This is a genomic window from Marinobacter salsuginis (assembly GCF_009617755.1).
GTDB classification, from domain to species: Bacteria; Pseudomonadota; Gammaproteobacteria; order Pseudomonadales; family Oleiphilaceae; genus Marinobacter; species Marinobacter salsuginis.
Genome location: NZ_BGZH01000001.1, coordinates 461,372 through 576,714, shown reverse-complemented (window position 1 = coordinate 576,714; position 115,343 = coordinate 461,372). Strand labels below are relative to the sequence as shown.

Sequence of the window (115,343 nt, the reverse complement as noted above, 5' to 3'; positions counted from 1 at the left end):
ACCGTTCACTGCCGCTGTGCTCAAGGAAAAGATTGAGAAAATCTTTGAAAGAATCCAGTAACCAGAGGTCGGATGGCTCTCATGAGCGATAGCAAAAAGAACCATCGGGGCCTTGAGCCGGAGGTGACCGAAAAGCTCCAGCGGCAGGCAGCAGAGCTGGCAGAGAGTGTTGATGCCGGTGATTATGCCAAAGCCATGACCCTGATCAATGAACTCAGCGAGGTCAGGGATCAAAGTCTGTACCGCGAGGTAGGGCGATTGACCCGGAGCCTGCACGAAGCCATCCGGAACTTCCAGATTGACCCCCGGAACGCGGAACAGCAAGAAGCGCTGTCGAAGATGACAGACGCCTCCGATCGCCTCGAATACGTTGTGCAGATGACCGGCGAAGCGGCCAACCGCACCATGGATCTGGTTGAGGAAACCATGCCGGTGGCCAACGCGTTTCGGGAAGAGGCGGCCTCCTTGCGGGACGAATGGCAACGTCTGCGTCGTCGGGAGATGCAGCCGGCGGAGTTCCGGGAACTGTACGGCCGGATTGATCGCTTTTTTGTCAGTACGGCCAGCGACGCTGACACCATGTACAACAATCTTTCGGAAATTCTGCTTGCTCAGGATTATCAGGATTTGACGGGCCAGGTTATCCAGAAGGTCACCGCCCTGGTAAAAGAGGTTGAGGAGCAGATGCTCAGCCTGGTGGTGATGGCCAGCCATGTGGATCAGCTCACCGGCACCGTGCACCAGATTGAAGAGAAGGAAGAATCTGCAGAGAAGGGCGTCGGGCCCCAGATCAAGGCCGATGAGCGTGAAGATGTAGTTTCGGGACAGGATGACGTTGACGACCTGTTGTCCAGTCTCGGTTTCTGAACAAAGAGGGTAACGCATGGCGTTTGATGCTGATGAAGAGATTTTGCAGGACTTCCTGGTAGAAGCCGGTGAAATTCTCGAAAAGCTGTCAGAGCAGTTGGTAGATCTTGAGCAACATCCTGACGACAGTGATCTGCTCAACGCCATTTTCCGTGGCTTTCACACCGTTAAAGGCGGCGCGGGCTTCCTTCAGCTTGAAGCGCTGGTAAATTGCTGCCACTCCGCCGAGAACGTTTTCGATACCCTGCGCAATCACAAGCGTAAGGTGGACTCCGAACTGATGGACGTGGTTCTGGAGGCCCTGGATAACGTTAATGCCATGTTTGAAGAGGTTCGCAATCACGAGGAACCAACACCGGCTCCGGACGAACTGATTGCCCGCCTCGATGCCCTGGCCCTGCCAGAAGGTGAGGGAGCGCCTGTCGCCGACCCTCAGCCAGAACACGAAGAGAGTGAACCGGCGGAGGATGGTGGCGACATCACCGACGACGAATTCGAACAGCTTCTGGATGCCTTGCAGGACGAAAAGAGCGAAGACCAGGCACCGGCTTCAGACTCCGGAGCGTCTTCCGGTGACTGGGAGGGTTCCGGCGACGACGAGATAACCGACGACGAGTTCGAGGCGCTGCTCGACCAGCTGCATGGAAAAGGGCAGTTTGCCGGCGCACCTGCGGGCGAGGACGATGCTGTCAGCAAAGAAGAAAAGCCGGCGGCAAAGGCAGAAGGCGGTGGCAGCGACGATCTGATCACCGACGACGAATTCGAAAAATTGTTGGACGATCTGCACGGCAAGGGCGGAAGCCCGACAGCCGGGGGAGAGTCCTCCGGTCCGAAGGAGCCTTCAGCAGCGAAAGAGCCGCCAGCGCCGAAAGAGCCCTCAGCGCCGAAAGAGCCAGCCAAGCCAAAAGCAGAGGCACCGAAGCCCGGGAAGCCGGAGACCAAAGGCGCTGCCACCCCTGCGATGCCCGCCCGCGAACACGCGCCCGCGGCTGAAACAACGGTGCGTGTTGACACCAAGCGTCTCGACGACATCATGAACATGGTGGGTGAACTGGTGCTGGTGCGTAACCGCTTGCAGCGTCTGGGCGCGGAAAGCGAAGACGAACACATGCACAAAGCCGTGTCCAACCTGGATGTGGTCACCACCGACCTCCAGTCTGCCGTCATGCAGACCCGTATGCAGCCGATCAAGAAGGTGTTCGGCCGGTTCCCCCGGGTTGTGCGTGACCTGGCCCGGAACCTCAAGAAAGAGGTCAACCTGGTGATGCACGGTGAAGACACCGACCTGGACAAGAATCTGGTCGAAGCGCTGTCTGATCCGCTGGTTCACCTGGTTCGAAACTCGGTCGATCACGGGATCGAAGCCCCGGAAGTGCGCGAGAAAGCAGGTAAGCCTCGCCAGGGTACGGTAACCCTGTCTGCCGAACAGGAGGGGGATCATATCCTGCTGTTCATCGAGGATGATGGCGCCGGTATGGATCCGGAAGTGCTCCGTCGCAAGGCCGTTGAGAAGGGGATTTACGATCAGGATGCCGCGGATCGCCTGACCGATTCCGAGTGCTTTAACCTGATTTTCGCTGCCGGTTTTTCCACGAAGGAGCAGATCTCGGACGTCTCCGGTCGTGGCGTCGGCATGGATGTGGTCAAAACCAAGATAGGGCAACTCAATGGCCAGTTGAGCATTGAATCGCAACTGGGGAAGGGTTCCCGGATTGTTATCAAGGTTCCTTTGACCCTGGCCATCATGCCCACACTGATGATCATGTTGGGTGATCAGTCGTTCGCGCTGCCGCTGGTGAATGTGGTCGAGATTTTCCACCTGGACCTGACCAAGACCAATATCGTCGACGGACGAGAGTGTATTGTGGTCCGGGAAAAGGTGTTCCCGCTGTTTCACATCAAACGATGGCTGGTGCGTGATGGTACTTCCCAGGAAGTGCCGGAAAACGCCCATGTGGTCATCGTGGCCATGGGGACCAAACAGGTCGGTTTTGTGGTCGACCAGTTGGTGGGGCAGGAAGAGGTGGTGATCAAGCCCCTCGGTCGAGCCCTCCAGGGTACGCCGGGAATGGCCGGCGCCACCATTACCGGCGACGGCCGGATCGCGCTGATCATTGATGTGCCAAGCCTGTTGCAACACTACGGCTAAGCCGGGCTTTCAGGTGACTGCGGCCATAGAAGGCCGAAGAACGATGGATTGGGTAGGAGAAGTGGATGACAGTTTCTGTCCTGGTCGTTGACGATTCAGGGTTTTTTCGCAAACGGCTGACGGAAATCCTGACCAGCTCCGGCCAGATCAAGGTGGTTGGGGCTGCAACCAACGGCCGGGAAGGCGTGGAGCTGGCTGAAAAGCTTCGTCCCGATGTGATCACCATGGATTATGAAATGCCGGTGATGGATGGCATCTCCGCCGTGCGCGAAATCATGCGCAAACATCCCATACCGGTACTCATGTTTTCTTCTCTCACCTACGAGGGCGCCCGGGTCACACTCGATGCCCTCGAGGCGGGTGCCGTTGATTTCCTGCCCAAGAACTTTGAAGAAATTGCCCGTGACAACAGCCAGCTCCAGAAAATCCTGATTGAGCGGATTCTGGACGTGGCCCGCAGCCGCCCGGGCAACCGCCCTGCAGCGCCGGCCCGCCCCGAACTGTCGGCGCCCACGTCCCGCGCTCCCGCCACGCCGGCCCGTCCTCGTGCGGAAGTCACGCCGCGCCAGCGGCCAGGCGCCCACAGCCCTCCGGCTGCGACTGAACCCGAGGCGCCGAGGCGTCCTACCCGCCGAGGCCCGGCAAAGCATTACGCTGTGGTTGGCATCGGAACCTCCACCGGTGGACCTGTTGCCCTGCAACGGGTACTGACGGCGTTGCCCGCAACCTTTCCGGCTCCCATCGTGTTGGTACAGCACATGCCTGCCAGCTTCACGCCGGCTTTCGCTGAACGCCTGAACAAGCTCTGTCGGATTGAAGTCCGGCAGGCCGCGGATGGCGATGTGTTGCGGCCGGGACTTGCTCTTCTGGCACCCGGTGGCAAGCAGATGATGGTTGAGAACCGGGGTGGGCAGGCCAGGATCCGCATCCTGCCCGGCGACGAGCGGCTCAACTACAAGCCCTGTGTCGACGTAACCTTCGGTTCCCTGGCCCGGAGTTTCCCGGGCAAGACGCTCGGCGTCATTCTCACCGGCATGGGCTCGGACGGCAAGGAAGGGTGCCGGATGATGAAGCAGAGCGGGTCGGACATCTGGTCCCAGGATGAAAAGTCATCGGTTATCTATGGCATGCCCATGGCCGTTGCCAAGGCAGGACTGACCGACGACGTGCTGTCCCTGGACGAAATCGGTCCGCGTCTGGTCGAAGGTGTCTGCTGATGGATATCCTGAGTTTGCTGGGGGTCATACTGGCCTTTGCCGCGATACTTGGCGGCAATCTGCTTGAAGGCGGTGCAGTAAGCTCCCTGTTTAATGGGCCGGCCGCCATCATCGTCATTGGGGGTACCCTGGCGGCCACTATCCTCCAGACCTCCTGGCCCATGCTGAAACGGGCCTTTGTACAGGTGCGCTGGGTGTTCGTCCCGCCGTTTATCAATCTCGAAGATGGCATTGGCAAGGTCATCGACTGGAGTGTCAAAGCGCGAAAGCAGGGATTGCTGGGTCTTGAAGGTCTCGCTGAACGGGAACCTGAACCTTTCGCCCGCAAGGGTTTGCAACTGCTGGTGGACGGAGCGGAAACGGAAACCATCAGGGGCATCATGGAGGTGGATCTCGAGTCCCGGGAGCAGCGTGATCTGGAATCCGCCAAAGTGTTCGAGGCCATGGGCGGTTACTCGCCGACCATCGGTATCATCGGCGCGGTGATGGGGCTGATCCAGGTAATGACCAACCTCGAGGATCCACAGTCTCTGGGCAGCGGGATCGCGACCGCCTTTGTCGCCACTATTTACGGTGTGGCCCTGGCCAACCTGCTGTTTTTTCCAGTTGCCAACAAGATGCGTGGCATCGTGCGGGAACGGACCCGATATGAGGACATGATGATCGACGGTCTCATTGCCATCGCCGAAGGCGAAAACCCGAAATCCATCGAATTGCGGCTGCGGGGCTTCCTGCAGTAAGCATGCGCAGGCCAACTTATGCGGCGCCGTAGGCAACCCCAGGATGATCTGCACAACAAGGAGCGGTGGCTGATTTCCTATGCGGATTTCATCACGCTGCTGTTTGCATTTTTCGTGGTGATGTACTCGGTATCATCTGTTAACGAAGGCAAGTACAAAGTCCTGTCGGAAACCCTGACGGGTGTGTTTAACGCGCCCCAGAGGTCCTTTCAGCCCATAGAGATTGGCGATCAGCCCCAACGATCATTGAACGCCCCTGCGGAAAACGTCATTCCGCCAGCAGTGACCGAAGCCCCCCGTAATCCGGAAATGGACGCCCAGGCCCGAACGGAAGCGCTGCGGGCCATGGCCGACCAGCTGTCCATGGAATTCGATGAACTGATCAACCAGGGGGTCGTGTCACTCGAGACCAGTGACGAGTGGCTGGAGTTGAATCTTCCCAACAGTTTGTTGTTTGGCAGCGGTGACGCCGAGCCCCATTACGACGCGTTCGATGTTGTCGAGAAGATTGCCTCTGTCCTGAATAACCGGGACAACGCGGTTAAAGTGGAAGGCTTCACTGATAACCAGCCGATCAGTACCTCCCGCTATCCCTCCAACTGGGAATTGTCTGCCGCCCGGGCGGCCTCGATGGTACGGATGTTGGTGATGGAGGGCATCGAGCCGGAGCGTCTGGCGGCTGTGGGCTATGGCCAGTATCAGCCGGTTGCCCGGAATGACACGGAAGAGGGACGGCGCAGAAATCGGCGGGTGGTATTGCTGATTTCCCGTGACGCCAGTATCCGCGGCGCTATGCGCTGAACGGCATCGTCGGCAGATGCGTATAGAGCCATTGGCACGGTTCCTGTATTAATCCCCGTTAACAAAAAGGCGCCGGCAAGAGCTTGCCGGAACTCCCCGATGCAATTCGTTCAAGTTGCCCGGGGAGTGGCCGATAACCGGGCTGTGGCTATCGTTAAAGTTCGGCCACACCGACGTGTTCTCTGGAGAATCGAAGCGTGCGAATCTGGGCAGTAGCCAATCAAAAAGGTGGTGTCGGTAAAACCACGAGTGTTGTCGCGCTGGGCGGCCTGCTTGCCGAGCGCGGCAAGCGTGTTCTCGTTGTAGACCTGGACCCACACGGCTCGCTCACCAGCTGGTTCGGGTATGACCCGGATACCATCGCCCACAGCGTTTTCGATCTGTTCCAGCATCAGGGTAAGGTGCCCGAGGGTCTTCCGGCCCAGCTGATTACCGAAACCAGCTGCAAGGGGCTGTCCCTGCTACCGGCAAGTGCGGCTCTGGCTACCCTTGAGCGCAGGATGATCGGGGTTGAGGGCATGGGGCTGATTATCTCCAGGGCCCTGGCCCAGCTCTGGGACGATTTCGACTATGTCTTGCTGGACAATACCCCCTCGCTCGGGGTTCTGATGGTCAACGCCCTTGCGGCGGCGCAGCATCTGATTATTCCCGTGCAAACCGAGTTTCTGGCCATCAAGGGCCTGGAGCGCATGCTGCATACTCTGAAGATGATCATGCGTTCCCAGAAAAACGAGCTGCCCTACACCATTGTGCCAACCCTGTTTGACCGCCGTACCCAGGCGTCGGTGAAGAGCCTTAATCTGCTCCGAAAAACCTACCGTGACTCCCTGTGGCAATTTGCCATTCCAGTGGACACCAAGTTCCGGGATGCCAGCCAGGGCGGTATCACGCCCTCTGCACTGGATGCGGAAACCCACGGTGTCCGGGCGTACAGTCACCTGCTGGACGACCTCATGAGTCGGGTGGGCACGGTCAAGGAGCGTCAGCATGGCTGACGATAAATTGACAAGGCTGGCGGATCCGGAAACCGCCATTGCCAGTTACCTTGACGAACTGCTGCATACGGCCACTGACACCGCACTTCGGGAGGAAACCGAGACGCCGGCGCCCGTGAAACCGGTGCGTGAAGAGCCCCGGGTAGCAACCCGACCGAGTCCAGCTCCGGCACCAACCGTCGAAAAACCGGCGGCGAGACCCGAGCCGCGGCGCCCGGCGCCCGAAAAGCCGGCAGAGCCAGCGAGGCCAGTGGTACGCCAGGCTCCGGAAGTGCCTGTGCCAAAGCAGAGAGAGGAGGTTCGGCCCGAGCCAGAGCCGGCTGCGCCACCATCGCGCCCCGAGTGGTCGGAGCAGCCCTTCGAGTGCCTGATATTCACGGTTGCCGGGCTGCAACTGGCGGTGCCTTTGATTCTTCTGGGCGCCATCCATCGTATTGAGGAAGAGATCCGGCCGATCCCGGGCAGTCCACGCTGGTACATGGGTATTCGCCCGGATCGGGACCAGAACCTGCGGGTTGTGGATTCCGCTGAATGGATCATGGCGGGGCGGGTACCCCCTGGCGCTCGTGATAACTATCGCTTCGTGATCCGGCTTGATAACAGTGAGTGGGGGCTGGCCTGTGACGATGTGGCCCAGTCTTTCACCCTCCGGCCCGACGAAGTGCGCTGGCGCAGCGCCCGCAGCAAACGGCCCTGGCTAGCCGGTACGGTGATTGACCATATGTGCGCACTGATTGATGTGCGCACCATGGCAGACTTGCTGGAGCGGGCGGAAAGAGAGCACCATCTGGATCTTAGTTGACGCAAACAACGGTTACTGAAAGAAACCGAGCCGTGCTGGCACGGTTTGTGCCCTTAACTATAGTATTGGGCACTGATGATATTTTTTTGACGATCAGGTTGCCCGCCGGGCAGCCCAAGAGGAGAAACATCGCAATGGCATCCCCGAGCGGACAAACCAATCAGGCCCAGGACGATCAGGTACTGCAGTACGTTACCTTCCGGCTGGATGATGAGACCTACGGTCTGAATGTCATGCAGATCCAGGAAGTGCTGAGATACACGGAGATTGCTCCGGTTCCGGGAGCTCCGGATTATGTGCTCGGCATCATCAACCTCCGGGGTAACGTGGTTACGGTCATCGACACCCGCCGGCGTTTTGGCCTGGCGGATGCTGAAGTCACCGATGCCACCCGGATTGTGGTGATGGAATCGGCCAACCAGGTCATGGGCATTCTGGTGGATTCCGTGGCTGAGGTGGTGTACCTGAAAGCCAGCGAAATTGAGACCGCACCGAACGTGGGTAACGAGGAAAGTGCCAAGTTTATCCAGGGCGTGTGCAACAAGGATGGCGAACTGATCATTCTGGTCGAGTTCGACAAGATGCTGTCAGACCACGAGTGGGCTGAAATCGCGGCACTGTAATCCGGGGCAACCCGTTGCGGGCCTGAAGATGGATGCCTTCCGTGGCAATTAACGGGAGACATCCGTCATGTTTGCAGAAATTCCTTCGTATCTTCCCTGGGCGTTGACTGTTGCCGCCTTGTCGCTGGTATTCGTGCAGGGCCTCGTGCTTGGGCGCCAGGTACGTAGCCTCAGAGCGAACCTGAAAGATCGGTGCGATACCCTTGGCCGGGAGCTGCATGCCACCACCAGCGGAAGCATGGGTGTAGGTCAGCGGCTCGTCACTTGTGAACGCCAGTTGCACGAGCTGCGAACCACACTCGATGAAATGCGCCAGAACGATCCGCTGCGAATCTCCTATGATGAGGCCTCTCGACTGGTTGATCTCGGCGCCGATATCGACGATCTTATGAACACGTGCGGAATTTCCCGTCCCGAGGCCGAGCTGGTGTCAGCACTCAGAAAACGTCAGGCGGCCTGATACCATGCCGTTACGGACGCTGTTGAATGAAGAGAGTTTATCCGAGGGCCCTTGAGGCCCTCCGGTCTGTATCCCGCCATGATTTTGTTTCCGGTTCTGATCTGGTTCCATCGATAACCGGCCATTCCATCCCCCGCGAAGAAACCGTCAGCCACATTCTCTCCCTGTTGCCAGAGATCGAACCGGATCAGGTGGTGATGCACGTGGGTGGTGGCTCCGGATATCTCGCCGCTGTGCTATCAGGCCTGGCCCATCGGGTAATCTATCTGGAAAAAAACGCCGTTGTCGCCGAGGCCGCCAGGGAGCGATTCTTCCGGCTCGGTATGCATAATGTGGATGTTCTGGTGGCCAGTGCGGAAGACGCACCGGAACCGGATCCCCTTTGCGATCTCGTTTTGTGCACAACGTTTATCACCGAGCGCCACGTTCTGGCCCGGTTGGTGCGGCAAGGAGGGCACCTGGTTTGCCTGGAGGGGCGCGCCGGACCTGTTCCGAGCCTCGCCATGTTTGTGCGCCGTGAGGCGGGACTGGAGCGGGTGAGGACACTGGGGTGGGTCGATTTCAATCGCAATGTTGAGCAGATTCTCATCGATCAGGGCCTTGTGGATGACAAGATCCTGGCCGAAGCGAAGGCGGAGGCGGCCAAGCAGAATTGCCGCCTGCTTGAAGTTCTCCGGCGCAAACTGAATCTTGAAGAGATGGATCTCTATCGATCTCTTGCCAGCCAGCGTGGCATGACGTTCACCGATGCCGACGGGATTCTGCCTGAGCTCCACCCGGCGCTGTTCCGCCGGTTTTCCCGGACGTTTCTGGACCTGTCGCGACTGATCCCCATCGCCGAGGAAGATGGCCGGATCACCGTTGTGACCGATGATCCGGATGCCCGCACCGATCAGCTTGAGCGCCTGAGCCCCAACCAGGTGGTTGATTGCCTGCTGGTGACTCCCACAGACTTCCGCCGTCTCTGGTCAGCACTCGATCTGACCGCGAAGGGCCGCAATTTCGTGGCGGATCATGGGCCGGGCCCGGAACAGTCAGACCATGCAAACGGCAGCACTGATCAGTTGTTGGGCAACGATCCTAAAAGCAAGCACGTCAGCCCCTATCTGGTGTCTGTCTACGAGGCCATCCTGTTGGATGCCGTGAGCGAAAAAGCCAGCGATATTCACATCGAACAGTACGGTGACCGGATTCGGATCCGCCTGCGGGTGGATGGTGATCTCCATGATCTGCCTCAGTACCAGTTGTCGCCCCGGGAGATAAAAGGGGTGATCAACGTGATCAAGCTGCGGGCGGAACTGAACATCGCCGAGCACCGGCTGCCTCAGGGCGGGCGATCCCGACTTCAGCTTGGCGATATGGCCTACGACCTGCGAATCCAGACCCAACCCTCGCTGCATGGCGAGCACGCGATTATCAGGCTGTTGCCGCAGACAGGCCGGGCCATGACCATCGCCGAGCTCGGCATGTCACCGATGATCGGTGCCCGCTATCAGCGATTGCTCGACAACCCGGCGGGGCTGGTGCTGGTGGTGGGGCCGACCGGCTCCGGCAAGTCCACCACCCTGTATGCCGGGCTGCAGACTCTTGCCGATGATGGCCGGCGTAAAGTGATTACGGTGGAGGACCCCATCGAGTATTCCATCGATAACATCCAGCAGACCCGGGTTCGCTCGGAAATCGGCTTTGGTTTCGCCAACGCCATGAGAGCGTTTGTCCGGGAAGATCCGGATGTCATTCTGGTGGGCGAGATCCGCGATCAGGAAACGGCATTGGAGGCGATCAGGGCTTCCCAGACCGGGCACGTGGTTCTGTCGACGCTGCACTGCAACGACGCGGTGGATTCACTGCAACGCCTCTACGATCTTGGGATCCATCCCAACTCCATCGCCGGTGAGCTGCTGGCCGTTATTGCCCAGCGCCTGGCGAAGCGTATCTGCAAGCATTGCAGCCAGCCTGCCGAGCCAGATCCGGTGATTCTGTCCGAGGTGTTTCCCGATGGCCCGCCGGCGGATTTCCGCTGTTTTGAAGGCGCCGGCTGCGATAAATGCAACGGGCGTGGCACCCAGGGCCGGGTGGCGATTGTTGAGTATATGGAAGTCGATTCGGACATCCGCAACGCCATTTCGAGCCAACCGCCCATCGGGGAACTGCGGTGGCGCGCCCTTGATGCCGGCCTGGTGACCATGCGCGACAGCGCCCTGGATCATGTAATTGAAGGCATTATCCCGCTTTCCGAACTGCCGCGGATTCTCCCGAGGGAGCGCATGGCACCGGAAGTCCGTGGCGGCCGCAGGAGTCAGCAATGAGCAACAAGCAATCGGTTAACAAGGCGGCCCAACGGGAACCCGTGGAAGTGGTCTATGGGGCTGAGCTGGACAAGCTCAGAGGCCAGGATCATGGTCCGGTGCCACCCGGCTGGTTAATGTCTCCCCGGGCGGTGGAAAAGTTCGTGATGGGGGATGAAAAGCTCGGCATTGAGCGGAAATTCGTTGCCGACCGGGCCATGGTGGTCCGGATCATCATTTCCCTGTGTACCAGCCGCGGCTGCCTTCTGGTGGGCGAGCCCGGCACGGCCAAATCCTGGTTGTCGGAATTACTGGCCGCCGGCATTTCGGGGAACTCTACACTGACCCTGCAGGGCGGGGCGGTGAACAGTGTGGGACAACTGCTGTACAGCTGGAACGAGGCGGTGCTGCGTACCGATGGTCCCTGTCTGAAAGCATTGGTGCCCAGCCCCTTGCTGCGGGGCATGATAGAGGGGCGATTGGTTCGGTTTGAAGAGATTGCCCGCTGCCCCCAGGCGCTTCAGGACGCGCTGTTGTCGGTTCTTTCCGACAGGGTGGTGGTGATTCCCGAGCTGGCAGGTGATGACGGCGTGGTACTCGCGCGGGAAGGTTTCAACGTGATCGCCACGTCCAACAGCATCGATGAGGGTGTTCACCGCATGAGTGCCGCGTTGAAACGGCGGATGGACTTTGAGGAAATCAGGCCGATCCGAAACCTGGCCGACGAAATGGATGTCGTTCTGCGGGAGGTTCGCAGGGCTAATGGTCGGGCCGGAATTGAGGTGGCGCTGGAGGAGTCGGTCATTGAGATTCTCGTGACCATGTTCCACGAGTTACGCAATGGTCAGACCCTGGACGGACGCAGTACCGATCGCCTCGCCGGCTCGGCGCTGTCGACTGCGGAAGCCGTATCGGTCGCCCACGCGGCGAGTCTCAATGCCTGGTATTACGGTGGGGGCAGCATCACGGTCGAGCAGTTGATGCATCACATCGTCGGCTCCGCACTCAAGGACCAGCCTGAAGACCGGCGCAGGCTGCGCCATTACTTTGAAACAACAGTGGCGCCCAGACGGGGTGACAACTGGCAGCAGGCCTGGGCGCTGCGCTCACTCATTCACTGAGTCGACCGTTGGCGTACCGGGTTTGCGGTCCTCGGGAGTCAGCCCGCGAATATGGAAAGCAAACGCCAGGATTTCCGCGATCACCCGGTACAGCGACTCGGGAATTTCCTCGTTCAGTGACAGGCGCGCCAGAATGCTGGCCAGCTCCGCGTTTTCGTAGAGAGGCACATTGTGCTCCCGGGCAATGCGGATGATTTCCTCGGCCAGTTCGTGGGTACCGGTGGCGCTGATGGTGGGCGCTTTTTCGCCATCGTATTTAAGTGCAACCGCGGCTCTGCCCGGGTGTTCTGTCTCTGTTGTCATGCTCGTGTATCCACCAGTCTGTGTTCGAGTCGGGTGGCGCTGCTCTGGGGCGTCCCGCGGCGGCAGTCCAGGTCGGTCACTTCCAGGCCGAGGTCGGTCAGGCTCTGGCGCAATGCGGGCAGTTCCTGGTTCACCTGGCGCAGGGTTGCCTGTTTTTCTGCCCACACACGGGCGCTTACTGCCTGCTGGCGGAGGGCGACATCGAAATGCAGCGGCCCAGCCTCATCCAGATCCATGGTCAGCGACAGACGCCACTCGGCCGTGGTGGTTTTCCCGGATCTGCCCTCTGATTCCCTGTCTTCAGGGTACTGTTCGATCCGAACCTGAGCCAGTCTTGGCTCGTTCTGGGGTGTCAGCCAGGGCAGATCGATTACCAGAGTGGAAGCAGGTGCCGGCCCCGGCGCCTCGCCACCACCACGGGCCGTTAGTACCTGGCTGTGCAATTGATTGACGGTGATCCGGTTAAGCATCCCCGCCAGCAGGCGGAGCATCTGGCCCACGGTCGGCGCATCACCACTACCGGGGGGCTGGGGTGTGGCCAGGGGTTGGGGAAACTGCAAGGGTGCCTGCATGAGTTCCGGCGTTGAGATAGGGGTCAGCCTGTTGAAGTGTTCCGGTGTGCTCCCCTGGTGGGCAAGCAATGCGGAAATCACCCTGCCAAGTGCCAGTTTCAGATCGGGTAACTGCGCAGACGGTGCCTGGGCCAGACGGGACTCGGCGAAAAGGCCGCTCTCAGAAAGCCATTGACGGACCTGCTGCGGTGTCGTTTCCTGGTTGCCGGCACCGGGGGTCAGGCTGTTCCCCGATGGCAGCCTTGCTACTATTTGTTCAATAGCCTGCCTGGCGGCCGACGGAAGAGGTTGGGGGCTTTGGGATGACGGCAGTTGGCCTGGCAGTGGTTCCTGACGGACTCCCTGTGTCAGTGTGCCCAACAGCCTTGCCAGGCCTGCGTCCAGGGTTTGTTGCCAGGGCAGCCGCTGGGCCAGGGCCCGGGCGATCCCGGCCTCCGGCGCGGGCGCCAGTTTGCCCATCAGCTGCAGCTCATTGCCCGCCCGCATTACCTTTACCCAGTCACCGGTCGCCAGCTCGGTCTTGCCAACGGCGGCCTGGACAAGAAGTGACTTGCCGCGAATGTCCAGCAAAAGGTCTGCGCTGTTGCCGCCCTGACGGTTGATGATCTCTGCGACCCGGGCCAGGGTTGTTTCCCGGTTTTTCAACTGTAGTTGGTCGAGCAGCTGCCTGGCAGAGGCCGGCAGGGGCTCCCGGGCCGATTCGGTTGTGACCGACGGCCGGGAAGTCTGCGTTGCTGGCTGGGCCGGGGGTGTCGGGGGCTGTTGTCCGCTGGGTAGTTTCATGGTCATTGATTTGATGTTGAGCAAGAGTAATCCGCCGGCGCTTTCGTTATAATACGCCGCGCCGGCAGGTCACGCGCGAACAATGCTCTTGGCCGTCGATGTCACGAATGCACCCGATGCCGTCTTCACGTGCATCGTCCTGGTTACGGGGACCTGATGTCTGAGCCGTTATTACAGGCTGTCGAACTGCAGTGCGAACGGGATGAACGGATCCTGTTCCGTGACCTGTCGTTCTCCATACTGCCCGGTACGGTCACCCGTGTCGAGGGGCCGAACGGCTCTGGAAAGACCACGTTGCTGCGGATGCTGGCCGGTCTGAACGATGCCTGGTCCGGCAATCTCTTCTGGTGCGGCCAACCCAGGTCAGCTCAGCGGGAGGAGTTTCTCCGGAATACCCTGTACCTTGGCCATCGTCCAGGCATCAAGCCATTGCTGACACCCCTGGAAAATCTCCGGGCACTGACGGCGGGGCGGCGTCCGCTGCCGGACCCCGTTTTGCGTCAGGCGCTTGAAGGTACCGGTCTGGCGGGGTTTCAGGATGTGCCCTGTCGGAATCTCTCTGCCGGTCAGCAACGGCGGGTGGCCCTGGCGCGCCTGTTGATTGCCGATGAGCCTCTCTGGTTGCTCGATGAGGTCTTTACCGCCATTGATTCGGCCGGCGTCAGCGCCATTGAGAACCTGCTTCAACAGCGCGCCTCCGAGGGAGGTGCAGTGGTTGTGACGACGCACCACGATCTGAATTTGCCCGGTATGCAGCGCATTGTTCTGGGTGGAGGTGCGGCCAATGAATGCTGATTGCCGGCCGGTACTGAGTTTGCAGCAGGACGGCGTCGGTGCACTGGCAGCGATGAAGGCTGTGTTTGCCCGGGATATGAAGGTGGCCTTCCGGCAGCGCCAGGATCTGCTCAATCCGCTCCTGTTTTTCGTGATGGTTGTAAGCCTTTTTCCCCTCGGGGTCAGTCCGGAAGTGGCATTTTTGCGCGAGTCCGGAGCCGGTATCCTGTGGGTGGCGGCATTACTATCGGTGCTGTTGTCGCTGGACCATTTGTTTCGCCATGATTTCGATGATGGCACGCTTGAGCAGCTCGTGCTTCAGCCCCAGCCCCTGTTTCTGCTGGTATTGGCCAAAACGGCGGCGCACTGGGTGCTAACAGGCTTGCCACTGGTGGTGCTCACGCCGGTTTTGGGCGTAATGGTTCATCTCGACGGGAACTCCATCGGAGTTTTGTGTCTAACGCTGCTGATCGGTACACCGGTGTTGAGCCTGATAGGGGCAATCGGCGCGGCACTGACACTTGGATTACGGTCGGCAGGGGTACTCTTGTCCCTGCTGATCATTCCGCTGTACATTCCCGTCCTGATCTTTGGCACGGGAACAGTGGCTTCGGCCGCGGAGGGCGCTCCCGTGGGCGCGTATCTCGCTTTGATGGGCGCATTTCTGGTGCTGGCGCTGACTCTGGCGCCCTTCGCATCGGCAGCGGCGCTGCGTATCAGCCTGTCTAACGGGTAAAACAAGGTAACGGTAGGACGGTGACCATCTGATGTGGCAATTTTTTCACAAGCTGGGTTCTCCCAAATGGTTCTTCGGGATTGCAACCCGGCTGATGCCCTGGCTGCTGGCGGGTGGGATCCTGCTGTTGATGGCGGGCATTGTCTGGGGGCTGGCCTTTGCGCCCAAGGATTACCTGCAGGGCAACAGCTACCGGATTATTTTCATTCACGTGCCGACGGCATTTCTCGCCCAATCTGTCTACGTAATGATGGCAGTGGCAGCCGTTGTCACTCTGGTCTGGCGTATGAAACTGGCCGATGTGTTCGTGAAGTCGGTCGCTCCGGTGGGCCTGGTGCTGACTTTTCTTTCCCTGTTCACCGGTGCTGTCTGGGGCAAGCCCACCTGGGGCACCTGGTGGGTTTGGGACGCCCGACTGACCTCGATGCTGATCCTGCTGTTCCTGTACGGGGGCGTGATTGCGCTGGACAGGGCGATTAACGACGAAAAATCTGCTGCTCGGGCCGTATCGGTACTTGTGCTGGTCGGGGTGGTGAATATACCGATTATCCAATACTCCGTTGAGTGGTGGAATACGTTACACCAGCCGTCGACGTTCAAGCTGACGGAAAAGCCGTCCATGCCGGCAGAGATGTGGGTCCCGTTGCTGTTGTCTGTGCTCGGGCTGTACCTGCTGTTCGGCTGGCTGGCGTGTTTGCGCATGCAGACCGAGATTCTCTTACGCGAGCAGAAAACGCGCTGGGTTAAAGATTACGTGTTGGCCGGGAGGGGCTGAAGTATGGCATTTGATTCCTTTTCGGCATTTATGGTGATGGAAGGTCACGGGCCCTATGTCTGGTCCTGTTACGCTGCCTTCTTCCTCCTGATGATTGGCCTCATGGTGTGGTCCCTGCGCCGCCGCAAGGCTGCCATTGAGGCCTGCCGTCGGGGTTATGAGTTTCAGGCAGGCCAGCAGGATGCATCGGCTTCGGCAGCGTCCTTCACCCGCGTCAAGGTTTCCCAAGACTGAAAGGCAGATGACTGATGCATCCAATCCGAAAAAAGCGGCTGACCATTGTCCTGTTCCTGTTGGTGGGACTGGGCATTGCCGTGGGTTTGACCACCTACGCGCTGCGACAGAATATCAACCTGTTTTACGACCCCACTCAGATTTCTGCCGGTGAAGCTCCGGTCGATGTCAGAATCCGGGCCGGTGGCATGGTCGAGGAGGGTTCGGTTCGGCGTGATCCGGACAGCCTGAAGGTTGAGTTCAAGGTGACCGACTTCAACGCATCTGTGCCGGTCCAGTACACCGGTATCCTTCCGGATCTGTTTGCCGAGGGGCAGGGCGTGGTTGCCATGGGCCGGCTGGATGAAAACGGCCGCTTTGTGGCCGATCAGGTGCTTGCCAAGCACGATGAAAACTATATGCCGCCGGAAGTCGCCGACGCACTGGAGAAGGCCTCCAAGGGCCAGCACAAAGCCAGTGGTAGTGCGGAAACCGTGTCCTACTAATCAATTTATCTGACAGCCTGGTTTCTGGAGGCCTTTGATGTATCCCGAACTCGGACAGCTTGCACTGATTCTCGCGCTGTTGTTGGCAGTGCTCCTTTCCGTAGTCCCCCTGGCCGGTTCCCTGACCGGCAGGGACAATCTTCAGGCCTTTGCCAGGCCCCTGGCATCCGGCATGTTTGTGTTTGTGGGGCTTGCCTTTGCCGTCCTGACCCATGCGTTTGTGACTGATGACTTTTCAGTGGCCTATGTGGCCAATAACAGCAACAGCCTGTTGCCCTGGTATTACAAGTTCAGCGCTGTATGGGGCGGGCACGAGGGCTCACTGCTGCTCTGGATTTTGATGCTGGCGGGCTGGACTCTGGCGGTGGCTATCTTCAGCCGTCGCCTGCCGGCGGTGATGATTTCCCAGGTGCTGTCGGTGCTGGGCATGGTCTGTGTCGGCTTCCTGCTGTTTATCGTTATCACCTCTAATCCCTTTGACCGTCTGCTGCCTAATGTGCCCGCCGATGGCACGGATCTGAACCCCTTGCTCCAGGATTTCGGACTGATCGTCCATCCGCCCATGCTCTACATGGGCTACGTCGGCTTTGCTGTGGCCTTTGCCTTTGCCATTGCCGCTCTCATTAACGGTCGTCTCGATGCCGCCTGGGCACGTTGGTCGCGGCCCTGGACCACAGTTGCCTGGGCGTTTCTCTCCCTTGGTATCGCCCTGGGAAGCTGGTGGGCCTACTACGAACTTGGCTGGGGTGGCTGGTGGTTCTGGGACCCGGTCGAGAATGCCTCATTGTTACCCTGGCTTTCCGGGACGGCCCTGATGCATTCGCTGGCGGTCACCGAGAAGCGCGGTGTGTTCAAGAGCTGGACCGTGCTGCTGGCCATTGTCACCTTTGCACTCAGCCTGCTGGGTACCTTCCTGGTCCGGTCTGGCGTACTGACATCGGTCCACGCCTTTGCATCTGATCCGGAGCGGGGCACTTTCCTGTTGGGCCTGTTGGCGGTCACAGTGATCGCCAGTCTGGCACTGTATGCGTTCCGGGCACCGGTGGTGCATGTCCGCTCCCGGTATGGCTCTTTGTCTCGGGAAGTGTTCCTGCTGCTCAACAACGTGTTGCTGGTATCCGCTACGCTTCTGGTGGCAGTCGGCACGCTGTATCCGTTGGTGCTTGATTACCTGGAACTGGGCAAACTGTCGATTGGCGAGCCCTTCTTCAACCTGACGTTCAGCCCCCTGGCGGTGGCAACAGGCCTGTTATTGGGCGCCGGTATCTTCTCTCGCTGGAAGAAAACCGATGGCGGCTGGCTGGCGCGAAAGCTTCTGTGGCCCTTGGCAATCAGCATTGTGGGTACCACGGCGGTTCTGATTGGCTACGGGGGCTTCAAGCCCTGGGCGTTCCTGGGCATTTTCTCCGCCCTGTGGGTAACCGTTGCCACGTTCTGGGATCTGTGGGACAAGTCTTCTTCCCGGAAAGGTCGCCTTCACGGCCTCAAGCGGCAGTCCCGCAGCTACTATGGCATGGTGCTTGGGCATCTGGGTCTGGCAATTACCATGGCTGGGGCTACGGTGGTTTCCAACTACGGCATCGAGCGTGACGTACGTATGGTACCCGGCGATGTCGCGACCGTCGGCGATTATCAATTTGTGTTCAGGGATATCGGTGCCCGCCAGGGTCCCAATTTTACGGCTCAATATGGCACTTTCGATGTCATGTTGGATGGTGAGCGTGTATCCGTGCTTCATCCCGAGAAACGCCAGTACTCCGTTGGTATGAGCGTCATGACCGAGGCGGACATCGACGCCGGTTTGTTCCGGGATATCTTCGTGGCCATTGGTGAACGCATCACCGACGAGGCCTGGGCCATCCGGCTGCAGTACAAACCACTGGTTCGCTGGCTCTGGCTGGGGTCGCTCTTTATGGCGGCTGGCGGCTTCCTGGCGATTGCCGATCGCCGCTATCGAATCCGGGAGGGAGCTGACAAAAAGGCGCAGGCCGGTACAGCCTCTCCTGAGCCCGGCCCTGCGACGTCCGCCGGAGCGACCTCATGAAGCGGTTCCTGCTTTTTCTGCCGTTACTGGTCGCCCTTGTTGTCGGCGTGGTGTTATTCGCGGGCATCGGCAAGGATCCAACCAAGCTTGAGTCGGCCCTGGTCGGCAAACCGGTTCCTGAGTTCAGCCTGCGGGATCTGCATAACCCGGATGCCATGCTGGACCAGAGCCTGTTCCGGGGCCAGGTTTCGCTGTTGAATGTCTGGGGTACCTGGTGCCCGGCCTGCAAGGATGAGCACGACGACCTGATGTGGCTGGCCGAGGAGAAAGGCGTCAACATCATCGGCCTGAACTACAAGGACAACCGCGACGATGCCCTGGTCTGGCTCGACCGTCTGGGCGACCCGTACCGGAAAATCATCTATGACCCCCGCGGCACCCTCGGATTTGATCTGGGTGTGTACGGTGCGCCGGAAACCTTCGTAATTGATGCCGGTGGCGTGGTTCGCTATCGCCACGTGGGTGTGGTCAATGAGACGGTCTGGGAACAGACGTTGCTGCCCGTGATCAACGATGTTCAGGGGAACGGCTGATGCTACGGATTGTTTATTTCCTGTTGGTGCTCTTGCTTTCCGGGGGCGCTGCGGCCGAGGTAGCCGATGTCTACGATTTTTCGGATCGGGCCCAGGAGCAACGCTACCAGAACCTGATCGAAGAACTGCGCTGCCCGAAATGCCAGAACCAGAACATCGCCGATTCCAACGCGCCGATCTCCAAGGATATGCGGGATGCGGTCTACCGGATGATGAAAGACGGTGCCAGTAACGAGGAGATTGTTGAATCCCTGGTTGGCAGGTTCGGTGAGTTCGTTCGCTACAAACCCGAGCTGGACAGCCGGACCTTTCTGCTCTGGGCGACACCAGCCATTGCGGTCTTGGGTGGGCTTCTGGTGGTGGCCGGTGTGGTCATCCGCTCCCGGCGGGCAGGGCCGGAAAGCCCGGCGTTGAGTGCCGAAGAGCAGGCCCGGGTCAACAAAATGCTGGCAGACCAGGACAAACCGTCCTGAACCTGGCCCTGCCCGGGATGCCGTGGTTGCTACCTCATTCTAAATTCTGAACCTGTGACTGAAACTCCATGACTGACACTTTCTGGATTGCCGCAACGGTACTGATCATTCTTGCCCTTTCGTTTGTGTTGTACCCGGTCTTTTTTCACCGGCTGGGCGCGAGAAAGCAGACGGACCTGAAAAACCAGAATCTGATGGCCTATCGCTCCAGGATGAAGGAGCTCGATAGCGAATACGAGGCCGGTATTCTGGACGACGAGAATTATCGCCAGCTCAAGGAAGAGCTCGCTGGAAGCATGCTGGACGATGTGCCGGAGCAGGAACAGGTCAGGCCGGTGATCAGTGGTCGCAGGAGTGCCATGGCAGTGGCACTGGTGTCGATTCTCCTGATCCCGGCGGCTACCGTATACCTGTATGAGCGTTGGGGCGCGATGGATCGGGTTGAGCAGTTCATCACCATGCAGGAAATGGGTGCGACCGACGGATCGAGACAGGCCCAGATGATTGAACTTTCAGGCCAGCTTCGGGAACGGCTGGAAGCCAGCCCGGATAATCCGGAGGGCTGGGCAATGCTGGGTCGCACCTACATGCGCCTGGAACAATACGACGATGCGGCCTGGGCATTCCGCCAGCTGGCGGACAGCGTGAATGACGATGACAGGGCAGAAGCCGTCGCCTATGGTCTTTCTGCGCAGGCGTTGTTCTTCGGTAGCCAGGGTGCCATGACACAGGAGGTAACCGCAGCTATTGAACAGGCCCGCCAGCTGAATCCGGATGAAGTGAACGCCCTGGGGTTGCTGGGCATCAACGCTTTCAGCCAGCAGAACTACCGTGAAGCCATCGAATACTGGGAGCGAATCGAAACGGTTGCTCCGGATCACCCGCAGATTGGCTCCATTCGCGATGGGATTCGCGAAGCTTACACGCGTCTCGGGGAGGAGCCTCCGGCATCGGTGGCGGAAGCCGAAGCATCCGGAGCCGGAGTCACCGTTCGTGTGACGCTTGCCGAGGACCTGCGCGATCAGGTGCCCGCTGACACGACGCTATTCCTGTTCGCCCGCGAGGCCAATGTCCGGCAGGGTCCGCCACTCGCCGTGGCGCGGCTTACGGCCGACCAACTGCCGGTGGAAATCCGTCTGGACGACCGCTATGCGATGTCACCCCAGGCTACCATTTCCAGTGTTGATGAGGTTGTTGTGACGGCCCGTCTCAGTCGTTCCGGCAGTGTCAGCGCCAAGGCGGGTGACTGGCAGGGCAGCACCGACCTGCCCATCGCGGTCAATGAAGGTCAAGACGCGCCGGTCGCCGTTGTGATTGATCAGCAGCTTATCGACTGATCCTCAGGACAGGCCTTTGGGGTAGAGCGGAGGGAGATCGGCGCTGGTTTCCGTCCGCCGGTGCCTCCGGAGCTGTTCAAGGGCCCGCGCCAGTGGTTGGCCGTCCCAGCTGTCGTTCTTGTGGCCGGGCGCAAAAAGCCGTGCCTGAAGCCTTCTGAGTTCTGCTGCCAGCGTCTCGTCATCGAAATGATCCACAACGTCAGACGCCGAGCGGAAGCCGTGGCCGGGCACGTGGAGATTGGCCCATTCCACGACCAGTTCCGGTGTTACCGCGGCGCCGTCCCTCGCGGCCCTGATCAGACGGTCGAACGCGGCATCTTCGTCCCGGTTGTCAGTTTGTGCCGGCGTGCTTTTCCTGCTTTTTCCTGACCACCACCATGCCACTAGCGTGCCTGCCCAGAGTATTCCCAGCAGCAGGGCGAACCACTGCCACAGCCGGGTTCGGTCGGATGCCGGGCTAGCCGTAGATTCCGTGCTGCTGACATCGGGTTCCGGGCCTGCATTGCCCTGATCGTTTTGCGGGGATGGGCTCGCGGCAGCGGTAGTCGGGTCTTTCACCGTCAGTGTTGTCTGTGGAATCGTGGCTACCCGCTCCTGATCGGCTTCCGTGTCCCACCAGACAATGCGTATGGCCGGCAGGGTCATCTGGCCGGGCTCCACGGGTACCAGGGCCACAGACTGGGTCAGTGAGGATGTGAGGCCAGCGGGTGTGGTCTCGGTCTGTCGTTCCGGCTCTTCGGGGTAACTTCTTAATCCGTCCGGTACCGCATCGGGCAGCGGTGGTAGTGCCTCCCCGGGAAGGCCCGCTGCCGTCAGCTTGATTTCGCGGGTCATGTTTTCACCGGTGGCCACCTCCAGCGATGGCGGAAGCCCGGACTCCTCAAGCGCCACGCCGGTTGCCGGCAGCCACGTTTCGCCACTGAATTGTGCAGGCACATCCTTCACCGGAACTTCAAACAGCTCCTCGCTGTCCCGCAGAAAACGAAGGTTGCCGGAAGCGTCCCTGGCCTGGCCCTCGAAACGGATCGCCGGCAGTTTCAGGGTACCCGCACGCTGAGGGAAGATCGCATACCGGCGTTCTACAACACGGTATCGGACTCCGTCACGATAGCGGGAGAATTCCTGTTGCCTGCCCAGGGATTCGATAATGACATGGGGATGGGTGGGCTCGGAGAGCTCTCCGCGAATCAGGTTACCCCGGAAGAAAAGCCGGACCGTCAGGATCAACTGCTCCTGGACATACACTTCATCTTTGTCGGCAGACAATTCGATAAAGCTGTCCCGACCGGGACTGGCCTGATCCGGTGGTGAGCCATCCACCACCTCTATGGTAACCGGCGCTGATACTGCCTCTTTAAAGGTGAGCGCCGGGATAGTCAGCTCGCCGGTGCTCTTCGGTGCAAGCTGGTAGGTCCAGGTAATCTCGCCCACCATCTGACTGTTCACGGTGCGGATGCTGTATTGCTGGTTCTGGGCCAGGATTTCAAAATCCGGCTCCACTTTCTCGATATCCGGCTTGGGCAGGCTGGACATGTCAAAGTCAAACAGGTTGCCCAGGTTGATATCGATCTCCATGCTACCCTTCACAGTCAATGTCAGCACCTCGCCTTCGTAGAGGCGAGTACGGTCGGGTTCGACCGTCAGCTGCTGTGACTGTGCCTGGGCCGGCAGCCAGATTGCCGTCAGAAGCATGGCTAAAAGAAATTGACAGACGGCGGGTGTAATCAGCCGTTTTACCATGGTGTATCGCCCTCATCGGATGGAGTCTGGCGTTGTTGATACTGCTGCAGGAATTTGCGCTGCAGCAAGCCGCCCGGGTTATCAGGTACCCGTCTGAGCCATTGTTCCTGGCTCTGGGTCAGCGGCGTTTCGGAAATAGGGGCGGGCGCCTGTGCCTGGCCTGCGGGAGATTCCCCCTCGCCGGATGCCTGCTCGGGATTGCCTTGCTCACCTGGCTCTTGCTGATTCTGCTCATCGCCCTGATTGTTTGCTGAATCCTCGTTGCCGGACGCGGTCTGGCTGTTCCGGGAATCCTGCTGATTGTTTCCCGAACCGCTGGAAGATTCGCTTTCACCGTTGCCTTCCTGGTTCTGGCGGCTCTGTTGCTGATTGCCCTGATTTTCCTCGCTGCTGGAGGAGTCAGACGAGCCCTGCTGGCCGCCTTCCTGATCCTGCTGCTGTTGATTCAGCAGCTCTTCGACAATCTTGCGATTGTGTCGGGCATCCTCCATGTCGGGTGCTTGCTCCAGGGCGGCATCGTAGGCGGCCAAAGCCTCCTGTAGTTTGCCGGCACGGGCCAGTGCGTTGCCACGATTGTAACTGGCACGTGGGCCCTGCGACCGGGCGAATGCCTGGGCGGCGCCCTCGAATTGCCCGGAACGATACAGTGCAGACCCACGCCATTCCGGGTCTTCCATCTGCCGGGCAGCCGCCTCAGGACTTTTCTCGATCAGTTCGGGAGCTCTCTGATCCTCCCGTTGCCAGAGCTCATCCCAGCTTATGGCAGCAGCGGGCTGTGGCCAGACCGGCAGGAGGATCAGTGCGAGGGCACTGAATGCTCCGCGGCGCCAGCCAAGCAGAACCAGGGGAAGGGCTAGCCAGAGCAGCCAGTAGCCGTCGTCCTGCCAGCGACTGACCGTCAGGCCCTCCTCTGATTCCTGCCAGTCGTCACTATCCTTCGGGCTCAGGTTCAGGGAGTGAATATCGGTATCGTCCAGGGTCAGCTCGTGGCTTCGGCCGCCGGTGCTGCCAGCGAGTTGCGATAGTGCTTGCGGGTTGGCCCGAGTGATAACGATGTCGTCGTTTTCACGTATAAATCCGCGCCGGGCCAGGGGAATTGGGCCACCTTCCTCGGTGCCGACAACGAGAGTGTTGAGGGCGTAACCGGTCCCGGAAAGCGTGTCCCGGATCGTCCCGGTATAGCGATCGTTGATGTTGTCAGTGATCAGCAGGATCCGGCCCTCGCCCGGGGCCCCCTGCTGCAACAACTCTTTTGCCCGGGCAACCGCCAGGTCGGCCCGGTTGCCTGTGGCCGGCATGATGACCGGGTCCAGCACATTGAGCATGCCCTCAATCGTGCGGCCATCATCGGTGAGCGGTGTGACCACGTGGGCGTCGCCGGAAAAGACAAGCAGACCGGTCAGGCTGCCTTCCCGCAGCGCAAGGATATCCCGGATTTTCCGTTTGGCCCGCGTCAGGCGATCAGGTTCAACGTCTGTGGCCAGCATGGACAGGGAAAGGTCCAGAGCAATCACAAGGCTGTCGCCCGGCTGTTTCAGCGGGGTGGGTGCCTCCCGCCAGGCGGGGCCGGCCAGAGCCAGGGACAGGATGACAAGGGCAGCGGTGGCCGGGGCCAGAGGCGACTTTGCCGTTTTCCCCGAGCTGCCGTTGTGACGAATCAGCGGCGACAGCAAGCGGGCCGGAATAAGCCGGGACCAGCCGCTGTCGCCCAGGCGCATTTGCCGGAAGGCCAGGTACAGGATGGGTAGCAGCAGAAGCAGCAAGAACCAGAACGGCCGCAGAAAGTGAAAGTCAGCCCACATTCGCTTCATCCTCCTTCCTGTTGCGCCGGGAGTCAGCAAACAACTCATGCCCGTGGCGAACAAGGAACAGGGCCAGCCACAGCAGGACCGCCAGGCCGGCGGGCCAGACATAGAGTTCGGTTACTGGCCGATAAAACTTACCCTCCAGCTCGATGGGTTCCAGTTGGTCGATGCTCTCGTAAATCAGTTCCAGCTCCGGCAGGCTTCGGGCGCGGAAATACTCTCCGCCGGTTTGCTGGGCCATCCGGGTCAGCAGGTTTTCATCCAGGTCCCTGGACGGGTTTACCCGCCGTGAGCCCAGCAAGCCCCGCTGAACCATGGATTCGGCCCCAATGCCGATGGTGTAAAGCCGAATACTGGCAGCGGCGGCGATTTCGGTGGCCTTGTCGGGGGTAATTTCGCCAGCCGTGTTGGCGCCATCGGTCAGCAGGACTACAACGCGCTGGTCCTGGGGCCTGTCTCTCAGTCGCTTGGTCGCGAGACCGACCGCGTCGCCAATGGCAGTGGCGCGTCCGGCCATGCCCAGACCCGCCTCGCGCATCAGGGTTCTGACGGTTTCAAGATCGAAGGTCAGTGGGGCCTGAACATAGGGCTCAGTGCCGAACAGGATCAGACCGAGCCGGTCACCCTGGCGGCGGGAAATGAAGTCATCCAGTACCCGCTTGACCGCCTGCAGGCGATTGATGCTCCGGCCCTGAAGGACCATATCCTGTTCGTCCATGCTGGGGGAGATGTCGACAACCAGCATCAGATCCCGGCCGGAAACCGGCATTTGCACCTGCTCGCTCACGTGTTGGGGGCGTGCCAGGGCAATCATCAGAAGCGTCCACATTAGGAACAGCAACAGCTGTTGCCACAGTGGAACGGCATTGCCGCGACGACTGACACCGGGCAGGTCCGACAGCCAGTGACCGACCGGCAGCACCGGCGCATCCACCGACTGCCCCCCAGGCTTCCGCCATTTGACGATCAGCGGTATCAGTACGAGAACCAGTACCCAGGGCCAGGCAAGAGTCAGCATTTCTGACCTCCCAGCCACAACCGGGCGAACGCCAGTGCCTCGGCGGGTTCCGCCGAAACCGTCGGCCGCCAGGCACTCTGCACCAGGGCCTCGGCAACCGGCCTGGAGGCAACCCGGTCCCTTGGGGCGGTAGACAGAAGGAAGTTCACCCAGGCATCACCAGTCAGCGCTTCCGGATGCTGGTCAGGGTAGCGCTCCCGGGCGGCTTGTTTGAGCAGGGTATTCAATTGCGCAAACCACGCGGGGTCGGAGCTGGCTGAACCTTCCAGTCTCGCCAGCTGGGCGCGGGCGGATCGCAGCCACCGGTTTCGTTTCCGTCGCTTCAGGATAAGCCAGATCAGCGCTGCAAGTGCCGCAATGACCAGGACGGCCAGCATCCACCAGCCAGGAGCGGGTGGCCAGAAACCACCAGTCTCGGGCAGGTGTATGTCCCGGAGCTGGCTGAGCGGATCCTGCGGGTTCATCCGATGCGCCCTCCCGGCCCAAGCAGTAGTTTCAGGGTCGCCGCCGGATCTTCCGCCGTGGACACCTCTGCCATGGTGACCCCGGAGGTTCGGAAACAGTCTTCCAACCGGTGTTCGTGGTTGGTGACTTTCTCATGCCAGGCGCGCTGGAACCGGGGGTTTCCGGCGTCGAACCACACGGGACCGTCCGGGCCGGCAACCGCGAAGCGTCCACTTTTTGGCAGCTCCTTTTCGAGTGGGTCGACGATTCTCAGGGCGCTGACTGAATTGTGGCGGGCCAGGGCCCCGAGCAGCGTGCCTGTTTCTGCAGAAATATCCAGAAAATCACTGATCACGAAAATCCGGCTGCCGGTGTGGGCGACCCGGCGGGCCTCGGTAAGTGCCATGTCCAGCCTGCACTGGGCGGGTTGCTCGTCCTGTGCCGGCGCTTGGTTGTCCCGTCGTTGCTGTTCGTCCAGCGTGTCCAGCAACCGCAGCACCGATTTTTTGCGACGGGCAGGGCGAAGAACACTCAGGGTCTCATCATTGAATACGATGCCTCCCACCTGGTCTCCCGACCACAGCGCAAGCCAGGCCAGAATGGCAGCGATCTGGGCACAGCGGACCTGTTTAAAGGCGCCGGTGCTGGCAAAAAAAAGGCTGGGGCCGAGATCGCACAGGAGCAGCACGGGTCTTTCCCGCTCCTCCTCATAGAGCTTTGTGTGTGGCTCCTGGCGGCGGGCGGTGACCCGCCAGTCGATGCTGCGGATGTCATCTCCGGGCTGGTACAGCCGGACTTCCGCAAACGCCATGCCGCGGCCGCGCTGGGGCGAGCGTTGCAAACCGGCCTGGCGTGAGCGCACTGGACGGGCGGAGGGCAGTTTCAATGCCCGGGCGTCCGCCTGCAAGCGGATCAGGTCCGGTAGGCTGATGTGGGTAATGGCTTCGCTGTGGCCCATGCCTGACGGCTCCCGTGTATTACTTCCGTCGATGGCTTCAGGCGCTCACCGGAACACGTTCGATCAGCCGCTCGATGACGGTATCGGCGGTCATGCCTTCGGCCTCTGCCTCAAACGTCAGCAGGATGCGGTGTCGGAGCACGTCGAAGGCCATGGCACGTACATCATCCGGGGTGACGTAGTCGCGGCCGTCAAGCCAGGCCAGTGCCCGGGCACAACGATCCAGGGCAATGGTGCCGCGGGGGCTGGCGCCAAAGGCGGTCCAGCGGGTCAGTTCCGGGTCCAGGGCGGCCGGATCACGGGTGGCCAGCACCAGCGCCAGCAGGTATTGCTCAACAGGCTCTGCCATGTAGATGTTGGCGACGTCCGCCCGGGCTTCGAACACCTGATCTGCCGTCAGGCGCAGATCTGTCTTGGGCAGGCCATGCCGATAATCGTTCCTTGCCAGTTGCAGAATAGCCTTTTCAGCCTCCGCCGACGGGTAATGGATGACCACATGCATCAGGAACCGGTCCAGTTGGGCTTCGGGCAGCGGGTAGGTGCCTTCCTGTTCGATGGGGTTCTGGGTGGCCATGACCAGAAACAGCCGGTCCAGCGGAAAGGTGCGCATGCCCACGCTGATCTGTCGCTCGCCCATGGCTTCCAGAAGGGCGGACTGGACCTTGGCGGGTGCCCGGTTAATTTCATCGGCAAGCACGAGGTTATGGAATATGGGGCCGCGCTGGAATTCGAACTGCCCTGTTTCCGGGCGGTAAATCTCACTGCCAGTGACGTCGGAAGGCAGCAGGTCCGGGGTAAACTGGATTCTGTGAAAATCACCGTCCAGGTGGTCGGCAAGGGCTTTGATGGCGGTGGTTTTGGCCAGACCCGGTGCGCCTTCGACCAGCAGGTGGCCGTCGGCAAGCAGCGCGATCAGCAGGCGATCCACCAGTTTTTCCTGTCCGATTATCCGTTTGGCTAACTGTTCCCGTAACTCACCGAACGTATGCTGTAGCGACATTGGAAATGACTGCTCTCTGTATCTGAAGATTTCCCGGAGAAACCCGTATCGTGCGTAGGTAGTTGCCGAAGTTTTGGCGTCTGGCCGGCAAAAATCAAGGGTTTGACTATGCTTATGTGACGATACGCCGATTACGTTTATTTCACACTAACTGAGGTCGACCATGAATGCGCTGACAGTGGCCAGCAAGGATCAATTCTTTGAACAGTTGGCTGACGCTTTCGCGAAGAAGATTTCAAAAACCGAAGCCAGGAAAATCAGCGAATTTGCCAAGCAGCATTATGCGCATATCCCACTTGAAGAACTGGTCAGTCGACGATTCGGCGACACCTATGGGGCAGTTCTTGCCGCATGGCAGTTTCTGCAGAAGCGGTCTGCCGAAGAAACGCCGGTTGCCGTATTCAATCCTGATCTGGAGAGTGATGGCTGGCAGTCGACGCACACCGTTGTCTTTATTCTGCACCCGAACATCCCGTTTCTGATCGACTCCCTTCGTATCGCCATTAACCAGCGGGAGATTGGTACCCATTCTATCCAGCACTCGATTTTGCAAGTGGAAAGACAGAGCGATGGGAAGCTGAAGAAACTGCACACCACCAAGAAGAAGGCCTCCGGTTCGGACTACGAAGCGTTCATTGTCCTTGAGATCGACAGACACAGTGATCCGGAAGATCTCCGGGACCTGGAGGACACGCTCCAGAATGTCCTCCATGAGGTTCGGATTGCCGTCAGCGACTTCCCGGTCGTTACCGAAAAGGTAAACGAGATCCTGGGCGAGCTGGACAGCACCACGGCGGGCATCAATGACGAACAGAAAGAGGAAGCCCGGGCATTTCTGGAATGGCTGGCCCGGGATCATTTTACCTTCCTTGGTTATGACGAGTACGACTTCGCCAAGGACAAAAGCGGAATGGTTGTTCGCCGGGTCGAGAACTCGGAACTGGGCATTCTCCGCGTCAATAACGAGCGCCCGGACCGGGTTCGCCTGAATGAATTGCCCCAGCGCACTCGCCATGAAATGACCCGAAGCGACGATATTTTTATCTTCGCCAAGTCGGCCCAACGTTCGCGGGTCCACCGGCCTGCGTACCCGGACTACATTGCCGTCAAGAAATTCAACAACAAGGGCGAGGTGGTCGGTGAACGCCGTTTTCTCGGCCTTTACACCGCCCGGGTCTACAACGAGCGGCCCGACGAGATTCCCTTGCTGCGTCGCAAGTTCCAGAGTGTCATGAAGCGGTCCGGGTTCCTTCGCGATGATTACGCCGGCAAGGAGCTCGAACAGATCCTCACGGTGTATCCCCGCGACGAGCTGTTCCAGATTGAACCGGAAGAACTTCTCAAGGTGGCGAAAAGCATTCTGTATATTCAGGAGCGCCGCCGGATCGAGCTGTTCATGCGGGAGGATGTGTACGGCCAGTTTGTTACCTGCCTGGCGTTCTTCCCACGGGACATCTACAACACCGAGTTGCGACTCAAGGTAGAGCAGGTGCTGGTAGACCGGCTGGAAGCCGAGGACGTGGAGTTCGTAACGCACTTTTCCGAGTCGGTACTGGCACGGGTCCAGTTCACCATCCGGGTCCCCCAGGTTGAAAACCGCCAACTGCCCACAGCCGAGATTCGCGAGAAGGTTATTGAGCTTGCGCAGTCCTGGCGCGACGGACTTTCCGAAGCCCTGAGCGAGGCTTATGGCGAAGAGCAGGGTAATGAGCTGTACCGGCTTTGGGCGGGTGGATTCCCGGCCAGTTATACCGACATGTTCTCGCCCAGGCGGGCGGCCATCGATCTGGACCACATTGCGGCATCGGCCAACAATCACGATCTGGCTATGAGCTTCTACCGGGCCCTGGAGGAGGACGAAAGCACGCTGCATTTCAAACTCTTCTATCCAGATGAGCCGTTGCCCCTGTCGGATGTGATGCCGATATTCGACAACCTGGGCTTCCGGGTAATTGGTGAGCACCCCTTCGAGGTGACCGACAGGCACAACAAAACCGTCTGGATCCACGATTTCACCCTCCAGGCCCACACCGGCAGTGTTGTCGACATCCATCGCATCCGGCCAATATTTGAGGAGCTGTTCCGTCGGGTCTGGCACGGCGAAGCGGAGAACGACGCCTTCAACAGGATGCTGCTTTCCTCCTACATGAGCTGGCGGGAAATTGCGCTGCTGAGGACCTATGCCCGCTACATGCGTCAGATCCGGTTCTCCAACAGTCAGACGTTTATTTCCAACACGCTGGTCAACCATGTTGAGTTGACCCGTCTGTTGCTGGAGTTTTTCGAGATCCGCTTCAACCCGGAGCGCTACCAGAGTCCCGGCAAGAGCCAGGCGGCCCAGCAGAAACTGGAAATTGAATTCAATGCCGGTCTCGAGAATGTCGAGAATCTCAGTGAGGACCGGGTGCTTCGGCTCTACCTGGAGCTGATGCAGGCCACCCTGCGCACCAACTACTACCAGTTGGACGAGGCAGGTGGCCCCAAACCCTACATCAGTGTGAAGTTCGATCCGTCCCGCATTCCGGACATGCCTCTGCCCATGCCGATGTTCGAGATCTTCGTGTATTCGCCGCGTGTTGAGGGTGTGCACCTGCGGGGTGGCAAGGTCGCCCGGGGCGGCCTGCGCTGGTCAGACCGGTTCGAGGACTACCGCACCGAGATTCTGGGCCTGGTCAAAGCCCAGCAGGTCAAGAATGCCGTCATCGTGCCGGTTGGTGCCAAGGGAGGTTTTGTGGCCAAGCGCCTGCCGGACCCGTCAGACCGGGAAGCGTTCCAGGCTGAGGGCATCGAGGCCTACAAAACGTTCATTCGGGGGTTGCTCGATATTACCGACAACCTGGTGGATTCGGGAATCGTGGCCCCTGAACGGGTTATTCGCCACGACGAAGATGACCATTATCTGGTTGTGGCCGCTGACAAAGGCACCGCCACCTTCTCGGATATTGCCAACGGACTGGCCGCGGAATACGGCTTCTGGATGGGCGATGCCTTCGCCTCCGGTGGCAGCAATGGTTACGATCACAAGAAAATGGGCATTACCGCCCGGGGCGCGTGGGTATCGGTAGAGCGACACTTCCGGGAGATGGGCATCAACCCTGCGCTCGATGAATTTACCGCCATCGGCATTGGTGATATGGGCGGCGACGTGTTCGGCAACGGCATGCTGTGCTCGGAGAAGACCAAGCTGGTTGCGGCCTTCAACCACGTGCATATTTTCATTGATCCCTCGCCGGATCCGGAGAAAAGTTTCAAGGAGCGCAAGCGCCTGTTCGGGCTTCCACGATCCGCCTGGACCGATTACGACAGCAAGCTGATATCGAAGGGCGGCGGCGTATTCAGCCGGAATTCGAAATCGATCCCCGTCAGTCCGGAAATGAAGAAACTGCTGGGTATCAAATCGGATCGGGTGCCACCAAACATGCTGATCTCGCACATCCTCAAGGCCCAGGTCGACCTGCTCTGGGTGGGTGGTATCGGCACATATGTGAAAGGCGCCAGCGAGTCTCACGGCGACGTGGGTGACAAGGCCAACGACGGGCTGCGGATCAATGGTTCGGAGTTGCGCTGCAAGGTGGTCGGCGAGGGTGGCAACCTGGGCCTGACACAGCTTGGCCGGATTGAATTTGCCCTGCGGGGCGGGCGTCTGAACACCGACTTCATCGATAATTCCGGTGGCGTCGATTGTTCTGACCATGAGGTCAACATGAAGATCCTGCTCAACCGGGCCGTGGCCATGGGCGATCTCACCAACAAGCAGCGGAACGTCATGCTTGAGGAGATGACCGACGATGTCGCAGAGCTGGTGCTGAAGAACAACTACCGGCAGACCCAGGCGATCAGTATTGCCAGTGAGGATGCCGCGACGCGGCTGGAGGAATATCGCCGGCTGATGAACACCTTCGAGGGCGAGGGCAAACTGAACCGCACCCTGGAATTCCTGCCGGATGATGAAACCCTGTCCGAGCGCAAGCTCGACAAGAAGGGGCTGACCCGGCCGGAACTGTCGGTTCTGATTTCCTACGTGAAAGGCGATCTGAAGCAGACCCTGATCGACAGCACTCTGCCTGACGATCCGCTGCTGGCTGGCGAGATGTACAAGGTGTTCCCGAGGGATCTGACCCAGAAATTCTCGAAGGAGCTGGGAGAGCATCAACTGCGCCGTGAAATCATCGCGACCCAGATTGCCAACGACATGGTCAACCACATGGGGATTACCTTTGTGGAGCGTCTGAATCAGTCTACCGGCGCCGATGCGGCTTCCATTGCCCTGGCCTGGATCATCGCCCGGGATGTGTTCCGCATTGATAACTGGTGGGACAGGATTGAGGCCCTGGATTTTCATGTGCCGGCCCAGCTGCAGATGGAACTGATGCAGGACCTGATGCGTCTGATGCGTCGTTCGGTGCGGTGGCTGCTGCGCAACCGTCGAGCGGAGCTCAGCATCCAGCACCATATGGAGCGTTTTGCCGACAGCGTCTGGGCGATTACTGCGGGGCTGCCTGAGTACCTGGGTGATCAGGCCAGGACCAACTGGGAGAAACGGCATCAGGCTCTAGTAGATGCCGGTCTGCCTTCGGAGCTGGCATCCGTGGTCTCTGGTACAGGACACCTGTATTCGTCCCTGGGCATTATTGAGGCCCACGAAGCCTCTGGCATGCCACTGAAAACCGTTGCCAACCTCTACTATGAGTTGGGTGATCGTCTGGACCTGAACTGGTTTGCCAACGCCATTGCTGCGCTCAAACCGGCTTCCCACTGGCAGGCACTGGCCAGGGAGAGTTTCCGTGAGGACCTCGACTGGCAGCAGCGCGCGCTGACCACCGGGGTTCTGAAGCTCGCGGAAAAGCCGGAGGACGTCCCTGCCTCTGTTGAGAACTGGCTCTCGCGTCATCAGCAGATGATTGATCGCTGGAAATCCATGCTGTCAGAACTCAAGGGTGTGCGAGAACCGGAATACGCCATGTTCTCGGTGGCATTGCGAGAATTGCTGGATCTGGCCCAGAGCACAATGCACCAGCCGCACGCTGAGGCAGAGGTTGAGACCAACTGAGTATTGCGTTGAAACCCGCATTCCCGTTCAATCGCTGATCGGGAACCATCAAATGGAGTGGGATAATGGGTCAGCTTGACCATCTTCTTGAAAAAAACCGGGCCTGGGCGGATGGCATCAAGGCCCAGGATCCCCAGTTTTTTCACCGCCTGTCGAACCAGCAGGCACCGGAATACCTGTGGATAGGCTGTGCGGACAGTCGCGTGCCGGCCAACCAGATCGTCGACCTTCTGCCGGGGGAACTGTTCGTACACCGGAATGTGGCCAACGTGGTTGTCCATACGGATTTTAACTGTCTGTCGGTGCTGCAATTCGCTATCGAAGTGTTGAAGGTGAAGCACATCCTGGTGGTTGGGCACTACGGTTGTGGCGGTGTAAGAGCGGCCTTGCTCAATGAAGGGTTCGGGCTGATCAGCAACTGGCTTCGTCATGTTCAGGATGTCCGTGACCGTCATCAGCAGGTGCTGGATAATCTGCCTAACGTGCAGGACCGGGTGGATCGGCTTTGCGAGCTCAACGTCGTTGAGCAGGTAGGGCATGTGTGCCAGAACAACATTGTTCAGGAAGCCTGGAGGCGGGGCCAGCCACTAACGGTCCATGGTTTTGTTTATGACGTTGCCGACGGGATTCTCCGGGATATGGGGCTATCGGTCGCCAGCGAGGAGGATCGTGAACGGGTCCGGCAGAACAGTATCGACGAATTGGTGCAAAGGCCGGTAAGGTCGGGGCGTCAGAAAGTCGTCCAATAAAGAATGTAAAATTGCGTCAAAAATTCGTGATGAGCGTCACTTCCTGACCCTCGGCGTCATCACAGTTGGTCACCTCCCGCTTTGCTAAAGTGGATCCTGCAGTAAGCGAGGAGGTAGACCATGAAAGAACTGATGCAAAAAGCCCTGACAGTACTGAGCCAGCGTAAAGACATCTCGGCCGGCGCGGAGCAACAGGGGCGGGGGCGGAAACCTTCTGATGCCAGCCAGTCCGAAGACTGGGGTATGTCCCCTGAAGATGCCTTGCGGGTTGGCACCGTTGCCCGCTACAAGTGACCGAGTTTGCCGTGGTAGTTACCCTCTGAAAGCCCTCCAGCCTCTGCCTTGCAGGGGAGACGCGAGGGCTCATTCCGGTTAGAGTATCCCGCTTGCGAACCAACCACGCGGGACCAGCTAATCAATGTCATTGCCCAATTCCCATGAAGCCTTATTGCGAAACCGCCAACTGTTGCAGGGGCGGGTTGCCCTGTTGGGCATGGCCGCCACCGGGCTGCTGGCCGACCTGCCTGCCGGTGGCATGGCCATGAGCGAGCATGCCGGTGTCTGTGCCTCGCTCGCCGGGCAAGCGGGCTGGCAGATCTGTTTCGGCTACGATGATCCGGCACTGGCAGCCGGCGCTTTCGACACCCTGGTTGTATTCCTGCCCAAGGCCCGGGCCGAACTTGATCTACGTCTTGCCCTGGCGCGCTGGCTGGCGGCGGCGGGCGCGCGGCTGGTGCTTGTTGGTGAAAAAAAAGAGGGGATTGCCGGCGCCGTCAAGCAGCTCAAGGCTGTGGCCCCTGGGGCTACTAAGGTCGATAGCGCAAGACACTGCCAGGTCTGGTGTGCTGATCAGATCGAAACACTGCCTGAATTCTCGCTTGAGCAATGGATGAGCTGGACAGGCATTGACTGCAAAGCGGTGCATCTGGAAGTCGCGGGACTGCCGGGCATTTTCAGCCTCGGCGAGCTGGACGAGGGTACTCGCATGCTGCTGGAGACGCTGGACGAAAATCCATTGCGGTCTGGCCCTGTGCTGGATTTTGCCTGTGGCGCCGGAGTCCTTGGCGCCTGGTTGCACCGCTGGCACGAGCAGCAGAACCAACCTCGGGTCACAGTCGACGGAATCGACGTTCAGTCCCAGGCCGTCATCTGTGCCCGGGCTACCTATGAGCGCAATGGCGTTTCCGGGCGCATCCTGGCCTCGGATGGTCTCTCCGCAGTTGAGGGCACCTGGCCCGTTATTCTGAGTAATCCCCCCTTTCATACCGGTGTCAGAACGGACATGTCGATGACCGAGCGCTTTCTCCGGGAAGTTGGGCGACATCTGGCGCCGGGTGGTGAGGTGCGTCTGGTCGCGAACAGCTTTCTGCCCTATGAGCCATTGATGAAGCGCTGCATCGGCCCGGTTGAGCGCCTGAGAGAAGACCGCAGGTTTACGGTTTATCGCGCTTTTCGTCGTTCCTGAACGAAAAAAGCCCCTGGGGTGAGGGGCAAAAGGTTTGCGTCCAGAACAACGGAGCCAACCGGAAAAGGGATGTTCAGCGTGAACACCTCCAACGTTAGGATTAATTTCTAGAATAAACAGCCTAGAATGGCGCTTTTGTGACAAAAAGCCTCCAGGATGCCTGAAATGACAACTGCAGAACTCGTTTTTTCCGAAGGCAGGCTGATTCTGGGCCGCCCGGGGACCGATGATCCGACGCTGAGAGCGTGGGATGCTGCTGACGAGCTTTTGCTGGAACAGGCTCTTGACGTTGCGGCGGGTATAGAAGAGCCCCGGGTCCTGGTGGTGGACGATCAGTTCGGGGCCCTTGCGTTGGGGCTTTCGCGACTGTCGCCCATCGTTGTTGCCGACAGTGCTGTGCTGCCCGCCGCACTGGCAAGCAACGCTGCATTGAATTCCGCGTTTTCTTCAGGAAAGCAGGTTTATAGCTGGATCGATCCGCCTGCGGGCCCATTCGATCTGGTGGTGTTGCGGATACCGCGCCAGGCTGACTATCTGGCCTGGTTGCTGCGCTGGCTCAATGGCGTGATAACTGATTCCAGTGTCTTGCTGGCAGGCGGGATGATCAAGCATTTGCCGTCCAAAAGTGTCGAGGTATTTGGCGAAGCGGTGCAGACGGAACAGGTGCTTCCCGCACGAAAAAAGGCTCGGGTCATTCGGTGTCGGAAAGGTACTGAGAGTCTGGCGGGCTGGCCGGGATTCTGGAAGGGGTATGCACTATCCGGCAGGAACGGTGAGCTGGCAGTCCAGGCATTGCCCGCGGTGTTCGCCAGGGAAAAGCTGGATATCGGTAGCCGCTTGCTCCTTCCGCACGTGGCGAGAGAGGTATCCTCCTTGCAGGCTGGGAGCTCTGTGATGGATCTGGCCTGTGGCAACGGCGTGCTGGGCTTGACGGCGCTCTCGGAAAGACGGGATGTGCAGTTGGGTTTCAGTGACGTTTCAAGCCACGCTGTGCTCAGTGCCCGACATAATGTCGAAAAGGCTTTCCCGGAGGCCAGCGCGTTCTTTTCCCACTGCGATGGCATTGATGTCGGTGCGGGCGCTTTCGAGCTGATCCTTCTGAATCCACCGTTCCACGAGGGCGGCGTGGTCGGTGATCATATTGCCCTGCGGTTGTTTGAGCAGGCCTCGAAGCACCTGAAGCCAGGAGGGCGCTTGCTCATGGTTGGTAATCGCCACCTGGGTTATCACCGAAGCCTGCAGCGGTATTTTTCGCGGGTAGAACAGCTGGATGCCAGCCCCAAATTCGTGGTGTTCCGGGCCGGCAACCGCTGAAACACCACATGAGTCAGAGCGTCGGGGCCGGGCGGTCGTATCCGAGTCGGGCCAGGGTGTCCACGATGGTCTGGGTCTGGCTGTCTATTTCGATGTTAACCCGTTGACCCTCTTCACAGGTGCCGAAGGTTGTGGCCCTCAGTGTTTCCGGAATCAGATGGATGTTGAACCGGTTGCCCCGCACTTCACCGATGGTCAGGCTGGCGCCGTTGATGGCGATGTAGCCTTTGGGAAAGATGTAGCGTGTCCACTCGTCGGGAACTTCAAACCACAGGATGACGTTGTTTTCCGGTCTCAGGATTTCGACAATCCGGGCGGTTGTATGAATATGTCCGGACAGCAGGTGACCGCCAATCTCATCGCCGATACGGGCGGCCCGTTCGAAATTCACCTGGTCTCCGGTTTTCAGATCCCCCAGGGTAGTCAGTCTCAGGGTTTCCTGCATGGCATCGAAGTAAAGCACGCTGTCTTCCTGGCGTGTCACGGTCAGGCAGGTGCCGTTGATTGCGACCGATGCGCCAATCGACACGCCGCTAGCCTTGTCTGCGGGCAGCCGGATAGCAAACGTGCTCAGTCCGGGCTCGGCCTTGACGTCGTCGATGGTTGCAATGCCCTGGACAATGCCTGTGAACATAATCCTGACCTCGTAAAGTGTGGTGTTCGGATGCCTTTCTGGCAGGTGCGCCAAGGATAGCGACCGGACTGGCGAATGCCAAGATCGGGGCAGGGAATTCAAGTATCCGATGTGACGGTCGATACCTGTTTAAACCCTTTAATCCGGACAATCTGCCATGGCTGAAAATCAGAGTAAGGCTGCCACCCAGGCGAATGAGCCGGTGCAGGCGCCGGTGTTGAGGCCGGGGCGGGCGGCCGATCCTGTGCCGGCCCCCAGAACGGCGGATGCCCAGCCTTCGGCTCCAGTATCCGACAGTCAGGCTGACAAAGGTGCACCGTCCGAGCAGGGCCCGGACACCGGTTCAGAGCCCGATAACGGCTCAGCTGGTCAGGAATCCCGGGAGGCAGGTAGCAGCGGGGCCGAGAGAGTGATGGCAGAATCCCGGCAGCGCAAGCTCCGGCTGATGCTGCGGCAATGTGATCGGGTTCTGCTGATGGATTTTGATCTGCTGGCCATGAACGGTTGGCCGGATAACTTTACGTTGGCTGAAGCCCGTCGTGGGCGGGATCTGTGGTTGTTCAGCGCCTTGATTGCCGCAGCCATCTTTCTGAGCGGGCTGACCGGGTTTGTCCCTGCCTGGATTGCAGGCGGCGGCTTCGGCGCCTTCGTGATCATTCTGTTGCTGGGAATACCGGCGGTACGCAGAATCTATACCACCAAACCTTCCTATCTTGACCTGATCATGACCCGCCAGAGGATGATCCGTGAAGCGCGGCAGCACGTTGCCCACCTTGAAGGCTCGGACGGCCTGATCTGGCAATGCGCCCGGATGGCAGATTTTAATCCTGCGCTGAAGAATACCCGGTTCAGTCATCTCCTGAAGTTGTCCGAGAGCCGGGTTCTGTCACGGCAGTTGACGCGCAGGGAGCATGTGCGTCTGTACCTGATCTACCTGCTGGAAGCAGAGAAGGCGTACAGCCGCGTCCAGAAGGCCTTTTTCGAGGGTAACCAGGAAGCAATTGACCGGGGTTGGGAGGAAGTGGCGGCAGAGCCTGAGCCCAGAACTTGACACGGATGCGCTTCAAACGTATGTTTCAAACAGACGTTTGCTAGAGGCATTGATAACAAAATGGCGCAGTCTGATACCGTTGACCGGATTCTCGATGCAGCCGAAGAGCTGTTCGCCGACCGGGGTTTTTCGGAAACCTCGCTCCGAATGATTACCAGTAAGGCTAAAGTAAATCTGGCCGCTGTCAATTACCACTTTGGTTCAAAGAACGCCCTGATTCACGCCGTTTTCGCACGCTTTCTGACGCCGTTTTCTGCAACCCTGGAGAACGCCTTTGATGAGCTTGAGGAACGCTGTGACGGCAAACCGCCAACGCTGAATCAGACGCTCTGGGCGCTTACCGAAAGTGCGGTGCGCATGCCTCAACGCAACGAGAAGGGCATCTCGATCTTCATGCGCTTGCTTGGGCTTGCCTACACCCAGTCCCAGGGGCATTTGCGCAAGTTCCTGGAACAGGAATACAGCGAGCCCTTCAGCCGTTTCATGCGGTTGCTCAAGGAAGCGACTCCCCAGCTGTCGTCGGTGGATAGATATTGGCGCATCCAGTTCATGTTGGGAGCAACAGCCTTCACCATGTCCAGCAGCGATGCATTGAGAGACATCCTTCAGAACAAGTTGGGTGTGGAAACCACAGTTCAGGAAATTGCCGCGCGATTGGTCCCCTTCCTGGCCGCCGGCATGCAGGCGGAAGACGCCATGCTGGTTCCACCGGTTGGCAGCAAGGTCTCGGTTGCCTGAGTTCCACTCTCTCGGTTAGGCTTCCACCTTTACCCCAAGGGAGCCTGGCCGGTTTTGACGCATCCTGCATCAGTCCGCATTGATATAGATCTGAGCCTCCAGCGCCTGCGGCTTGAAACCGCAGGCGGAGAGCTTGTTGCTTCCTATCCGGTTTCCACCGCGTTGAACGGGCCGGGAGAGAGCGATGGCAGTGGCTGTACGCCCCGGGGAGAGCACTATGTCCGGGCCTGTATCGGGGCAGGACTTCCCGTTGGAACCGTATTCCGGGCACGGCGCCCCACCGGAGAAATCTACAGCTCCGAACTTGCCCGTCAGCACCCTGACCGCGACTGGATCCTGAGCCGGATTCTCTGGTTGTGCGGCCGCCAGTGGGGCGAAAACCGGGGGCCGGGTGTCGATACTTTCCGTCGCTTCATATACATTCACGGCACGCCGGACAGTGAGCCGATGGGAGTGCCGCTGTCCCACGGCTGTGTGCGGATGCGCAATGAAGACATTATTGATCTGTTTGATCGCGTCGCGCCGGGAACGGCCGTTTCCATTCGATAAACCTTTCGAGACCAGAGGGATCCGATGATCGGAGATGTTATGGCCATGGTGAATGGCTGGATCGAGAATTTCGGGCTGCTGTCTGAAGCCTGGCGCGTCGGAATTGTCGTATTTGCGCTGGTTTTCGGGACAGCCACGGTGGCGTATATCGCCAGCCATATCATCGCTGCCCTGGAGCGTAAATTCAGTCAGACCAAGAACCTGTTTGACGACGCGTTATTGCACGCGGCCCGCAAACCGGTTGTAGCGTTTGTCTGGCTGCAAGGGGTCTACTGGGCTGCGGAAGTGGCTCATAAATACTCGGAAGCAGAGATATTCAAGGCGAACGAGTCCGTCCTTCAGATCGGTTTCATCTTTGTTCTGGTGTGGGCCGTTCTTAGGCTGATCAAGGAAGCTGAGGGGATACTGGTATCGCCTCTGAAAATGAAGCAGCCCATGGACTACACCACCGTCAACGCGGTGAGCAAATTGTCCCGGGCGGTGGTCATCATTACTGCAGTGCTTATTGCGATGCAGTCCATGGGCTACAGCATTTCCGGTGTCCTGGCGTTCGGCGGCGTGGGCGGTATTGCCGTTGGCTTTGCTGCCAAGGACCTGCTGGCCAACTTTTTCGGCGGCTTTATTATCCATCTGGACCGGCCGTTCAAGGTAGGGGACTGGGTACGTTCACCGGATCGCAATATCGAGGGTACGGTGGAGCACATCGGCTGGCGCCTCACCACCATCCGAACCTTCGATAAACGGCCGCTTTATGTGCCCAATGCCGCGTTCACCACCATCGCGGTGGAGAACCCATCGCGCATGACCAATCGCCGGATCTACGAAACCATCGGCATTCGGTATGCCGATGTCGGGCAGATGGCGTCCATCGTTGATGACATCAAGGCCATGCTTCAAGAGCATGAAGAGATTGACAGCGATGAGACCCTGATCGTGAACTTCCTCGCGTTCAATGCCTCCTCGCTGGATATCATGGTGTACACCTTTACCAAGACAACCCAGTGGGTCCGGTTCCACGAGGTGAAGCAGGATGTGCTGCTGAAAATCAGTGACATCATTGAGGGTTACGGTGCCGAGGTGGCTTTCCCGACCCGCACATTGCATCTTCCGGAGGGCGTGAGGCTGTCCGGATCACAGTCCGAGGGTTCATCAGACAAGGGCGCGGCGGATTCATCCGGCAAGTCGCAGAATCGCCAGACCACTGGAGATGTAGAAGATTCAGGAGAGGCAGAATGACGTCACCGGAGAAAATGCACCCTGTTGGCATTATTGGCGGCACCGGCCTGACCACCCTTTCGGGCCTGGAAATCACCGGTGAAAGGCAGGTTGGCACGCCATGGGGCAGTCCATCGGCGCCGCTGGTGGAAGGGCGGCTTGGCGATCAGCCCGCTATCTTCCTGTCGCGACATGGTAATCCGCACCGTATTCCACCCCATCAGGTTAACTATCGGGCGAATCTGAAGGCCCTTTACGATGCCGGTGTCCGGACGGTAGTGGGTGTCAACGCCGTCGGTGGTATCCACCCGGATATGGGGCCTGCCCACGTCGTTATTCCCGATCAGATTATTGATTACACCTGGGGGCGTGCCAGCACCTTTTTCGAGGGTGACCTGGAGTCGGTGACCCATATAGATTTCACCTGGCCCTATGACGAGAGTGCCCGTCAGATCCTGATTGATGCCGCAGGCGCAGAGGGCGTGCCGTTTTCCGGTTTCGGGGTGTATGGCGCAACCCAGGGGCCAAGGTTGGAAACTTCAGCCGAGATCATCCGGATGGAACGGGACGGATGCGACCTCGTGGGCATGACCGGCATGCCGGAGGCCGCGCTGGCAGCGGAACTGGGGATGCGCTATGTCTGTCTGGGGCTGGTGGTCAATTGGGCGGCTGGCAAATCCGATCACATCATCACGATGGAAGAGATCGAGGCGGCCATCGAGCAGGGAATGTCCGGTGTTAAACGGATTCTCGCAGTGTCGATGGCCGGCCTTGGAGTGCTTACTCCGTTGCCTCAATCTTCTTGAAGAACACCAGTACGCCGATCGTGGGGGAGTCCAGGAAGTGGATTTCCTCGCTGCGCATACGCCGGGTTTCCCGAATCCAGGTCAATAACTCCAGCGGGGCAGGCTCAGCCATTACAGCAAGTGGCTGAGCGGCAGATTCGTCGAGTGTCGTTGAAGAGGGAGCGGTGTCTTCAGCGCCGGTCGCCCCTGCAGGCGGGGGCGTCTCCTGTGACAACTCGGTCGTCTCGTCTTCAGGCAGGGCTTGAGCATCTTCCGCCAGCTGCCAGTGGTTGAGGTGAACATTTACGTGCAGGTAGCGTTGCCGGTCGATGGTAATGTGGCCTTCAACCTCCCTGGTACGGGCGTTGTTAATCCAATCACCAATTTCCACCTGCAGGGGCGTGCCCTCGTAATCCGGCGGGAACGCCTCATACCAACCGGCAGCCAGGAGCACACGGTACCGTCCACTGCGCTCAAGTCGCGCCGCCGCGCTGGCAAGGTGAAGGTCTTCCCGGGGCGCCAGTTCCAGGGTGGTTTCCGTGGTGCCATCCTCCAGCGCAGACCAGAGAACCTCCTCCGTTTCTATCGGCTCCTCTACCGTGCGGCCAGACATGCGCTCATTCACGGCCTCGGGCTCTATAATCCGCTCAAGAATCACGAACTCGGCCCGGTAGTAATCGTCGGGAATGGGGGTGCCGGGCTCCAGGGGCAGTGTTGCCCGGTCTGGCTGTTGGGCAGCCCCTGTGGCTGCGAAGCTCAGCAGGAGGGCGGCCAGGAAGGCCCGGGTCGGGTATCGGCACCAGCGAATTCCGTCAGTCTGCAAGGGTCGTACTCCACATGTTGGTCGGCCGTTCATGAGCCGGATGCGTGACTTTTCGCAGGCTCCAGCTCGCCAAGCATCCGGGAAATGCCGTCGAGTTTACCACCGGTTGTGGCATCCTTCAGCCGAAAACGGAAGCTGTTGGCACCTTCGAGCCGGTATTGGTCCGGTGCAGATTGCACTTTTTTAACCAGAACCAGAGGGTCCACCGGAGTCGAACTGCCAAACTCGAGGCGCGCCCATTCCTTGCCAGCGTCAACTTTCACGATGCCCAGGCCTTCTGCCCGGAGCCGAAGCTCGGTCTGGCGGATCAGATTCTTGGCCGGCTCCGGTAACAATCCGAACCGGTCAATCATTTCAACCTGAAGTTCTTTTAATGCATCCGGGCTGTCGACGCTGGCGATTCGCTTGTAGAGCATCAGGCGGTTATGAACATCCGGCAGGTAATCTTCTGGAATCAATGCCGGAATTCTCAGGTTCATCTCGGTGCCGTGGCTCAGGGGCAGGTCGGCGTTGGGTGTCCGGCCCTCCCGGATAGCCTTGACGGCCTCGTCCAGCAGCTGCATGTAGAGGGTAAAGCCGATGCTTTCGATCTGCCCGCTCTGTTCCTCGCCCAGCAGCTCACCGGCGCCGCGGATTTCCAGGTCATGGGTGGCCAGCATAAAGCCAGCGCCGAGGTCCTGCGCCTCCGAGATGGCGTCCAGCCGTTTTTTGGCGTCGGTCGTAATCGATTTCGGCGGTGGCGTCAGCAGATACGCATAGGCCTGGTGGTGCGACCGGCCAACGCGACCCCGAAGCTGGTGCAGCTGGGCCAGGCCGAACTTGTCTGCCCGCTCGATAATAATGGTGTTGGCGCTGGGAACGTCGATGCCGGTCTCAATGATGGTTGTGCACACCAGCACGTTGAAGCGCTTGTGGTAGAAGTCCGACATGATCTTCTCGAGATCCCGCTCCCGCATCTGGCCGTGGGCGACGCCCACGCGGGCTTCGGGAATCAGTGCCCGCAGATCCTCGGCGGTTTTCTCGATTGTTGCCACATCATTGTGCAGGAAGTACACCTGACCGCCGCGGAGAATTTCCCGCAAGATGGCTTCCTTGACCATGGCATTGTCTTTCTGGCGCACGAAGGTTTTCACCGAGAGTCGCCGGGCCGGAGGTGTTGCGATAATCGAGAGATCCCGCAGATGCCCCATGGCCATGTTCAGGGTCCGCGGGATCGGAGTCGCGGTGAGGTTGAGCATGTCCACTTCGGCCCGCAGCGCTTTCAATCTTTCCTTTTGCTGGACGCCAAACCGGTGTTCTTCATCAATGATGACCAGGCCGAGATTCTTGAATTTGATGTCACCCTGAAGCAGTTTGTGGGTGCCGATCACGATGTCGGCCTTGCCATTCTCCACCGCCTCGAGGGCTTTGCTGGTCTGGCCGGCGGTACGGAATCGGCTGAGCAGCTCGACCTGAACCGGGGTTTCTGAGAAGCGGTCCCGGAAGGACTCGTAGTGCTGTTGGGCGAGCAGGGTGGTGGGCACAAGAACCGCCACCTGTTTGCCGGACCATGTGGCCAGGAAGGCGGCGCGCATGGCGACCTCAGTTTTCCCGAAGCCGACATCACCACAGACCAGGCGGTCCATCGGTCGCTCACTGGTCATGTCCTCGAACACTGACTGAATAGCCACCTGCTGGTCGGGCGTCTCCTCGAACGGGAAGCCGGCCGCAAAGGCTCGGTAGGCCTCCTTCGGATCCTCGAAGCTGAAACCCTTGCGCGCCTCCCGGCGGGCGTAGACGTCCAGAAGCTCGGCGGCGGTATCGCGGATTTTCTCAAGGGCTTTCTGTTTTGCTGTGCTCCAGCGATCCGTGCCCAGTTTGTGCAGCGGCGCGTGCTCGGTGTCATTGCCGGCATAGCGGGAAATCAGATGCAGGCTGGACACCGGCACATAGAGTTTGGAGCCACCGGCGTACTCCAGCATCAGAAACTCGCTGGCCTCGCCCTCAACGGTTATGGTTTCGAGGCCCAGATAGCGGCCCACCCCATGGTCGATGTGAACCACCGGTGCACCGATCCGCAATTCCGACAGGTCCCGAAAACCTGCATCGTCGGTTTCTGTGGGCTTCTCCCGGCGACGTCGCTGCAATACCCGCTCGCCAAATAAAGCCGTTTCTGTAATAAGGGCGATGGAATGCTCGGGTAGTACCAGGCCTTGCTCCATCGGGGCAATGGTAATGGCCAGCGGGGTTTCGTGATCGTCCAGAAAAGCCTGCCAGCCGGCCAGGGTTTTCAGCTCAAGGCCCTGTTCGCCAAGATTCTCCAGCAGGGCTTCCCGCCGGCCGGATGACTCTGCGCAGATCAGTACGTGGCCGTCAAAATCACCGAGAAACCGCTTGAGACGGCCCGCAGGATCAGCGGCACGACCATCCATGGCGATATTCGGCAGGGTTCTTGTCGGGCAATTGACCGATCCTGTGGCCTCCTGGGAATCGGAGGAGATGGTTACCCTGGGAAAGGCTTTCAGGTGTCTGAACAGCTCCTCCTGCTGCAGAAACAGCCGGGTGGGTGGCAGTATCGGCCGCAGTCGATCGTGGCGACGGTCTTCGTAACGGTTACGGGTTTCGCTGTCAAAATGGCTGACCGCGTCGTTCAGCCCGTCGGCGGTAAAGACATGGGTCGCCCCAGGCAGATAATCGAACAGGGTTGCCGTCTCGTCGAAGAACAGGGGCAGGTAGTACTCGATCCCCGGTGGCGTGATGCCCTGGGTCACGTCCTGGTATATGGGCGTGTCCTTGTCGGCGTCCGGAAACTGCTCGAACCAGCGGCTACGGAAGCCCGACCGTGCTTCCTTATGCCATGGAAATTCGAAAGCAGGCAGCAGTTCGATCCGATCTATCCGGTCAATCGAACGCTGGGTTTCGGGATCGAAGGTCCGGAGAGTTTCGATTTCATCATCGAACAGGTCAATCCGGTAGGGGAGGCTGGCGCCCATGGGAAAAATGTCCAGTATCGCGCCGCGAACGGCGTATTCACCGTGTTCGTAGACGTTCTCGGCGTGCCGGTAGCCTGCCGCCTCCAGCTGCATGCGCCAGTTTTCTATATCCAGGGACTGCCCGACTTCCAGAAGCAGAGTATTGCCCTGGAGGTAGTTAACCGGCGGCAACCTGTGCATCAGGGTTCTTGCAGGAACTACCAGTACCCCATGGCTGGTCGAGGGCAAGCGATGCAGCGTCCGGATTCGCCGGGAGATGATGTCCTGATGCGGGGAGAACAGATCGTAGGGCAGGGTTTCCCAGTCCGGCAGGGAGAGCAGCTCCAATCCGTCTTCGCTGATGGCGGGGCCATCCTCTTCAGGAGGCAGCCCGAGAAAGAACCGCATCGCCTGTTCAAGCCGGATGGCATCGGCGGTGCTCCGGGTTATCACCAGAGTCAGGCCTTTGTGGGCGCGGGCGCTTTCACAGATGGCCAGCGCATCACTGCTGCCATGTAATTGGCCCCATGTCCTGTGATCAGCCGCTCGGGAAGGGAATTCCGGGGCAATCATGGATCGGAGTGACGGGCGTGTGCTGGCACCTTGGCTCATGGGCGGTCTGATTCTCCTGGTTTGGGTGTCCGGGCGGCGGTGTGGCGCGTATTCTAACGCTCGCGACTGGCACTGTCATGGCGCTGAAGCCGTGGCTGACACTTGCTTAATCGACGGGCGGGTTCTATACGAAGGTCATGGTCTGGTGTATTTGCGGTCAGCCGGATTAAGTTGGATAATATGCGCCCCATTTTCCAAGTGCCAACTGCAGAGGTTCAAGCGTGAGTCACGAACAGATCAATCAGCACCTGTCCAACTGGACAGAAAGAGAATCCACCGCGGAAGCCATGATTCCGCTGATCGGCCGCCTCTACCGCAAAAACAATGTGGTTACTTCTGTCTATGGTCGCGCCATCATCAACCAGTCGGTCATTGATATCATCCGCGCTCACCGTTTCGTGCGCCAGGTTGAAGACAGCGAGCTTTCTGTTCACGACACCCTGCCGATCCTGCAGGCGATGGACAAACTTGATCTGGGCCGCGCTCACGTCGATATCGGCAAGTTGGCGGTCAAGTTCAAAGAGGAAGGCGGTGACCTGACCGAGTTCCTCAAGCGTGAAATCGGTCCGGTAGTTGGCCAATACGCCGCTCAGTCCGAAGAAGACGCCCACAACGATACCAAGGATGTGGTTCTGTACGGCTTTGGCCGTATCGGCCGTCTGCTGGCGCGTATCCTGATCGAGAAAGCCGGTGGTGGTAACAACCTGCGCCTGCGCGCGATTGTTGTACGTCAGGGTGGTGCAGAGAACGATCTCGAGAAGCGTGCGAGCCTGCTTCGCCGCGATTCCGTACACGGACCGTTCGATGGCACCATTACCGTCGATGAAAAAGAATCAGCCCTGATTGCCAACGGCAACTACATCAAGGTGATCTACTCTGACGGTCCGGACAAGGTAGATTACACCGAATACGGCATCAACAACGCCATTGTGATCGACAACACCGGCAAGTGGCGTGACGAGGCCGGGCTTGGTCTGCACCTGAAGTCCAAGGGCGTCAGTCGCGTTATCCTGACTGCGCCGGGCAAGGGCGACATCAAGAACATCGTCTATGGTATCAACAACGACTGGATCACCAACGAAGACAAGATCCTGTCGGCGGCTTCCTGTACCACCAATGCCATCACCCCTGTGCTGAAAGCGATTGAGGATGAGTACGGCATTGAAGACGGTCACGTCGAGACAGTGCATTCCTACACCAATGACCAGAACCTGATCGACAATTACCACAAGGGAAGTCGTCGCGGACGCAGCGCTGCCCTGAACATGGTAATCACCGAGACAGGTGCCGCCAAGGCCGTTGCCAAGGCGCTGCCGGTGCTTAAAGGTAAGTTGACGGGCAATGCGATTCGCGTTCCGACGCCGAACGTGTCCATGGCGATTCTGAATCTCAACCTCAAGAAAGAGGTCGATGCGGAAGGTGTGAACGACTATCTGCGGGATATGGCGCTGCATTCAGAGCTCCAGAAGCAGATCGACTTCGTGAACTCGCCGGAAGTGGTTTCCACCGATTTCGTCGGTTCCCGTCATGCCGGTATCGTTGATGCGCAGGCAACCATCGCCAGCGGCAAGCGTCTGATCCTGTACGTCTGGTACGACAACGAGTTTGGCTATAGCGCTCAGGTTATCCGCGTGGTCAACCAGATGGCCGGCGTAAGTTACCCGATCTTCCCCAAACGTGCGAGAGACTGAGTCGATCGCGCCGATCTGGTGAAGTGAAGGTCCTGAAAACCCCGATGGCGAGTGCTGTCGGGGTTTTTGTTTTTATAGTCAGTGTCGTCGGGGTTTTTCGATGTCGACGTATAACCTGTTCCGAGTTCTGGTGGAAATAGGATTCCTTAATCTCTATAATTGGCGCGATTTTGGGTACGTCTGGCACTCCGTTTCTCATGGTTTTTCTGGGCCGCAGGTGTCGGGCGTTACGAATCCATTGAAAAGTTTCTGATGATTGGATGAGGCTAATGATCAAGATCAAAAAAGGCCTGGATCTTCCCATCAGCGGCGCTCCCGAACAGACCATTACAGACGGCAAACCCGTTCGCCACGTGGCGTTGATCGGTTTTGACTACATCGGCATGAAGCCGACGATGGCTGTGAAAGAGGGAGACCGTGTCAAGCGCGGTACGCTGCTGTTCACGGACAAGAAGACCGAAGGCGTTCGTTATACCTCACCCGCCGCCGGCGTGGTGAAAGAGATTAACCGTGGTGAGCGTCGTGTGTTCCAGTCGATCGTTATCGAAATCGATGGCGATGAGGCTGAGACCTTTGCGCGCTACAGCGACGCGGATCTTGCCGGCCTGGAACGCCAGCAGGTGGTAGACAATCTGGTGGAATCCGGGCTTTGGACGGCGTTCAAGACGCGGCCTTACAGCAAGGTTCCCGCGATTGACTCCGCGCCCAACTCCATTTTCGTGTCGGTCATGGACACCAATCCGCTGGCAGCGGACCCGACGGTCATCATTGGCGAGAACAGTCAGGCATTTGAAAACGGCCTCAAACTGCTTACCAAGCTGACTGCAGGCAAAGTCTTTGTTACCGGCAAGCCAGGATCCAACGTGGCGGTTCCCAAGACCGACGCCGTTGAAGTCCACCAGTTCGATGGCAAGCATCCTGCGGGTAATGTTGGTACCCACATCCATCATCTGGACCCGGTATCCGGCAGCAAGACCGTCTGGAGTATCAATTACCAGGACGTCATCGACATCGCCAAATTGTTTGAATCCGGCGAAGTGCCGGTAGAGCGTATTGTCGCGATCGGTGGCCCCAAGGCTTTGAAGCCGCGCCTGGTGCGTACCCGCCTGGGTGCCAGCCTCGAGGAGCTTCTGGACGGCGAAGTTGCCACGGATTGCGAGGTCCGCGCGATTTCAGGTTCCGTGTTCGGTGGTCGCCGTGGCGATGGCCCCTGCGCTTACCTTGGCCGCTTTGCCAATCAGGTATCCGTGCTTGAAGAAGGCAACAAGCGTGAGTTCATGGGCTGGTTGTCTCCGGGCCCGAACCGCTTCTCGGTGCTGAACATATATCTGTCCAAGCTCGCCAGTGGCAAGCTTTTCAACTTCACCACCACGACCAACGGTAGTGAGCGGGCAATGGTCCCGGTTGGCGCTTACGAGCAGATCATGCCTCTGGATATCCTGCCGACGCAGTTGCTGCGTTCACTGATTGTCGGTGACACAGAGATGGCACAGAAGCTTGGTGCGCTGGAGCTGGATGAAGAAGATCTGGCGCTGTGCACATTCGTGTGCCCGGGCAAATATGAATATGGTCCGATTCTCCGCGAGAACCTGACCCGAATCGAGATCGAGGGCTAATACGATGGCTATCAGACAGTTTCTCGATGGAATCGAGCATCACTTTGAAAAGGGTGGCAAGTACGAGCGCTGGTACGCGCTGTATGAGGCCGTGGATACCATTTTCTACACTCCCGGCAAGGTAACCTCAACCACCGCCCATGTGCGTGACGGCGTTGACCTCAAGCGCATCATGATCACGGTATGGCTGTGTACTTTCCCGGCGATGTTCTTCGGTATGTGGAACATCGGCTATCAGGCCAACAGTTTCCTGGCATCTAACCCGGATGCCATGGTCGCTGACGGCGGCCTGCGTACTGCCTTTATCCAGGCGCTTGCAATTACCGGCGCCGGTGCCGGCGTATGGGATAATTTCGTGTACGGCATGGCTTACTTCGTGCCCATTTACTTCGTGACCTTCGTGGTTGGCGGTTTCTGGGAAGTCCTGTTTGCCACTGTGCGTCGTCACGAAGTGAACGAAGGCTTCTTCGTTACATCTGTACTCTTTGCACTGATCTGCCCGCCCACCATTCCGCTCTGGCAGGTGGCCCTGGGTATCACCTTCGGTGTCGTCATCGGTAAAGAAGTATTCGGAGGTACTGGCAAGAACTTCCTGAACCCGGCTTTGACCGGTCGTGCGTTCCTGTACTTTGCCTATCCGGCGCAGATTTCCGGTGACACCGTCTGGACCGCGGTTGATGGTTTCAGTGGCGCAACTGCGCTGAGCTGGGCTGCAAGTGGCGGCCTGGAAGCCCTGGAAGCGCAAATTGGCTGGATGAGCGCCTTCATGGGCACCATTCAGGGCTCCATGGGTGAGACCTCAACGCTTGCGGTACTGATCGGCGGTCTGATTCTGCTGGCTATGAAAATCGCCAGCTACCGGATTGTCGGTGGTGTGCTGATCGGCATGATCGGTATGTCCCTGTTGCTGAACATTATCGGTTCTGAAACCAATCCGATGTTCGCCATTCCGGCGCACTGGCATCTGGTCATGGGCGGATTCGCCTTCGGCATGATGTTTATGGCAACGGATCCGGTTTCTGCGGCAATGACCAACACCGGCCGCTGGTGCTTCGGTATTCTGGTGGGCGTGATGACGGTTCTGATCCGCGTGATCAACCCGGCCTTCCCGGAAGGCATCATGCTGGCCATCCTGTTCGCTAACCTGTTCGCGCCGCTGATGGACCATTATGTGGTTCAGGCCAACATCAAACGGAGGCTTGCTCGTGGCTAAAGCTAAAGAAACTGTCTCCCGTACGCTGATCGTTGCGCTGGTGCTGAGTATTGTATTCTCCGTCGTGGTCTCCACGGCGGCGGTTCTGCTTCGCCCGGCCCAGATCCAGAACCAGAACCTGGATATCAAGACCAACATTCTGTCTGCCGCTGGCATGCTGGAGTCTGGCTCCAGCGCTGAGCAGATCGAAGAGGCGTTTGCGCGTTTTGACGTCCGGCTGGTCGATCTGGATACAGGTGAATTCGTCGAGCCTTCCGACGTGGGTGTCCAGGACCCCATGAAGTACGACATGTACAAGGCCGCTTCGGACCCTCAGATGTCCACCAACATTCCGTCTTCTGAAGACAAGGCCGGTATCAAGCGCCGTCCGAATGTTGCCAAGGTCTACACCATGAGCGAGAACGGCCAGATCAACCGCGTGGTTCTTCCGATCCACGGCTACGGTCTCTGGTCTACCCTTTACGGCTTCATTTCCCTCGAGGGCGATCTGAACACCATTGAAGGTCTGGGCTTCTATGCGCACGCAGAAACCCCGGGTCTTGGCGGTGAGGTGGACAACCCGCGCTGGAAGCGCCAGTGGGTTGGTAAAGAGGTCTACAACGAAGACCGTTCGGAACCCCAGGTGCGACTGGTCAAGGGCGGCGTCAGCGCCGATGCCCAGGATAAGGAGCACAAGGTTGATGCTCTCTCTGGTGCGACCCTGACAAGCCGTGGCGTTGAACAATTGGTCAACTACTGGATGGGCGACCGCGGGTACGCGCCGTTCCTGCAAAAACTTCGTGAAGGGGAGGTCTGATCATGGCAGATGCATCAGCCAAACAGGTTCTCTTCGAACCGATCTTCAGCAATAACCCGATTGCCCTGCAGATTCTGGGCATCTGTTCAGCGCTGGCGGTAACCACCAGCATGAACGTCACTCTGGTTATGTGTATGGCGGTTATCGCCGTTACCGCATTTTCCAACCTGGCCGTGTCTCTGGTACGCACACAGATCCCGGGCAGCATCCGGATCATCGTGCAGATGACCATCATCGCCTCTCTGGTAATTGTGGTTGACCAGGTGCTCAAGGCCTATGCCTATGAGATCTCCAAGCAGCTTTCGGTGTTCGTTGGCCTGATCATCACCAACTGCATCGTCATGGGCCGCGCAGAAGGTTTCGCCATGAAGAACGGCCCCTGGCTGAGCTTCCTGGATGGCGTTGGTAATGGCCTCGGCTACTCCGTACTCCTGATCTTCGTTGCCTTTTTCCGCGAGCTTCTGGGTGCCGGCTCCCTGTTCGGTGTATCCCTGATGCCGGTAGTCAACGAAGGTGGCTGGTACATTCCGAACGGTCTGTTGCTGCTGCCGCCGAGCGCGTTCTTCATTATCGGCCTGGCCATCTGGGGTCTGCGGACCTGGAAGCCGGAGCAGGTTGAAGAGCCGGACTATAAAATGTCCCGCCATGTCGCCAAGGAGGCTTTCTGATGGAACATTATATCAGCCTGATTCTGAAGGCTATTTTCGTTGAGAATATGGCTCTGGCCTTCTTCCTGGGGATGTGTACATTCCTGGCTATCTCCAAGAAGATCGAGGCGGCGACGGGTCTCGGTATTGCCGTGGTGGTGGTACTGACCGTAACCGTGCCGGTGAACAACCTGCTGTACAACAGCATTCTGCGGGAAGGGGCCCTGGACTGGGCAGGCCTGCCCAACGTAGACCTGAGCTTTCTCGGCTTGCTGACGTATATCGGTGTAATCGCGGCTATTGTCCAGATCATGGAAATGGTTCTGGACAAGTATATCCCGGCGCTCTACGCCGCTCTGGGTGTGTTCCTGCCACTGATCACGGTGAACTGCGCCATTCTGGGTGCTTCGCTGTTCATGGTGGAGCGTGACTACACCTTTGGCGAGAGTGTGGTGTATGGCTTCGGCGCCGGCCTCGGCTGGGCTCTGGCCATCATTGCCCTGGCGGGTATCCGCGAGAAACTCAAGTACAGTGACGTTCCGGAAGGCCTCCGTGGCCTGGGTATCACCTTCATTACTGTTGGTCTGATGTCCCTGGGCTTCATGTCCTTCTCCGGTATCTCACTGTAATTCACCCGGTGATTCGGTTTAACGAAAAGGCGAGACCATGAATACAGAAATTATTCTCGGCGTGGTCATGTTCACCGTTATCGTTCTGGCCCTGGTCGCAGTGATTCTTGCGGCCCGGTCCAGGCTGGTAAGCACCGGTGACGTGACCATTGAGATCAACGATGATCCTGAACACACGCTGAAGACCGAAGCCGGCGGCAAGCTGCTCGGTACCCTGGCAAACAGCGGTATTTTCCTGTCCTCTGCCTGTGGGGGCGGTGGTACCTGCGCACAGTGCAAATGCAAGGTGCTGGAAGGCGGCGGTGCCATGCTGCCAACGGAGAAGACCCACTTTACCAACCGTGAAGAGAAAGAAGGCTGGCGTCTGTCCTGCCAGGTTCCTGTGAAACAGGACATGAAGGTTGAAGTGCCGGAAGAGTTCTTCGGCGTCAAGAAGTGGGAATGCGAGGTTATCTCCAACCACAACGTGGCTACCTTCATCAAGGAGCTGGTGCTCAAGCTGCCCGAAGGCGAGGAAGTGGACTTCCGGGCCGGCGGTTATGTTCAGCTCGAGTGCCCTCCCTACGAGATCGACTTCAAGGATTTCGATATCGAGGAAGAGTTCCACGAAGACTGGGACAAGCACAACATCTGGCGTTACAAGGCGATTAACAAGGAAGAGACCATCCGGGCCTATTCCATGGCGAACTACCCGGAAGAGAAGGGTGTTCTCAAGTTCAACATTCGTATCGCCACGCCGCCTCCGGGCACCGATCACCCGCCGGGCATCATGTCCAGCTACGTCTTCAACCTGAAGCCGGGTGACAAGGTAACCGTGATGGGGCCGTTCGGTGAGTTCTTCGCCAAGAAGACCGATGCTGAAATGGTGTTCATCGGCGGCGGTGCCGGTATGGCGCCCATGCGTTCTCATATCTTCGATCAGCTCAAGCGCCTGAACTCCAAGCGCAAGATCAGCTTCTGGTATGGCGCTCGGAGCGTCCGCGAGATGTTCTACGTGGAAGATTTCGACGGGCTGCAGGAAGAGAATGAAAACTTCGAGTGGCACGTTGCGCTCTCCGACGCGCTGCCCGAGGACAACTGGGAAGGGCCGACTGGCTTTATCCATAACGTGTTGTACGAAAACTATCTGAAGGACCACCCGGCTCCGGAAGACTGTGAGTACTACATGTGTGGGCCCCCAATCATGAACGCTTCCTGCATCAAGATGCTCAAGGATCTTGGTGTTGAGGATGAAAACATCATGCTGGATGACTTTGGAGGCTAAGCAGTCCTGATGACATCCCGCATGGTACGACCCGCCAGGGTGGCCCTGGCCAGCGCTTTTACAGCGCTGGTCTTTGCCGTTCTGGCGGGTTGTTCGTTTCAGCCAGAAGAAAAAATCTGGGAAATCTCCGGCCCCGTGTTCGGCACCAGCTACCACATCAATGTCGTATTGACCGAGGATCCGGAGAAGCTCGAAACTCTGGCCAGTGGCATCGATGGGGTGCTTGAAGACGTCGATGCATCAATGTCGACCTGGCGCGATGATTCTGAGCTGTCCCTTTTCAACCAACGGAACGATCAGTCCGAATGGATTCCCGTTTCAGCCGGGTTGTTTGAGGTGCTCCAGAAAGCCCGGGAGATCTCCTCGATGACTGGCGGCGCTTTTGACGTAACCATCGGTCCGGTTGTGAATCTATGGGGTTTCGGGCCCCAGGCAAGGCCGGAACAGGTGCCGTCGGAAGAATCGCTTGCCATGGCTCTTGCCGCCACTGGCTACGAAAAGCTTGAACTGCGGGCAGATCCGCCCGCCGTGCGCGCGACACCACCGCAATACGTGGATCTTTCGGCGATTGCCAAGGGCTACGGAGTGGATGCGGTAGCCCGTTTCCTGGAAAACGAGGGTATCGAGGCTTATCTGGTGGAAATTGGCGGCGAGGTTCGGGTAAACGGCCGCAAACCGGATGGCAGCACCTGGCGACTGGCCATCGAGCAACCGGTGTCTGAGGGGCGCGAGGTGAACCGGGTTGTGGCGCTGGAATCGCGTGCTATGGCAACATCGGGTGACTATCGTAACTATTACGAATCGGAAGGGCGTCGCTATTCCCATACAATAGACCCTGAAACCGGTAAACCGATTGCGCACAGGCTGGCGTCGGTAACCGTTATCGCAGACGACTGTATGACAGCGGACGCCCTTGCGACCGGCTTTAACGTGATGGGCTATGAGCAGGCCAATGAGCTTGCGGTGAGGGAAAACATCCCGGCCTATTTTATTGTCAGGACGGAAGAGGGCTTCGAGACACACCAGACGCCGGCTTTTTCGTCCTACGTGACTCAATGAGGGGAGGGCAATATGGGTACCTTTCTTTTGGTTCTGTTTATTGTAGTGCTGCTGGTTGCAGCTATGTCCATCGGCGTAATTCTGGGCCGCAAGCCCATCAGTGGAACCTGCGGCGGGATTGGCGCGCTCGGTATCAGCCAGTCCTGTGATATCTGCGGCGGCAACACCCAGAAATGCGAAGAAGAAAATGAGCGATTGGCCAACGAGGGCAAAGAGCCCGAGGCTTTGGCTTACGACGCCAGCAATACCAGCAAGCACTGATCTGTTTCTGATAATTACAATCAACTTTTCACGACGTAGATAAGGAGTCACTGCGCGCATGGCAGAACATCATTACGACGTCGTCGTTATCGGCGCCGGCCCGTCCGGCGAAGGCGCGGCGATGAATGCGACGAAACATGGCAAACGTGTCGCGATCATCGAGGACAAGCCTACCGTCGGCGGGAACTGCACTCACTGGGGCACCATCCCTTCCAAGGCGCTGCGCCACTCCGTCAAACAGATCATCACCTTCAACACCAATCAGATGTTCCGGGATATCGGGGAGCCCCGCTGGTTCTCCTTTCCCCGGGTACTTCAGAACGCCCAGAAGGTCATTGGCAAGCAGGTCAAGCTCCGAACCCAGTTCTATTCCCGCAACCGGGTGGATCTGATCAACGGGCGGGCTTTTTTCATCGACCAGAACCGTATTGAGGTCCGTGGCAGCAAGTCCTCCGAGACCCTTCACTTCAAGCAGGCGATTATCGCCACAGGGTCCAGGCCCTATCTTCCGCCAGATGTGGATTTCCGGCACCACCGTATCTACAACTCGGACACCATCCTGAACCTGTCCCATACTCCCAGAACCCTGATTATCTATGGCGCGGGCGTTATCGGCTCAGAATACGCGTCGATTTTTGCAGGGTTGGGCGTGAAGGTGGATCTGATCAACCCGGGTAGCCGGCTGTTGTCGTTCCTGGATGACGAAATTTCCGATGCCCTGAGTTACCACCTGCGCAATAACGGCGTCCTAGTGCGCCACAACGAGCAGTACGAGTCGGTTGTGGGTGATGACCACGGCGTAGTGCTGTCGCTGCAGTCCGGCAAGAAAATCCGTGCGGATGCATTCCTCTGGTGCAACGGGCGCAGTGGCAACACTGAGAAGCTTGGGCTGGAGAACATCGGCCTGGTGCCCAACGGTCGGGGTCAACTGGCGGTTGATGAGCACTACCGCACCGAGGTGGAGAATATCTACGCGGCGGGTGATGTGATCGGCTGGCCGAGTCTGGCAAGCGCGGCTTATGACCAGGGCCGTTCGGCGTCTTCAGACATTGTTGATGACGAGTACTTCCGCTTTGTGTCCGATGTGCCGACCGGGATCTACACCATTCCGGAAATCAGTTCCGTGGGGAAAACCGAGCGTGAACTGACTGAAGCCAAGGTGCCTTACGAGGTTGGACAGGCGTTCTTCAAGGATCTGGCCCGCGCGCAGATCACCGGAGAAGCGGTAGGCATGCTGAAAATCCTGTTCCACCGGGAGACCCGCCAGATTCTGGGTATCCACTGTTTCGGTGACCAGGCCGCAGAAATCGTTCACATCGGCCAGGCGATCATGAATCAGGAAGGAGAGGCCAACTCTCTGAACTACTTCATCAATACCACGTTCAATTACCCGACCATGGCGGAAGCCTACCGGGTTGCCGCATTGAATGGCCTGAATCGAATTTTCTAGGCTGCTACAGAAAACGGGGTCCGGGGAAAGCATTCCTCCGACCCCGTTTTCTTTTGATTCAATTTTTTGCTCTCAACCCGCCGAGACGGCCTCCTGGTTCGGGGTAACTCCGTCCTGACTCTGGGGGAGCGACAGCGCCGATCTGGCCCGATTATCGAAAAACATGCGTGTGCTTGTTGGATAATCGGTGATGATGCTGTCCACCCCCATCGCTTCCAGTTGCAACATGTCGTGAATCCGGTTCACTGTCCAGGTGGACACATGCATACCCCTGCGATGGGCCTGTTCAACCAGCATTTTGGAGCACAGCTTCCAATTGATGCAGAGGTAGTCACAGCCAAGCCGGTTTGCCATGCTCAGTGGCCGTGGAAACTTTCGTTCCGCTACGAGGCCGATGCGGATGTTTGTGTTCCGCCTACGGATCTGTTTCAGGATCCAGGTATCTGACGAGGTTATCGCCACCGTCTGGTAAAGGTTGCGACGCTGGATCACCTCGGTCAGCCGATTGCTCAGGATGTTCAGCCGCTGACGCGTATCCTTCTTGACCTCCAGTTGCAGGTGTTCGATGTCGTCGAACTGATCGAGAAGGTCTTCCAGGGCGGGGATCCCTGTAGGTTTGGGCCAGGAGCTGGTGTTACGACGAGCGTCCATGGCTGCAAGTTCGGCCGCTGTGTACTGGCTGATGCTGCCTTTCTGACTGGTGGTGCGGTCTACTGAAAGGTCATGCACAAGAACCGGCTTGCCGTCCTTTGAGAGCACCAGATCCAGCTCGAAATGCCGGATACCGTGCCGATGAGCATGAACAAATCCCGGGAGGGTGTTTTCCGGGGCTTCTCCCTTTGCGCCTCTGTGTCCGTAGACAATCATTCCGCTGCGTCATCCTTCAGGCGTTGATAAATGGCCTGGCGCTTCTTCCAGGTATCATGGCAAAGGCGAATATCTTCCAGGTAGGCCGGCAATTCTTGCATGAGAAGCGCCTGGGGCCCATCTACAAGCGCCTTTTCCGGTTTGGGGTGGAAGTCCACCAGCACCATGTTGGCGCCCGCTATCACGCCCTGTGCGGTGGCGTGCATGACATCCAGAATTCCGTCTGGAGACTGTTCGCGGCTGCCAACCGAGTGGGACGGGTCTACGCACACCGGCATACGGGTGAGCCGTTTTACCGCAGGCACATGGGCAAAATCCACCATGTTCCGATGCGGCTGCCCAGCTTCGGTTTTCATGCCTCTCAGGCAGAAAATAACATTCGCGTTGCCCTCGCTGGCGAGGTACTCCGCGGCGTTGAGGGATTCGTTCAGGGTAATCCCGAAGCCGCGCTTGAGGAGTACCGGGTAGGTGCTCTGGCGGCCGATGGCCTTCAGTAGTTCAAAGTTCTGGGTGTTTCGGGTACCGACCTGCAGCATGACGCCGGTGGGTCTGCCCAGTTTCTCCAGGCAGGTGTCGATTTCCTCGATGTGGCTCTCGTGGGTGATCTCCATGGCGATCACCTTGATACCGTGCTTGCCAGCCTTCTCGAACACCCAGGGCAGGCAGCCCTTGCCGTGCCCCTGGAACGAGTAGGGGTTGGTGCGCGGCTTGTAGGCGCCCATCCGGGTGCAGACTTCGCCGTTGTCCTCAAGGGCCTGCATCATCATTTCGACGTGCTCGGGCACATCGACCGCGCAAAGGCCGGCAAAAATGTTCAGATTGGACTGGTTGAACTCGACACCGTTGTAGGTGAAACCGCTTTGCCGGCGATCATCCCGGTGACGGCCCAGAATACGGTAGTCTTCCGAGATACGAATCGCCCGTTCAACCGCTGGCAAGGCCTCAATCTCTTCCTTGTTCAGGGGTTTGGTATCCCCAAGCAGATAGATTTCGGTCAACCTCTGGGTGGCACCCTGGACCTCGTGAACCCGAACCGTGACGTTCGGGAGATTCTCGAGGTAGTGCATGGTCTGCCTGTATTCCTCGCTGTCCAGGGAGGTATTGGGATGAAGAATCGCTAGCATGCTGTCTCCTTTCAAGAACCGGCGTTTTGCGCCCGGTGCCGCGCCTGCATGAACTCCCGGTGATTAAGATGCAGCAGGTCTGCCATGCGGCGAATAAGATGTTCTTCGTATTTGTCGATGCGACCGTCGGCAAAAGCCACGCGCCAGATACTTTCAAGCAGGGCCTGCTTGCCTTCCTGGTCGAGGTGCTCGTTGATCTGGCCGGTAAATTCATAGAGTGATGTGGCATCGTCTGCGTGGTTCAGCGCATCCTGCAGAATTTCCTCTGCTTCGGCCCGGGTGACCTGGTGCGCTTTCACAGCCCCGTCGACAATGGCCTGTAGCTCGCGTTCGTCCTCGTGCTGGTCGATCCGTGAAACCTGAACCATCAACGCGGTTGCAGCCACGGCCAGTTGGTGAGAATCCGGTTTCTCGCTCTCAGCTTCCGGTGCCGCAAAGAGTTTTTTCAGGCTCTCGATCATGATCGGACAATCCCACTCCTGTGTTTGGTTTCAGGCCCGGTTTCAGGCGGCCCTGGCGAGCTGCCGAACCCGGTTTTCCAGTTCTATCTGGTCGGCTGTGAACCGGCGAATGCCATCGGCCAGCTTTTCGGTCGCCATGGCGTCCTCGTTGGACTCCCAACGGAACAGCCTTTCGTCAATGGTGCCAAACTGATCCGGTGAGCTGGCGGTATCAGCCACCAGACGACGAGGCAGGTCGCCCTGGTCGTCCTGCAACTCCTGCAGCAAGGCCGGGCTGATGGTCAGGCGGTCGCAACCGGCCAGCATCTCGATTTCGCCGGTATTTCTGAAGCTCGCGCCCATCACCACCGTCTTGAAGCCGTTGGCTTTGTAGTAATTGTAGATGCGAGAGACGGACAGCACCCCGGGGTCTTCCGCCGCCGGGTAGCTGTCGCGGCCCGTGTTGGCCAGATGCCAGTCCAGAATACGACCAACGAACGGAGAGATCAGGAAGGCACCGGCCTGGGCGCAGGCGGCCGCCTGGATGAAGGAAAACAGGAGTGTCAGGTTGCAGCGAATGCCTTCCTTCTCCAGTTGCTCGGCAGCCCGGATACCTTCCCAGGTGGAAGCAATCTTGATCAGCACGCGACTGGTATCGACGCCCTGTTTGTCGTATAGCTCAATCAGGCGGCGGGCTCGCTCCAGCGTGCCGGCGGTATCGAAGGACAACCGGGCGTCGACCTCGGTGGATACCACACCGGGAATCAGGTTCAGGATTTCCCGGCCAGCGAGCACGGCCAGCATATCGGTGGCCATGGTTAACTGCTCGGCGTCTGAGCCGCCATGGCGGCGGGCTTCCGTCACAGCCTTGTCCAACATGGGACGATAAGCATCGGAAGCGGCCGCCTTGAGGAGCAGGGATGGGTTGGTGGTGGCATCTTCCGGCCGCCACTTTGCAATGGCTTCGATATCGCCGGTATCCGCCACTACCGTGGTCATGGTTTTCAGTTGGTCGAGCTTGCTGGTCATTCGTCCTGTCGTCCCGGTTGATCTGTTATTGGTGCGCCCGAATCCCGGGCGCTGGCTATACGCCTACAATAACGGGCTGCTCTGACAGGAACAAGACAACAAAAGGTATGGGGGCAATTGCCTGCGGTTAAGCTTCGGCAATCTCCGGCATTGACGGTTCACGCACCTTTTCCAGCGCGGTCTCGATAACTTCCAGGCCCGCGCCGGTTTTGTGGGCGTTCTCACTGATGTAGCGACGGAACTGCCGGCCACCGGGCTGGCCGTGGAACAGGCCCAGCAGGTGTCGGGACATGTGGGTGAGGTATACGCCCCGCTCGAGTTCGCTCTGGATGAACGGAAGCATGGCCCGAAGCGCCTGATGCCGGGTTTCCACCGGCGCTGCCTCCCCGAAAAACTCCGGATCGACACCTGCCAGCAGCCAGGGGTTGTGGTAGGCCTCCCGGCCCAGCATCACGCCGTCGGTATGCCGCAGGTGCTCGTGGCATTCATCGAAGGTCTTTATACCGCCGTTGATGATGATCTCCAGGTGCGGGTATTTCGCTTTCAGCCGATATACCCAATCGTATTTGAGCGGTGGGACTTCACGGTTTTCCTTGGGGCTCAGGCCTTCAAGGATCGCGATTCGGGCATGCACGATAAACGTCCGGCAACCCGCATCAGACACTTTTTCCACGAACTCGCAGAGATCGTCCCAGGACTCCCGGCCATCAATACCGATCCGATGCTTCACAGTGACCGGCAGGTCGGTTGCCTCAATCATGGCCCGAACGCCCTCCGCCACCTTGTCGGGGTGGCCCATCAGACAGGCGCCAATCATGTTGTTCTGCACCCGATCGCTGGGGCAACCGACGTTCAGGTTGACCTCATCGAACCCGTATTGCTGGGCCAGCCTGGCGCAGTGCGCCAGTTCGCCGGCATCACTGCCGCCAAGCTGAAGGGCCAATGGGTATTCGGCCTCATCGTGGCGCAGAAAACGTGCGGTGTCGCCGTGGATCAGCGCTCCGGTGGTGACCATCTCAGTGTAGAGTAGAGTGTGTCTGCTGAGCTGGCGCGCCAGATAACGGTAGTGGCTGGTGGTCCAATCCATCATCGGGGCCACGCAGAAGCGGCGGGAGAGGCCCGGTTCGGTCATTGCGGCGGCTTGTGATGGTATTGCTGGCATTGCGGTTACCTGATCGACTGATTGGCTGGTGCAGCTAATCATTACGTTGCTGTTTGGGCCCTAGTTTAACAGGGTTGCCCAGCAGATTTCCGTAGGGCTTTGGCGAAATGCCCAAGTTACCCCATGCCTCAAAGGATAAGCCGGCGAGAGTGGCGATTGAGGTCTCTAAAAACGTTGCGCGTTGGGCTCATATATTCAATAGCTATTACATCTTGTCGTGGAACAGACCATATAACCCATGGGAAACTGCCAATCCTTTGTTCGGCAATGAAAAGATAAAGGAAAGTTATCTTGACCAAATCCATTTTCATCACCGGCGCAGGTGCCGGAATTGGCCTTGAAACAGCACGCCTGTTCGCGTCAAAAGGCTGGTTTGTCGGTGCGGCAGACCGAGACCCGAGGGCGCTGGAAAATCTGCAGGCCGAACTGGGTGAGGAAGTATGCTCCACTCATGTCGTCGATGTGACTGATGAAAAGGCTGTCGCTGAGGCCCTGTCAGAATTCGCAGAATTAACCGGGGGAACCATCGATGCACTGCACAACAACGCCGGCATTTTGAGAGTAGGTCCGTTTGAAAGCATCGCCATTCAAGACCATCGTGCGATCGTTGAAATCAATGTGATTGGCCTGATGAATGTTCTGTACGCAGCTTTTCCCTACCTCAAGGCTGCCTCCGGTGCAGTGGTTGTGAACATGAGTTCTGCTTCAGCGGCTTATGGTACACCGGATTTCGCCTCCTATTCCGCCAGCAAGCACGCGGTGAGAGCCATGACCGAGGCCCTCGATATCGAATGGCAAGCTCATGGCATTCGCGTCTGCGATCTGATGCCCCCCTTTGTGAACACGGGGATGGTTCAGGCCAACGTCGGAGGGTCGCGTTTGTTTGATAGCCTGGGCGTTAATCTGGCGCCGTCTGAAGTTGCCGCCGAGGTCTGGAAGCAGGTCGCTTCGCCTCAACTTCATAGAGCGGTTTCCGGTCAGTTCAAGATCCTATGGCCAATTGCCCGCTCGGCGCCCACGGCAGTGACCCGTGCTGTGATGAAAAAACTGCGGCGGAGTTCATAGATATGCCTCTGATGGTGCAGGCCCTGCTGCCCGTATTTGTCCTGATCATGCTCGGGCATGTGTTCCGGCGTATTGATTTTCCCGGTGGCGATTTCTGGCCGCAGGCGGAGCGCTTTACCTACTACGTGCTGTTCCCGGCCATGCTTGTTTTCAAGCTGGGGCAGGCGCGGTTGCCGGCTTCCGCCTATGGCGATATTGCCTTGCTGATCGGGGCCATGCTGATCGCGATGACGTTGGTTCTGGCATTTGCCCAATGGTTCTGGCGCTGGTCCGGTCCGGTCTTCTCGTCGGTTTACCAGGGGGCAATCCGGTTCAATTCCTATGTGGGGCTGGCGGCTGGCGGCATGCTGTTGGGCGATCAGGGGCTGTCGCTGACGGCAATTGCAGTGGCCATCATGGTGCCGTTGCTAAATTTGCTCTGCATACTGATGTTTTCGCTGGTGGCCGCGGAAGGGCCGGTGAGATTGGTGCCGGTGTTCAAGGCGATTGTGACCAATCCATTGATCGTAGGCTCGGTGATTGGCGTGGTCTGGAGTTTCTTCGAAATCGGATTCCATCCGCTGATCGGCGGCATTCTCGAGCCGCTCAGTAACCTGGCGTTGCCGATGGGGCTGATGACGGTCGGTGCCGGGCTTCAATTGAAAGCCCTGCGAGGTGCGTCCCTGCCATTTATTGTCGCGTCTACGTTGAAGCTGATCGGGTTTCCGATGATGACCGCCGGACTGGCAATGTTGCTGGGGCTCGAAGGAATGCTGGTGCAGGTGGCGGTTCTATTGGCAGCGCTACCCACGGCCACCTCTGCCTACATCCTGGCGCGGCAACTGGGTGGTGATGCCCCCTTGATGGCGGGCATCATCAGTGGCCAGACCTTGCTGGCCATCGTCACCATTCCGTTAATGCTCAGTATCCTCTGGTAGGCAGTTGAGTACCGCGTCGACAATGCTGTGCTGGAAGTTGTTGTAGCCCTGGGCCGTTGCCTCGATATCGGTGGCAAGGGGGTCCCAGGTGCTGAAGGTGACGTTCAAATTCTCCGTGATCGAACGCCACCACTGCCGGTTAAACTGCGGTTCGGTCAGCAGGCATGGGTGGTTGGCGTTGCGTAGTTTTTCCTGCACCTCCGCGATATGCCGTGCCCCCGGCGACAGCTCCGGGTTCAGGGTCAGAACGCCCTCGAGTTTGAGTTCATAGTGTTCGGCAAACCGGGTAAAGGCGTCGTGATAGGCGAACAGGCTGATGTCGTGGGCCGGTGCAAGGCGGTCGCGAATATTGGCATCGGTCTCTCGAACGCTGGCTTTGAACAGCTCGAAATTCTCGTTTAACGCGCCAGCGTCAACACCTTCCAGTTTTGAGAGAGCATCGCGGACCGTCCCGGCCATTTCGATGGCCAGTTCGGGATCCAGCCAGATGTGCGGGTCTTCGCCGTCTCCGTGATCATGGCCGTGTCCATGCCCCTCGTTGTGGTGCTCTTCCTTCTTGGTCTGCTCTTCATGAGCATGGCCATGGTGATCGTCCGCGTGGTCGTCGTGGGCGTGTTCATCGTGGGTAACTTCTGCGGGTTCGTCTTCGGCATCCATGAGCGCGACCGTTCGACCACTGAATTCTTGCCCGGCCAGGAGGCGATTAAGGAAGGTTTCCATGTCGGGCCCGACCCAGAAAATCACGTCGGCGTTTTCCAGTGCCCGACGCTGGGATGGCTTCATGGTGTAGTTGTGGGGGCTGGAGCCAGGTGGAACCAGGGTGGTCGTCTGCATGTCGTCCGTTGCGATGGCGCTGACAATCAGTTCAACCGGTTTGATGGAGGTAACGATACGGGTCTCGGCTTGAAGTGCGCCGCTGATCAAAAGGGTGCCGGCACCGAGTGCCAGAGAAAGTGCTTTTCCGGGAACGCGCATGATAGATGAGATCCTGCAATGCCATTGTGTAATGTTATAATGTAACAAGTTGGTGTGGGGTCGGCAAAAGAAACTTTCTACTGGCAGTCTATGGTGCGCCTGTTAACTTGCTGATCATGCGAAACCTGACGATGGCCGGTATAATGCCCGCTTTACAAAACGGCCACCGATTTTTCAGGAAGGTTTCATGACTGTACGTACCCGAATTGCTCCGTCACCTACGGGTGACCCTCACGTTGGTACCGCCTACGTGGCCCTGTTCAACCTGTGTTTTGCCCGTCAGCACGGCGGGCAGTTCATCCTGCGTATCGAAGATACTGACCAGGCCCGCAGTACTGCGGAGTCCGAGCAGGACATTCTAAAGGCGCTTCGCTGGCTTGGTCTGAACTGGGACGAAGGCCCCGATGTCGGTGGTCCTCACGGCCCCTATCGCCAGTCCGAGCGCAAGCACTCCTACCGCCAGTATGCCGAGGACCTGGTCACGGCCGGGCATGCGTTTTACTGCTTCCGCACACCGGAAGAGCTTGAAGCCATTCGGGAAGAGCGCAAGGCTCAGGGCTTGAATCCGGGCATCAAGGGCGATCTGGAGTTGCCTGAAGATGAAGTGAAGCGCCGCCTTGATGCAGGCGAGCCATATGTGATTCGCATGAAAGTGCCCGATGAGGGCGTCTGCGAGATCGACGACATGCTTCGGGGCACCATTGAGATCGACTGGGCTCAGGTGGACTGCCAGATTCTGCTCAAGTCCGATGGCATGCCCACCTATCACCTGGCGAATGTGGTTGATGATCACCTGATGGAAATCACCCATGTTTTGCGGGGCGAGGAGTGGATCAACTCTGCGCCGAAGCACAAGCTGCTGTATCAGTATTTTGGCTGGGAGATGCCGGTGCTCTGTCACCTGCCGCTGCTGCGTAATCCGGACAAGAGCAAGCTGTCCAAACGCAAGAACCCCACTAGTATCAACTTCTATGAGCGCATGGGTTTTCTGCCGGAGGCTGTGACCAATTACCTGGGGCGTATGGGCTGGTCAATGCCGGACGAGCGGGAAAAGTTCACCCTGGACGAGATGATCGAGAATTTTGACATCCAGCGTGTTTCCCTTGGTGGCCCGGTGTTCGATGTAGAGAAACTTCGCTGGCTGAACGGCCAGTGGCTGCGTGAAGAGCTGACCGAAGAGCAGTTCATGGAGCGCATGCGCCAGTGGTGGTTCAACGAGGATGCCCTGCGTGCTCTGGTGCCCCACATCAAGGGCAGGGCAGAGGTATTTTCGGATGTGGCGCCCATGGCTCAGTTTATGTTCTCCGGTATGCTCAACCTGAAGCCGGAAGACTTTGCCCACAACAAACTGGAGGAAGCTCAGATCAAGCGGGTTCTGCAGTTTACATTGTGGAAGCTTGAAGCCCAGCGGCATTGGAGCAAGGAAACCATCTTCGCGGACATCAAGGCCCTGGCCAAGGCCATGGAGCTGAAGATGGGTGATTTCATGTTCTCTATCTTTGTGGCGGTGGCCGGTACGCCGAACTCCTGGTCCGTGATGGATTCCATGGCGCTTCTGGGCCCGGACATGACCCGTTCAAGGCTTCGGCATGCGCTGGAAGTGATGGGTGGCTTTTCCAAGAAAGAAACAAAGAAAGTGGAAAAGGAATACGCGGCTCTGGGTATTCATTGACCGCTTTGGTGAATTAATAAACGGCTCGAACAGGGATGTTCAGAAAACTGAAAAAAAGTGTGATTCAGAGGTTGACGCCCATAGGGCGGATCCTTAATATACGCAGCCGTTGAGGGGCCATAGCTCAGCTGGGAGAGCGCAACACTGGCAGTGTTGAGGTCGGCGGTTCGATCCCGCCTGGCTCCACCAATTTCTAGTCCCCTTCGTCTAGTGGCCTAGGACTCCGCCCTTTCACGGCGGCAACAGGGGTTCGAACCCCCTAGGGGACGCCAATTAGGCTTTTCGGTTTAGTCCACCGTAAAGCCATCAAAAAAACCGCCTTCGGGCGGTTTTTTTGTGCCTGTAAACCAGGGATCAGTAGAAAAGTTCTTCTGATCCCGTTTTCAGGACTTCAATCAACGCTCCGCAATGGCCCCTTTGCCAACACCTTCATAGGCCTTCACCCGGATGGTATCTGTCGCAAACTCCACCTTGAGCTTGTCAGCCATGTGGGCGGCAATCAGCTCCACCGTCGTGTCGGTATCCAGCATGTACACGCGCTCCTCTGGCAGGGTCAGCGCAAACTCGCCCTGGTTGGCTTCGTATTCGAAGGTCACATAGCGAACGCCGTCTTCACCCACATGCCGACGCACCACATCTTCTTCGGAACCCACGTAGATGTCGCGCCAGAGTTTCGCCCAGCGGCGTTCCAGGTCGTAATCGCGATGCCCGTTACGGTCGATACGGATCGGCGAACGGTGACCGTGGGCGATGCGCTGGCAGTTGCCCAGGTGTTTCTTCAGGCCGTGCACGTAGTGATAGTAGGCGCCGTCGATTTCTTCTTCCCGGAGGTTGATCTCCACGGAAATGACATTGGCGGGAAGCACCGCCTTGATTTCCTGTTCCAGCAGCGAGGCAACGGCTGATGGCACAACCCGGTCGGCGGACAGCCAGACGATGGCTTCGTCCGGCGACCGGTGAGTGATCTGGCTGCCATCGGTCAGCGACCAGTTGAAGGTGTCTGGCTCTTCCTCGTTCCATGACAATCCGTGGTAACCTCGGGGAATGACCAGGCGATGGTCCACTCGCTCATCAATGACCCGTTTGATGGTGCGTTTTACGTTGCTGAAGTCGAACACCATGCCCTGTTCGTCCAGCTCCCCGCCAAGCACCACATCCGCAATCCAGCTTTCACCCACCAACCCCCGGGTCGGGTCGAGGTAAGCGAAATCGATAACGGTCAGGTTGTCTACAAACAGATGGTTCATCAAATTTCCAGGCGGGTATGATTGATTGATGGCGGAATTCTAGCAAAAATCACCGAATACAGCAGTCTGGCGGATTCCCCGGGCTCCATTTCTTACTGTACGGGTTTCATCATCTTAAACTTCGAAAAGCTCAACGATCAGCAATTCCCGGTACTGGTACTGGCTGCCGGTGCCTCCAGCCGCCTTGGCCGGCCCAAAGCCCTGTTGCCTCTGGGCCCCCGGGATCCGGAGGTAACCGATTCCCGCAACCGTATTCTCCTGGATGCAGCCATTGGCCAGGGCCGAGTATTGAGCCCGGACGTCCGGGTTGTGTGCGGTGCCTGGTACCCCTTGATCCGCTTTCGTTGCCGACGCCAACCATCGGTATGGCTGAGAACGCCGGATTGGCAGCATGGGATTTCAGCGTCGCTGTCTGCAGGGCTTCGAAGCCTGGGGCCCGCTGCGAAAGGGGCTTTCGTTCTGGTGGCGGACCAACCGTTATTGGATCTGAACGCCCTTGAGGCTTTTGGCAAGGCCGCGCGCTATGTGCCGGATCAGCCGATTGCCGCAGATTATGGGGGGCGGCCGGGCGTGCCTGCCTACCTTCCACGCTGGCTCTGGCCTCTGGTGCTTGATCTGGAGGGGGATAAGGGCGCCGGGCAGCTGCTGGCAGAGATGCGGGCCACCCGGGTCGATATTCCGGGGGTCCACGACGATGTGGACACCCCGGCAGACTGGCGCAGAATCCGGGCGCTGCTTAGCCGAAAAGGCCTGACAGCCAGGCAATCCCGACGCTGAAGATCCCGAGGCTTACGGCAAGACCAATGGTGTAGACTCGAGAGGCTGCAGAACGCTGTTGGGCAACGAACAGATCGATTGTCCGCTGGGCAATGTCTTCAGCGGTTTCCCGGGAAATTTCGTGGGCCTGCTGAATGGCCTCGGATTGAAGGGTCTGCCAGAACTCGGTATCGATCGTCTGAACGCTGGTGATGTGATCTTTCAGCTCAGCCATATGATCGCTGGTAAAGCCGGAATTCTTTTTCAGCTCTTTCTTGAGAACTGCCAGCTCGCTGCCGAGGTTGAGATTGACTTCGGCGGCGACGTCGTCGCGCAGGCTTCTGGTTCGCTCCTCGACCATTTCAGTCACTGCGTTCAGGCGCTCCTCGATAGCCGCGTCCTGCTTGCTGCGAGACTCGTCCAGCGCGCGCTTCAGGTGGTCGAACTGTTCATCAAAGAGCGAGCTGAGCAGTTCATGCAGCCGATTGTTGATGTGGGTTTTGACCGCAGAACGGGCAATCTGCTCGATAAGCTCGCTGGTCAGGGGAACCACGTTGGCCTGAGGGTTACCACGACCGGCGGAATCGCCTGTTTTGGGAGACAGTTCCACCGAAGCATCCGCCGGGACGTTCAGTAATTCATCCTCGTCGACGTAGGCGGACGCTGATTCAGTGGGCGGTTCTGGCAGGGTTCCCCCTGTGACATCGCTGGCCAGCTGGTCCAGAACTTCTTTGAGTCCCTCGGTTTGTGGCGGCTTGGTCAGGATGTTGTAGACACCAAAGTTTCGCGCCTCTTCCATAAACGAGGACGATTTCTTGGATGTGCACATGATGATGGGAATGCTGGCGGTCTCCGGATTGCCCTTGATGGCCTTGGTGGCCTCAACGCCATTCATTCCGGGCATCAGATGGTCCATAAAGATGACATCCGGGCGGCCATGGCTGTTGAGGAAATCCAGGGCCTCTTCGGCCGAGCCAGCCATGTTGACTTCCATATCGCGACTCTCCAGCAGTTTGCTCAGGGCAAATCGTGCCACCTTGGAGTCATCTACCAGCAGAGCGTTTTTGATCGCCATGTCACTACCTCAATCGTTTACTGCAAACGCGTTTGTTATCGGGCTGCCGGGATTACCAGCCTTCCAGTTTCGGGCACTCTGTGGCCCGGTAGCTCTTGTCCCGATAACAGACACCGGGTTCAGTGGTTCGGGCAGTGAAAATCTCCCCTGCCGCCGTGGTCAGGCGCACCTGTCCGTAAGGCTCGCCATGACGGAAAGTGGCTTCGATTGAACTGCCGTTGGGGTTTTTCAGCAAACCCCTGCCATGAAACTTCCCTTCTATGTACTGACCTTCGTATTTCTTGCCACTGGCGAAGACCTCGGTTCCTGTGCCGTGGAAAGCGCCGTTGGAAAATTCGCCTTCGTAGTGCCTTCCATCGGGGTAAGTCAGTGTGCCACTGCCATGAAATTCGTTGTTCCGGAATCCGCCCACATAGAGCATGCCGTCCGCAGTGGTCAGGGAACCGTGGCCATTGAGTTGCCCGTCCTGCCAGTGTCCGGTCAGTATGTCTCCGTTTGCCAATGTCAGGGTGCCTTTGCCATTGAACTGGTCGGTCCGGAATTCGCCGGAGTACCTGGACCCGTCAGCGCTGCGCCATTCGCCTTCGCCCTCGCGTTGTCCGGCAGCCCAATCTCCCTCGTAGCGGCTGCCGTCTGGATACCAGACAGTGCCCTGGCCGTGGAATTCACCGTCCACAAAGTGGCCTTCGTAGCGCAGGCCGTCCGCATCCTGATAGGTGCCGTCACCGGTTTTCACACCGCCGACCCAGGTCCCGTCCCGGAAATTTACCGTGGTAAAGGCTTCCAGTTCGCCCACCAGGGTCATCTCGTTGCCGGCTTCAAGGGCCACGGTGCGATTCCAGGGCTTGAAGCCGGGCTTGCTGATAGTGACCTCATACCGGCCCGGATCCAGCTCCAGGTCCAGGCGAGTGGCGCCGTATTGCTTTCCGTTTATCGTCACCTGATCGCCGACCACATTGGAGCGGAGCACCAGCAGAGCCTGTGTTGGTCGCTCTGGCTGCTGTTGTTTTGCCGGTTTTTCCCGGGTTGCCTTGGCTGTATCAGTCCGGGTTGCCATGGCTGCCGGCGATTCAGCCATTGCCAGAACCTCCGGATTCTCAGGCATGGGCGGAATGGTGAACGGGGTGGCGTCGACCACGGGCGTGTTGGATTGCTGGGGAGCTGGCTCCGGTAGGGGGGACGCAATGGCAGCAGGTTCAGGCGGCGCGCTGATCTCCGATTCATCAGGGCCGGATGTGATCACCTGCTCGACGGCAGGTGGCTCGAAGGTTTCCGTCATTCGAAGGTCATCCCGCACGGATGCGAACCCGGCGGTAACCAACAGCATAAGTGCCAGGGCATTTATGAACAGAAGCGGTCTGAAATCGACCATGACGGAACCTCGTGATCCTGCATTCTTGGAATTCTGTCTACCGCTTCATCTTACCCAGTGACTGCAACACTATGTAACAGAAAGTGTCCGGCAGTTACCGAGAATGCAGGCCAAATCACACTTTATCCGGAAGCTGATCATGGTTGAGTTGTTCCCATGATCTCATGTACACGTCGGCTTCGTATTCATAGGGTGATTTGAAGGGGGTCAGCACGAAGTCAAATACCAGGAAGAAGAACCCGATGGAGGCCCAGGCGATGACCAGTGTACTGATGGTGGTCGCTTGCACCTCTGGATTGGAATCAACGAAATCCTGCAACAGTGGGATCAGATCTGAAGCCAGCACAACGGGATTGAAGCTGGCCATCACAAATGGAACCCAGAAAGCGATAAAAACCGGGAAAAATCCAAAAGACCAGAGCAGGCGACGCAGCAGGTATATGGCAACTTCCCGCCAGAAGCGCTGTCTGATTTCCGGTACCTTCCGGATCCGGTCAAGGTAATTTCGTCGTTCTGCCCAATAAGCGGCGACTTCCGGAGCGTCAACTGCCTTTGTCTGAGGAGCGGGAGTTGTCATGGACGGCGAGGTACCCTTTAGCTACTGGAGTTATGCATGATAAGCGATACTACGTGTTACCCTACAATTCTCCAATTGTTTAAAGACAGGATAGTTTGAATGGCTGCAGTGATCGACAACGCAACCCATCCGGCCTTTGAGAAGCTTCGCAGTCACCGGATCGACACGCTCAACCTTGAGGTTGAGGAGTATCGTCACAGGAAAACCGGCGCCCGGCACCTGCACCTGGCCGCAGATAACGACGAGAACGTATTTTTCGTGGCGCTTCGAACCTTCCCGATGGATTCCACCGGCGTTGCTCACATTCTCGAGCATACAGCGCTTTGCGGCAGTGAGCGTTTTCCGGTTCGCGACCCATTCTTCATGATGATCCGGCGGTCGCTGAACACATTCATGAACGCCTTTACCAGCAGCGACTGGACTGCCTATCCCTTCGCCAGCATGAACCGGAAAGACTTCGACAATCTGCTGTCGGTCTACCTCGATTGCGTGTTTTTCTCCAAGCTTGACCCACTGGATTTTGCCCAGGAGGGTCACCGTCTGGAATTCGACAAACCCGAGGATCCCTCTACCGATCTGGTCTATCGGGGCGTTGTCTACAACGAGATGAAAGGCGCGATGAGTTCGCCGACCTCCCAGCTGTGGCAGAACCTGAGCAGCCATCTGTTCCCGACCACGACCTATCACTACAACAGTGGTGGTGAGCCGGACCACATCGTTGACCTCAGTTACGACGACCTGCTTCAGTTCTATCGCCATCATTACCACCCCAGCAATGCGATATTCGCCACGTACGGCAATATCCCGGCTCGGGAGCATCATGAAAAGTTTGAAGAGCTGGCACTGAAACGTTTTGACCGACTGGATATTGATCTGCCGGTCCGCGACGAGAAGCGCATGTTTGCGCCCGTTCGTGTGGAGCAGGGCTACGCCGTGAACGAGGGTGAGGGTACCGACAACAAGACCCACATCGTGGTGGGGTGGCTTCTGGGCCACAGCTTTGATCTTCAGGAGAACCTGGAGGGGCAGCTGTTGTCCGCCGTTCTGCTTGAAAACAGTGCCTCGCCGCTGATGCGGGCACTGGAAACCACAGATCTGGGGCATGCACCGTCGCCCATGTGCGGGCTGGAGGATTCCAACCGTGAGATGACCTTTGTCTGCGGCATCGAAGGCAGCGAACCCGACAAGCACAAGGATCTGGAAGCGCTGCTCGAATCCACGCTTCTGAAGGTGGTGGAGGAAGGCGTCAGCGAGGAACGTCTCGAGGCCATCCTGCATCAGCTCGAACTGCATCAGCGGGAAATCGCTGGTGACCAGTTCCCATACGGACTGCAACTGATCATGAGCGCCATTGCACCCATGGTGCACGGTGGTGATCCGGTTGAACTGCTTGACCTGGAGCCGGTGCTGGCAACGCTCCGGGAGAAAATTCGGGATCCGCAGTATGTGCCAAACCTGATCCGCCGCAAGCTACTGGAGAACCCGCACCGGGTCACTTTGACCCTGCGACCGGACGAAAAGCTCGAGTCCCGCCGGCAGGAGGCTATCCGTGAAGCCCTGGCCCGTCGCAAGGCCGAGCTGACCGACGAAGAAGTCCGGATGATCGTGGATCGGGCCAAGGCTCTGGAAGAGCGCCAGATGCACAAGGATGACGATTCCATCCTGCCAAAAGTGGATCTGTCCGACGTGCCCCTGCAGATGCCAGAGCCGGAAGGCCGTTATGACGGCGATATCTCGGCGACGGTTTATGCCCGTGGCACCAACGGTCTGGTATACGAACAGATTATTGTCCCGGTTCCGGCTCTGACAGAAGAAGAGCTTCTGCTGGTGCCTTATTACACCACCCTGATTTCCGAAGTGGGCTGTGGTGATCTGGACTACTTGCAGATGCAGGATCGTATTTCTGCGGAATCCGGTGGTATCGGGGCGGCGTTCAGCGCCAAAGGCCGTATTGATGATGTTCAGGATTTGTCCGGATACATCATCTTCAATGGCAAGGCGCTGGCCCGTAACCGCAGTGAGTTGACCCGTCTTCTGCGGGATGTCTACACCAGCGCCCGCTTTGACGAGAAAGAACGGATCCGGGAAATTATTGCCCAGATTCGGGCTCGTCGAGAGCAGGCGGTGACCGGCAGTGGTCATGCGCTGGCCATGGGCGCGGCGTCTCAGGGCATGAGCCCGGGAGCCTGGCTGTCTTTCCGGCTCGGTGGTCTTGCCGGTATTCGCGGTACCAAGCAGCTGGATCAGGCCCTGAAGGATCCGGAGGAGCTGGCGGCTCTGTGTGACGGACTGTCTGCGTTGCATGAGAAAATTCGCAACCAGGGGCGTGAGTTCCTGGTGATCGGTGAGGACGAGCAGCTTCCGGCGATGGTTGATGACCTGAAGTCCTGCTGGCGCGATGCTTCCGAAGCAGCCGTTTCTGACTGGAAAATGGAGTCGGTCAATTACACAACCCGCGAGGCGTGGCTGACCTCTACCCAGGTCAACTTCTGTTCCAAAGCCTACAGCACGGTAGCGGTGGACCATCCGGATGCGGCGGCACTGACCGTGCTTGGTGGTTTCCTGCGCAACGGTTATTTACACCGTGCCATCCGTGAAAAGGGCGGTGCTTACGGTGGTGGCGCTGGCCAGGACAGCGTGAATGGTACCTTCCGGTTCTTCTCCTACCGGGATCCGCGCCTGGAGGAAACGTTGGACGATTTCGATGCCGCCCTGGCGTGGTTGCAGGACAACGACCATGATTATCAGGAGCTTGAAGAGTCGATTCTTGGTGTGATTGGCCAACTCGACAGGCCCCGGTCCCCGGCCGGTGCAGCTCGGCATGCTTTCCACAACAAGCTATTTGGCCGCACCCTGGAACAGCGGGCGAGGTTCCGGGAGCGAGTACTGTCGGTCACACTGGATGACCTGAAACGCGTGGCCAGAACCTGGCTGGTGCCCGAAAAAGCCAGTACCGCAGTGGTAACCAGCCCGGAGAATCGGGCCAGGGCCGAGAAACTTGGGTTGGCTATCGAAGAACTCTAGAGCCCGGCTTCACAAAAAGGCGCTATGAAAAAGGGGTCAGATGAAATGTTCATCTGACCCCTTTTCAGTTGCCCGGTCATTTCCCTGGCGCCCTGCGATGTTCAGCGGTGTCTTTTCAGCCCGGTTGTGACCATGATTCGAGTGGAGATTTCCTCTACGGAATAGGCCGTGGTGTTCAAGTAAGGAATTCGCTCACGCTTGTACATCAACTCGATTTCCTCGATTTCGTGCATGCACTGCTTGATGGAGGAGTAGCGGGAGTTTGGCCGGCGCTCGTTGCGTATGGTCGCCAGACGTTCCGGATCAATGGTCAGCCCAAAGATCTTCTCTTTATGAGGTTTGAGTGCTTTGGGGATCTGTTGGTCTGCCAGGTCTTCTTCCGTAATCGGATAGTTGGCCGCCTTCACGCCATATTGCAGGGCCAGATAGAGGCAGGTGGGTGTTTTCCCGCTACGAGAGGCACCCACGAGGATCAGATCGGCTTCATCGTAATGCCGCGTGCGTGCGCCATCGTCATTATCCAGAGCAAAGTTGACCGCATTGATCCTGCGCTCGTAGCTCCCTTCGTTATTGATGGCATGGGATTTACCCACGGTATATGAGGAAGAGGACTGCAACTCTTCCTCCATGGGTTTGAGAAAGGTCCCGAAAATATCCACCATGAAGCCTTCGGCGGTGGCGATGATTTCCCGGATATCGCTATTTACAATGGTGTCGAACACCAGCGGGCGTGCGCCATCGGTCTCGGCCGCCTTGTTGATCCGTTTGACCATTTCCCGGGCTTTTTCTTCGTCCGCAATATAGGGAACGGTGACCCGTTCGAATTCGATCTTTTCGAATTGGGCCAGAAGGCTGTGCCCCAGTGCTTCGGCTGTCAGGCCGGTGCCATCAGAAATGAAAAAAGCAGTGCGTTTCATGCTGTATCGTCCGGTTCCATGGTTCCTTGATTCCTGGCCTGGTGGCCTAGGTAATTTCCGCAGGTTACAGTATCATACACGCCAAGTTCGAGACTCCGCAGTGGATATTGCCTACTTTTACCGCTGGCCCGATTTTGCTCTTAGCTTCACAGACTCAAGGGAGACATGCTTTGGAAGATTACATTATCTGGTTTGATCACCTGGGAATGTCCGATGTCGATCGGGTAGGCGGCAAGAACGCCTCACTCGGCGAAATGATCAGTAATCTCGCCAACGCAGGTGTTACCGTTCCGGGTGGTTTTGCCACTACAGCGCACGCCTATCGCGAATTTCTCGCCACGGACGGATTGAAAGAGCGCATCGACAATGCTCTGGACGCTCTGGATATCAATGACGTAAACGAGCTGGCCCGGGTAGGTGCGCAGATTCGCCAGTGGATCATCGAGACACCATTCCCGGACGTTCTGGAAAATGCCCTGAAGGAATCGTTCGCCGCCCTTCAGGATGGCAATGAACACATGGCGGTTGCGGTTCGCTCCTCTGCCACCGCGGAAGACCTGCCGGACGCGTCGTTCGCCGGTCAGCAGGAAACCTTCCTTAACGTGGTGGGCCTGGAGCAGGTTCGCACCTCGGTGAAGGAAGTGTTCGCATCGCTGTTTAATGACCGCGCTATTTCCTACCGCGTACATCACGGTTTTGACCACAAAATGGTCGCGCTTTCAGCGGGCATCCAGAAAATGGTGCGCAGTGAAACGGCAGCCAGTGGCGTGATGTTTACCCTGGACACCGAATCCGGTTTCCGCGACGTGGTGTTCGTGACCGCTTCCTACGGCCTGGGTGAGACGGTCGTTCAGGGCGCTGTGAACCCGGATGAATTCTACGTACACAAGCCGACACTGGAAGCGGACCGTCCGGCTGTGCTTCGCCGCAATCTGGGCAGCAAAGCCATCAAGATGGTCTACCACACCAAGCCCGGCGAGGGAGAATTCGTTGAAACCGTCAAGGTGGAGCAGGAAGAGCGCAACCGCTTCTGCATCACCGATGCCGAGGTGGAAGACCTGGCGCGCCAGGCGATGATCATCGAGAAGCACTACCAGCGTCCGATGGACATCGAGTGGGCCAAAGATGGGGACGACGGCAAGATCTATATCGTTCAGGCCCGCCCTGAGACGGTGAAAAGTCGTGCCTCTGCCAACGTAATGGAGCGTTATCTCCTCAAAGAGACCGGCAAGGTTCTGGTCGAAGGCCGGAGTATCGGCCACAAGATTGGTAGCGGTCCCGTCAAGATCATTACCAGCATCAAGGAAATGGATCGTGTTCAGGCCGGCGATGTGCTGGTCACCGACATGACCGACCCGGATTGGGAGCCGGTCATGAAACGGGCCTCCGCCATCGTGACTGATCGTGGTGGTCGTACCTGCCACGCGGCGATCATTGCCCGCGAGCTTGGCATTCCGGCCGTGGTCGGTTGCGGCGATGCCACCGAGTTGTTGACCGATGGCCAGGAAGTCACTGTTTCCTGCGCCGAAGGTGATACCGGTATGATCTATGAGGGTGCTCTGGACTTCGAGCTGCGGGAAAACACCGTGGACTCCATGCCCAACATACCGTTCAAGATCATGATGAACGTGGGCAACCCGGACCGGGCCTTTGATTTCCAGGCGCTGCCGAACGAGGGTGTCGGCCTGGCACGGCTGGAGTTCATCATCAACCGTATGATCGGCGTTCACCCCAAGGCACTGCTGAACTTCGACGGGCTGCCGCGGGATATCAAGCAGACGGTCGAGAAGCGCATCTCCGGCTACAGCTCGCCGGTGGATTTCTATGTCGACAAGCTGGTTGAGGGCATCTCCACTCTGGCGGCTGCGTTTGCACCCAAGAAAGTGATCGTGCGGTTGTCGGATTTCAAATCCAACGAATACGCCAACCTGATCGGCGGTACCCTCTACGAGCCGGACGAAGAAAACCCGATGCTCGGGTTCCGGGGCGCCTCCCGGTACATCTCTGACACTTTCCGGGACTGCTTCGAGCTGGAATGCCGCGCCCTGAAGAAAGTGCGCAACGAGATGGGCTTGACCAACGTGGAGGTCATGGTTCCGTTTGTTCGCACGGTGGGTGAAGCAGAGCAGGTTGTGAATCTGCTGGCGGAGAACGGACTCAAGCGCGGTGACAACGGCCTGCGAGTGATCATGATGTGCGAGCTGCCGGCCAACGCGCTGTTGGCGGATCAGTTCCTTGAGCACTTTGACGGCTTCTCTATCGGCTCCAATGACCTGACCCAGCTGACACTGGGCCTGGACAGGGACTCGGGCATCATCGCCCACCTGTTTGATGAGCGTAACGATGCGGTCAAGGCCCTGTTGTCCAACGCGATTCAGGCCTGTAAGAAAGCCGGCAAGTATATTGGTATCTGCGGGCAGGGACCATCGGATCATCCGGATCTTGCCAAATGGTTGATGGATCAGGGCATTGATACGGTGTCACTGAACCCGGATTCGGTGCTGGATACCTGGTTCTTCCTGGCCGACGAAAAAATCGACTGAGTTTATTTCCAGGATAAGGAGAGCGGCAACGTGACGACAATAATTACCCCGGACCTGTGCGACGAATTTCCGGAAGTGCAGGTGGTAGAGCCCGGTTTCAACAACTACGGCGGCAACAAGGCCTTTGGCGGTGAGATTGTCACCGTGAAGTGCTTCGAAGATAACTCCGTGGTGAAAGAGCAGGTTGGCCAACCTGGAAACGGTCGTGTGATGGTCGTGGACGGTGGCGCTTCAAAGCGTCACGCACTGCTGGGTGACATGCTGGCAGAAAAAGCGGCGAGCAACGGGTGGGCCGGTCTTATTATCTATGGTTGCGTGCGCGACGTGGACGAGATTGGCAACACCGCCCTGGGTGTTCAGGCCCTTGGTACCCATCCCAGAAAAAGTGAGAAGCGTGGCCTGGGAGACCTGAATGTTCCGGTCACTTTCCACGGCGTTACCTTCCACCCCGGGCACTATGTCTATGCCGACAACAACGGCATTATCGTCTCGGAAAAGCCTCTGGTTTGAGGCTTCTGCGGGCACAGACAAAAACGGCGGCCATTGGCCGCCGTTTTTCGTTCAGCGGGTAACTTCGCTGATATTGGTTCCCAGCAGGAATCCGTCGCCTTCGGCCTCGCAGCGAATCACTTCGCAAACCGCCTCCAGTGGCGGGAACTGATCACTGCTGGGGTGTAGAACCGTCTGGAGCTCCTCTCCCACGGCGACTTCCCGATCGACGTAAAGCTGCATGCCGGTGGCGCTCAGGTCGCGACACACCCCCTTGAAGCTATTGCCCTGGCTATCGGTGATCTCAATCTCAGAGTTTACCTGCATACGGTGGAAGTCGCGTTTTTCCGAATAGTCTTTCATGGCATCAGGCCCAGTTGTCGGTTTTTCTTGTCGGTTTGAGCATGGGGATGATCAGTGCCAGCAGCACACCACCAAGAACCAGGCCGGCGCCCAGCAACATGAAGTCGTATTCCTTGCTGGCTTCAAGACGTTCGTTTTCGGCCGTCAGTACCTCAAGGTCGTTGCGAATCTTCTGGTTTTCTTCACGGAGCTCGCGATTGCGACGTTCCAGGTTAATGGAATCTGCGGCGATACTCTTGATCCGCTGGAGCTCTTCCTGGAGCTCCTGGGAGCGGTCAGAAAGAGAGGCTTCAGAGCTTTCCAGGGCGTTACGTTCATTGACGACGTTGGACAACTGCTCCTTTACCTGGGCCAACTCAGCACGGGTTTCTTCCAGCTGGCGATTGGCTGTCCGAAGCCGGTCTGCCGCGATAGGCGTTTCGCTCAGGTACTGGCTGGAAACCCAGCCCTCAGTGCCCTTGGGCGTGCGAACAAGGGTATACCCGGAATCGGACGCCTCGATCACTTCCAGCGGTGTGCCGCTGGGAACCGCGTTCTCGATGATCCGGAACTGGGAGCCCGCGCCGGATCTCACCGGAAGATACAACTGGTCGTCCACCCAGACAGTTTTGGCCTGGGCAACGGCAATGGACGACACTGCGAACAAGACACTGATGGCGAGACGAAAAAGCGTCACTGGTTACGTTCCCTGAAGTTCTGCGATTGAAATCTGAGCGTGATTAAAAGCGCAATTTTGTCACAGATGCCCCGCCGTGCAAGCGAGCCATCATTACAATAAACTCATAGAGCCCCATGGCATCGCTTACGGCAAAACAGCCTTGAAGGGCTTCACCACCACCTTCTGGTAAACGCCTGCATCCACATAAGGGTCGGCATCTGCCCACGCCTGGGCTGCTTCCAGGGAGTCGAACTCCGCGACCACCAGGCTGCCGGTAAAACCGGCATCGCCAGGCTCTGGTGTGTCGAGCGCCGGGTGAGGACCGGCAACAAGTAACCGGCCTTCGGCTTTCAATGCCTGCAGCCGCTCGATGTGAGCAGGTCGCGCGGACTGACGCAACGGCAGGCTGTTCTCGACGTCTTCACTGATAATCGCGTAGTACATTCAGCTCTCCGTAATGACACTCATAACCGGGGTGAACAGCCAGACAATCAGCGGTCGTGTCGCGCAAGGGTTGGCTGGTACACTGTAAGCCCGCGGCACGCCGCCAGTTATCTGATGATTCAGGATATTTTGTGACTATACCGCAAGACCCGCATTTGTGCATTGATCTGCATTGCCACAGCACGGCTTCCGATGGCGCGCTATCACCGGCCGCGCTGGTTGAGCGGGCTGCCGGTCGCGGCGTCACCCATCTTTCCCTGACCGACCATGATACGATCGCCGGCCTTGCCGAAGCGCAAACTGCTGCACAGGCACAGGGCATCGTGCTGATCCCCGGGGTTGAACTCTCCTGCCTCTGGAAAAGCCGCACGATCCACATCGTGGGCCTGGATTTTGATCCCGCTGCCGAGGGTTTTCGGCAGGCGCTTGAGCGGCAGAACGAGAATCGCTGGGCTCGTGCGCGAATGATCGCCGAGCGCCTGGGCAAGCTTGGTATTGATGATCTGCTGGCCAGGGCATCGGAGGCCGCCGGCGGGGACGTGCCGGGACGCCCGCACTTTGCCCAGGTTCTGACAGAGGCTGGGGTGGTCAATAATACCGGGCAGGCATTCAAACGGTATCTGGGCGCCGGTAAGCCGGGTGATGTAAAGGCCTTCTGGCCGGAGCTTTCGGAGGTCGTTCGCTGGATTACCGAGGCGGGCGGCGTTGCGGTTCTTGCCCATCCCCGGAAATATCAGCTGACGGCAACCAAACTGAGGGAGCTGACCTCGGATTTCCGAAGGGCAGGGGGGCAAGCCATCGAGGTGTCCACCTCCGGGCAGTCCAGCGGCGACCTGGGCTTTCTGGCAGAGCTGTGCAGGAAAGAGAAGTTATTGGCGTCCCAGGGCAGTGATTTTCACTTTCCGGGTGCGCCCTGGTGTGAGCTTGGCCGCATCATGAAAATGCCAGACGGGCTTGAGCCGGTCTGGCATTCATTCAGGCAACCCATTTCGAGGTCTGCGACAGGTTAATCCGGCGCGTGGAACAGAAGGTACAGGTCGGTCAGTGAGTCCGGAATGGCATCGGCCATTTGCCGGGACAACTTCTCACTGTTGCGAACTTTCTGGAAGTCCTCGTCGTCGAACAGTCCCGATAGGGTCAGCATAGGCACCATCAGATCGGCGGTCTCTTCCTCGCTGGATGCCTCCAACCATTCCTCTTCATGTTCAAGGAAAGTGTCCACAAACCCGGCGCACCAGTTTTCCAGAGCGTTCATCGGGTCGCCGTCCTCGGGCTCCGGCAATTCCAGGGCCTGCCCCATATCCAGGGCATGGGCCATGTCATTTGCCAACTGGGCGGAGCAGCGCCTGAACACCTCGGGAATCCCGGTGTCCGGCAACTGATCGGCGCCAGTGGCGAGGCGGAAGATGTCTTCCGCACTCAGTTCGGCCGGGCCGACGACGCTGGCGCAGACCACCCCGTGGAAGCCGAAGAAGTCCAGGGCATCCTCCCCCCAGGGTTCCGCGAAGAGGATGTCTTCCAGCGCTTCAATGTCGGAGTTCGATAGCATCAGTTAGTTACTCCCGGCCTTCTTGGCCTCTTCCGCAGCTTTCTGACGCTTGCGGACCTCTCTGGGGTCGTTGTAGGCGCGACCCGGTGTCACCGGCACGTCGATTGTCGGAGTCTCGGTGGGCGTGTCCTTCGCTGCAGGCTCCGGAGCAGAGGGCTTTTCGACTTTTTCAGCTTCTGCCTTTTCAGGCTCGGCCTTCTTTTCCTCGGCTTTTGCCGGTGCCGGTTGCTTCGGTTCCGGCTGGGTTTCCGGGGCCTGGACTCCGGCTGCCGCCTTCACCTCCGCAGGCTCTTTAGCTTTTCCGGGCTCTGCTGCCGCCTCTGATTTGGCTGCCGGCTCGGGTTTGGCCTTGGGCGCGGCTGCCTCTTTTGATTCAGCAGGCTGCTTTTTGGCTTCCGGTGCCTGCTCGCTTCCGGCTGCGGTCTTGGGTTCCGGCTCTGGCTTGGTGTCTGTTTGCTGAGCCTGCTCGGCAGCCTTTGCGCCAGCCTGTTGCGGCTTCGGGCGAGGTTCGGAGCTCTTTTCCGTTTTGGCGGCCCCACCCTTTTCGGCCTTTTCAGCGTTCAACTGATCAGCTTCAGGCTTTTCAACTGGCTTGCCACTGGCCTTTGCCGTCTCTTCTGACTGGGCCTGCGGTTTGCTGTCAGAGGGTGCCTTGGCTGAAGGCGTCTGCTCAGGCTTCGGCTCATTTGTGGGCTGTTCCTGGGCTGCAGCTGGTTTCGGCGCTTCATTGGCCGCTGACGCTGTATCAGTCCGGGATTCGGACTTCTCAGACTTTGCGGGCGCCTTGTTTGAAGGCTCCATCGGTTGTTCGGCTTTTACTTCCGCCTTGTTCTCGTCCCGGCCTTTTTCAGGCTGGGTGTCCTTCTGGTGCTTCTCGCTGCGGGCTGCTTTACGGTCCGCCGGTGAGGAGGCCGGTGTCTCAGCGGGTGATCCGTCACGATTACGCTGGCGACGTGGCTTGCGACGCTTTTCGTCAGAACCGGATTTGTCAGCGGGGCCGGACTTGGTGGCGTTATCCTGCGGGCCCTGATCCTTCTGGTCCTTCTGGTCGCGGTTGTCCTTCTGGTCCCGCTGCGGCCTGTTGCGGCCACGGCCCTGGTTATCGCGACGGTTATCACGGCGATTATCAGAGCCTTTGTTGTCTCCGCCCTTGTTATCGCCTCCGCGATTGTCCGAGCCTTTGTTGTCAGCCCCCTGACGGTTCTGGTTGCCGCGGCTCTGGTCATCACTGCGGTTGCGTCCGCGCCCGCGGTTGTCGTCACCACGGCTTTGTTGGCCGCCCTGGCGCCGGTCGTTACCACTGCGGTTGCCACCGGAGCGCTGTTCGTCACCGCGGGCTACCCGGGACTTGCGACGGTCCTGCCGTCCCTGGTTTCGGCGGTCTTCGCGCTGGTTCTTGCCCTGGTCGAGAATTTCGGTCTTTTGCTCTTCTTCGCCGCTGAAGAAGGCGGAGATCTTACGACCGAGCCGGCGGAACAGGCCTTCTTCCTGATCGGCTGCTTCTTCTGCTTTCGGTGCTGCCGGAGTGGGCGCGGGCGCGCTGGGCCGGATGGCCTTCACAGCGGCCTGCTCTCGAACCGGCTTTTCAGGGGCGGGAGCCTCAAAGATTTCCTCTTCGCGCTCGCTGTATTCCTGGGCCACCTGGTGGCTGGAGATGTGCTCGGGCGTGGTCTCATCCTGACGCATCCGGATGATTTCAAAGTGTGGCGTTTCCATGTGTGGTACTGGAACCACAACAACACTGACTTCCTGGCGGGCTTCAATGTCCGCCAGTTGCTTGCGCTTCTCGTTCAGCAGGAAAGTGGCAACGGAAACCGGCACAACGGCCCGTACTTCGCCGGTCTTGTCCTTCGAGGATTCCTCGTAGATCAGCCGCATGATGCTGAGGGCGAGGGACTCGATACCGCGTATCGTGCCCTGGCCTTCGCACCGGGGGCAGACTTCGCTGCGGGTCTCACCCAGGGAGGGGCGCAGGCGCTGACGGGACATTTCCAGCAGTCCGAAACGGGAGATCTTGCCGACCTGAACCCGGGCCCGGTCGATTTCCAGGGCCTCCCGCATCTTCTGTTCCACTTCCCGCTGGTGCTTGGCCGGCGTCATGTCGATGAAGTCGATGACAATCAGGCCACCCATGTCACGCAGTCGCAGCTGGCGGGCGATTTCCTCGGCCGCTTCCAGGTTGGTCTGGAGTGCGGTTTCCTCGATATCCTGGCCTTTGGTGGCCCGGGAGGAGTTGATGTCGATGGAAACCAGGGCCTCGGTCGGGTCAATCACGATGGAGCCGCCGGAGGGCAGTTTTACTTCCCGCTGGAACGCCGTCTCGATCTGGCCTTCAATCTGGTAGCGGCTGAACAGGGGGATTTCATCCTTGTACAGCTTGATCTTGTTTTCGAACGTGGGCATGACGGCGCGGACGAAATTCAGGACGTCCTCGTAAACCCCGTTGGCGTCAATCAGCACCTCGCCGATATCCTGGCGCAGGTAGTCGCGAACGGCGCGAATGATGACGTTGCTTTCCTGATGAATCAGGAAGGGCGCCTTGCGCTCACCAGCGGCCTGGGTGATGGCTTCCCAGAACTGCACCAGATAGTCCAGATCCCACTGGAGTTCTTCGGTGCTGCGGCCGATACCGGCGGTGCGGACGATGATGCCCATGGACTTGGGTACCTGGACATCGTTCATGGCTTCTTTGAGTTGGGCCCGCTCATCGCCCTCAATGCGGCGTGAAATACCGCCGGCACGGGGGTTGTTGGGCATCAGCACCAGATAGCGGCCGGCGAGGGAGATGAAGGTGGTCAGGGCCGCGCCCTTGTTGCCACGCTCTTCCTTGTCCACCTGGACGATTACTTCCTGGCCTTCGGACACTACATCCTTGATGTTGATCTTGCCTTCGATCTGGCCGGGAGATTTCTTGAAGTATTCCTTGGAAATTTCCTTGAGCGGAAGAAAACCGTGGCGCTCGGCACCGAAATCGACAAAGGCGGCTTCAAGGCTGGGCTCAACGCGGGTAATGCGGCCTTTATAGATGTTCGCCTTTTTCTGCTCGCGGGAGCTGGATTCGATATCAAGATCAAACAGACGCTGGCCGTCAACGAGGGCGACGCGCAACTCTTCAGGATGAGTTGCATTAATGAGCATTCTTTTCATGGAAAGAAAGAGTTCCTGTCGTTTAATTTGACAGAAAACCAGAGGGGATCGCATCAGCGAAGCAGGATGTGCGTGCCGCGGGCCCTGTTACATCAAGGGCGGACCGGCGGCCAGACGAATCAGACCCTTCGGGGGTGTGATCCTGTCGGTCTGAGACCAACGCCGACGATCCGTCTGCCTGTAGGCAGGGAGAGGTCGTGTAAGGTTCGTGTCTGTTGACGCATGTTATCCGTTTTCAGGTTCACTCAGGTGCCTGGGTCTCACGTCGTATTCGTATGCTGGACGGCCCGGCCCTGGGTGGCAATGATTCTTCGCGATGTCGCCCGCGGTTTTCTGCGCGGTTTTTCTTTCTCCCGGGTACAGGATGCAGTCTTGTGAAGATCTGTCCTGGTCCTCCGGGAGCATTTCTCTCGCCGTTCCCGGTAGTGATTGGGTGCACGGCGTTCAAACTCTTGAATAGTGTCGGTATACTTCTGCCGCTCCGGCTTCTGACTTGAGTTGGTCAGGCCGTAGACAAACGGCAGAGCACGCCGGAATATAACAGTATTCATGCACCCGTTCAATCCTGTAGCTACTCCATCATCCAAGGAACTTCATGTCCCGAAAGTCAGCCAGCAAAAAGCCAGCCCGAACCAGGCCCGATAAGCCGGTCAGGACAAGTGAGGTTGGCGGTGGGAATGCTGCTTCCCGAGGCGAAGTTCGTCAGGGCGTTCAGTGGGTTAACGTGGATGAGGATAACGATGGTCAGAGGGTGGATAACTTTCTTCTTGCCCAGCTGCGTGGTGTGCCCAAGAGCATTATTTATCGAATTATCCGCAAGGGCGAGGTTCGGGTTAACAAGGGGCGCGTGAAGCCGGATACCCGCGTGAATACCGGTGATCAGGTGCGCATACCGCCGATTACCCGCAAGGAAAAACCGGAGCAGGTGGCGCCAGGTTCCCGGGTTCAGGGCGTCATGGAGGCGGCCGTTGTGTTCGAGAACGACCAGATGCTGGTGGTCAACAAGCCCTCCGGTATTGCGGTTCACGGCGGCAGCGGGCTGAGCTTCGGGTTGATTGAGGTGCTTCGTTCGGCTCGTCCGTCAGCAAAATTCCTGGAGCTTGTTCATCGTCTGGATCGCGATACATCCGGCCTGGTCATGGTAGCCAAGAAGCGATCGGCACTGCGTTTCTTGCAGGATGAGCTGCGACAGAAGCGCATTCGCAAGCACTATCATGCGCTGGTTGCCGGCGACTGGCCAGCCAGTATCGACCGGGTCGATGTGCCCCTGCTGCGCTATGAAATGCCAAACGGAGAGCGCCGGGTTCGGGTTGATGACTCTGGGAAAGCGTCCCTGACGACCTTTCGCTGCCTGGAACGCTTTGCCGGCTACAGTCTGGTGGAGGCCTCGCCGATTACCGGGCGGACACACCAGATCCGGGTGCACAGTGCCTGGGCCGGTCATCCGATTGCGGGTGACGACAAGTATATGGATGATGTCAGCCTCAAAGCTTTCCGCTCCATTGGCGGGCAGCGATTAATGCTGCATGCCCGCGCCCTGGAGTTCACCTTGCCGGTCACCGGTGAGTCGATGCGCCTGGAGGCGCCTTACGACGATGCATTCAACGACGTACTCAGGAAGCTTTCGGGGCGTCTTAAAGGATCCGATCAATGAACGTCAGAGTGGTTATTTTTGACTGGGACGGGACCCTGGTGGACTCGGTTGAGCACATTGCCGACAGTCTGCACCAGGCTGCGACCGAGTTGGGCTATCCGGCCCTGGAGCGAGAGGCCTACCGGGATATTATCGGCCTTGGCATGGTCGAGGCGCTGGAAAAACTCTACCCGGGCATCAGTCGTGAGGAAATGAATAATATCCGGGAAGGTTACGCGCGTTATTTCTTCAGCAAGGTGACAACACCCCAGAATGTGTTTGAAGGGATGGCCGAGGTGGTAGCAGATCTTCGTGGATCCGGGCGAAGTTGTTCCGTTGCTACTGGCAAGAGCCGGCGCGGGCTGGATTTTGCTCTGGTCTCCAGTGGCCTGGGTGACCACTTCGAAATTACCCGATGCGCCGATGAAACCCGCTCAAAACCTGATCCGGCGATGCTTGAGGAGATCCTTCGGTTCTACCGCATTGAGCCGGAAGAGGCGGTGATGATTGGTGATACCCGATATGACCTGGAAATGGCCCGGCGTATTGGCATGCCTTCCATCGGGGTTGAGTGGGGTGTCCACAAGCGGGACGTGCTGGGCGATTACTCGCCGCACGCCATTGTTGATTCGGTGCCTGAACTTCGTCGGGTGCTGGGGTTGTAGGTTGTAGACAGACCGAATTCATCGAATTTGCTGACAGGATGCGAGCATGAGTGACTGGGAATCTGACAAGCCTGCCGATTGGGGGGATAAGCCGGTAGAGCCAGAGAAGGAGGGTAAGCCGCTGTTCGGGCGAAAATCGCCGAAACTTCCGCCGGAATCCGGCCGTGACTGGAAGCTGATTGAAAAGCTGGTGATGTCGCTTCAGGCCGAGCAGCGAAGAAGTCGGCGCTGGGGCATCTTTTTCAAATTTCTGACCTTTGGTTATCTGATCGCTCTGCTGTTCATGTTCAAGTTTCCCATCGGCGACTCTCTGGAAGGTGTGGCAGGGGAGCATACTGCTCTGGTTGAAATAAATGGTCCGATCGCCGCGGACGAGCTGGCAAGCGCTGATAACATCGTTGGCTCCCTTCGAACGGCCTTCGAGGAGCCGAACTCTGTGGCCGTGATTCTACGCATCAATAGTCCGGGCGGCAGTCCGGTTCAGGCGGGTTATGTTTACGACGAGATCAAGCGTTTGCGGGAGGAATACCCCGAGAAAAAGGTTTACGCCGTGATCTCCGATATTGGTGCCTCCGGAGCCTATTATATCGCGGCCGCAGCGGATGAAATTTACGCCAACCGTGCCAGCCTCGTTGGCTCCATTGGCGTTGTGGCTGGCGGTTTCGGGTTTACCGGGGTTATGGAAAAAATCGGTGTGGATCGCCGTCTTTATACCGCCGGCGAGAACAAGGCTTTCCTGGATCCGTTCTCTCCGGAGGAGCAAGAGGAGGTGGCGTTCTGGCAGAGCGTGCTGGAAAACACCCATCAACAGTTTATTGCAGCCGTAAAGCAGGGGCGTGGTGATCGCCTGTCAGATGACGAAAGACTGTTCAGTGGTCTGGTGTGGAGTGGCGAGCAAGCCGTTGAGCTTGGTCTGGCCGATGGGTTAGGCAGTGCTTCACACGTGGCTCGGCAGATCATCGGGCAGGAAAAGCTTGTGGACTACAGTCGTCGCAAGTCGCCATTCCAGGATATTGTCGATCAGCTTGGTGTCGCCTTTGGCGAGGGGTTCGCCAGTCAGTTGGTCGAGTCCCGTCTCGAGCTGCGTTAAGTTTTTTCGGGCTCAGGCCGGTTTTCCAGCAGGGGATTCCGGCCCCAGCGCCGAAGCATGTCGTTCAGGGCGATCAGCGGTAGCCCTACCAGGCTGTTAGGGTCCCGGCCTTCAAGTGCTTCGAACAGTGTGATGCCCAGGCCTTCCATCTTGAAGCTGCCGGCGCAGTCGTAGGGTTTTTCTTGCTGCAGGTAGGCTTCTATCTCCGCGTCAGTCAGTTCACGGAACCGGACATTGTAAGGTTCGCAGAGACATTCGAGCCTTCCGGAGTCGGCGTCGAGCAGTGCCAGGCCTGTCAGAAACAAGACTCTGCGGCCACTGCTCTGACGCAACTGGTGCGCTGCCTGTTCATGGCCGCCGGGTTTGCTCAGCACCGAACCGTCCGGTAGGCAGGCCACCTGGTCTGAACCGATGATCCAGTGCCCGGGAAAGCGGTCCGCCAGTGCGCGGGCCTTGTTTACGGCCAGGCGCGTGGCCAGGGATTCTCCGGATTCGTCTGGTTCTGGAGATTCGTCGATGTCTGGGCTGGCGCAGGTGAACGGAAGGCCCAGCCGTTCCAGAAGCGTTTTCCGGTAGGGTGATGAAGACGCGAGTAGAAGCGGTTTTCGGGTCATCGATAGGTCCTTTGAGTGCCTGGCCCAAGTAATTGAGATGCGGTTATCGTAAATTACACCTATCTGCACGGGAACCCCCGTGAAAAAGCAACGAAGTCTTTGACACCAGAGGGCTGCGCCCCTAAAATTGCGCGCCTATGTCAAACGCGTCCAACGCCGAGTTGCCCAAATCTGTTGATCCTTACCGGTTAGCGGAACAGAACAGCACACTGGAGGGAGAGATTCCTATCAGCGGGCTAGGCCGTTTTCGCGAAGCGGTTCTCGGGTTCTCGGAAGGTGCCGCGTGCCGGGTAAAACTGTCTTTCTTTATGGATGGTGAACGGCGTCGCGTGGTGTCGGGTGAGCTGACCGCTCCCGTGGATCTGGAATGTCAGCGGTGTATGGGTCCTATGAGTGTGACTCTGGAGTCCGGGTTCACCCTGGGGCTGGTCACCAGTGACGAGCAGGCCCAACAGCTACCGAAAGAGCTTGAGCCGTTTTTGACCGATGACTTCACCGCGGATCTCTGGTCCATGGTGGAAGACGAGTTGTTGCTGGTGTTGCCACCATTTCCGCTTCACGAACGGGATGAATGCCCTGCTCGGGAAGATCTGGAAGCATTTGAGCCTGATGGCTCCGAGGCAGAGCCGGTAAGAAAATTGGGCGAGAATCCGTTCAGTGTTCTGGCGGAACTCAAAAAGACAAAGCATTAACCGGGCGCGGTCTCCCTTGGGAAGCCGGCGCACATTTAACGAACAGACGTTACTTGTTCAGCAAGACAAAGTTTACGTTAACAGGTCAGGAGCATAATCATGGCTGTACAGCAAAACCGTAAGACCCGTTCCAAGCGTGGCATGCGCCGTTCACACGACGCCCTGAGCGCCGCTGCTCTGAGCACTGATGCGACCACAGGTGAAGTACATCGTCGTCACCACGTGTCTCCGGACGGCTTTTACCGTGGCAAGCAGGTAATCGAAGCACGCGACGAGTAATCTCGTTGCCGCTATGCATCGCCAGGAATCGGATGGCAGAACGGTGAAACCGGTCACCATCGCGATTGACGCCATGAGTGGCGACCGCGGGGCAGCCGTTGTGGTTGCCGCGTCATTGCAGGCGGTGCGTGAAAACGAAGCCTTGAGCATCGTTCTGGTGGGAATCCGGAGCGAGCTTGAGGCTTTGTTGTGTGAAGGGCATGCCAGAATCCGCATTGTCGAAGCGGCGGACGTGGTCAGAATGAACGAGCGGCCCTCCCACGCTCTTCGCCACAAGAAAAATTCCTCCATGGCCATTGCGCTGGGTCTTGTCCGGGATGGCGAGGCGCAGGGCTGTGTCAGTGCCGGTAACACCGGCGCGCTGATGGCCTTTGGCCGCACCATTATCCGAATGTATCCGGGTATCGAGCGCCCGGCCATTGCCAAACTGATTCCTTCGCTTCGTGGACGTTGCCATGTTCTTGATCTTGGTGCCAACGTCGACTCCACTGCCGAAAATCTTTATCAGTACGCGCTGATGGGGTCACTGATGGCTTCTGCCATCTGCAGCCAGGCAGAGCCCCGGGTTGCACTGCTGAACGTTGGCGAAGAAGAGATCAAGGGTAATGAACAGGTCCGTCTGGCCTCTCATATGCTGGCCCAGTGCGACAGCATTAACTACATTGGTTATGTGGAAGGCAGTGATCTGTTTCGCGATGTGGCCGATGTAGTTGTCTGCGACGGCTTCGTTGGCAACATCGCTCTGAAGACCGGGGAAGGCGTTGCAGGTCTGCTGATCGAATTGATGGAGCAGGCATTCACCCGGAACCTCTACGGCAGGCTGGTCGGCCTGCTGGCCCGGCCGATTGTTGGTCGGCTTCTGCAATTGATGGATCCTTCCCGCCACAACGGTGCCAGCCTGCTCGGCCTTCAGGGTGTGGTGATCAAAAGCCATGGTAACGCCAATGAGCGCGCCATGCTGTCGGCCATTCGTCAGGCTGTCAGGGAAGTTGAGCTGGAAGTGCCCCGCCGTATCAATGAGCGTCTCGACGATCTCATGCTTTGAGTGCCTGAGACTAAAGTCTGTCCCCGTTTGACCACGCGTTCGCGGATAATTGGCCTAACTTGTACTATTGGCTAATCTCACGTAACCACCCAATGACGATAAGATTCCGCTTATGAAATCAGCCTTTATTTTTCCAGGACAAGGGTCGCAATCGGTGGGTATGCTTTCAGCTGCCGCTGAAGCCTGGCCCATTATCGACAGAACCTTCGCTGAAGCCTCCAACGTGCTTGGTTACGACCTCTGGGCGCTCTGCCAGAATGGCCCGGCCGAGGAACTCAATAAAACCATGGTTACCCAGCCTGCACTGCTGACGGCCAGTGTCGCCCTTTGGCGGCAGTGGTTTGTTGCGGGAGGTGTTGCGCCGGACTTCCTTGCTGGTCACAGTCTGGGGGAGTACAGCGCCCTGGTTGCCGCCGAAAGCCTCGACTTTGTTGAGGCGGTAAAGCTGGTTCGCCTGCGTGGTGAGCTCATGCAAGACGCCGTACCGGCAGGGCAAGGCAAAATGGCTGCCATCCTCGGTCTTGATGACGACGACGTCGTTGCCGCCTGTGAAGCAGCGGCACAGGGTGATGTGGTTTCTGCGGTTAACTTCAATGCTCCCGGCCAGGTCGTCATTGCTGGCTCGGCAGCCGCGGTTGATCGCGCTATTGAGGCCTGCAAGGAAAAAGGCGCCCGCAAGGCCATGCCATTGCCGGTTAGCGTGCCTTCCCACTGCGCCCTGATGAAAGGCGCTGCTGAAGAGTTGGCCAAAGCCCTGGAAGGTGTGCGCTTTAATGATGCTGTCATCCCGGTCATACAAAATGTTAACGCTGCCGCCGAGACCGAATCCGCTACACTGAAGTCAAATCTGCTCAAGCAGCTTTATTCACCGGTACTGTGGACGGATTCCGTGCGTACTCTTGTTGCCAACGGTGTTGAGGTCGCCGTTGAATGCGGCACCGGCAAAGTCTTGGCGGGGCTTGCCAAACGCATCGACCGGACTTTGGCCGTTCACGGTATCGAAGATCCGGACTCGCTGGCGAAGGCGCTGGACGCCTTCGGTCAGTCCTGAAACGAAAGGGAGTTATTCATGTCTCTGGAAGGTAAAACTGCACTGGTAACCGGTGCGACCCGCGGCATTGGCCAGGCGATTGCCCGTGCGCTGGCCGAGCAGGGCGCTGAAGTCGTTGGCACCGCGACCAGCGAGGCCGGTGCCGAGTCCATCACCAAAGACCTCCAGTCGGCCGGTTTCAAAGGCTACGGCATGGTCATGAACGTTGCAGATCCAGCCAGCATTGAATCAGGCCTCAAGGCGCTGACGGAGAAGTCAGGTGCGCCTCTGATTCTGGTCAACAATGCCGGTATTACCCGCGACAACCTGCTGATGCGTTTGAAAGACGAGGACTGGGCGTCCGTTCTGGAAACCAATCTGTCCAGCGTCTATCGCACCAGCAAGGCTGTTCTGCGCGGCATGGCCAAGGCGAAATGGGGTCGGATCATTAACATCAGTTCCGTCGTTGCCGGCATGGGCAATCCGGGGCAGGGCAATTATTGCGCCGCCAAGGCCGGCGTTGAAGGGTTCACCCGGAGTCTGGCCAAAGAAATGTCGAACCGGGGTATCACCGCGAATTGTGTGGCGCCGGGATTTATTGACACTGATATGACAAAAAAACTGGACGACAAGCAGCGCGAGGCTATGCTGGAAATCATACCCGCGGGTCGTCTGGGTGAGCCGGAAGAAGTGGCCGCCGTGGTCGCCTTCCTGGCATCCGATGCAGCCGGTTACGTGACGGGTGAAACCATCAACGTAAACGGCGGAATGTACATGGGATAAACCCCCTGTGGGGGGTCTGTGCGCAACTCCTTGTCGCACAACATGTTTATCAGAATCCCTGCTTGTTTGCAGGTAGGGTTTAAACTAAACTGGCAGCACTTGAGTTGCTTGGTTGACACACAAAGTGAGGACATTATGAGTACAGTTGAAGAGCGCGTGAAGAAGATCGTTTGTGAACAGTTGGGCGTTAAAGAGTCCGAAGTTCAGAACTCATCTTCTTTTGTAGAGGATCTTGGCGCTGACTCACTGGACACCGTTGAGCTGGTTATGGCACTGGAAGAGGAATTCGAAACCGAGATCCCTGACGAGGAAGCCGAGAAGCTGACAAGTGTTCAGGACGCGATCGACTACATCGTCGCGCACACCTGATACTCTGCATTTAAGAAAGCCAGGCAAAAAGCCGTCCTTGTGAAACAGCGAGGGACGGCTTTTTTATTGGCTGAAAATCAGGTTCAATCTGCGTTCAGATTCATTCGGACAAGATCAGGTGTAACAGGTTATGACTAAACGGCGAGTTGTCATCACAGGCATGGGCATGCTGTCTCCGGTCGGCAATAGCGTGGAGTCGTCCTGGCAAGCCATCCAGGCCGGACGTAGCGGGATTGGAATGATCGACCGCTTCGACGCATCGGCGTACAACACACGGATTGGAGGGGCCATCCGGGATCTGGATATGGAGCCCTACCTGTCCCCCAAGGATGCACGGAAACTCGACGCCTTTATCCATTACGGCCTGATTGCCGCCCAGCAAGCGGTGGACGACAGTGGCCTCGAATCCTTTGACAGGCTTGACCGCGAGCGCGTCGGTATTGCCATTGGCTCTGGCATCGGTGGCCTCGAGTACATCGAGAAAAGCGTTCTTACCATGGACAAGTCCGGTCCTCGAAAGGTTTCCCCGTTTTTCGTGCCGGCCTCTGTTATCAACATGATCTCCGGTAATGCTGCCATCCGCTTTGGCTATCGCGGTCCGAACATTGCGATTGTCACCGCCTGCACCACCGGCACCCACAACATTGGCTACGCTGCCCGTACGATTGCTTACGGTGACGCCGAAGTCATGCTGGCTGGTGGGTCTGAAATGGCGACCACGCGAACCGGCATGGCTGCCTTCTCCGCAGCGCGGGCCCTGTCCACGCGAAACGATGAACCGGAAAAGGCCAGTCGACCGTGGGATAAAGATCGGGACGGCTTCGTACTCAGTGACGGTGCCGGCGTGGTGGTTCTTGAGGAACTTGAGCACGCGAAACAGCGGAGCGCCACGATCTACGGCGAGGTGGTCGGCTTTGGCATGAGCGATGATGCCCACCACATCACCGCGCCGCCGGAGGATGGCGAGGGCGCGGCCCGTTCCATGGCCAATGCTGTGCGTGACGCTGGCCTCGACGCCGACGAGATTGACTATATCAACGCCCACGGCACCTCCACCCAGGTCGGAGACGTCGCCGAAGTGGCAGCTGTTCGGAGAGTATTCGGCGCACATGCTGAAAAGCTGGCCATGAGCAGTACCAAATCAATGACCGGGCACCTTCTTGGCGCAGCCGGTGCTGTTGAGGCGATCTTCTCGGTACTGGCCATACGCGATGGCGTGCTGCCGCCCACCATCAATCTGGATAATCCTGATGAAGGATGCGATCTGGATCTTGTGGCCCACAAGAGTCGTCAGGCCGATGTTCGAGTGGCGCTATCCAACTCGTTCGGATTCGGTGGTACCAACGGAACCCTGATTTTCCGCCGCTACGAAGGCTGACACTCGTCGTGTTTCGTCTTTACTGGGCAGATGAGGGCGGCCTGCCTGCCGGTGATCGTGGTCTGGCCTATGGTGACGGGCTGTTCGAAACCATCCGGATGTCCGGGCACAGGGGTGTACTTTTATCCCGCCACCTGGAGCGAATGGTTCGTGACGCCGCGCGCCTTGGAATCGAGGTTTCCCGGAAGGAACTCGCCAACGTTTGCGTCGAGGCGGCGCAACGTTTCGCTGATCGTTTCAATTCGGAGGACTGGGTTCTGAAACTGACGCTGACCCGCGGCAGTGGCGGGCGAGGGTATCGCCCGGACCCTGGCATGGAGCCTAACCTGATGGTTTCTGCCTCACCTTTGCCACCTGTGCCTGATCCAGCCGGTGTTGCGGTTGATGTCTCCAAAGTGCCGCTGACCGTTAATCCATTGCTGGCGGGGATCAAGTCTCTGAACCGGATAGAACAGGTCCTGGCGGCCTCTGATCTCGGGCCTTCTCTATTCGAGGTGATGATGGCGGACCGCGACGGCAATCTGGTCGAAGGCACCCGCACCAATCTTCTGCTTCGCCGGGGCGATTGCTGGCTGACACCGCCGGCATCAAGCCTGGCGGTTGCCGGTGTGCTCAGACAGTGGCTTCTGGAGCGACTCAGGCAAAGAGGGGATACGGTGACAGAGCGTCCAGTCACGGTAAACGATGTGCTTGGTCCAGATTGCCAGGGACTGTTTCTGCTCAACAGCGTGCTGGGTATTGTTCCGGTTCGCACTATCGCCGGTCATGATTTGCCTGTCGATGGCGGACTTGCGACAATCTTCAATCCTCTCGAAAAACTGGAATAAATCGTTTGCTCAAGAAGTTATTGCTTGCGTGCGTTTGTGTCGCCGTCCTTGCCTCGGCAGGAACTGGTCTCTGGGTGTGGCAGGGTCTGCAAGGCCTGAACAAGCCGGTGATGCTCGAAGAGCCGCTGCTTTTTAACGTTCCCCAGGGCAGTTCTTTTATTGAAGTAGTTGGCCGACTTGAGTCTAAAGGACTGGTTTCAGACCGGTTGTGGCTCAGGCTCTATGGTCGGCTTGAGCCTGGACAAACCAGGATCAAGGCTGGCGAGTACGAATTTGTCGACGGCATGAGCCCCAGGGACATGATCGGTGCCATGGTGTCCGGCGATACCAAACACTGGTATGTGCAGTTTATCGAGGGTTGGACATTCAAGGATATGCGAGCAGCACTGGCCCGGGCCGAGCGGCTGGAGAAAGTGACCGGCCAGTGGACCACTGAGCAGATCATGGCGGCTGTTGGCGCCGAAGGCGAGCATCCCGAGGGTCGGTTCTTTCCCGATACCTACGCTTTCACCAGTAGCGAATCGGATCTTGATCTTCTGAAGCGGGCCTTCAACCGGATGGAAACCGTATTGGCCGAAGAGTGGGCAGCGCGGGAAGAAGGGCTCCCTTACGACACTCCCTATGAAGCTTTGATCATGGCCTCGATCGTGGAGCGCGAAACCGGAGCGCCCCATGAGCGGGATCAGGTTGCGGGCGTATTTGTTCGTCGTCTTCAGAAGGGGATGCGGCTGCAAACCGATCCCACGGTCATTTACGGCATGGGTGACAGCTATCAGGGCAGGATTGGTCGTAAGGATCTGCGTACCTATACGCCTTACAACACATACCGAATCAATGGATTACCTCCCACGCCCATAGCCCTCCCGGGGCGTGAATCCATTCACGCAGCGCTACACCCGGACAAAGGCGATGCACTTTACTTCGTCGCCCGGGGTGATGGCACCCACAAGTTCTCTCGCACACTCTCGGAGCACCAGAAGGCGGTGCGAGAGTTTCAGCTAAACCGACGTGAGGATTACCGTTCCTCGCCGGCACCACAGGATGCCGATTCTGATGAGGATGCCGGATGACGGCGCGGGGACAGTTCATAACATTTGAGGGCACCGAGGGCGTTGGCAAGTCGACCCAGTTGACCAACGCCGCCAGCACACTGGATCAGATGGGTGTTGATTATATTGTTACCCGTGAGCCAGGAGGCACGCCCATGGCTGAGGCCATCCGCGAGCTCCTACTGGCACCCCGGGACGAGCCGGTGAATGAAATTACCGAGCTGCTGCTGATGTTCGCGGCCAGAGCGCAGCATCTCCACACGCGGATCCTTCCAGCGTTGGAGCGAGGCCAGTGGGTCCTGTGCGACCGTTTTACCGATGCGACCTTTGCCTATCAGGGTGGTGGTCGGGGCGTTCCCGAAGAACGAATCGCCTTGCTTGAAACCCTTGTTCAGGGTGACATTCGTCCGGACCACGTTATCGTTCTGGATGCCCCCGTGGACACAGGCATGGCCCGAGCTCGCAAGCGGGGTGAACTGGATCGCTTTGAACAGGAAGATCTGGATTTTTTCCAGCGAATCAGGGATGCCTATCTTGCCAGGGCGACGGCACAGCCCGCCAGGTATCACGTGATTGATGCCGCTCGTCCGCTCTCAGAGGTGTCTGATCAGGTGTCGGGCCTTTTGAACCGGTGGGTCAATGGTCAATAGTTTCAAGTCCGACAAATGCTCTGGTTTTGCCGCCGTTTTTGTTCCATTCGTGCACTTTCTGTAATGTTCTGCTTTAATTGAGGAACATTCTCAGTTAAACGCTGGCAGTTTTAATGGTTAACGCGAAACTTCTGAAGCTTCCCACGGCCGCGCATCAGCACTGGCATGAGCACCACCAGATTGTCATCGGGGTGCGTGGAGAAGCCGAGTTGAGCGTTGATGGAGCAGGGGCCTACCTGGACACCTGGCGGGCTTATCTGGTGCCTACGGAGGCCCGACACGATTATCGTGGTAATGACAAGAACCATGTTCTGGTCATCAATCTGGATCCGCTTGCACCCGCCGTTAATTCTCCGGCTCACGCCGACTATGAGCGCATGATGCGGGTCTTTGAAAAGCCGCGAACCTTGCAAATGGATAGTCGCCTGCACGGTCTTGTCCAGTTCGCCGCCGGCGAGTTTGATCGCGCGCCCAATCATGTAACGCTCCAGCAGCACCTGGCTTCCAGCATTCTTTACTGCATGGCTGACCGGATCACGGATGGCCAGTCCTTCACGTCAAACCGGAATGCGATTAGCCCTGATGCAATCCGCCGCTTCATCCTCAGAAATCTCCATAAGAAGATCACCGTTGAAGACATGGCTGGAGAGGTTTGCCTCAGTGTCAGCCGGTTCCATGAGGTGTTCAGGGACCTGGCAGGCATAACGCCGCACCAGTTTCTGTTACAGACGCGCCTGGATCAGGCGGCGCACCTTCTTGCAACAACGACCCTTACCGTGTCTGAAATCAGTTATCGAACCGGTTTCTCGTCGCAAAGCGCGCTGACAAATGCCTTGCGGAAATACAAGGGGACCACGCCGTCACGATTACAGGTTGGCGAGCGTGTGGCCTGATTTGGCCCCTCAGTTCATTAGTCCCGTAGGATTGTGCAAAAGAATCGTAGGATTTCGTAAGCCTGAAATCCGCACTAATACTAACTTATAGCGACTGAAGCCCGGTGCGGGGTGAGAGTCGCAAATGCCCTTTGCGCACTCAGGTTCAGGGAATTACCACAAGGAAAAATCCCTGCTTCAATTGAGATGGAATTCGGGAACAAAAGAAGAATAGTGCAGCGAGTTGGCAGAAGGTCAGCCATGTGCTTTGCGAGCGGATCTATTCCGACTCATTAAACCGGAGGAGCCCTTATGGCTATTGGTGTTTGGATCAGTCTATTTGCTTACTTTGCGCTCATGATCGCCATTGGCGTTTATGCCATGCGCAGAGCTACTTCTTCATCCGAGGACTATATGTTGGGCGGTCGAGCCCTCAGTCCGAAGGTGGCTGCGCTTTCAGCTGGCGCTTCTGATATGAGTGGCTGGTTGCTTCTGGGTCTGCCAGGGGCGCTGTTTGCTTCCGGTCTCGGATCGGCCTGGATCGGTATTGGCCTGCTCGTGGGGGCATTCTTTAACTGGACGCTGGTTGCGCCACGGCTTCGTGAGCAGACCGTTCACTACGGAAATGCCATTACCATTCCCTCGTTCCTGGCGAATCGCTTCCCGACGCAGGCACTTTCCCTCAGAACAGTATCTGCGATCGTCATTGTTATCTTTTTCGCAGTGTACACGGCGTCAGGTCTGGTTGCCGGTGGCAAGCTGTTCGAAAGCGCGTTCTCCGGGATTTTCAACTTCGGTGGCTTGAGTGATTACGCAGTTGGTATCGTCATTACCCTGGGCGTGGTTCTGGCCTATACCGTGGTAGGTGGTTTCCTGGCCGTGAGCATGACGGACTTTGTGCAGGGCTGCATCATGATGCTGGCGCTGGTGATCATGCCGGCCGTTGTGCTGTTTGGCGAAGGCGGCGGTGGTTTTGCTCAGGCGTCACAAACTTTGAATGAAGTCGATCCGACGCTTCTGTCCTGGACGGAAGGCCTGACCTTCATAGGTTGGCTGTCTGCGGTTACCTGGGGTTTGGGTTACTTTGGTCAGCCCCATATCATCGTGCGTTTTATGGCCATCCGTACCCTGAAGGATGTACCGATTGCCCGGAACATCGGCATGAGCTGGATGCTGATCTCCCTGATCGGTGCGATCTCACTGGGTGTCTTTGGTCGCGCCTACGCCATTCGCAATGGTATGGACATCCAGGATCCTGAGACCATCTTTATCATTCTGTCCGATATGCTGTTCCATCCCCTGATTACTGGCTTCCTGTATGCAGCCTTGTTGGCGGCGGTTATGAGTACAATTTCCAGTCAGCTGCTGGTGTCTTCCTCCTCGCTGACAGAAGACTTCTATCGTCTGTTCCTGCGTAAGGAAGCAACTGATAAGGAATGCGTGAATATTGGCAGGGTGTGCGTTGTCCTCGTCGGTCTGGTCGCAGCCTTTATCGCCTCCAATCCGGACTCTCAGGTTCTTGCGCTGGTTGCCAACGCATGGGCAGGCTTTGGTGCTGCATTTGGCCCGCTGATCATCCTGTCACTGATGTGGCCGCGCACCAATGGTGCAGGCGCGATTGCGGGTATGGTTGTCGGTGCAGCCACGGTCATTATCTGGATCTCCCTGGGCTGGAACGGCTCGTTCATGGGTGGCCCGGGTGTCTATGAAATTATTCCGGGCTTCATTGCGGCATTCATCGCAATCCTGGTAGTGAGCTCGGTAACCGCCGATGCCGGTGAGTACCAGCACATCGGACGGTAAAAAAACGCGGGAAAAGCGTTGTCAGAAGTGAAAAGGGCTCCTTCGGGAGTCCTTTTTTTAGTCATAATGATTCCTGATCGAGGGGGGGTACTGTCGTATCCCCCAAGCTTGGATGGAGCGCGCTGAGTGACTGTTCTGGAAATCGGGGCTTTGCTGACGATCGGCGGCATTGCCGGGTTTATTAATGTTCTCTCAGCCGGCGGTTCCATGCTGACCCTGCCCCTGTTGATGTTTCTCGGTTTGCCGCCCCAGGTGGCCAACGGCACGAACCGGGTGGCGATAACCTTGCAGAGTGTCACTGCGGTAGGCAGCTTCTACCGCATGGGGCATGGCAACCTTGTTGTCAGCCTGCACCTGGCGATTCCAGCGGTTCTGGGCTCTCTTGTGGGTGCCTGGGTCGCTACCTGGGTTTCCGATACGGTGTTCGAATGGGTGCTCGTGGCGGCCATGATTTGCGCCTCTGTCTTCATGCTGTTGCCGCAGCCCGTTCTCAATACCCGTCCGTTGACGCCTGAGCGCCTGGGTCCGGCTGTCTACCTGGCGATGTTCGTGGTTGGCATGTACGGCGGATTCATTCAGGTTGGTGTCGGAGTGCTTTTCCTTGTGGTGCTTTACCACATGCTCAAGATCGACCTGCGCCAGGTGAACGTTCTCAAGGTCTCGATCGTGCTGCCATTTACTTTTGCAGCACTGGTAGTGTTCGCCCTTAACGATCAGGTGCGCTGGGGCGTGGGCCTGACCCTGGCACTGGGCAACGTTACCGGTGCGTTTATCGCTACCCGGGTCAATATGAGCAAACGCGGCGCACGTTGGATCAAGGGGATTACCCTCGTTATGGTGGCTGCGATTCTGGTGAGGCTTATTATCGACTGAGTATGTGGGCGTCCCGGGTATGTAAGCAGGCATAAAAAACGCCAGCCCGAGGGCTGGCGTTTTTGTGGAGCTAGACCTGAAGGTCAGCGCTTAGGCAACGTTCGCCTCGGCAGCCTTCTTGGTGTAGTTCTCCATCTGGTCGAAGTTGAGATACTTGTAGATCTCTTTCGACATGCTGTTCAGGTCCTTGGCGTACTCCATGTACTCCGCAGGGGAGGGGAGTTTGCCCAGAACCGCACCCACAGCTGCCAGTTCCGCAGAGGTCAGGTACACGTTGGCACCATCACCGAGGCGGTTCGGGAAGTTACGGGTGGACGTGGACAGAACCGTCGACTTCGGTGCTACACGCGCCTGGTTACCCATGCACAGGGAGCAGCCCGGCATTTCGGTGCGAACACCGGCAGTGCCGTAGGTGTTGAAGTAGCCTTCTTCCATCAGCTGGGCCTGATCCATCTTGGTCGGCGGAGACATCCACAGGCGGGTGCTCAGCGGACCCTTGTGCTGTTCAAGTAGCTTACCAGCGGCACGGAAGTGACCGATGTTGGTCATGCAGGAACCGATGAAGACTTCGTCCACCTTGTCGCCTGCCACTTCGGACAGGAACTTGGCGTCGTCCGGGTCGTTCGGGCAGCATACGATCGGCTCTTTGATGTCAGCCAGGTCGATCTCGATAACGTGGGCGTACTCGGCATCTTTGTCGGCACGCATCAGCTTCGGATCAGCCAGCCACTCTTCCATCTGCTGGGCGCGACGCTCCAGGGTACGCGGGTCGCCGTAACCTTCGGCAATCATCCAGCGCAGCATGGTGATGTTGGAGCGCAGGTACTCGGCTACGGAGTCTTCAGACAGGTTGATGGTACAACCGGCTGCGGAGCGCTCGGCAGAGGCATCAGACAGTTCGAACGCCTGCTCAACGGTCAGGTGCTCAAGGCCTTCGATTTCCAGGATGCGACCGGAGAACTCGTTGATCTTGCCTTTCTTCTCAACGGTCAGCATGCCCTGCTTGATGCCGTACAGCGGAATGGCGTGTACCAGGTCGCGCAGGGTGATGCCGGGCTGCATTTCGCCCTTGAAGCGAACCAGAACAGACTCCGGCATATCCAGCGGCATTACGCCGGTGGCAGCGGCAAACGCAACCAGGCCGGAACCGGCCGGGAAGGAGATGCCCATCGGGAAACGGGTGTGGGAGTCACCACCGGTGCCGACGGTGTCCGGCAGCAGCATGCGGTTCAGCCAGGAGTGGATGATGCCGTCGCCCGGGCGCAGGGAAACACCGCCACGGGTGCGGATGAAGTCCGGCATGGTGTGCTGCATTTCCACGTCAACCGGCTTCGGGTAGGCAGCGGTGTGACAGAAGGACTGCATAACCAGATCAGCCTGGAAGCCCAGACATGCCAGATCTTTCAGCTCGTCCCGGGTCATCGGGCCGGTGGTGTCCTGGGAACCTACGGTGGTCATGTGCGGCTCGCAGTAGGTGTTCGGACGAACGCCTTTGCCTTCTTCCAGGCCACAGGCCTTACCGACCATCTTCTGGGCCAGGGTGAAGCCCTTGGTGCCGGCTTCGGGATCTTTCGGCAGGCGGAACAGGTCGGTCGCGCCCATGCCCAGTGCTGTACGAGCCTTGGCAGTCAGGCCACGGCCAATGATCAGGGGGATACGGCCGCCGGCCTGAACTTCGTCCAGGATCACATCAGACTTGAACTTGAACTCGGAGATGGTTTCACCGGCTTCGTTCAGGATCTTGCCTTCGTACGGACGGATCTCGATCACGTCGCCCATGTTCATGTTGTCAACGGGAGCCTCGAAAACCAGGGCGCCGGCGTCTTCCATGGTGTTGAAGAAGATCGGAGCAACCTTGTTACCGATACAGACACCACCGGCACGCTTGTTGGGCACGCCCGGGATGTCTTCACCGAAGAACCACAGAACAGAGTTGGTGGCGGACTTACGGGAAGAACCGGTACCGACAACATCACCAACAAAGGCAACGGGCAGGCCCTTGGACTTGATTTCGTCGATCTGGCTCATGGGGCCGGTAACGCCGGGCTCTTCCGGCTTCAGGCCGTCGCGCTCCATTTTGTAGGCAGCGCGGGCGTGCAGAGGGATGTCCGGGCGGGACCAGGCATCCGGAGCCGGTGACAGATCGTCGGTGTTGGTTTCGCCAGTAACCTTGAACACCACCATCTTGGTGCTCTCGGGTACCTTCTTCTTGTTGGTGAACCACTCGCCGTTGGCCCAGGATTCAATGACTGCCTTGGCAACGGGGTTGCCTGCGTCCATCTTTTCCTTCACGTCGTTGAAGGCGTCGAACATCAGCAGGGTACGCTTGAGCTGTTCACCGGCCAGTTCGGCCAGTTCGGAGTCATCCAGAAGGTCGACCAGAGTCGCGATGTTATAGCCACCCTGCATCATGCCCAGCAGCTTGACCGCTGTCTGCTTGTCCAGCAGCGGAGAAGACGCTTCGCCTTTCACAATGGCGGTCAGGAAAGCGGCCTTCACGTAGGCGGCTTCATCCACACCTGGCGGCACACGGTTTTCCAGGAGATACACCAGGGTATCTTCCTCGCCGGCCGGCGGGTTTTTCAGCAGATCGACCAGAGCAGCGGTTTGCTCGGCGTTCAGGGGCTTGGGAGGAATACCCAGGGCTTCACGTTCAGCAACGTGTTCACGATAGGCTTCTAACACGATATGGACCCTCATCAGTTGGAATGTCCCGCGCCGTTGGCTTCATGCCTTGGCGGGCGGTTTTTGGCGGAAAGGCCGCAGGAGCCTCTGAATAATGCCTCAAATCACCGATGGGGTTTCAGGGTTTATTCAGAGACTCCTCAATCTGGCGCTGCATTCTATAGGAAACCCCTTATAAAGTTAAGTTGGACAGAGGTCGGAGGAATCTGTTAAGTGCGCTATACTCGCCCGCCGCCAATTAACCAATGTGCTTAGCCATGAACGACGCCCTGCAAGAGATTCACAACTTCCTGCCGTGCCGGACCCCGCAACAATGGATCGACAACGCCCTGGCGAATCAGGATCTGATGCTGATTGATCACGCCCACTGCGAGAAAAAGGCCGCCTCCACAGCTCTGAGTCTGATGTACCGTTATGTCGACAACACCGACCTGTTGAACAAGATGTCCCGGCTGGCCCGTGAGGAGCTGAGGCATTTCGAGCAGGTGCTGGCGATCATGAAAAAGCGGGGCGTGGAGTATTGTCACCTGACGCCGGCCCGCTACGCTGCCGGTTTGAGACAGGCAGTTCGCACCGAAGATCCCGGACGTCTGGTGGATGTGTTGATCGTGGGCGCTATTATCGAAGCGCGCTCCTGCGAACGTTTCGCTGCCCTGGCGCCATTTCTGGATGAGAAGCTGGCGGACTTCTACACCAGCCTGCTGAAATCCGAAGCCCGACATTATCAGGATTATCTGTCTTTGGCCGAGCAGGCTGCCGGTGAGCCTATCGAGGCGCGGGTGGCAGAATTTCTGGCGCTTGAGAAAGCGCTGGTCGAAGAGCCGGATACGGAGTTCCGGTTCCACAGCGGGCCGGTCTCAGCGTAGCTGCCGGCACAGCTCTATCCAGGCATCAATGCCGGCGCTGCGGTATTTCTGCTTGTGCAGAATAAAATAGAACTGGCGATCAAATCGTCGGTGTTCCGGGACCGTCAGCGGCACCAGGCTGCCCCGCTTGAACGCGTCTGCCAGCACCACTTCAGACAGGCAGCCAATGCCCAGGTCCGCCTCTACGGCGCGCTTGATGGCTTCAGTGTGTTCCAGTTCCAGCAGCACGTTCAGATCCGGCAGCAGGCCGTGCATGCCTCTCTCAAAGCTCTGACGGGTTCCTGACCCTGGCTCCCGCATGATCCAGGTGGCGCTGCGCAGGTCCTCGTCGGAGAGAGACTTCTTGCCGGCAAGAGGATGGCTCGGAGAGCAGAACACCACCAGCTCATCGCCTCGCCAGGGCAACACATCCAGCTCAGGTGACTGTAATTCGCCTTCAATCAACCCGATGTCTAACTCAAAGTCCTTGACTCGTCTGGCAATGGTGCTTGTGTTGGCCACTTCCAGAGAGACTCTGGGGTGTGTAGGGGTATTCATGTATTGGGCCATGACACCCACGGCCAGATAGTTTCCGATAGTAAGCGTGGCACCTACTTTGAGCGCACCCACTTCCGTGTGCTTGCTGAAGGCCTGTTCCAGTTCGTTCGCCTGGGCCAGGACGGCTTCCACCTTGGGGCGGTAAAGCCGCCCGAGTTCGTTTAACTGAAGCCGTTTGCCAACGCGATCGAACAGCTGGATATCGAACTGATTCTCCAGTTCTTTCAGTGCACTACTGGCTGCTGACTGCGACATGGCCAGCGATTCGGCGGCCCGGGTAATGTTCTGGAAGTGCGCCGCTGCAAGGAAAACCTCCAGCTGTCGGAAACTGTATTTCATAACTTTTCGCTCTTAATCGGCTCACTCGAATAAGGTTATGAGAATATCCCATTTTCCCGATAGGTTAGTGCCGGGTTAAACTGAGCGCAATCCAAAGTTAAATCATTCGCCGTAAAACAGCGTATCGAACAGGCAAGAGGTTTACATGAGCAACCTGATCAAAGAGAAAGTTACCAGCGTCCATCACTGGAACGATACCCTGTTCAGCTTCACCACAAGCCGTGATCCGGGCTTTCGTTTCAAAAACGGTCATTTCGTCATGATCGGTCTGGAGACCGAGGGCAAGCCGCTGATGCGCGCCTACAGTATTGCCAGTGCGAACTACGAGGAAGAGCTTGAGTTCTTCTCGATCAAGGTGCAGGACGGCCCACTCACATCCCGTCTACAGAAGATTCAGGTGGGCGACGAAATTCTGGTAAGCCGCAAACCAACGGGTACCCTGATTCTGGATAACCTGCTGCCGGGCAAGAACCTCTGGCTGATCAGCACCGGTACCGGGCTTGCCCCCTTCATGAGCATCATCAAGGATCCAGAGGTCTACGAGGCCTTCGATAAGGTGATCCTGACCCATGGCGTTCGTTACGTGTCCGAGCTGGCCTATCAGAAGGAAATTGAGGAATTGCCGGAGAACGAATACTTCGGCGAAATGGTCAAGGGCAAGCTGGTTTACTATCCCACCGTCACTCGCGAAGAGTTTCGCAACCGGGGCCGGCTGACCGATGCCATGGAAACCGGGAAGATTACCCGTGATCTGGACTTGCCGGACTTCGATCCGGAAAACGATCGGTTCATGATCTGCGGCAGCCCGAGCATGCTGAAGGACACCTGCGCCATCCTGAACAATATGGGTTTCAAGGAAGCCCGGGGCGGCGACATGGGGCATTACGTGATTGAACGGGCCTTTGTGGAGCAGTGAGTTTTCAGGGCCAGGCCGCCTTTGACAAAGCCGGAGCGTGATGCTCCGGCTTTTTTGTGTTTGTATCTGACAGAATTGGTCGTATAAACGGCAAACGGTTATGGAGGCGGACAAAATGGCGGGAATGCAGGGAACGAAGAAAAACGTCATCAGTTTCCTGGTGGCACTGGTGGTCGGAGTGGTTCTTGGTACAGTGGTTCAGACCCAGCTAAACCTCCTCGCCCTTCAGGCCATCGGGGTGGGGGTTGGATTTGACGCCCGCCTGTCCGCCACTGTGCATGATCTGGTTTCCTTCGCGCCGCTTTATGGAATCCTTTTTGGTGTTAGTTTCGTCGTTTCCCAGGTTGTCGCTACCGCTGTCTCGCGTTTCGTGGGGCGTGGGCTGCGGGTACCGCTGTTCGCACTGGCCGGGGCCTGCGGGCTGTGGGTGGCGCTGCTGACAGCCAATGCACTGGCCCCCATGCCTACGCTCATTGCGGCTACCCGGTCTGCGGGTGGGCTACTCGCGATGTTGCTAACGGCGGCGTTTGCGGGTGCATTGTTCGCCCGACTGACGGCCAGGCGGCATACCGGTGTCGTTGGTCATGCTCCGACGGTTATTCTTGCCTGTTGCCTGGCACTGGGCCTCGGGTCGCTGCCCGCGCCGGTGCAGGCCCAGTCTCCCGGCAACTACACCGTCGAGACATTAATCTCTGGGCTGGAGCATCCCTGGTCCCTGGCGTTTCTCCCTGAGGGTGGCGCCCTGGTAACGGAGCGGGCAGGGCGGTTACGGCGCATTTCAGGGGAGTGGGGGCTGGATCCCGAGCCGATTACAGGCGTGCCGACAGTTTTCAATGATGCTCAGGCTGGCCTTTTTGATGTCCTGCTGTCGCCGGATTTTGAGGCTGACCGGGCGGTATTTCTCGCCTACGCTTGCGGTACCGCCGCAGCCAATCACCTATGTGTTGCCCGTTGTCAGTTACAGGGAATGGCTCTGCACGACGTAGTCGAGATATTCCGGGCTCAACCTGCGAAGCAGGGCAGTGCCCACTATGGTGGCCGAATGGCGTGGCTTCCCGATGGTACGCTGATCGTCACCCTGGGAGATGGATTTGACTATCGCGAGCAGGCGCAGGACCTGTCCAGCCATCTTGGCAAGATTGTCCGCCTGAACCCGGATGGCACCGCGCCCGAAGACAATCCCTTCGTTGGCAGCCACGATGCTCTTCCGGAAATCTACAGTTACGGACACCGCAATGTGCAGGGGCTGGTCTACGATTCCGTTGATGGTTTGCTGATTGCCCACGAACACGGCCCACGTGGCGGGGATGAGGTCAACATCATCGAGCCGGGACACAACTATGGCTGGCCGGTGATCACTCATGGCATCGACTACACGGGAGCGATGATCACGCCCTTTGTTGAGCATGAGGGTATGGAGCAGCCGCTGCTGCACTGGACCCCTTCAATCGCGCCCTCAGGGATGACCCGCTACAGGGGCGAGCTGTTTCCGGACTGGCACGGCAACTTGCTTGTGGGCGCGCTCGCCGACAGAAGTGTGCATAGGGTGACGCTGGACGGACGGCAGGCCAACGATACGGAAACGATGTTCGAAGAGCTTGATGAGCGGATTCGGGATGTTGCCACGGGGCCTGACGGTGGGGTGTATCTGCTTACCGACAGCGCCGAAGGGCGAGTGCTGCGTATCGTGCCTTAGTCGGAGATCTGGGTCGTTTGCGTATGGCCGGTGTATAGTAGGCGGTTTTCAAAAGGGGGAAGCCGCCATGTTTCATCTGGAACTGGAACCACGTTTCAGCGATACCGATGCCCTTGGGCACATCAGCAATACCACTTTGCCGGTCTGGTTCGAGCAGGCCAGAACGCCGGTTTTCCGGATTTTTCATCCCACCCTTGAGGCGGAGACCTGGCCGCTGATCATTGCACGGCTGGAAATTGATCTGCTGGCCCAGAGCTACTGGCATATTCCGGTCAAGATCAAAACAGGCATTGGCAAGATTGGCAATTCCTCGTTCCATGTCGTTCAGGAAGCCTGGCAGGGCGACAAGCAGATTGCCCGGGGCGTCGCCGTGCTGATTCATTTCGATTACGAAACAGAGAAGGCCCTGCCAATTCCAGAGGACATCAAAGCAAGACTGGCTGAACATGCTGTAGAGTAATCGCCCGTAATTTTGAACCTACCGGAGGCGCTGGTGTTTGGTAAATCGTTTGCATTGCTTGGTCTGATCACGGTTTTCGCACTCGCTGGCTGTGATTCCGCGAACGAGACTACGGATCCCGTTCCTGAGACCCAGGATATGTCCGCGTCGGAGAGTCCTGATGTTGATGTTTCCCTGGCGCTGACCTCCGCCCAGTTAGACTGGGTGGGTCAGCAGATTTTCCGGAACGAATGCGCAGGTCGTTTCCAGTGCTTGGTCCACTGGAATGATGGTGAGGCCTTCCCGTCGCTCGGTATCGGACACTTTATCTGGTATCCGAAGGGTGTTGAGGGTCGGTTTGTCGAGAGCTTTCCCGCGCTGATGGAATACATGGAGCAACGACAAGTCAATATTCCCCAATGGCTGCGGGCTCTGGAGCCCTTCGATGCGCCCTGGAGCCGGAAAGCGGAATTCATGGCTGTCGACGACTCGCCCCGGCTCGCAGAACTACGCGAGTTTCTGGCGGGCACTCAGGGAATTCAGGCGGAATTCATATTCCGCCGGGCCAGGCAGTCGCTGGGGAAAATTGTTGAGGCCGCTCCGGACGAGCGAAAGTCAGAAGTGGCTAACAGGTTAAAAGCGCTCAGTCAGACGCCCGGCGGCGTCTATGCCATTATCGACTATGTGAATTTCAAGGGAGAGGGGCTTTCACCCAAGGAACGCTATAACGAGCAAGGCTGGGGGCTACTGCAGGTGCTACTGGCAATGTCTGGCTCCGCTGACCATAGTGCTCTCGTCCAGTTTCGGGAGGCGGCCGCTCAGGTGCTCACGCGCAGAGCTGAAAACGCAAAAGATCCCATCGAACGAGAGCGCTGGCTGCCAGGCTGGTTGAAACGCCTCGAAACCTATGAAGAGCCACCCGTCTTCAAAATTTCCGAATAAATTTGCATAAAAACTAGTTCATTTACCGAACCTTGTTCTACTTTTAAGGAGCACGGCTCCAATGCTGCCTTTTTCTGGCGCATGGAGTCGCAATGAGGGCACTGTATCAGTGCATGAAGCAGCGTCACCTCGTTCCAGATCTGTCTGTAACGCCCTGGTGGCGGATAAAAACAATACAAATCATGGGTTTAAGATGTATGGCTCGCAAATTGCTGAGTCCATGCGTCTCGAAAAACCAACTGATGTTCGGAGAAAAGACAATGAGAAAGACGAAATCGATTGCCCTGGGGATTGCTCTGGCCGTAGGTACCTTCTCGGCTACTGGTGCGATGGCCGCCACGACTCTGGAGAACGTCAAGGAGAAGGGGCACCTGCAGTGTGGTGTTACCACCGGTCTTCCGGGATTCTCCCAGCCTGATGAAAAAGGCAACTGGACCGGTATCGACGTTGATACCTGCCGCGCCGTAGCTGCAGCGATCTTTGGTGATGCCTCCGCAGTCGAATTTACGCCCCTCACTGCAAAAGAGCGTTTTACCGCACTGCAGTCCGGTGAAATCGACATGCTCTCCCGGAACACCACCTGGACGTTGACCCGTGACGCTTCGCTGGGTCTCAACTTCGCGGGCGTGAACTACTACGACGGCCAGGGTTTCCTGATCAACAAGGATATCGGGGTTACCGATGCAACCCAGCTTGACGGTGCCTCAATCTGTATCCAGGCGGGCACCACCACAGAACTCAATCTGTCCGACTACTTCCGTGCCAAGGGCATGGAATTCAAGCCGATCGTGTTCGACACATCCGAGCAAACCGTTCAGGGTTTCTCTGCGGGACGCTGCGACGTTCTGACGTCTGACCGCTCCCAGCTGGCGGCACTGCGCTCCAAACTGCCGGACCCGAGCGCGGCAACGATCCTCCCGAACACCATTTCCAAAGAGCCTCTCGGTCCGGTCGTCCGTCAGGGCGATGACCAGTGGTTCAACATCGTCAAGTGGGTGCTTTCAGTGCAGATCAACGCCGAAGAACTGGGCGTCACAAGCGCCAATGCTGACGACATGCTGAAGTCTGATAATCCGAACATTCAGCGCCTGCTGGGCACGGATGGCGACATGGGTGCCAAGCTTGGTCTGCCTGACGACTTCGGTCACAAGGTTGTGAAACTCGTGGGTAACTACGGCGAAATGTACGACCGCAATGTGGGTCCGGACACACCGCTCGGTCTGGATCGGGGTATCAACGCCCTGTGGACCGATGGCGGCATTATGTATGCCCCGCCAGTCCGGTAACACCTGAAAGCACACCGGGGCGCCTCGCAAGCGGCGCCCCGGTGATCTCTGATGAAGTCAGCTGCAGGGAAGCCTTTCGGAACATTGCATGAAAAAACAAACAATTGATTCAAGACCTGCGGGGCCCAAGCCCTGGTATGACCCCCGGGTACGTTCACTCTTTTTCCAGGTTGTCGCCATAGCCCTCGTTTTCTGGGCTGGCTGGACACTGGTAGAAAACACGCTCGCCAACATGGAGAGCCGGGGCATCAGCACCGGTTTCGGCTTTCTTGATGAGACTGCCGGTTTCGGCATCATCATGAGCCTGATCCCTTACGATGCCACCATGACCTATGGCCGAACCTTCTGGGTTGGCCTGACCAATACCCTCCTGGTCTCCGCAATGGGCATCGTTGCTGCAACGATTCTCGGATTCATCATCGGCGTGGCCCGTCTGTCCAGTAACTGGCTGGTTGCCAAGGTGTCCCTCGTTTACATCGAGGTCATCCGGAATATCCCGTTACTGCTGCAGATTTTTTTCTGGTATTTCGCCGTTCTGGGCGCCTTGCCTTCGCCGCGCCAGAGTATCGATGTGGGCGGTACCATGTTTCTCAACAATCGCGGGCTTTATGTCCCGGAACCCCTGGCACAGGACGGTTTTGGGCTGGTCTGGGGGGCTCTGGCAATCGCCATTGCCGCAGTTGTTGGCATTCGAATCTGGGCCAAAAAGCGGCAGCTGGCTACTGGCCAGATCTTTCCCACCTTCAAGGTTGGTGTTGCACTTCTGGTCCTGTTGCCGGCAATTGCCTACTTCGCCGCAGGCAGCCCGCTCGAATGGGAAGTACCCGCACTGAGGGGCTTCAATTTTGGTGGTGGTATTACCATCATTCCCGAGCTTGCCGCCCTGTGGGTGGCGTTGTCGCTGTACACGGCCAGTTTTATCGCAGAGATAGTTCGGTCCGGTATCCTGTCAGTGAGCAAGGGCCAGACGGAAGCGGCCAAAGCGCTGGGACTCCCTAACGGACTTACGTTGCGCCTGGTTGTGATACCGCAGGCAATGCGCGTCATCATCCCGCCATTAACCAGTCAGTACCTGAACCTGGCGAAGAACTCATCCCTTGCGACGGCCATCGGCTATCCGGATCTCGTTGCAGTCTTCATGGGCACCACCCTTAACCAGACCGGGCAAGCGGTCGAGGTTGTAGCGATCACCATGGCGGTTTATCTCACGATCAGCCTCTCGATCTCGCTGTTCATGAATATCTACAACCGGGCTGTGGCGATTAAGGAGCGATGATGACTGAGTCAACCATGAAACCACCCAAGAAGGCGCTCAGTCCGATCAAGTGGATGCGAGAGCACCTGTTCTCAACCTGGTACAACGCCTTGCTGACCCTTGCCGTTGGCTATTTGCTGGTGACCAGTGTCGGCCCGCTGCTGAACTGGTTGCTGTTCGAAGCGAACTTCCAGGGCCAGGATGCGAGTGACTGTACTGGCGCGGGCGCGTGTTGGCTGTTTATCAGTCAGCGTCTGAATTTCTTCATTTACGGGTTCTACCCTGATGAGCTGCAGTGGCGTGTGGACGCCATGTTCCTGCTGCTGGCCATTGCGTTTGTACCCCAGTTCATCGAGCGGTTCCCTGGCCGCAAATGGCTCGGGATTTTCGGCATGACCGGCTTGCCCATCATCGGGTATTTCCTGATACCCGGCGGCACGTTCGGCCTTGAGGTTGTCGAGAGCACAAAATGGGGCGGCCTGATGCTGACCCTGATTCTCGCATACATCGGCATCCTCGCCTCTCTGCCTATTGGCATTCTACTGGCCCTTGGACGGCGCTCGGAGATGCCGATCATTCGTGGTCTGAGCGTGGTGTTCATCGAGGTCTGGCGGGCGGTGCCCCTGATCACAGTGCTGTTTATGGCCTCGGTGATGCTGCCGCTATTCCTCCCTGAAGGCGTCAACTTCGAAAAACTGGCACGGGCCCTGATTGGTATCACACTCTGGCAGTCTGCCTATATGGCGGAGGTCATCCGGGGTGGTCTGCAGGCCATTCCGCGGGGCCAGTATGAGGCAGCTGATGCCCTCGGGCTCGGCTACTGGCGGAAGATGGGGCTCGTTATTCTTCCCCAGGCGCTGAAAATGGTGATTCCGGGAATCGTGAATACCTTCATTTCACTGTTCAAGGACACCACGCTGGTTCTGATTATCGGCCTCTTCGATGTGCTTGGTACGGTCCAGTCCACTGTGACTGACCCCGCGTGGCAAAACGTTGCGATCGAAGGCTATGTCTTTGTCGCTTTCTGTTTCTGGGTCTTTTGCTTCGGCATATCCCGCTACAGTCAGAACCTTGAACGCAAACTCGACACCGGTCATAAAACCTGATGGGTAATCCAATGACAGAACAAACCCAGACATCCAACGTGACGTCCTCCGGGCAGGGCGACACCGACAAGAAACCCGATATCATCCGCGTGGAAGGGATGCACAAGTGGTACGGGGATTTTCACGTATTGAAGGACCTGAACCTGACAGTGGCCCAGGGCGAACGAATTGTTATCTGCGGGCCGTCCGGCTCCGGTAAATCGACGTTCATTCGCTGCATTAACCGGCTGGAAGAGCATCAACAAGGCAAAATCATCGTCGACGACGTTGAGCTGACGGATGATGTGCGCCAGATCGATACGGTTCGCCGGGAAGTCGGCATGGTATTCCAGCATTTCAACCTGTTCCCGCACCTGACCGTGCTCGAGAACTGTTGCCTTTCACCGATTTGGGTCCGCAAGATTCCTCGTAAAGAGGCGGAAGCGACGGCCATGGAGTATCTGGAGAGGGTAAAGATCCCCGACCAGGCTCTCAAATATCCCGGACAGTTGTCCGGCGGCCAGCAACAGCGGGTTGCGATTGCCCGAGCCCTGTGCATGAAGCCGAAAATCATGCTGTTCGATGAGCCAACGTCGGCGCTGGATCCCGAAATGATCAAGGAAGTGCTCGATGTCATGATTGAGCTAGCCGGCAGCGGCATGACGATGCTTTGTGTAACCCATGAGATGGGCTTTGCCAAAACCGTGGCCGACAGGGTCATCTTCATGGATGGTGGTGAGATTGTGGAGGAAGCACCACCGCACGAGTTTTTTACAAACCCGCAGGAAGCTCGGACCCAGAAGTTTCTCCAGCAGATACTGGCGCACTGAAGCAAAGGGCAAAAAAAACCGGGCATTTGCCCGGTTTTTTTATAACGGTTGTTTCTTCAGCTCTGGCTCTTTGCCAGGTTCCGCCTCGAGCCACCAGACGTTCTTGTCCCAGTCGCCCAGGACAATCCGCTTTGCCGGCAAGCCGTTGGCAATGAGCTCATGCACGGCGGGGCGGTGGGTGTGGCCATGAATCATGTGCTGGACACCGTGGGCTTCCATATCCTTGATCACTTCCTCCGGCGTTACGTCCATGATGAACTCTTCCTTGCCCTGATTTTTCGCCATGCTGATTTCCCTCAGCTGGCGGGCCATCTGCTGGCGGTCTTTCAGGGGGCGCTGGAGAATCATCTGTTGCCACTGGGGGTTGCGCATGTTGGCCCGGAACTTCTGGTACTCCACATCGGCCGTGCACAGGCTGTCGCCATGCATGAGGAGGGTAGGGGTACCGTGCAGATCGATTACCGTGGGGTCGTCCAGAAGGCTTGCGCCGGCCCGCTTGCAGAAATCCTCACCAATCAGAAAATCCCGATTGCCGTGCATCAGGAAGATGTCGGTGCCGCTATCCCTCAGTTTGCGCAGGGCAGCAGCAATCTGTTCCTGGAGCGGCGTGCGTTCGTCATCGCCGATCCAGGCCTCGAAGAAATCACCGAGGATATAGAGCTGATCAACGCCGCTGGCTGTCCCGTCGAGAAACCCCAGAAATGCCTCAGTAATATCCGGGCGGGATTCCTCAAGGTGAAGGTCTGAAATAAACAGCGTGGTCACGCGTCCTCCAGAACCTCAGCTTTTTCGATAACCACGTCATCGGCAGGCACGTCCTGGTGGCCCGCTCGCATGGTGGTGCGGACCGCGCGGATTGCGTTGACCGTGTCCATGCCCTCGACAACCTTGCCGAACACGCAGTAGCCCCAGCCTTCCGCGTTCTTGGCGGTGTGGTCGAGGAAGCCGTTATTCTCAACGTTGATAAAGAACTGGGCGGTAGCGGAGTGCGGGTCCATGGTGCGTGCCATGGCGATGGTGCCCTGCATGTTGCTCAGGCCGTTATCGGCTTCGTTCTGGATGGAATCGCGGGTTTTGCGCGGCGTCATGCCGGGCTCGAAGCCTCCGCCCTGAATCATGAAATTGCTGATCACACGGTGAAAAATGAGGCCATCGTAAAAACCGTCGCGAACGTACTGTTCAAAGTTCTTGGCGGTTTCCGGTGCCTTGTCATAGTCCAGTTCCAGCTTGATGTCACCGTAGTTGGTTGTCAGCAGAATCATCAGGTTTTCCTGTTCAGAAAGGTTAGGTACGTTACAGGGCCCATTGTACTCAAGAGTTTCCTGCTATGCATGAGTCCGGCAAGGATTTGTGAGTATAATACGCGGTTTAAGATTCACTCCCCTTTTAACAGAGATTGTATGAGCGCCGAGTCGAAGAAAGCCCACAACTTTATCCAGAGCCTGATCGAAGACGCCATCGCCAGCGGAGAGCATACCGGCAAGGTGGTCACCCGATTCCCGCCGGAGCCCAACGGTTACCTGCATATTGGTCATGCCAAATCGATCTGCCTGAATTTTGGCATCGCCGAGACCTTTTCCGGCGACTGCAACCTGCGGTTTGACGACACCAACCCGGAAAAGGAAAACCAGGAATACATCGACGCCATCAAACAGGATGTGGAGTGGCTTGGCTACGAGTGGGCCGGGGACGTTCGTTATGCCTCGGATTACTTTGATGCTCTCTATGAATTTGCCGAGGAGCTGATTACCCGGGACAAGGCCTATGTGTGCGCCCTGACAGCCGACGAAATGGCGGAGTACCGCGGAAGCCTGAAAGAGCCTGGCAGAAACAGCCCCTACCGGGACCGCCCTGTAGAAGAGAGTCTGCAGATGTTCCGCGACATGCGGGATGGAAAGTACCAGAACGGTGAGCTGGTGCTGCGGGCCAAGATCGATATGGCCTCGCCGAACATCAACATGCGGGATCCGATTCTTTATCGTATCCGTTACGCAGAGCACCATCAGACCGGTAACAAATGGTGCATCTACCCGATGTATGACTTCACGCATCCGATTTCAGACGCCATGGAGGGGATTACCCATTCCCTGTGCACCCTGGAATTCGAGGATCACCGGCCGCTGTATGACTGGGTTCTGGATAACATCTCCGGCCCCTGTCACCCACGCCAGATCGAGTTTGCCCGTCTGAACCTGAATTACACCATCACCTCGAAGCGCAAGCTCAAGCGACTGGTGGATGAGGGCGTGGTTGATGGCTGGAACGATCCCCGGATGCCAACCATTTCGGGCATGCGCCGGCGCGGGTATACACCGGAGTCCATCCGCACCTTCTGCGATATGATTGGCGTGAATAAGGCTGGCGGTACCGTGGATGTGGGCATGCTGGAGCACGCTATTCGCGAAGATCTGAACACTCGCGCACCGAGAGCCATGTGTGTCATGCGCCCGCTGAAAGTCACACTGACCAATTACCCGGCCGACAAGAGTGAAACCCTGATCCTGCCGGTTCATCCGCAGGACCCGGATATGGGCGAGCGGGAAGTGCCCTGGACCCAGACGCTTTTTATCGATCGGGAAGATTTTGAAATGGAGCCGCCGCGCAAATGGAAGCGGCTGGCGCCGGATCAGGCGGTGCGTCTGCGGGGCGGTTACGTAATGACCTGCCGCGAAGTGGTTCGTGATGACAACGGTGAGATCGTGGAGCTGAAATGCGAGTACGATCCCAACACCCTGGGTGTCAATCCTGAAGGCTATAAGCCCAA

The 115,343-nt window shown here is 58.1% G+C and carries 107 protein-coding genes and 2 tRNA genes (2 of these 109 running past the window's edge); 77 read left to right on the top strand and 32 right to left on the bottom strand.

Annotated elements, in window-relative coordinates:
- The 12 genes from cheY to GJU83_RS02570 form a co-directional block, all read left to right on the top strand.
- Positions 1-61 carry the 3' end of a chemotaxis response regulator CheY gene (gene cheY, locus GJU83_RS02625; protein ID WP_008173086.1) on the top strand. The gene continues 323 nt to the left of window position 1, outside the view, so 61 of the gene's 384 nt are visible here — the last part of the coding sequence; its start codon lies off the left edge, out of view; its stop codon occupies positions 59-61.
- 20 nt (positions 62-81) lie between these two features.
- Positions 82-867: a protein phosphatase CheZ gene (locus GJU83_RS02620; RefSeq protein ID WP_069183676.1), complete on the top strand. Its 786-nt coding sequence runs from the start codon at positions 82-84 to the stop codon at positions 865-867.
- A 16-nt stretch (positions 868-883) separates the two neighbouring features.
- Positions 884-3,016: a chemotaxis protein CheA gene (locus GJU83_RS02615; protein ID WP_153633606.1), complete on the top strand. Its 2,133-nt coding sequence runs from the start codon at positions 884-886 to the stop codon at positions 3,014-3,016.
- A 65-nt stretch (positions 3,017-3,081) separates the two neighbouring features.
- Complete coding sequence (locus GJU83_RS02610; RefSeq protein ID WP_153633605.1) at positions 3,082-4,233, top strand: protein-glutamate methylesterase/protein-glutamine glutaminase; 1,152 nt, start codon at positions 3,082-3,084, stop codon at positions 4,231-4,233.
- Complete coding sequence (locus GJU83_RS02605; protein WP_069183205.1) at positions 4,233-4,973, top strand: flagellar motor protein; 741 nt, start codon at positions 4,233-4,235, stop codon at positions 4,971-4,973. The genes GJU83_RS02610 and GJU83_RS02605 overlap by 1 nt, the downstream gene beginning before the upstream one ends.
- 18 nt (positions 4,974-4,991) lie before the next feature.
- Positions 4,992-5,774 carry a flagellar motor protein MotD gene (gene motD / locus GJU83_RS02600; RefSeq protein ID WP_153633604.1) on the top strand — a complete coding sequence of 261 codons (783 nt, stop codon included), beginning with the start codon at positions 4,992-4,994 and terminating at the stop codon, positions 5,772-5,774.
- Between the two features lie 197 nt (positions 5,775-5,971).
- A complete protein-coding gene (locus GJU83_RS02595) occupies positions 5,972-6,769 on the top strand; it encodes a ParA family protein (protein WP_069183207.1) in 798 nt (265 codons plus the stop codon).
- A complete protein-coding gene (locus GJU83_RS02590; RefSeq protein ID WP_153633603.1) occupies positions 6,762-7,571 on the top strand; it encodes a chemotaxis protein CheW in 810 nt (269 codons plus the stop codon). The genes GJU83_RS02595 and GJU83_RS02590 overlap by 8 nt, the downstream gene beginning before the upstream one ends.
- Positions 7,572-7,705: 134 nt before the next feature.
- On the top strand, positions 7,706-8,194 hold the full coding sequence (locus GJU83_RS02585; protein WP_008173094.1) for a chemotaxis protein CheW: 489 nt from the start codon (positions 7,706-7,708) through the stop codon (positions 8,192-8,194).
- A gap of 67 nt (positions 8,195-8,261) precedes the next feature.
- A complete protein-coding gene (locus GJU83_RS02580; RefSeq protein ID WP_153633602.1) occupies positions 8,262-8,654 on the top strand; it encodes a DUF2802 domain-containing protein in 393 nt (130 codons plus the stop codon).
- A gap of 26 nt (positions 8,655-8,680) precedes the next feature.
- Positions 8,681-10,963, top strand: coding sequence for an ATPase, T2SS/T4P/T4SS family (locus tag GJU83_RS02575; RefSeq protein ID WP_153633601.1), 2,283 nt, complete (start codon positions 8,681-8,683; stop codon positions 10,961-10,963).
- A complete protein-coding gene (locus GJU83_RS02570; protein ID WP_153633600.1) occupies positions 10,960-12,063 on the top strand; it encodes an ATP-binding protein in 1,104 nt (367 codons plus the stop codon). Before GJU83_RS02575 ends, GJU83_RS02570 begins: the two co-directional genes overlap by 4 nt.
- On the opposite strand, the gene GJU83_RS02565 is transcribed toward GJU83_RS02570, so the two are convergent.
- Both GJU83_RS02565 and fliK read right to left on the bottom strand, forming a co-directional pair.
- Complete coding sequence (locus GJU83_RS02565; RefSeq protein WP_153633599.1) at positions 12,049-12,366, bottom strand: EscU/YscU/HrcU family type III secretion system export apparatus switch protein; 318 nt, start codon at positions 12,364-12,366, stop codon at positions 12,049-12,051. The two genes, GJU83_RS02570 and GJU83_RS02565, sit on opposite strands and share 15 nt — an antisense overlap.
- Positions 12,363-13,745, bottom strand: a complete 1,383-nt coding sequence (fliK, locus tag GJU83_RS02560; protein WP_228715146.1) for a flagellar hook-length control protein FliK — start codon at positions 13,743-13,745, stop codon at positions 12,363-12,365. Before fliK ends, GJU83_RS02565 begins: the two co-directional genes overlap by 4 nt.
- Before the next feature lie 132 nt (positions 13,746-13,877).
- Here fliK and ccmA point away from each other — a divergent pair, with 132 nt between their 5' ends.
- From ccmA to ccmI, 9 genes are all read left to right on the top strand, one after another.
- Complete coding sequence (gene ccmA / locus GJU83_RS02555) at positions 13,878-14,516, top strand: cytochrome c biogenesis heme-transporting ATPase CcmA (protein WP_136629812.1); 639 nt, start codon at positions 13,878-13,880, stop codon at positions 14,514-14,516.
- Positions 14,506-15,231: a heme exporter protein CcmB gene (gene ccmB / locus GJU83_RS02550; RefSeq protein ID WP_153633598.1), complete on the top strand. Its 726-nt coding sequence runs from the start codon at positions 14,506-14,508 to the stop codon at positions 15,229-15,231. The genes ccmA and ccmB overlap by 11 nt, the downstream gene beginning before the upstream one ends.
- A 31-nt stretch (positions 15,232-15,262) precedes the next feature.
- Positions 15,263-16,006 carry a heme ABC transporter permease CcmC gene (gene ccmC / locus GJU83_RS02545; RefSeq protein WP_153633597.1) on the top strand — a complete coding sequence of 248 codons (744 nt, stop codon included), beginning with the start codon at positions 15,263-15,265 and terminating at the stop codon, positions 16,004-16,006.
- Between the two features lie 3 nt (positions 16,007-16,009).
- A complete protein-coding gene (gene ccmD, locus GJU83_RS02540) occupies positions 16,010-16,240 on the top strand; it encodes a heme exporter protein CcmD (protein ID WP_153633596.1) in 231 nt (76 codons plus the stop codon).
- A 14-nt stretch (positions 16,241-16,254) separates the two neighbouring features.
- Positions 16,255-16,725, top strand: a complete 471-nt coding sequence (gene ccmE / locus GJU83_RS02535) for a cytochrome c maturation protein CcmE (protein WP_136629808.1) — start codon at positions 16,255-16,257, stop codon at positions 16,723-16,725.
- A gap of 37 nt (positions 16,726-16,762) precedes the next feature.
- Positions 16,763-18,769 carry a heme lyase CcmF/NrfE family subunit gene (locus GJU83_RS02530; RefSeq protein WP_153633595.1) on the top strand — a complete coding sequence of 669 codons (2,007 nt, stop codon included), beginning with the start codon at positions 16,763-16,765 and terminating at the stop codon, positions 18,767-18,769.
- Positions 18,766-19,302: a DsbE family thiol:disulfide interchange protein gene (locus GJU83_RS02525; RefSeq protein ID WP_069183219.1), complete on the top strand. Its 537-nt coding sequence runs from the start codon at positions 18,766-18,768 to the stop codon at positions 19,300-19,302. Before GJU83_RS02530 ends, GJU83_RS02525 begins: the two co-directional genes overlap by 4 nt.
- Positions 19,302-19,775: a cytochrome c-type biogenesis protein gene (locus GJU83_RS02520; protein WP_153633594.1), complete on the top strand. Its 474-nt coding sequence runs from the start codon at positions 19,302-19,304 to the stop codon at positions 19,773-19,775. Before GJU83_RS02525 ends, GJU83_RS02520 begins: the two co-directional genes overlap by 1 nt.
- A gap of 68 nt (positions 19,776-19,843) precedes the next feature.
- On the top strand, positions 19,844-21,112 hold the full coding sequence (gene ccmI / locus GJU83_RS02515) for a c-type cytochrome biogenesis protein CcmI (protein ID WP_153633593.1): 1,269 nt from the start codon (positions 19,844-19,846) through the stop codon (positions 21,110-21,112).
- 3 nt (positions 21,113-21,115) lie between these two features.
- On the opposite strand, the gene GJU83_RS02510 is transcribed toward ccmI, so the two are convergent.
- From GJU83_RS02510 to GJU83_RS02485, 6 genes are read right to left on the bottom strand one after another with little or no spacing between them, the layout of a single operon-like run.
- Positions 21,116-22,852, bottom strand: coding sequence for a BatD family protein (locus GJU83_RS02510; RefSeq protein ID WP_153633592.1), 1,737 nt, complete (start codon positions 22,850-22,852; stop codon positions 21,116-21,118).
- Positions 22,846-24,654 (bottom strand): VWA domain-containing protein, encoded by a 1,809-nt coding sequence (locus tag GJU83_RS02505; protein WP_153633591.1) that lies wholly within the window; start codon positions 24,652-24,654, stop codon positions 22,846-22,848. Before GJU83_RS02505 ends, GJU83_RS02510 begins: the two co-directional genes overlap by 7 nt.
- Positions 24,644-25,675, bottom strand: coding sequence for a vWA domain-containing protein (locus GJU83_RS02500; protein WP_153633590.1), 1,032 nt, complete (start codon positions 25,673-25,675; stop codon positions 24,644-24,646). Before GJU83_RS02500 ends, GJU83_RS02505 begins: the two co-directional genes overlap by 11 nt.
- Positions 25,669-26,139, bottom strand: coding sequence for a DUF4381 domain-containing protein (locus GJU83_RS02495; protein WP_069183225.1), 471 nt, complete (start codon positions 26,137-26,139; stop codon positions 25,669-25,671). The genes GJU83_RS02500 and GJU83_RS02495 overlap by 7 nt, the downstream gene beginning before the upstream one ends.
- On the bottom strand, positions 26,136-27,077 hold the full coding sequence (locus tag GJU83_RS02490; RefSeq protein ID WP_136629802.1) for a DUF58 domain-containing protein: 942 nt from the start codon (positions 27,075-27,077) through the stop codon (positions 26,136-26,138). Before GJU83_RS02490 ends, GJU83_RS02495 begins: the two co-directional genes overlap by 4 nt.
- Before the next feature lie 37 nt (positions 27,078-27,114).
- On the bottom strand, positions 27,115-28,077 hold the full coding sequence (locus GJU83_RS02485) for an AAA family ATPase (protein ID WP_153633589.1): 963 nt from the start codon (positions 28,075-28,077) through the stop codon (positions 27,115-27,117).
- A 163-nt stretch (positions 28,078-28,240) separates the two neighbouring features.
- Between GJU83_RS02485 and GJU83_RS02480 the strand changes: the two genes are divergently transcribed.
- From GJU83_RS02480 to GJU83_RS02465, 5 genes are all read left to right on the top strand, one after another.
- Positions 28,241-33,127: an NAD-glutamate dehydrogenase gene (locus GJU83_RS02480; RefSeq protein WP_153633588.1), complete on the top strand. Its 4,887-nt coding sequence runs from the start codon at positions 28,241-28,243 to the stop codon at positions 33,125-33,127.
- A 65-nt stretch (positions 33,128-33,192) separates the two neighbouring features.
- Positions 33,193-33,876, top strand: coding sequence for a carbonate dehydratase (can, locus tag GJU83_RS02475; RefSeq protein ID WP_069183229.1), 684 nt, complete (start codon positions 33,193-33,195; stop codon positions 33,874-33,876).
- 120 nt (positions 33,877-33,996) lie between these two features.
- On the top strand, positions 33,997-34,170 hold the full coding sequence (locus GJU83_RS18940) for a hypothetical protein (RefSeq protein ID WP_167352692.1): 174 nt from the start codon (positions 33,997-33,999) through the stop codon (positions 34,168-34,170).
- 124 nt (positions 34,171-34,294) lie between these two features.
- Positions 34,295-35,341 (top strand): class I SAM-dependent methyltransferase, encoded by a 1,047-nt coding sequence (locus GJU83_RS02470; protein ID WP_153633587.1) that lies wholly within the window; start codon positions 34,295-34,297, stop codon positions 35,339-35,341.
- 165 nt (positions 35,342-35,506) lie between these two features.
- Positions 35,507-36,655: a class I SAM-dependent methyltransferase gene (locus GJU83_RS02465; RefSeq protein WP_153633586.1), complete on the top strand. Its 1,149-nt coding sequence runs from the start codon at positions 35,507-35,509 to the stop codon at positions 36,653-36,655.
- Between the two features lie 13 nt (positions 36,656-36,668).
- Here the strand turns inward: GJU83_RS02465 and GJU83_RS02460 are convergent, their stop codons facing one another.
- Positions 36,669-37,289, bottom strand: a complete 621-nt coding sequence (locus tag GJU83_RS02460; RefSeq protein WP_153633585.1) for a riboflavin synthase subunit alpha — start codon at positions 37,287-37,289, stop codon at positions 36,669-36,671.
- Positions 37,290-37,446: 157 nt separating this feature from the next.
- Here GJU83_RS02460 and GJU83_RS02455 point away from each other — a divergent pair, with 157 nt between their 5' ends.
- From GJU83_RS02455 to GJU83_RS02435, 5 genes are all read left to right on the top strand, one after another.
- Complete coding sequence (locus tag GJU83_RS02455) at positions 37,447-38,340, top strand: hypothetical protein (protein WP_153633584.1); 894 nt, start codon at positions 37,447-37,449, stop codon at positions 38,338-38,340.
- Positions 38,341-38,400: 60 nt separating this feature from the next.
- Positions 38,401-39,078 (top strand): TetR/AcrR family transcriptional regulator, encoded by a 678-nt coding sequence (locus tag GJU83_RS02450; RefSeq protein WP_069183234.1) that lies wholly within the window; start codon positions 38,401-38,403, stop codon positions 39,076-39,078.
- Between the two features lie 84 nt (positions 39,079-39,162).
- The gene (locus tag GJU83_RS02445) at positions 39,163-39,627 is read left to right on the top strand and encodes a L,D-transpeptidase family protein (RefSeq protein WP_370686080.1); all 465 of its coding nucleotides are present in this window, start codon (positions 39,163-39,165) and stop codon (positions 39,625-39,627) included.
- 24 nt (positions 39,628-39,651) lie between these two features.
- Entirely contained in the window at positions 39,652-40,863 is a 1,212-nt protein-coding gene (locus GJU83_RS02440; protein WP_153633583.1) for a mechanosensitive ion channel family protein, read from the top strand.
- Positions 40,860-41,648 (top strand): S-methyl-5'-thioinosine phosphorylase, encoded by a 789-nt coding sequence (locus GJU83_RS02435; RefSeq protein WP_069183237.1) that lies wholly within the window; start codon positions 40,860-40,862, stop codon positions 41,646-41,648. The genes GJU83_RS02440 and GJU83_RS02435 overlap by 4 nt, the downstream gene beginning before the upstream one ends.
- Here GJU83_RS02435 and GJU83_RS02430 read toward each other — a convergent pair.
- Together GJU83_RS02430 and mfd are read right to left on the bottom strand one after the other, a co-directional pair.
- Positions 41,623-42,450: a CsiV family protein gene (locus GJU83_RS02430; RefSeq protein WP_153633582.1), complete on the bottom strand. Its 828-nt coding sequence runs from the start codon at positions 42,448-42,450 to the stop codon at positions 41,623-41,625. The two genes, GJU83_RS02435 and GJU83_RS02430, sit on opposite strands and share 26 nt — an antisense overlap.
- Positions 42,451-42,479: 29 nt before the next feature.
- Complete coding sequence (mfd, locus tag GJU83_RS02425; RefSeq protein ID WP_153633581.1) at positions 42,480-46,013, bottom strand: transcription-repair coupling factor; 3,534 nt, start codon at positions 46,011-46,013, stop codon at positions 42,480-42,482.
- Positions 46,014-46,249: 236 nt separating this feature from the next.
- On the opposite strand from mfd, the gene GJU83_RS02420 reads away from it, so the two are divergent.
- From GJU83_RS02420 to sthA, 10 genes are all read left to right on the top strand, one after another.
- Entirely contained in the window at positions 46,250-47,704 is a 1,455-nt protein-coding gene (locus GJU83_RS02420) for a glyceraldehyde-3-phosphate dehydrogenase (RefSeq protein WP_370385341.1), read from the top strand.
- A gap of 269 nt (positions 47,705-47,973) precedes the next feature.
- Positions 47,974-49,320, top strand: a complete 1,347-nt coding sequence (locus tag GJU83_RS02415) for a Na(+)-translocating NADH-quinone reductase subunit A (RefSeq protein ID WP_069183241.1) — start codon at positions 47,974-47,976, stop codon at positions 49,318-49,320.
- A 4-nt stretch (positions 49,321-49,324) separates the two neighbouring features.
- Positions 49,325-50,533 (top strand): NADH:ubiquinone reductase (Na(+)-transporting) subunit B, encoded by a 1,209-nt coding sequence (locus tag GJU83_RS02410; protein WP_064228852.1) that lies wholly within the window; start codon positions 49,325-49,327, stop codon positions 50,531-50,533.
- Entirely contained in the window at positions 50,526-51,329 is an 804-nt protein-coding gene (locus GJU83_RS02405; protein ID WP_153633579.1) for a Na(+)-translocating NADH-quinone reductase subunit C, read from the top strand. Before GJU83_RS02410 ends, GJU83_RS02405 begins: the two co-directional genes overlap by 8 nt.
- Positions 51,330-51,331: 2 nt before the next feature.
- Positions 51,332-51,997: an NADH:ubiquinone reductase (Na(+)-transporting) subunit D gene (locus tag GJU83_RS02400; protein WP_153633578.1), complete on the top strand. Its 666-nt coding sequence runs from the start codon at positions 51,332-51,334 to the stop codon at positions 51,995-51,997.
- The gene (nqrE, locus tag GJU83_RS02395) at positions 51,997-52,605 is read left to right on the top strand and encodes an NADH:ubiquinone reductase (Na(+)-transporting) subunit E (protein WP_104320397.1); all 609 of its coding nucleotides are present in this window, start codon (positions 51,997-51,999) and stop codon (positions 52,603-52,605) included. The genes GJU83_RS02400 and nqrE overlap by 1 nt, the downstream gene beginning before the upstream one ends.
- A 37-nt stretch (positions 52,606-52,642) precedes the next feature.
- Positions 52,643-53,869 carry an NADH:ubiquinone reductase (Na(+)-transporting) subunit F gene (gene nqrF / locus GJU83_RS02390; RefSeq protein WP_136629792.1) on the top strand — a complete coding sequence of 409 codons (1,227 nt, stop codon included), beginning with the start codon at positions 52,643-52,645 and terminating at the stop codon, positions 53,867-53,869.
- 9 nt (positions 53,870-53,878) lie between these two features.
- Positions 53,879-54,928 carry an FAD:protein FMN transferase gene (locus GJU83_RS02385; protein WP_153633577.1) on the top strand — a complete coding sequence of 350 codons (1,050 nt, stop codon included), beginning with the start codon at positions 53,879-53,881 and terminating at the stop codon, positions 54,926-54,928.
- 12 nt (positions 54,929-54,940) lie between these two features.
- Positions 54,941-55,189 (top strand): (Na+)-NQR maturation NqrM, encoded by a 249-nt coding sequence (gene nqrM, locus GJU83_RS02380; RefSeq protein WP_153633576.1) that lies wholly within the window; start codon positions 54,941-54,943, stop codon positions 55,187-55,189.
- A 58-nt stretch (positions 55,190-55,247) separates the two neighbouring features.
- Complete coding sequence (sthA, locus tag GJU83_RS02375; RefSeq protein ID WP_136629789.1) at positions 55,248-56,639, top strand: Si-specific NAD(P)(+) transhydrogenase; 1,392 nt, start codon at positions 55,248-55,250, stop codon at positions 56,637-56,639.
- Positions 56,640-56,711: 72 nt separating this feature from the next.
- Here the strand turns inward: sthA and GJU83_RS02370 are convergent, their stop codons facing one another.
- The 5 genes from GJU83_RS02370 to dusA all read right to left on the bottom strand — a co-directional run bounded on the left by GJU83_RS02370 (position 56,712) and on the right by dusA (position 61,261).
- Positions 56,712-57,506 (bottom strand): glycerophosphodiester phosphodiesterase, encoded by a 795-nt coding sequence (locus GJU83_RS02370; protein ID WP_153633575.1) that lies wholly within the window; start codon positions 57,504-57,506, stop codon positions 56,712-56,714.
- Positions 57,503-58,630, bottom strand: coding sequence for a 3-deoxy-7-phosphoheptulonate synthase (locus GJU83_RS02365; protein WP_136629787.1), 1,128 nt, complete (start codon positions 58,628-58,630; stop codon positions 57,503-57,505). Before GJU83_RS02365 ends, GJU83_RS02370 begins: the two co-directional genes overlap by 4 nt.
- A gap of 11 nt (positions 58,631-58,641) precedes the next feature.
- A complete protein-coding gene (locus GJU83_RS02360; protein ID WP_153633574.1) occupies positions 58,642-59,091 on the bottom strand; it encodes a tellurite resistance TerB family protein in 450 nt (149 codons plus the stop codon).
- Positions 59,092-59,133: 42 nt separating this feature from the next.
- Positions 59,134-60,099, bottom strand: coding sequence for a transaldolase (gene tal, locus GJU83_RS02355; RefSeq protein WP_153633573.1), 966 nt, complete (start codon positions 60,097-60,099; stop codon positions 59,134-59,136).
- Between the two features lie 127 nt (positions 60,100-60,226).
- Entirely contained in the window at positions 60,227-61,261 is a 1,035-nt protein-coding gene (gene dusA / locus GJU83_RS02350; protein ID WP_153633572.1) for a tRNA dihydrouridine(20/20a) synthase DusA, read from the bottom strand.
- Between the two features lie 291 nt (positions 61,262-61,552).
- On the opposite strand from dusA, the gene GJU83_RS02345 reads away from it, so the two are divergent.
- Together GJU83_RS02345 and GJU83_RS02340 are read left to right on the top strand one after the other, a co-directional pair.
- The gene (locus GJU83_RS02345) at positions 61,553-62,326 is read left to right on the top strand and encodes an SDR family oxidoreductase (protein WP_153633571.1); all 774 of its coding nucleotides are present in this window, start codon (positions 61,553-61,555) and stop codon (positions 62,324-62,326) included.
- A gap of 2 nt (positions 62,327-62,328) precedes the next feature.
- Positions 62,329-63,243 carry an AEC family transporter gene (locus GJU83_RS02340; RefSeq protein WP_153633570.1) on the top strand — a complete coding sequence of 305 codons (915 nt, stop codon included), beginning with the start codon at positions 62,329-62,331 and terminating at the stop codon, positions 63,241-63,243.
- Here GJU83_RS02340 and GJU83_RS02335 read toward each other — a convergent pair.
- A complete protein-coding gene (locus GJU83_RS02335) occupies positions 63,220-64,218 on the bottom strand; it encodes a zinc ABC transporter substrate-binding protein (RefSeq protein ID WP_153633569.1) in 999 nt (332 codons plus the stop codon). The genes GJU83_RS02340 and GJU83_RS02335 overlap by 24 nt on opposite strands.
- A gap of 187 nt (positions 64,219-64,405) precedes the next feature.
- Here GJU83_RS02335 and gltX point away from each other — a divergent pair, with 187 nt between their 5' ends.
- From gltX to GJU83_RS02320, 3 genes are all read left to right on the top strand, one after another.
- On the top strand, positions 64,406-65,890 hold the full coding sequence (gltX, locus tag GJU83_RS02330; protein ID WP_069183257.1) for a glutamate--tRNA ligase: 1,485 nt from the start codon (positions 64,406-64,408) through the stop codon (positions 65,888-65,890).
- Positions 65,891-66,003: 113 nt separating this feature from the next.
- A tRNA-Ala gene (locus GJU83_RS02325) sits at positions 66,004-66,079 on the top strand.
- Between the two features lie 7 nt (positions 66,080-66,086).
- Positions 66,087-66,162, top strand: a tRNA-Glu gene (locus GJU83_RS02320).
- A gap of 123 nt (positions 66,163-66,285) precedes the next feature.
- Here the strand turns inward: GJU83_RS02320 and GJU83_RS02315 are convergent.
- A complete protein-coding gene (locus GJU83_RS02315; protein WP_069183258.1) occupies positions 66,286-67,137 on the bottom strand; it encodes a 6-carboxytetrahydropterin synthase in 852 nt (283 codons plus the stop codon).
- A 21-nt stretch (positions 67,138-67,158) separates the two neighbouring features.
- Between GJU83_RS02315 and GJU83_RS02310 the strand changes: the two genes are divergently transcribed.
- Positions 67,159-67,914 carry a nucleotidyltransferase family protein gene (locus GJU83_RS02310; RefSeq protein ID WP_228715145.1) on the top strand — a complete coding sequence of 252 codons (756 nt, stop codon included), beginning with the start codon at positions 67,159-67,161 and terminating at the stop codon, positions 67,912-67,914.
- Here GJU83_RS02310 and GJU83_RS02305 read toward each other — a convergent pair.
- The 3 genes from GJU83_RS02305 to GJU83_RS02295 form a co-directional block, all read right to left on the bottom strand.
- Complete coding sequence (locus tag GJU83_RS02305; RefSeq protein ID WP_153633568.1) at positions 67,874-68,968, bottom strand: response regulator; 1,095 nt, start codon at positions 68,966-68,968, stop codon at positions 67,874-67,876. The genes GJU83_RS02310 and GJU83_RS02305 overlap by 41 nt on opposite strands.
- A 52-nt stretch (positions 68,969-69,020) precedes the next feature.
- The gene (locus GJU83_RS02300) at positions 69,021-70,340 is read right to left on the bottom strand and encodes a PEGA domain-containing protein (RefSeq protein ID WP_153633567.1); all 1,320 of its coding nucleotides are present in this window, start codon (positions 70,338-70,340) and stop codon (positions 69,021-69,023) included.
- Positions 70,341-70,455: 115 nt separating this feature from the next.
- The gene (locus GJU83_RS02295) at positions 70,456-70,917 is read right to left on the bottom strand and encodes a hypothetical protein (protein WP_069183261.1); all 462 of its coding nucleotides are present in this window, start codon (positions 70,915-70,917) and stop codon (positions 70,456-70,458) included.
- A 99-nt stretch (positions 70,918-71,016) separates the two neighbouring features.
- On the opposite strand from GJU83_RS02295, the gene GJU83_RS02290 reads away from it, so the two are divergent.
- Positions 71,017-73,941 (top strand): insulinase family protein, encoded by a 2,925-nt coding sequence (locus GJU83_RS02290; RefSeq protein ID WP_153633566.1) that lies wholly within the window; start codon positions 71,017-71,019, stop codon positions 73,939-73,941.
- A 101-nt stretch (positions 73,942-74,042) separates the two neighbouring features.
- Here the strand turns inward: GJU83_RS02290 and ppsR are convergent, their stop codons facing one another.
- Complete coding sequence (gene ppsR / locus GJU83_RS02285; RefSeq protein ID WP_069183263.1) at positions 74,043-74,858, bottom strand: phosphoenolpyruvate synthetase regulatory kinase/phosphorylase PpsR; 816 nt, start codon at positions 74,856-74,858, stop codon at positions 74,043-74,045.
- A 206-nt stretch (positions 74,859-75,064) separates the two neighbouring features.
- Here ppsR and ppsA point away from each other — a divergent pair, with 206 nt between their 5' ends.
- The gene (gene ppsA / locus GJU83_RS02280; protein ID WP_370385340.1) at positions 75,065-77,401 is read left to right on the top strand and encodes a phosphoenolpyruvate synthase; all 2,337 of its coding nucleotides are present in this window, start codon (positions 75,065-75,067) and stop codon (positions 77,399-77,401) included.
- 30 nt (positions 77,402-77,431) lie between these two features.
- Positions 77,432-77,911: a ribonuclease E activity regulator RraA gene (gene rraA / locus GJU83_RS02275; RefSeq protein WP_069183265.1), complete on the top strand. Its 480-nt coding sequence runs from the start codon at positions 77,432-77,434 to the stop codon at positions 77,909-77,911.
- A gap of 51 nt (positions 77,912-77,962) precedes the next feature.
- Here rraA and GJU83_RS02270 read toward each other — a convergent pair whose 3' ends face one another.
- From GJU83_RS02270 to GJU83_RS02260, 3 genes are all read right to left on the bottom strand, one after another.
- Positions 77,963-78,253 carry a PilZ domain-containing protein gene (locus GJU83_RS02270; RefSeq protein WP_069183266.1) on the bottom strand — a complete coding sequence of 97 codons (291 nt, stop codon included), beginning with the start codon at positions 78,251-78,253 and terminating at the stop codon, positions 77,963-77,965.
- A gap of 4 nt (positions 78,254-78,257) precedes the next feature.
- Entirely contained in the window at positions 78,258-78,929 is a 672-nt protein-coding gene (locus GJU83_RS02265) for a TIGR04211 family SH3 domain-containing protein (RefSeq protein ID WP_069183267.1), read from the bottom strand.
- Between the two features lie 126 nt (positions 78,930-79,055).
- Positions 79,056-79,355 (bottom strand): YciI family protein, encoded by a 300-nt coding sequence (locus tag GJU83_RS02260; protein ID WP_069183268.1) that lies wholly within the window; start codon positions 79,353-79,355, stop codon positions 79,056-79,058.
- Between the two features lie 131 nt (positions 79,356-79,486).
- Between GJU83_RS02260 and GJU83_RS02255 the strand changes: the two genes are divergently transcribed.
- Positions 79,487-80,365 (top strand): PHP domain-containing protein, encoded by an 879-nt coding sequence (locus GJU83_RS02255; RefSeq protein WP_069183269.1) that lies wholly within the window; start codon positions 79,487-79,489, stop codon positions 80,363-80,365.
- Here GJU83_RS02255 and GJU83_RS02250 read toward each other — a convergent pair.
- Both GJU83_RS02250 and rne read right to left on the bottom strand, forming a co-directional pair.
- Entirely contained in the window at positions 80,362-80,904 is a 543-nt protein-coding gene (locus GJU83_RS02250) for a YecA/YgfB family protein (RefSeq protein WP_069183270.1), read from the bottom strand. The genes GJU83_RS02255 and GJU83_RS02250 overlap by 4 nt on opposite strands.
- A 3-nt stretch (positions 80,905-80,907) precedes the next feature.
- Positions 80,908-84,051 (bottom strand): ribonuclease E, encoded by a 3,144-nt coding sequence (gene rne / locus GJU83_RS02245; RefSeq protein WP_153633565.1) that lies wholly within the window; start codon positions 84,049-84,051, stop codon positions 80,908-80,910.
- A 595-nt stretch (positions 84,052-84,646) separates the two neighbouring features.
- Here rne and rluC point away from each other — a divergent pair.
- From rluC to GJU83_RS02230, 3 genes are read left to right on the top strand one after another with little or no spacing between them, the layout of a single operon-like run.
- Positions 84,647-85,705 (top strand): 23S rRNA pseudouridine(955/2504/2580) synthase RluC, encoded by a 1,059-nt coding sequence (gene rluC / locus GJU83_RS02240; protein WP_069183272.1) that lies wholly within the window; start codon positions 84,647-84,649, stop codon positions 85,703-85,705.
- The gene (locus GJU83_RS02235) at positions 85,702-86,349 is read left to right on the top strand and encodes an HAD family hydrolase (protein ID WP_069183273.1); all 648 of its coding nucleotides are present in this window, start codon (positions 85,702-85,704) and stop codon (positions 86,347-86,349) included. The genes rluC and GJU83_RS02235 overlap by 4 nt, the downstream gene beginning before the upstream one ends.
- Positions 86,350-86,395: 46 nt before the next feature.
- Positions 86,396-87,439, top strand: a complete 1,044-nt coding sequence (locus GJU83_RS02230) for a S49 family peptidase (protein ID WP_069183274.1) — start codon at positions 86,396-86,398, stop codon at positions 87,437-87,439.
- Here GJU83_RS02230 and GJU83_RS02225 read toward each other — a convergent pair.
- A complete protein-coding gene (locus GJU83_RS02225; protein ID WP_069183275.1) occupies positions 87,436-88,053 on the bottom strand; it encodes a Maf family protein in 618 nt (205 codons plus the stop codon). The two genes, GJU83_RS02230 and GJU83_RS02225, sit on opposite strands and share 4 nt — an antisense overlap.
- 137 nt (positions 88,054-88,190) lie before the next feature.
- On the opposite strand from GJU83_RS02225, the gene GJU83_RS02220 reads away from it, so the two are divergent.
- From GJU83_RS02220 to GJU83_RS02160, 13 genes are all read left to right on the top strand, one after another.
- A complete protein-coding gene (locus GJU83_RS02220) occupies positions 88,191-88,745 on the top strand; it encodes a YceD family protein (protein ID WP_069183276.1) in 555 nt (184 codons plus the stop codon).
- 99 nt (positions 88,746-88,844) lie between these two features.
- Positions 88,845-89,024, top strand: coding sequence for a 50S ribosomal protein L32 (gene rpmF / locus GJU83_RS02215; protein ID WP_008174968.1), 180 nt, complete (start codon positions 88,845-88,847; stop codon positions 89,022-89,024).
- Between the two features lie 43 nt (positions 89,025-89,067).
- The gene (gene plsX / locus GJU83_RS02210; RefSeq protein WP_069183679.1) at positions 89,068-90,069 is read left to right on the top strand and encodes a phosphate acyltransferase PlsX; all 1,002 of its coding nucleotides are present in this window, start codon (positions 89,068-89,070) and stop codon (positions 90,067-90,069) included.
- Positions 90,070-90,181: 112 nt separating this feature from the next.
- Positions 90,182-91,120 carry an ACP S-malonyltransferase gene (gene fabD / locus GJU83_RS02205; RefSeq protein WP_069183277.1) on the top strand — a complete coding sequence of 313 codons (939 nt, stop codon included), beginning with the start codon at positions 90,182-90,184 and terminating at the stop codon, positions 91,118-91,120.
- A gap of 18 nt (positions 91,121-91,138) precedes the next feature.
- Positions 91,139-91,882 carry a 3-oxoacyl-ACP reductase FabG gene (gene fabG / locus GJU83_RS02200; protein WP_069183278.1) on the top strand — a complete coding sequence of 248 codons (744 nt, stop codon included), beginning with the start codon at positions 91,139-91,141 and terminating at the stop codon, positions 91,880-91,882.
- Positions 91,883-92,017: 135 nt separating this feature from the next.
- Entirely contained in the window at positions 92,018-92,251 is a 234-nt protein-coding gene (gene acpP / locus GJU83_RS02195) for an acyl carrier protein (RefSeq protein WP_008174976.1), read from the top strand.
- Between the two features lie 130 nt (positions 92,252-92,381).
- Entirely contained in the window at positions 92,382-93,629 is a 1,248-nt protein-coding gene (gene fabF, locus GJU83_RS02190; RefSeq protein WP_069183279.1) for a beta-ketoacyl-ACP synthase II, read from the top strand.
- A gap of 8 nt (positions 93,630-93,637) precedes the next feature.
- On the top strand, positions 93,638-94,456 hold the full coding sequence (gene pabC / locus GJU83_RS02185; protein WP_069183280.1) for an aminodeoxychorismate lyase: 819 nt from the start codon (positions 93,638-93,640) through the stop codon (positions 94,454-94,456).
- 5 nt (positions 94,457-94,461) lie between these two features.
- The gene (gene mltG / locus GJU83_RS02180; RefSeq protein ID WP_069183281.1) at positions 94,462-95,526 is read left to right on the top strand and encodes an endolytic transglycosylase MltG; all 1,065 of its coding nucleotides are present in this window, start codon (positions 94,462-94,464) and stop codon (positions 95,524-95,526) included.
- The gene (gene tmk / locus GJU83_RS02175; protein WP_069183282.1) at positions 95,523-96,155 is read left to right on the top strand and encodes a dTMP kinase; all 633 of its coding nucleotides are present in this window, start codon (positions 95,523-95,525) and stop codon (positions 96,153-96,155) included. The genes mltG and tmk overlap by 4 nt, the downstream gene beginning before the upstream one ends.
- Positions 96,156-96,268: 113 nt before the next feature.
- Positions 96,269-97,048: a helix-turn-helix transcriptional regulator gene (locus tag GJU83_RS02170; RefSeq protein WP_069183283.1), complete on the top strand. Its 780-nt coding sequence runs from the start codon at positions 96,269-96,271 to the stop codon at positions 97,046-97,048.
- A 291-nt stretch (positions 97,049-97,339) separates the two neighbouring features.
- Positions 97,340-98,830, top strand: a complete 1,491-nt coding sequence (gene putP / locus GJU83_RS02165) for a sodium/proline symporter PutP (protein WP_069183284.1) — start codon at positions 97,340-97,342, stop codon at positions 98,828-98,830.
- Positions 98,831-98,956: 126 nt separating this feature from the next.
- Positions 98,957-99,703 (top strand): sulfite exporter TauE/SafE family protein, encoded by a 747-nt coding sequence (locus tag GJU83_RS02160; RefSeq protein WP_153633564.1) that lies wholly within the window; start codon positions 98,957-98,959, stop codon positions 99,701-99,703.
- A 90-nt stretch (positions 99,704-99,793) separates the two neighbouring features.
- Here the strand turns inward: GJU83_RS02160 and GJU83_RS02155 are convergent, their stop codons facing one another.
- On the bottom strand, positions 99,794-102,388 hold the full coding sequence (locus GJU83_RS02155; protein WP_069183680.1) for a bifunctional aconitate hydratase 2/2-methylisocitrate dehydratase: 2,595 nt from the start codon (positions 102,386-102,388) through the stop codon (positions 99,794-99,796).
- Between the two features lie 257 nt (positions 102,389-102,645).
- Here GJU83_RS02155 and GJU83_RS02150 point away from each other — a divergent pair, with 257 nt between their 5' ends.
- Entirely contained in the window at positions 102,646-103,254 is a 609-nt protein-coding gene (locus tag GJU83_RS02150) for a MiaE family protein (protein ID WP_153633563.1), read from the top strand.
- Here GJU83_RS02150 and GJU83_RS02145 read toward each other — a convergent pair.
- Positions 103,246-104,130 carry a LysR family transcriptional regulator gene (locus GJU83_RS02145; RefSeq protein ID WP_136631971.1) on the bottom strand — a complete coding sequence of 295 codons (885 nt, stop codon included), beginning with the start codon at positions 104,128-104,130 and terminating at the stop codon, positions 103,246-103,248. The two genes, GJU83_RS02150 and GJU83_RS02145, sit on opposite strands and share 9 nt — an antisense overlap.
- Positions 104,131-104,275: 145 nt before the next feature.
- Between GJU83_RS02145 and GJU83_RS02140 the strand changes: the two genes are divergently transcribed.
- The 8 genes from GJU83_RS02140 to GJU83_RS02105 all read left to right on the top strand — a co-directional run bounded on the left by GJU83_RS02140 (position 104,276) and on the right by GJU83_RS02105 (position 112,579).
- A complete protein-coding gene (locus GJU83_RS02140) occupies positions 104,276-105,046 on the top strand; it encodes a ferredoxin--NADP reductase (RefSeq protein ID WP_069183288.1) in 771 nt (256 codons plus the stop codon).
- Between the two features lie 115 nt (positions 105,047-105,161).
- Positions 105,162-106,742: a PQQ-dependent sugar dehydrogenase gene (locus GJU83_RS02135; RefSeq protein WP_153633562.1), complete on the top strand. Its 1,581-nt coding sequence runs from the start codon at positions 105,162-105,164 to the stop codon at positions 106,740-106,742.
- 67 nt (positions 106,743-106,809) lie between these two features.
- A complete protein-coding gene (locus tag GJU83_RS02130; RefSeq protein WP_069183289.1) occupies positions 106,810-107,202 on the top strand; it encodes an acyl-CoA thioesterase in 393 nt (130 codons plus the stop codon).
- A 33-nt stretch (positions 107,203-107,235) separates the two neighbouring features.
- On the top strand, positions 107,236-108,123 hold the full coding sequence (locus GJU83_RS02125; RefSeq protein WP_153633561.1) for a hypothetical protein: 888 nt from the start codon (positions 107,236-107,238) through the stop codon (positions 108,121-108,123).
- A 260-nt stretch (positions 108,124-108,383) separates the two neighbouring features.
- Positions 108,384-109,409, top strand: coding sequence for an amino acid ABC transporter substrate-binding protein (locus GJU83_RS02120; RefSeq protein WP_069183291.1), 1,026 nt, complete (start codon positions 108,384-108,386; stop codon positions 109,407-109,409).
- 88 nt (positions 109,410-109,497) lie between these two features.
- The gene (locus GJU83_RS02115) at positions 109,498-110,685 is read left to right on the top strand and encodes an amino acid ABC transporter permease (protein ID WP_153633560.1); all 1,188 of its coding nucleotides are present in this window, start codon (positions 109,498-109,500) and stop codon (positions 110,683-110,685) included.
- Positions 110,685-111,770: an amino acid ABC transporter permease gene (locus GJU83_RS02110; protein WP_069183293.1), complete on the top strand. Its 1,086-nt coding sequence runs from the start codon at positions 110,685-110,687 to the stop codon at positions 111,768-111,770. Before GJU83_RS02115 ends, GJU83_RS02110 begins: the two co-directional genes overlap by 1 nt.
- Before the next feature lie 98 nt (positions 111,771-111,868).
- Positions 111,869-112,579: an amino acid ABC transporter ATP-binding protein gene (locus GJU83_RS02105; RefSeq protein WP_227514516.1), complete on the top strand. Its 711-nt coding sequence runs from the start codon at positions 111,869-111,871 to the stop codon at positions 112,577-112,579.
- A gap of 39 nt (positions 112,580-112,618) precedes the next feature.
- Here the strand turns inward: GJU83_RS02105 and GJU83_RS02100 are convergent, their stop codons facing one another.
- Positions 112,619-113,344: a UDP-2,3-diacylglucosamine diphosphatase gene (locus tag GJU83_RS02100; protein WP_153633559.1), complete on the bottom strand. Its 726-nt coding sequence runs from the start codon at positions 113,342-113,344 to the stop codon at positions 112,619-112,621.
- Complete coding sequence (locus tag GJU83_RS02095) at positions 113,341-113,841, bottom strand: peptidylprolyl isomerase (RefSeq protein WP_069183295.1); 501 nt, start codon at positions 113,839-113,841, stop codon at positions 113,341-113,343. The genes GJU83_RS02100 and GJU83_RS02095 overlap by 4 nt, the downstream gene beginning before the upstream one ends.
- 138 nt (positions 113,842-113,979) lie before the next feature.
- On the opposite strand from GJU83_RS02095, the gene GJU83_RS02090 reads away from it, so the two are divergent.
- A protein-coding gene (locus GJU83_RS02090; RefSeq protein WP_136631965.1) for a glutamine--tRNA ligase/YqeY domain fusion protein crosses the window boundary here: on the top strand, positions 113,980-115,343 show its 5' portion. 316 nt of this gene lie beyond the right edge of the window; the window shows 1,364 of its 1,680 coding nt (coding positions 1-1,364); it begins with the start codon at positions 113,980-113,982; the stop codon falls past the right edge of the window.

Coding starts and splice junctions, on each gene's coding strand:
- GJU83_RS02620 (WP_069183676.1), top strand. CDS start 82: ATGAGCGATAGCAAAAAGAACCATCGGGGCCTTGAGCCGGAGGTGACC.
- GJU83_RS02615 (WP_153633606.1), top strand. CDS start 884: ATGGCGTTTGATGCTGATGAAGAGATTTTGCAGGACTTCCTGGTAGAA.
- GJU83_RS02610 (WP_153633605.1), top strand. CDS start 3,082: ATGACAGTTTCTGTCCTGGTCGTTGACGATTCAGGGTTTTTTCGCAAA.
- GJU83_RS02605 (WP_069183205.1), top strand. CDS start 4,233: ATGGATATCCTGAGTTTGCTGGGGGTCATACTGGCCTTTGCCGCGATA.
- motD (WP_153633604.1), top strand. CDS start 4,992: ATGCGGCGCCGTAGGCAACCCCAGGATGATCTGCACAACAAGGAGCGG.
- GJU83_RS02590 (WP_153633603.1), top strand. CDS start 6,762: ATGGCTGACGATAAATTGACAAGGCTGGCGGATCCGGAAACCGCCATT.
- GJU83_RS02585 (WP_008173094.1), top strand. CDS start 7,706: ATGGCATCCCCGAGCGGACAAACCAATCAGGCCCAGGACGATCAGGTA.
- GJU83_RS02580 (WP_153633602.1), top strand. CDS start 8,262: ATGTTTGCAGAAATTCCTTCGTATCTTCCCTGGGCGTTGACTGTTGCC.
- GJU83_RS02575 (WP_153633601.1), top strand. CDS start 8,681: ATGAAGAGAGTTTATCCGAGGGCCCTTGAGGCCCTCCGGTCTGTATCC.
- GJU83_RS02570 (WP_153633600.1), top strand. CDS start 10,960: ATGAGCAACAAGCAATCGGTTAACAAGGCGGCCCAACGGGAACCCGTG.
- GJU83_RS02565 (WP_153633599.1), bottom strand. CDS start 12,366: ATGACAACAGAGACAGAACACCCGGGCAGAGCCGCGGTTGCACTTAAA.
- ccmA (WP_136629812.1), top strand. CDS start 13,878: ATGTCTGAGCCGTTATTACAGGCTGTCGAACTGCAGTGCGAACGGGAT.
- ccmB (WP_153633598.1), top strand. CDS start 14,506: ATGAATGCTGATTGCCGGCCGGTACTGAGTTTGCAGCAGGACGGCGTC.
- ccmC (WP_153633597.1), top strand. CDS start 15,263: ATGTGGCAATTTTTTCACAAGCTGGGTTCTCCCAAATGGTTCTTCGGG.
- ccmD (WP_153633596.1), top strand. CDS start 16,010: ATGGCATTTGATTCCTTTTCGGCATTTATGGTGATGGAAGGTCACGGG.
- ccmE (WP_136629808.1), top strand. CDS start 16,255: ATGCATCCAATCCGAAAAAAGCGGCTGACCATTGTCCTGTTCCTGTTG.
- GJU83_RS02530 (WP_153633595.1), top strand. CDS start 16,763: ATGTATCCCGAACTCGGACAGCTTGCACTGATTCTCGCGCTGTTGTTG.
- GJU83_RS02525 (WP_069183219.1), top strand. CDS start 18,766: ATGAAGCGGTTCCTGCTTTTTCTGCCGTTACTGGTCGCCCTTGTTGTC.
- GJU83_RS02520 (WP_153633594.1), top strand. CDS start 19,302: ATGCTACGGATTGTTTATTTCCTGTTGGTGCTCTTGCTTTCCGGGGGC.
- ccmI (WP_153633593.1), top strand. CDS start 19,844: ATGACTGACACTTTCTGGATTGCCGCAACGGTACTGATCATTCTTGCC.
- GJU83_RS02510 (WP_153633592.1), bottom strand. CDS start 22,852: ATGGTAAAACGGCTGATTACACCCGCCGTCTGTCAATTTCTTTTAGCC.
- GJU83_RS02505 (WP_153633591.1), bottom strand. CDS start 24,654: ATGTGGGCTGACTTTCACTTTCTGCGGCCGTTCTGGTTCTTGCTGCTT.
- GJU83_RS02500 (WP_153633590.1), bottom strand. CDS start 25,675: ATGCTGACTCTTGCCTGGCCCTGGGTACTGGTTCTCGTACTGATACCG.
- GJU83_RS02495 (WP_069183225.1), bottom strand. CDS start 26,139: ATGAACCCGCAGGATCCGCTCAGCCAGCTCCGGGACATACACCTGCCC.
- GJU83_RS02490 (WP_136629802.1), bottom strand. CDS start 27,077: ATGGGCCACAGCGAAGCCATTACCCACATCAGCCTACCGGACCTGATC.
- GJU83_RS02485 (WP_153633589.1), bottom strand. CDS start 28,077: ATGTCGCTACAGCATACGTTCGGTGAGTTACGGGAACAGTTAGCCAAA.
- GJU83_RS02480 (WP_153633588.1), top strand. CDS start 28,241: ATGAATGCGCTGACAGTGGCCAGCAAGGATCAATTCTTTGAACAGTTG.
- can (WP_069183229.1), top strand. CDS start 33,193: ATGGGTCAGCTTGACCATCTTCTTGAAAAAAACCGGGCCTGGGCGGAT.
- GJU83_RS18940 (WP_167352692.1), top strand. CDS start 33,997: ATGAAAGAACTGATGCAAAAAGCCCTGACAGTACTGAGCCAGCGTAAA.
- GJU83_RS02470 (WP_153633587.1), top strand. CDS start 34,295: ATGTCATTGCCCAATTCCCATGAAGCCTTATTGCGAAACCGCCAACTG.
- GJU83_RS02465 (WP_153633586.1), top strand. CDS start 35,507: ATGACAACTGCAGAACTCGTTTTTTCCGAAGGCAGGCTGATTCTGGGC.
- GJU83_RS02460 (WP_153633585.1), bottom strand. CDS start 37,289: ATGTTCACAGGCATTGTCCAGGGCATTGCAACCATCGACGACGTCAAG.
- GJU83_RS02455 (WP_153633584.1), top strand. CDS start 37,447: ATGGCTGAAAATCAGAGTAAGGCTGCCACCCAGGCGAATGAGCCGGTG.
- GJU83_RS02450 (WP_069183234.1), top strand. CDS start 38,401: ATGGCGCAGTCTGATACCGTTGACCGGATTCTCGATGCAGCCGAAGAG.
- GJU83_RS02440 (WP_153633583.1), top strand. CDS start 39,652: ATGATCGGAGATGTTATGGCCATGGTGAATGGCTGGATCGAGAATTTC.
- GJU83_RS02435 (WP_069183237.1), top strand. CDS start 40,860: ATGACGTCACCGGAGAAAATGCACCCTGTTGGCATTATTGGCGGCACC.
- mfd (WP_153633581.1), bottom strand. CDS start 46,013: ATGAGCCAAGGTGCCAGCACACGCCCGTCACTCCGATCCATGATTGCC.
- GJU83_RS02415 (WP_069183241.1), top strand. CDS start 47,974: ATGATCAAGATCAAAAAAGGCCTGGATCTTCCCATCAGCGGCGCTCCC.
- GJU83_RS02410 (WP_064228852.1), top strand. CDS start 49,325: ATGGCTATCAGACAGTTTCTCGATGGAATCGAGCATCACTTTGAAAAG.
- GJU83_RS02400 (WP_153633578.1), top strand. CDS start 51,332: ATGGCAGATGCATCAGCCAAACAGGTTCTCTTCGAACCGATCTTCAGC.
- nqrE (WP_104320397.1), top strand. CDS start 51,997: ATGGAACATTATATCAGCCTGATTCTGAAGGCTATTTTCGTTGAGAAT.
- nqrF (WP_136629792.1), top strand. CDS start 52,643: ATGAATACAGAAATTATTCTCGGCGTGGTCATGTTCACCGTTATCGTT.
- GJU83_RS02385 (WP_153633577.1), top strand. CDS start 53,879: ATGACATCCCGCATGGTACGACCCGCCAGGGTGGCCCTGGCCAGCGCT.
- nqrM (WP_153633576.1), top strand. CDS start 54,941: ATGGGTACCTTTCTTTTGGTTCTGTTTATTGTAGTGCTGCTGGTTGCA.
- sthA (WP_136629789.1), top strand. CDS start 55,248: ATGGCAGAACATCATTACGACGTCGTCGTTATCGGCGCCGGCCCGTCC.
- GJU83_RS02370 (WP_153633575.1), bottom strand. CDS start 57,506: ATGATTGTCTACGGACACAGAGGCGCAAAGGGAGAAGCCCCGGAAAAC.
- GJU83_RS02365 (WP_136629787.1), bottom strand. CDS start 58,630: ATGCTAGCGATTCTTCATCCCAATACCTCCCTGGACAGCGAGGAATAC.
- GJU83_RS02360 (WP_153633574.1), bottom strand. CDS start 59,091: ATGATCGAGAGCCTGAAAAAACTCTTTGCGGCACCGGAAGCTGAGAGC.
- tal (WP_153633573.1), bottom strand. CDS start 60,099: ATGACCAGCAAGCTCGACCAACTGAAAACCATGACCACGGTAGTGGCG.
- dusA (WP_153633572.1), bottom strand. CDS start 61,261: ATGCCAGCAATACCATCACAAGCCGCCGCAATGACCGAACCGGGCCTC.
- GJU83_RS02340 (WP_153633570.1), top strand. CDS start 62,329: ATGCCTCTGATGGTGCAGGCCCTGCTGCCCGTATTTGTCCTGATCATG.
- GJU83_RS02335 (WP_153633569.1), bottom strand. CDS start 64,218: ATGCGCGTTCCCGGAAAAGCACTTTCTCTGGCACTCGGTGCCGGCACC.
- gltX (WP_069183257.1), top strand. CDS start 64,406: ATGACTGTACGTACCCGAATTGCTCCGTCACCTACGGGTGACCCTCAC.
- GJU83_RS02315 (WP_069183258.1), bottom strand. CDS start 67,137: ATGAACCATCTGTTTGTAGACAACCTGACCGTTATCGATTTCGCTTAC.
- GJU83_RS02305 (WP_153633568.1), bottom strand. CDS start 68,968: ATGGCGATCAAAAACGCTCTGCTGGTAGATGACTCCAAGGTGGCACGA.
- GJU83_RS02300 (WP_153633567.1), bottom strand. CDS start 70,340: ATGGTCGATTTCAGACCGCTTCTGTTCATAAATGCCCTGGCACTTATG.
- GJU83_RS02295 (WP_069183261.1), bottom strand. CDS start 70,917: ATGACAACTCCCGCTCCTCAGACAAAGGCAGTTGACGCTCCGGAAGTC.
- GJU83_RS02290 (WP_153633566.1), top strand. CDS start 71,017: ATGGCTGCAGTGATCGACAACGCAACCCATCCGGCCTTTGAGAAGCTT.
- ppsR (WP_069183263.1), bottom strand. CDS start 74,858: ATGAAACGCACTGCTTTTTTCATTTCTGATGGCACCGGCCTGACAGCC.
- ppsA (WP_370385340.1), top strand. CDS start 75,065: ATGTCCGATGTCGATCGGGTAGGCGGCAAGAACGCCTCACTCGGCGAA.
- GJU83_RS02270 (WP_069183266.1), bottom strand. CDS start 78,253: ATGAAAGACTATTCGGAAAAACGCGACTTCCACCGTATGCAGGTAAAC.
- GJU83_RS02260 (WP_069183268.1), bottom strand. CDS start 79,355: ATGTACTACGCGATTATCAGTGAAGACGTCGAGAACAGCCTGCCGTTG.
- GJU83_RS02250 (WP_069183270.1), bottom strand. CDS start 80,904: ATGCTATCGAACTCCGACATTGAAGCGCTGGAAGACATCCTCTTCGCG.
- rne (WP_153633565.1), bottom strand. CDS start 84,051: ATGAAAAGAATGCTCATTAATGCAACTCATCCTGAAGAGTTGCGCGTC.
- rluC (WP_069183272.1), top strand. CDS start 84,647: ATGTCCCGAAAGTCAGCCAGCAAAAAGCCAGCCCGAACCAGGCCCGAT.
- GJU83_RS02235 (WP_069183273.1), top strand. CDS start 85,702: ATGAACGTCAGAGTGGTTATTTTTGACTGGGACGGGACCCTGGTGGAC.
- GJU83_RS02230 (WP_069183274.1), top strand. CDS start 86,396: ATGAGTGACTGGGAATCTGACAAGCCTGCCGATTGGGGGGATAAGCCG.
- GJU83_RS02225 (WP_069183275.1), bottom strand. CDS start 88,053: ATGACCCGAAAACCGCTTCTACTCGCGTCTTCATCACCCTACCGGAAA.
- GJU83_RS02220 (WP_069183276.1), top strand. CDS start 88,191: ATGTCAAACGCGTCCAACGCCGAGTTGCCCAAATCTGTTGATCCTTAC.
- rpmF (WP_008174968.1), top strand. CDS start 88,845: ATGGCTGTACAGCAAAACCGTAAGACCCGTTCCAAGCGTGGCATGCGC.
- fabD (WP_069183277.1), top strand. CDS start 90,182: ATGAAATCAGCCTTTATTTTTCCAGGACAAGGGTCGCAATCGGTGGGT.
- fabG (WP_069183278.1), top strand. CDS start 91,139: ATGTCTCTGGAAGGTAAAACTGCACTGGTAACCGGTGCGACCCGCGGC.
- acpP (WP_008174976.1), top strand. CDS start 92,018: ATGAGTACAGTTGAAGAGCGCGTGAAGAAGATCGTTTGTGAACAGTTG.
- fabF (WP_069183279.1), top strand. CDS start 92,382: ATGACTAAACGGCGAGTTGTCATCACAGGCATGGGCATGCTGTCTCCG.
- tmk (WP_069183282.1), top strand. CDS start 95,523: ATGACGGCGCGGGGACAGTTCATAACATTTGAGGGCACCGAGGGCGTT.
- GJU83_RS02170 (WP_069183283.1), top strand. CDS start 96,269: ATGGTTAACGCGAAACTTCTGAAGCTTCCCACGGCCGCGCATCAGCAC.
- putP (WP_069183284.1), top strand. CDS start 97,340: ATGGCTATTGGTGTTTGGATCAGTCTATTTGCTTACTTTGCGCTCATG.
- GJU83_RS02150 (WP_153633563.1), top strand. CDS start 102,646: ATGAACGACGCCCTGCAAGAGATTCACAACTTCCTGCCGTGCCGGACC.
- GJU83_RS02145 (WP_136631971.1), bottom strand. CDS start 104,130: ATGAAATACAGTTTCCGACAGCTGGAGGTTTTCCTTGCAGCGGCGCAC.
- GJU83_RS02140 (WP_069183288.1), top strand. CDS start 104,276: ATGAGCAACCTGATCAAAGAGAAAGTTACCAGCGTCCATCACTGGAAC.
- GJU83_RS02135 (WP_153633562.1), top strand. CDS start 105,162: ATGGCGGGAATGCAGGGAACGAAGAAAAACGTCATCAGTTTCCTGGTG.
- GJU83_RS02130 (WP_069183289.1), top strand. CDS start 106,810: ATGTTTCATCTGGAACTGGAACCACGTTTCAGCGATACCGATGCCCTT.
- GJU83_RS02120 (WP_069183291.1), top strand. CDS start 108,384: ATGAGAAAGACGAAATCGATTGCCCTGGGGATTGCTCTGGCCGTAGGT.
- GJU83_RS02115 (WP_153633560.1), top strand. CDS start 109,498: ATGAAAAAACAAACAATTGATTCAAGACCTGCGGGGCCCAAGCCCTGG.
- GJU83_RS02110 (WP_069183293.1), top strand. CDS start 110,685: ATGACTGAGTCAACCATGAAACCACCCAAGAAGGCGCTCAGTCCGATC.
- GJU83_RS02105 (WP_227514516.1), top strand. CDS start 111,869: ATGCACAAGTGGTACGGGGATTTTCACGTATTGAAGGACCTGAACCTG.
- GJU83_RS02095 (WP_069183295.1), bottom strand. CDS start 113,841: ATGATTCTGCTGACAACCAACTACGGTGACATCAAGCTGGAACTGGAC.